Source organism: Massilia eurypsychrophila (genome assembly GCF_002760655.1).
Lineage (GTDB): Bacteria > Pseudomonadota > Gammaproteobacteria > Burkholderiales > Burkholderiaceae_D > JAFCUW01.
In genome coordinates, this window is sequence record NZ_PDOC01000017.1 from 1 (window position 1) to 112435 (window position 112435).

Sequence of the window (112435 nt, forward strand, 5' to 3'; positions counted from 1 at the left end):
GCCACCCCAGCCGCCGACGGCGATGCCGCCGTCACCACCGCCGGCGCCGGCAGCCTTGCCGCTGCCGCCGGCGCCGCCGCGGCCACCGGCGCCGCCATCGCCGCCGCGGCCGGAGCGGGCGTTGCTGGCATTGCCGCCATCACCGCCGTTGCCGCCATAGCCGTCGCCGCCGGCGGCGTCGCCGTTGCTGGCATAGCCGAGGTTGAGTGCGTCGCCGCTGGCGCCGCCGCGGCCGCCGTTGGCGCCTTTGGCCGAGCCGCCGTCGCCGCCTTTGCCGTGCGCCGAGCCGCCGACGCCCCGCCCGCCGTAGCCGTTGCCACCGTCGCCGCCCCGGCTACTACCGGTGTTCGCCGCGACGTTGCCGATATTGCCGGTCTGGTTGCCGCTGACTTCGCCGCTGAGGATGCTGGTAGCCGCCGCTGTCGAGGTGTTGAATGAACTGGTGAAGGTGGCCGTCGCGGTGCCGCCGTGGTTGGCCGCCGCGTTGCCATGGCCCTCGGCGTGGGCGTGACCGCGTGTGGTGGTCTCGGTGTTGGTGTTGGTCTCGGTGTTGGTGCTGCTGTCGGTGCTGGTCAGCGTCAACGTCTCGGTGCTGTTGTCCTGAATCGCTTGCGAGTACTCGTTCGCCTTCGGTCCGTCGCCGCTTTGCTCATTGGTTGCCACCGCCACCTGACCGATCAGGCCATCGGCCTTGGCCCCTGTGGCGTTGTTGGTTGGATTTGCGCTGGCAGTTGCGCTGAAAGCGAGCGCGATTGTCGCCGCCAAGATAGTACGTTTCATATGTAGCCCCTTTGGTGGAAAACATCAGTACAAGAAGAAAGTCGGTCAATTTGCCCGGCGTTTGGTCAGGCATCAGGACTACTGCAAAGAAGGTGCCAGCGCCGAGCTGCCGCGCCAGGCCGTTGAAAACAAAGGCAGAAAGCTGGCGCAGCCGGGCGCGGTGGCCATGGCGGCGGCGCTACCGTACCGTTTCTGCGACGGCTGGGATGCAATGTGCATCGCGGCGACGCACGAACAACGCTGCCGCCACCACGCTTTGCCCATCAATTCAGGCGCGCCGCCTGCTTCTTTGTCGCGCCGCAGCATGTCGCAGCGCCGTGACGGCGACAGGCGCGGCAATGCCAGTCAGGGCAGCGCCCGATCCATCGCCGATACAGTCGGGTTCAGGGCTGAATGCCGTGCTTGGCCAGCAAGCGGTACAGCGTCATGCGCGACACGCCCAGGTCGCGCGCGGCGTGGGTGATGTTGCGTCCGGCGCGTTCGAGGCTGGCGCCGATGGCGGCGCGCTCGGCGGCAATGCGCGACGCGTCGAGGCCGGCGCCGGCGGCTGGCGCGCGGCGTGGCGCCAGTCCGAGGTCGTGTGGCCCGATCAGGCGGCCCTCGGACAGTACCATCGCGCGCCGGGTGCGGTTGATCAGCTCGCGCACATTGCCGGGCCAGTGGTGTGCGCGGATGGCCTCCAGCGCGTCGGGGCCGAACCCTTTCAGGCGCGGCGCCTTTTCGGTGGCAAAGGTGCGAAAGAAGTGCTGCGCCAGCATGTCGAGATCGGCCTTGCGCTCACGCAGCGGCGGCACGTCGATCGGCAACACGTTGAGGCGGTAGTACAGGTCTTCGCGGAACAGGCCGTCTTCCACCGCCTGCTGCAGGTTGACGTGCGAGGCGGCAATGACGCGCACATCGACATCGACCGAGCGGGTCGAGCCGACGCGGTAGATGGTCTTTTCCTGCAGAAAGCGCAACAGGTTCGACTGCAGGTCTTTCGGCAGGTCGGCGATCTCGTCGAGGAACACCGTGCCGCCGCTGGCAGACTCGATCAGGCCGGCCTTGTCCTTGGCCGCGCCAGTAAAGGCGCCGCGGGCGTGGCCGAACAGTTCTGACTGGATCAACGCGGGCGGGATGGCGCCGCAGTTGATCGGCACGAACGGGCCGGCGGCCCGCGCCGATTGCGTGTGCACTGCCTGCGCCGTCAGTTCCTTGCCGCTGCCGCTCTCGCCCCAGATCAGCACGGGAGCGTCGGACTGGGCCACCTTGACAATCTGCGCGCGCAGGCGGGCGATGGCGGCGCTGTCGCCGGTCAGCGCGGCCAGTTCCGGCGCGGCGGCGCCGGACGCTGGCGGCGCGCGCAGCAAGGCAAGACCGTGCAGGTGGCCGAGCGCATGGAACAGGTGCAATGGATCGACGGGGCGGGTGTGGAAGTCGGCCAGGTGGGCCGCCACCAGGGCGCGGCAGGCGGACGCTTCCAGCGCCCGCGGCGCCAGCACGCCGACCCATTCGATGTGCCAGTAGTCGCGAAAAAAGCGTGCGGCCACTTCGGCGCCGTCCGGACCGGGCAGGTCGAGCACCACGCCGACCAGATAGACCGGCGTGCGCAGCGCCCGCGCCGCTTCCCGCCAGCTGCTGACGGTGCGCACATCCCACTCTGCCGCCAGGACGGCCGGCGGCGGCGGCGCGCTCGATGCGCCGAGTTCAATGCAGAGTAGTTTTTTCAGCGACATGGGGGATCCGCGCAATGCCTACCCGTGTCCGATCCCCGAAAGCTGAACTTGGTTCGTGCCGTACCATTGATGCAAGTGGCGGGCCTGGCCGGGATTTGCCGTATCCCGTGCCCGCGCAGGCACGTTGCCCGTTACAAGGTGCCGCCGAATTTCCCGGCCTGGTAGTCGTTGATTGCTTCGACGATTTCTTCGCGCGTGTTCATGACGAACGGGCCATGCGCGACGACCGGCTCGCGCAGCGCTTCTGCATGGCCGAACAGCACCAGGGCTCCCGCCTCGCTGGATATTTCCAGCGAGTCGCCCTCGTCGTTGATCTCGACGAGGTTGAAGGCGGAGGCGAGGTCGCCGCCGACCTCGATGGCGCCGCGCACCACATACAGCAACAGCGTGCGCCCACGCAGTTCGGGCACGCGCAGGCTGCCGCCGGCCTGCAGTTCGATGGTGCTCATGAATACGCCGGTGAGCGAATTGACCGGTCCGCTCCGGCCCTGCCACTGACCGGCCACCAGGTTCAGCGTGACGCGGCCGTCGGCCGACCCGATGGCCGGGATGTCGCCGCGCTGCAAGCCGGTGTAGGCGGGCGCCGTCATCTTCAGGCTGCCCGGCAGGTTGACCCACAGCTGCAGTAATTCGAGCGGGCCGCCGTCCTGCAGGAATTCGGCGGGCGACACCTCGGCGTGCACGATGCCGCGTCCGGCGGTCATCCATTGCACGCCGCCCTCGCGGATGATGCTTTCGTGACCGGCGCTGTCCTTGTGGGTGAGCATGCCTTCAACGATAAAGGTGACGGTCTCGAAGCCACGGTGCGGGTGCGGGCCGAACGGCAGCCCATGGTTGTTGGGCGCATAGACCTGCGGGCCGTGGTGATTCAAAAACAGGAAGGGGTCGAGCTGCGCGAGGTGGGGGTTGGGCAACGGACGCTGGGTCAGCAGGTCGCCGATATCGTCGCGCAACGCGGGGTGCAGCCGCTTGATGGTCTTGTCGCTCATGCCGTGATGCTCCATGCCAGTAGTTTGGTGATGAGCATGACAATACAACACTATCGGGCGCCGTGTCGGCGCGCTGGATGGCTGCGCGTCCGCCTCCATCGTGCCGTAACAATCCCGTTTTGTTTTGTAGGTCCTCGCCTACATCGTGTCGACACATTTTTTGAGTCGCGGTTATCGTCAATGGTGCTCTCCGTCGGGGCGCGCAAGGCGAGGCGCAAATCGATCGGACACCAATGGTTACATGGCCTTGTTGAGTGGAAAGGACCTCGATGACGGCCGGCCAAAGCGCGCAAATCCGCATGCTAGGATTGTGCTCCTCGCCACGTCCGATTCGGTCACCACGCTACGACATGCCTACGCACATTCTCGAAACGACGAAGCCAGATGGCCGCGCGCTGACACCGTACAGTTCTCAGCGGATCGCGCCGGAAGCGCCGGCGCCTGGCCCGTTTTCCGAACCAGCTAGCCTGGAGGGCGCGGCATGAATGGCGCTCCGGATCACCGCGCGGCCGAGGTGGCCGCCAAGCTGGCGCTGGCGCGCGGCTGGCTCGACGACAGTGGCGCTTGCGCCTTGCGGCTGCGCGGCGTCGACTGGTTCGCCTGGATCACCGCAGGTGGCAGCGGCGCCCTGGCGCTGGCCGGCGCGACGGGCATAGCCGAAGTGCTGGTAACTGCCGGCGACGCCTGCATCCTGACCGACGAAGTCGAGGCCGAGCGGCTGCGCACCGAAGAAGTGCCGCCCGGTTTTTCATTCCACGTCACGCCGTGGTCCGACACCGAGTGGCGCGATCAGTTCGTGGCAGGCGCGGCGGAAGGCGCGCCGGTTGTCAGCGACCGTCCCGCCGCCGGAGAACAGCCGTTGCCGCAGCTTGCCCGCCAGCAGCGCCTGCGGCTCTCGCCCGATGAGCAGCAGCGCTACCGGGCGCTTGGCGCCGACGCCGCGCTGGCGATGAGCGAAGCGATGCGCGCCGCTCGGCCCGGCTGGACCGAGTATGCGCTGGCCGGCGAAGGCGCGCGCGCCCTGTGGCGGCGTGGCATCGATCCGGCGCTGGTGATGGCGGCTGGGGCGCGGCGCCTGGCGCACCACCGGCATCCGACGGCGTCGGCCGAACCGCTCGGCGAACGGGCGATGCTGGCATTCGGCGCCCGTCGCCACGGTCTGTACGCCAACCTGACCGGCTTCGTCACCTTCGGCGCGGCGCCCGTTGCGCAGGCCGAGCTGATGACGGTGGAGGCGACCGCGCTGGCCACCTGCGCGCCCGGCAACTCGCTGGCGACCGTCTATCACGCGCTGCTGCAGGCCTACCGGCATGCCGGCCACGACGATGCGTTGCGCGCCGAGCCGCACGGCGGCGTCGCCGGCTACCAGGCGCACGAAGTCGTCGCCACCGCCAGCAGTGCGCTGCAGCTGGAGGCGGGCATGGCCGTGGCGTTCAATCCCGCATTGCAAGGCATCAGGCTGGAAGACACGTTCCTGATCGGCCAGCACGGGCTGGAAAACCTGATGCTCGATCCGGCCTGGCCGGCGGCGCTGGTGCAGGGGCGTAGCCGCCCGCTGTGGCTGGAGGCGGCGTGCTGACGCTGGCGACGTTTTTCGGCGGCCCGCCCGAGGTGCACGCGTCGGCGCCGGGGCGGGTCAACCTGCTCGGCGAGCACACCGACTATAACGACGGCTTCATGCTGCCGGTGGCAACGCCGCAACTGACCGAAGTGGCGATGAGCATCAGCGAGGACGCGCTGTTCCATGTGTATTCGGCCACGCTCGACGAGGGCGTCGAGTACGCCGCCGACGCGCATCCGCCGGCCGGATTTGCCCGCTACATCGACGGCTGCATCCGCTTGATGGAGGCGGCCGGCGTGGCGGTGCCGCCGCTGCGCGTGTATGTCAGCACCGACCTGCCGGTCGGCGCCGGCCTGTCGAGCAGCGCCGCGCTGGAGGTGGCAACGTTGCGGGCGTTGCGCAGTCTGCTCGCGTTCGAGCTCGACGACGTCGCCCTGGCGCGCATTGCCCAGCGCGCCGAGATCGAGTATGCCGAAGTGAACTGCGGCATCATGGACCAGATGGCGGCCAGCCTGGCCGACCAGCGCCACATGCTGTTCATCGACGCCCGCACCCTCGCGTACCGCCTGCAGCCGCTGCCGCCAGGCAGCGAGCTGATCGTCATCGACTCGGGCGTGCCGCGCACCCTCGCGGCCAGCCGCTACAACGAGCGGCGCGCCGAGTGCGAGCAGGCGGCGCGCCTGCTCGGCGTGGCTGCCCTGCGCGACGTCGCCGATCCGGCCGAGGTCGACACGTTGCCGGCGCCGTTGCGCCAGCGCGCGCGCCATGTCGTCGGCGAAAACCTGCGCGTGCTCGAGGCGGCCGCCGGCGTGTCGGCGCCGCGCTTCGGCCAACTGATGGATGCCTCGCACGCCAGCTTGCGCGACGACTACGAAGTATCGATCGACGCGCTCGACGAACTGGCCGCGGCGCTGCGCGCGCTGCCGGACGTCTACGGCGCGCGCCTGACCGGCGCCGGCTTTGGCGGCGCCTGCGTCGCGCTCGGGCGCGAAGGCCGCGCGGCGGTGGCGGCGCATGCGGCGCTGGCGCTCTACAACTCTGCCGGCAGGCAGGGCCGCATCCTGATCCCGCTGCCGGCGCAACTGGAGCCTTCACCATGAATCAATTCGAATATCCGCGGCCCCAGCTGGTGCGCGACCATTGGATCAGCCTGAACGGGCCATGGCGCTTCATGTACGACGACGAGCGCCGCTGCCAGATGCCGACCTGCGTCGACGGCTGGACCCACGAGATCGTGGTGCCGTTCGCACCGGAAACGAAGGCCAGCGGCATCGGCGACACCGGCTTTCATTCGGTCTGCTGGTACCAGCGCGATTTTACGTTGCAGCCGGGCAGCGGACGCACGATCCTGCACTTCGGTGCGATCGACTACAGCGCCCGGGTGTGGGTCAACGATCACCTGGTGGCCGAACACGAAGGCGGCCACACGCCGATCCACGCCGACATCACTGCCGTCATGAACGGCAACGGCGCGCAGGTCGTCACCGTGATGGTCGAGGACGATCCGCACGACCTGGCCAAGCCGCGCGGCAAGCAGGACTGGCTGCTCGAGCCGCACTCGATCTGGTATCCGCGCACCACCGGCATCTGGCAGCCGGTCTGGCTCGAACAGGTGGCTTCGACCTACATCAACGTGCTGCGCTGGACGCCGATTTTCGAAACCTACGAGATCGGCTGCGAAGTGTTCGTCATCGGTGAAATCGAAGAAGACCTGTTTGTCGAAGTGAAAATCTGGCATGGCGACGAGTTGCTGGCGGACGACCACTACAAGCTGCTCGGCCACGAAGCGAACCGCAAGATTGCGCTATCGGACCCTGGCATCGACGATTCGCGCAACGAGCTGCTGTGGAGCCCCGAACGGCCGACCCTGCTCGAAGCCGAGCTCACCTTATATCACGGCAATAAAGTGCTCGATCGCGTGACGTCGTACACGGCGATGCGTTCGGTGGCGATCAACCGCGACCGCTTCATGCTCAACGGTCGCGCCTATCCGTTGCGCCTGGTGCTCGACCAGGGTTACTGGCCGGACAGCCTGATGACGGCGCCGTCCGACGCGGCGCTGCGCCGCGACGTCGAGCTGGCCAAGGCGATGGGCTTTAACGGCGTGCGCAAACACCAGAAGATCGAAGATCCGCGCTACCTGTACTGGGCCGACAAGCTGGGCCTGCTGGTATGGGAAGAAATGCCCTCGCCGTACCGCTTCAGCCCGAAGGCGATCAGCCGCATCGTCAAGGAATGGACCGAGGCGCTCGAGCGCGACTTCAGCCACCCGTGCGTGATTGTTTGGGTGCCGTTCAACGAATCGTGGGGCGTGCCGAACCTGACGTTGACGCAGGCCCACCGCAACGCGGTCGAGGCGCTGTACCACCTGACGCGCACGCTCGACGCCACCCGACCGGTGATCGGCAATGACGGCTGGGAAGCGTCGGCCACCGACATTCTCGGCATTCACGACTACGACTGCGATCCGGACCGGCTGGCCGCCCGCTATGCCGTCAGCGACCCGGTGCGCACCTTGTTCGACCAGCGCCGGCCAGGCGGACGCATCCTGACGCTGGATGGCTTCCCGCACCGCGGCCAGCCAATTGTGCTGACCGAATTTGGCGGCATTGCGTTCGATCCGCAAATTAGCGGCACGGCCACGTGGGGGTATTCGCGCGCCCACACGGCGGAGAGCTTCCTCGAGCTGTACCGCGACCTGCTGTTCGCCGTCAACAACACCTTCATGTTCAGCGGTTTTTGCTACACCCAGTTTGCCGACACGTTCCAGGAAGCGAACGGCTTGCTGTGCGCCGACCGCACGCCGAAGGTGCCGCTCGAGCAGATTTACGCGGCCACCCGCGCCGTCAAATTTCTACACACAGGGGAGGGACCGGGACCCGGCGGCGCCTGAGCCGCCCGGCGGCGGCCGCTGGCCGCGGGTCCCTTGCAGCAAGTCATATTCTTCAGATCACGCGACGCCCGCAAGGGGCGAAAAGGAGCAAGCATGAACACGATCGTCGTTTTTTGTCACCTGCGCTGGGACTTCGTCTACCAACGGCCGCAACAGTTACTGACGCGGCTGGCGCGACATTACCGCATCTTGTTCGTCGAGGAGCCGGTGTTCGACGACGCCGCGCCCTTCATGGAACAGACCAGTCCGGCCCCGAACGTGACCGTCTGCCGCGCCCATACGCCGATCCTGGCCTGCGGCTTCCACGACGATCAGATCCCGCTGCTGCAGCCGCTGCTCGCGGACCTGGTACCGCCCGGCGAGCAACCGATCGCCTGGTTCTACACACCGATGGCGCTGCCGCTGCTGCAACAACTGCAGGCGAGCCTGGTGGTGTACGACTGCATGGATGAACTGGCGGCATTCAAGAATCCGCCGAAGCAATTGCTGCAGCGCGAAAGCGCGCTGCTGAACCTTGCCGACCTGGTGTTCGCCGGCGGCCCCAGCCTGTACGAGGCCAAGCGCGAGCGCCATGCCAATGCCCACTGCTTTCCAAGCAGTGTCGACGTCGGCCATTTCGGCCAGGCGCTGGCGCGCGAGACGAGCCATCCGGCGCAGCAACATATCGCCCATCCGCGGCTCGGCTTCTATGGCGTCATCGATGAACGTTTCGATGCCACGCTGACCGCGGCGCTGGCCGATGCCCACCCGGAGTGGCAGATCGTGCTGGTCGGCCCGGTGCTCAAAGTCGATCCCGGCAGCCTGCCGGGCAGGCCGAACATCCATTACCTGGGCCAGCAGCCGTACCAGGCGCTGCCGCAGCTGCTGGCCGGCTGGGACGTCTGCCTGTTGCCGTTTGCGCTGAACGAGGCGACCCGGTTCATCAGCCCGACCAAGGTGCTGGAATACATGGCCGCTGAATTGCCGAGCGTGAGCACGCCGATAGCCGACGTCGTCGAGCCATATGGCCACGTCGTCGCGATCGCCGACGGCGCCGCCGAATTCATCGCCGCCTGCGAAGCGGCGCTGGCGATGACGCTCGAACAGCGCGAGGCGAAACGGGCATCCATGCGCGCCATTGTCGCCAGCACGTCGTGGGATGTGACGGCCGCGGCCATGCGTGAATTGTTGATCAGCACGGCGCCCCGTCAGGCGCCGGCGCGCTTCCCGGCGCGCGGCGCAAACGGCGCCGACGCCACCGTCGCTGCCGCATCGCCGAAAGTCAATCCCTTGCGCTCCCAGGGTGGCGCGCAAAACGTGCGCACCGTCATCGTCGGCGCCGGGCCGACCGGCCTGTCCGCGGCCTACCACTTGCGCGAAGACGCTGTACTGCTCGACAAGAATGCCAACGTCGGCGGCTGGTGCCGGTCGATCGACGACCACGGCTTTACGTTCGACCACGCCGGCCACATCATGTTCTCGAACGACCAGTACGTCCTCAAGCTGTATCAGACTTTGCTGGGCGATAACTTGCACTGGCAGGACCGTGAAGCCTGGATCTACAGCAAGCAGGTGTACACGCGCTATCCGTTCCAGGGCGCCTTGTACGGCTTGCCTCCGAAGGTGATCAGTGAATGCATCGTCGGCGCCGTTGAAGCGCGCTTCGGCGCGCTCGAATCTGTCGGCGCCGCCGCCGGCACGGCAGCGCCGGTCAAGCCGATCGACGATTGCTGCGCCGACGGCACCGCCTGTGTGGCGAACACGACCGCGAACACGACCGCGAACACGACCGCGATCGCCCCGCGCAAACGCGACACGCAGAACTTCGAGGAATTCATCTACAAGATATGGGGCAAGGGCATCGCCAAGCACTTTGCGATTCCATACAACCGCAAGCTGTGGACGCTGCCGCTGACGGAAATGGAAACCTCGTGGCTGGGCGGGCGCGTGCCGCTGCCCGACCTCGAACAGATCATCGAAGGCGCGCTTGAGCCGGTGGCCAAGCCGATGGGCCCTAACGCGCGTTTCGGCTACCCGCTGCGCGGCGGCTTTCAGGCGCTGATGGAAGGGTTCTTGCCACACATTAAAGGCAAGCTCGAACTGGGCGCGGAGGCGGCGCAACTGCTGCCGCGCGAACATGTGCTGGTGATGGCCGATGGCAGCCGCTACCGTTACGAACACCTGGTCAGCACGATGCCGTTGCCCGAACTGGTCAAACTGGCCGGCGCCGAAGTGCCGGAAGAGGTGCGCGCCGCCGCGCGTGGCCTGCGTCACCTGTCGGTGCGCTGTGTCAATCTCGGCGTGGCGCGCGAGAACCTGACCGACAAGCACTGGATCTACTACCCGGAAGAGACGATATTTCACCGCATCTTTGTGCAAGGAAATGCCAGCCCGCATTGCAACCCGCCAGGCGGCTTCGGATTGACCTGTGAGATTTCGTATTCGCCGTGGAAGCCGCTGCCGGTCGATGGCCAGGCACTGATCGACCGCTGCATCGAAGATTGCATCAACGTCACGATGCTGCGGCCAGACGACAAGATCATCACCGCCAACATGGTCAACATGCCGTATGCCTATGTCGTCTATGACCACGCACGCGCCGCCAATGTGGAACTGGTGAAGGCCTGGCTGGCCCGCTACGACATCATCCTGGCCGGACGCTACAGCGAGTGGGAATACTACAATTCGGACCATGCATTCTTGGCCGGCAAGAAAGCTGCCGAGACCGTACTGGCGCAACGTGCGGACAGGGCGAAGACGGTCGGTTCGGACTGATGTACGGGGGTGCGACCTGGAGATGCCGGTAATAAATGGCCGCCATGGCTCAAGTCCTGGCCGGTCTGTTGGGAAAGGCTGTTCAGCTCGCGCCAGACACAACGCGCGTCGAGTTCGTGTGAGGACGTGACGCATGTAGCGCTAGCGCCGGCATGACTGTCTTGCGCGAGTCGGGAAAAGCCGACAAGGTCAATCACCGCCCAGCCCAGGTTCGACATCAGTGCGCGTTAGCAAAAGCACCATCAGCACCTTGCCCGGCTGGATGACGTCGCCGCGTTCAGCAAAGCTTGGCAGCACGGTGTCGTGCCGTTTCCCGGCATCGCCGTTCGATACGCGGACGGGCATGGCTCATTGCCACTGCGCTGCGCTGTCGGCGAAGGTGGAGGACCCCTGGCATCCTAAGTTTGGCGACGGCTCGATGAACTTGCGCGCATCGCCCGATCTCCGCTTTAGGGCAAGGCCTCAGTAATGCACCTGCCGCGACCCGGGTGACGCGCTGCGGCGGCCGACGCCATGATCGACGCCGGCCGCATGCCACTGGTGGGAAGCAGATGGCGTGGCCTCGCGTCAGTGGGAGATAGCGCCGTCGCTCATGTTGACCCGGTCGCCCATGCGGTAGGTTGGGGGAGTTGCCTGGGTGACGACCAGGGTCGTGCCATCGTCCATGCGTAACGTGACGCGGTACATTCTGTCTTCGCCCATCGACGATGAGCCGGTGGTGCCGGTGCCGCTACCGCCGACTGCACCCGTGCCGCTTTTGGGCACCGCTTCGATTGCCATTACCATGGCGTTTGGCGCCATCGTGCCTGCAGAAGACGAGCCGGTCGACGGAGTCTGTTGCGACTGACCAGCCGCGCTGCCGCTGGCGGTGCCCGCCATGCCGCCTGCGCCGCCTTCGGTGTCCATGGTGCTGGTCGAGCCAGTGGTGCCGGTGCCCGTAGTGGTGCCCGAGCCGCTGCCGCCGCCAGTACCGCCGGCGCCGCTGGTGCCGCCACTGCCGGTGCTGCTGCCGCTGCCCATGCTGCCGCCACTCCCACTGCCGCTGCCCATGCTGCTGTCGCTGCCACTGCCGCTGGTGCCGCTGCCCATGCTGCTGCTGCCGCTGCCACTGCTGCTGGTGCCGCTACCCGTGGCGCCTGAGCCATCATCCGACATCTTTCCGCGCATGGTGCCGCAGCCTGCCAGCGCCAGTGCCAGCAGGCCCGCCAGTACCACGCTCTGTTGTTTTCGATTCATGATCAACTCCTTATATTGGATGTCTTACAGTGGGTGTGTGCGTGACGTGCCGCTTGCCACGAGGGTAAGAGGGGCTAACCGCGCGTACGTTCGGCGGCACCGGGCAGCACATGACGCAAATCAAACGAAGCTTGTCTCGTTCTGGTTGCTGCCACTGTGTTGCGGCCGAAGTCCGATCGACCTGTTGCCAGGCCCCGGACGCACCGCCGCGATTGTTAGTTCTGAACGCTTCCTGCCCCTGTGCCGGTAGTGCTCTTGGCAGTGGTGCTGCCGGCGCCGGCATCACCGGCGCCGGCGGCCGGAGGCGATCCGGCGCTTGGACTTGCGGCCGGGCTGGTGCCGCTGGTATTTCTCCAGGGGAGATAGCTGCACGCCGCCAGCGAGAACGCCAGCAGGCCCAGGATCACGCTTTGTGTACGCTTCATATTCAACTCCTCGATTGTTGGTGTTTTCCATGTGTGTGCGTGACGATGCCGCGTGCCACTGGAGTAAGAGGGGCGAATTGGCGCGACGTTCCGGCTGAGCGGAGGCAGCGTGAGGCAGATCAAACTGTCGAGTAGTTTGTTTCTGCCCGGTAAGCTCTAGCGCGTGCTTGCCATGTTGGGCAGCACAGCCCACAGCAAGGCGGAAGTGAGGGTCGCGGCGCTGCAGTCGACCAGCCAGTCGCCGATCGATGCGCCGCGATAGGGAAACAGGCTCTGCAGCAGTTCGTCGCCGGCGCCCATCAGTGCAACTGTCAGCACCGCTTTTAGTGCCCGGCTGCGCAGGCTGCCTTCGCTGCCGGTGAAAACCAGCAACGTCAGCCCGGCATAGGCCAGTGAGTGCAACACCACGCCGGTGGCGTAATGGCCGATTTCGGCACGGGCACCGGGAATCGAACCCATCACGAGGATTGCCGCATAGATCAGCAGCGCACAGAAATAACGCAGTTTGCGCAGTTTAGGGTCAAGAACGAGCAGGGAAAAGAGGGCGTGCATCAGGACAACCAGGGCGAAAGCGGCAAGGATAGCATGTCGCTGCGAACGCCCTGGTGGGGCGGACGGCCTGGAGCGGCCGGTTTGGTGATCAGATTGTCAACGCACCGGCGCCGTTGGGATAATGGGCGTCAAAACAGCCGTGGCAGCCGGCGCAGAACAGGTGGGCGCTACGCACGCTACGTTGCCGGAGTACCAGTTTCAAATGGGTTTGGGCACACTTTGGGCAGGATTCGCGGATGCTGCCGCAGGTTGTCAGGTTGATGGGCGTGTCGTCGTCGTCGAGATGATCGATGACGGCGCGCGGATCGAGTTCAGTCAGGATCAGGCGATCTTCATCGCGTGGCTGGCGCCGGCTGTGAACGGCATTGGATCCGCTTGCATGGTTCGATGTTGTTTCAAAGGCGAGAAAGCTCATTCGATAGACTCCCTTTACTTCGAGGTGTTGATAGATAAACCAGTCGGGCGAACTTCATCATAGTAGATGCTGCGCCATGTACAAGCTGTTAATCCTGCTGTGTCTCAAAGCGTGTTGCCGAAAAAAAATGCCCACCGGTTAAGGCGGGCAAACCCAAGATCGGGCCAAGAGAGGGGAAACCGGAGTGGCGTGCCCCCGTTAGAGGAAGACACGCCTGGCTGCGATCACGCATATCGGTTGCGTGTATGCAGATGAAACTAAGTATAGGCAGCACGTGTGACGCGAGCATGACAATGCTCAAACGTGCACGGCTTTGCTGGCGAACGAACTGGGCCCAATTTTGTCGTCGTCGGCGCCGGACAAAAAAAAGCCCGCTGGTGAAAGCGGGCTGAAGACTATTTTCTTGGAGGAGAATAGTGGAGACAAGGCATAGTATGCTGCGGCGCCACATATATGTCCAATTGTCAAATTAGATATCGGACATATAAATGCGTGATAACTACTGTGGATTCACCGCGATGGTGACGTCAATATTGCCGCGCGTTGCGTTCGAGTACGGGCAAACCTGATGTGCCTTGGCGACGACTGCTTCGGCTGCGGCCTGTTCCATGCCAGGGGTGGTCACGGTCAGCGTCACCGCCAGGGCGAAACCGCCGGCCCCATCGGGACCGATGCCGACCTGGGCACCGACGCTGGCCGTCGCCGGCAGCGGGGTCTTCATGGCGCCGCCGACGAGCTTCATCGCCGACAGGAAGCACGCCGCGTAACCGCCAGCGAACAACTGTTCAGGGTTGCTGCCTTCACCGCCGGCGCCGCCAAGTTGCTTGGGGGTCGACAGCGCGACGTCGAGCGCCTTGTCGCTGGAAATGGCGCGGCCGTCGCGGCCTCCGGTAGCGGTAGCTTGTGCGGTGTAGAGAACTTGCATGGTTGACTCCTGGAATGTGGGGGAAGGCAGATGCGACTGCCAATGAAGCTATGGTATCGCGCAATTAAATTGTGCGCAATATATTTATCGCTATCACCGCCATAGGCATTGCCATCGGTTCGTCACATGTTGTCGTCGATCGACTTGAACAAGTCGTCGCGCACCGCCGACAGTTCAGTGCGAAGGCGCCCGAGCGCGGCCGCTTCCTTGCCGCTGGCACACAGCAACTGTTCCGGGATCGGCAGCGCCTTGGCGCGCAGCGCGCGGCCGGCGGGGCTGAGCGAAATGCGCACCTGGCGCTCATCGTGCAGGTCGCGGTTGCGATCGACCAGGCCGTTCGCCTCGAGCCGTTTGAGCAGCGGGGTCAGCGTGCCCGAATCGAGAAACAGGCGGGCGCCGATGTCCTTGACGAGGATGCCGTCCTGCTCCCACAGCACCAGCATCACCAGGTACTGCGGGTATGTCAGGCCGAGGCCGTCGAGCAGCGGCTTGTAGGTGCGCGTGACGGCATGCGAGGCGGAATACAGCGCAAAGCAGAACTGGTTGTCGAGCGCCAGCATTGGCGCCGGCGCCGCCCCCGTTGCGCGATCCTGCTTCGGCGGCTTGGTCATGGCTTCACCGGCACCGTGTAGTTCAGCGCCAGCCGGCCACCGTCGGCGTAGATGGTCTGGCCGGTCATGTACGAAGCGTCGTCGCTGGCGAGGAAGGCGGCGATCGATGCGACCTCTTCCGGCTCGCCGCAGCGTCCCAGCGGAGTGCGCGAGAGGATGGTGTGGCGCGCTTCCGGGCTACCCAGCACCGCTTTCCTGGCCAGCTCGGTGAGGATGGTGCCGGGGCCGATGCCGTTGACGCGGATGCCGTGCGGCGCCAGGCTTAGCGCCATCACCCGGGTCAGCTGGTTGACGCCGCCTTTCGAGACGACGTACGGGACCTGGTTCGGAATCGCCAGTTCGGAATTGACGCTCGACATGTTGATGATGCAGCCGCTTTGCTGCTTGACCATTTCGCGCGCCGCGGCCTGGCCGCACAGGAACATCGATTTCAGGTTGATCCGCAGCACGCGGTCGAAATCGTCTTCGTGGAGGTCGAGAAAATCGGCGGCATGCGTGACGCCGGCGTTGTTGACGAGGATATCGATGCGGCCGAACGCCTGCAAGGTCGCGGCGATCATCGCGTCGACGTCCACTTTCTGGCTGACATCGGCAGCAAAAAATCGTGCCGCGTCACCGATCTGGGCGGCGGCCTGTTCGCCCTCCGGCCTGATGTCGACCAGCATCACGCGCGCGCCCTCGCGCACCAGGCGCTCGGCGCAGGCCAGGCCGATGCCCTGGGTGGCGCCGGTGACAATCGCAACTTTTTCGGCTAGCTTCATGGATCGCTTTCAAACTGTTCGGTAATAGCGAATTTTACCTACAGCCGGCGGCCCATGTGCGGATTTCCTGCAATGCGACTTACATGAGGATCGGTTGGTCGGACAGTTCGTTGGCGCGATCGCCGTTGGCCGGGAAGTGCTGGCGCAACAAGGCGTTGACCTGCTCGACGGCAGCGATGCTGCTGTCGTGGAAGTTTCCGCGAGCGAAGCCTTCGGTCATGGTGCGGCACACCGCCTGCCACGTGGCGCTGTCGATCTTGCGGTTGACGTTGCGGTCCCCCACGATCTCGACCTTGTGCTCGGCCAGGTTCACGTAAATGAGCACGCCGCAGTTGTCCTCGGTATCCCACACGCCGTGCTCGGCAAACAGCGCCAGCGCACGCTGACGCGTGGTGACGTCGTCCCAGATGGCGTCGAACGGCATCGAGGCTTCGACGATCAGGCGCAGTTCGCCGCGATGGGTCAGCTCGCCGGCGGTGATGGCGGCGGCAATGGCCGCCAGTGTTTCCTGCGGAAAGGCGCGGCGTCCATCGGCGGCGCTGGTTTTCCAGTGCCGCAAGGCGCGCGACATGCGTTCGCTGAAGCTGCTCATCACCAATCCCCCGAGGCGCCGCCGCCGTCGAAACTGCCGCCGCCGCCGGAAAAGCCGCCGCCGCCAAAACCGCCGCCGCCGCCACCACGGCTCAGGCTACCGAGTGCGGTGCCGAGGATGAAGCCGGTAGCGCCGCCGCCCCAGCCGCCGCGCGACAGGCGCGAGCGGCGTGGCCGGAAGATCGACATCAGCACGAAGGCGCCAAACAGCAGCAACGGGATCAGGAAAGTGCCGCCCTCCGACTGCGCCTGGCGCTGGCGCTGCTGCTCTGGCGCGGCGGGAAATTGTTCCTGGTTGAGCAGGGTAGCAATGGCACCGATGCCGGCCACCAGGCCGTCGTAGTACTGGTTTTGCTGGAAGTGGGGCGCAATCACATCTTGCAGGATGCGCTTGGACTGGGCGTCGGTCAGCACGCCTTGCACGCCGCGGCCGGCTTCGATGCGCAGGCGCCGCAGCGCCGCCGGATTATCCTTGGCCACCAGCAGCAGCACGCCATCGTCGACGCCTTTGCGGCCGAGCTTCCAGGCATCGGCGACGCGGATGCTGTACTGCTCGATCTGCTCGGGCTCGGTCGACTTGACCAGCAGCACGGCGATCTGGCTGCCGGTCTTGGCTTCGTAATCGGTCAGCACCGCCTCGAGCTTGTCGCGCTCGCCGGGCCCCAGCATGCCGGCCTGGTCCGTCACATGGCCGGTCAGCGCCGGCACCGCGGCCAGCTGGGCGCGGGCGGCGCCGCCGCACAGCAGCGACAGCGCCAGCACGGCGGCCCACAGAAAGCGCAACCTCGTCATCATCTTACTTGCCGAAATTGACGGTCGGCGCGGTCGAGATCGCCTTTTCGTTTTCCACCGTAAACGATGGCTTGACCTTGTAGCCGAAAATCATCGCCGTCAGGTTGTTCGGGAAGCTGCGCGTGAGCACGTTATATTCCTGCACCGACGCGATGTAGCGCTGGCGCGCGACGGTAATGCGGTTCTCGGTGCCTTCAAGCTGCGACTGCAGGTCGCGAAAACTGGCGTCGGCTTTCAGGTTAGGATAGTTTTCGGTCACCACGAGCAGGCGCGACAGTGCGCTCGACAGTTCACCTTGCACCTGCTGGAATTTGGCGAACGCGGCCGGGTCGTTCAGCACTTCGGGCGTGACCTGCATGCTGGTGGCGGCGGCGCGCGCCTTGGTCACCGCTTCGAGCGTGTCCTTTTCGTGCGAGGCGTAGCCCTTGACGGTGTTGACCAGGTTGGGGATCAGGTCGGCGCGGCGCTGGTACTGGTTGACCACTTCGCTCCACGCGGCCTTGGTCGCTTCGTCCTTGGACTGGAACTGGTTGTAGCCGCAGCCCGACAGCAGTGCGGACATGAAAGACAGTGTCAGCAGCAGGCGGGTCCAGCGTGCAAATCCGTAATTGGTCATGATGGTCTTTTCCAGGCTAGTTGTCGAATGGATAAAAATATACCCTAAATGATTCGAGTGCGCCTGTTCAATAGTGCAGCGCTCGGGGCCGGCTGGCCGCGGTGGACGCGGTACAATGCTGCGTTTGCAAAAAAATGACGAGGGGCATGCCGTGAATTTCATCAACAAGCTATGCGCCGCGTGGGCCGGCAACAATTCCCTGCTGTGCGTCGGGCTCGACCCGGACCTGGCGCGCTTTCCGGCGCACTTGCAGCAGCGGCCGGACGCCATCGTCGCGTTCTGCAAGGCGATCATCGATGCGACGGCCGACCTGGCGTGCGCGTTCAAGCCGCAGATCGCCTATTTTGCGGCGCTCGGCGCCGAGGCCCAGCTCGAAGAAATCTGCGCCTACCTGCGCCAGCATTATCCGCACATCCCGTTAATTCTTGATGCCAAGCGCGGCGACATCGGCGCCACCGCCAAGCAATATGCGCGCGAAGCGTACGACCGCTACGGCGCCGACGCCGTCACGCTGAGCCCGTACATGGGCTTCGATTCGGTCGAACCGTATATGGAGTGGAGCGGGCGCGGCCAGATCATCCTGTGCCGCACCTCCAACGCCGGCGGCTCCGACCTGCAGTTTCTCAATGTCGACGGCAAGCCGCTGTACCAGCATGTGGCGGCGCTGGTGGCCAACAAGTGGAACAGCAACGGCCAGTGCGCGCTGGTGGTGGGCGCCACGTTTCCCGAGGAACTGGCGCAGGTAAGGGCGATTGTCGGCGACATGCCGGTATTGGTGCCGGGCATCGGCGCCCAGGGCGGCGACATCGAGGCGACCGTCACGGCCGGCAAGACCGGCGCCGGCGCCGGCATGATGATCAGCTCGTCGCGCGCGATCCTGTATGCAACGCCGGCGGCGGGCGAAGACTTCGCCGCCGCCGCCCGCCGCGTCGCACTGGAAACGCGCGACGCCATCAACCTGCACCGCTAGGCTCGACAAAAAGCCAGTGTTGTCGCCGTCGTGGGTAACGCTAGCGCCGGCTCGGCGCGATCGACTCCGCATAATCGTACAACGCGCCAAGGATGTCTTCGGCGCGCTCATCGGCGTTCTCCGACAGCGCGTCGATTTCGCTGAACAGTTGCTCGATGGTGCGCGCGCCGCCGTCGCCGTCGAACAGGCGGGCGGCGCGGTGCTGCTCCCACTGCGTCGACTCGGCCGCACTGAGCGTGTGCGGAAAATTGCGCGCGCGGTAGCGGAACAACAGTTCCGTCAGGCGCTCGTCGTCGAACGCCGGGCGCGCCGTCGCCAGTTTCTCGGGCGTCTCGGCGCGCAGCGACTCGAGCTTGCGGCGATCGTTGTTGCCGACGAAGCCGCCATACAAATCCTCGTCGACATCGGCCGGCGGCGCTGCCGGACGACGGTAGACTTCGGCCCAGATGGCGGCCATGTCCGGTCCGGCCGCGGCAGCCTGGGCGTAAGCGCGGCCTTGATCGAGGTCGATGCCCCAGCGCTCGGCCATGACAGGACTAAGCGTCTTCAGGTTGCCGACCAGCATAGGGGACTTGTTGACGTGCACGCTCTTGATCGGCAGCCGCGTCATCCCTTCGGGCAAGTCGGCGCTGCGGCTGAACAGGCGCAGCCTGATGGTGTCGGCGTCGAGCGCGAACAGTTCGGCCGGATCATGGCTGCAATCCCATACGAGGACTTCGTTTTTGTTGGTCGGATGGGTCGCCAGCGGCCACACCAGTGCCAGGCAGCCGCGCTCGGTTGGGAACATGCCGGACACGTGCAGGAAAGGCTGGCGCGTGGCCGCTTCCAGGTGCAGCCCCATTTCGGAAGAAACCTTGTCCTTCTTGTGCAGTCCGAGGCAGAAATCGAACAGCTTCGGCTGGCGGTCGCGGATCAGGCGCGCCAACGCGATAGTGGCGCGCACATCCGACAGCGCATCGTGGGCGGCCTCGTGCAGCAAGCCGTTGGCGCGTGCCAGGTCTTCCAGCCGGAAACTCGGCTTGCCGTCTTCGCGCCGCGGCCATTCGATGCCTTCCGGACGCAGCGCGTAGGTCATGCGGATGACGTCGAGCAGGTCCCAGCGGCCGCAATTGTTTTGCCATTCGCGCGCATACGGATCGATCAGGTTACGCCAGAACAAGTGGCGGGTGATCTCATCGTCGAAGCGGATGGTGTTGTAGCCGACGCCGATCGTGCCGGGCTGGCTGAACGCTGCTTCGACCGTCTTGGCGAACTGGTGTTCGGGGACGCCCCATTCGAGGCACTGCTGCGGCGTGATGCCAGTAATCAGGCACGACTGCGGATCCGGCAAAAAATCGGGCGCCGGCTGGCAATACAGCATGATCGGGTCGCCGATCTCGTTCAGGTTCGCGTCGGTGCGGATCGCGGCGAACTGGGCGGGCCGGTCGCGACGCGGCACGGCGCCGAAGGTTTCGTAGTCGTGCCAGAGAAAGGTATGGGTCGTCATGTGTGTCAGTCGGTAGGCGCGATCGCGCGGCGGCTCGTATGGTGTCACAAAAACGGCCGGTGCGGCGTCGTTGGCAGCAAGTTTCGGCCAACGGATCAGGGTCGGACGCAGGTCGGACCTCGATGCAGCGCCGTCAACCACCCCTGTTTCCAGAAAACAGGGGTCAGACCCCGTTTTTGTTAGATTTAAGGGATGATTCGCCGATCAAAAAACGGGTCTGACCCCAATTTATTTATAGGGAGACGCGGTCGCGGCCGGCTTCCTTGGCGCGGTACAGCGCGGAATCGGCGGCGGCCAATAGTTGCATCTCGTCCATATCGGCGCCGAGGCAGGCCACGCCGAAGGAGCCCGTCAGCTGCGGCAGCGGCAGGCGCATGTCGTCGAAAATGACGGCTTTGCGCAGGCGCTGGCAGAGCCGCTCGGCTACCATCCGCGCCAGGTTTTCGCTGGTGTCGGGCAGTATCACCAGCATCTCTTCGCCGCCGTAGCGCACCGCATAGTCGGACGGGCGCAGCGCGGCATGGATGACGCCAGCCGCGGCGCGCAACGCGGCGTCGCCGGCCAGGTGGCCATGGGTGTCGTTGAAGCGCTTGAAGTGGTCGAGGTCGATCATGACGAGCGACAAGGGACCCTCGGCGCGCAGCGCAGTCGACACCATCTTCGGCAGCATGTCGTTGAGCCAGGCACGATTGTAGAGACCGGTCAGGCCATCGTTCATCGACAGCTGGCGATAGAATTCGCCCAGCTTCTGGCGCCGCCGCAGCAGCGCGCTGGCGGCGCGGATGCGAAACGACAGCAGCCGCAACAGATTGCGGGCTACGCCATTCGACTTGTCGATCAGCTGCCACACGAGGTCCGCTTCGATCACCAGCAGTTCGGTGTCGTCGACCGCGGTGATGTCGGCCAGGTTGGTCGCTTCGTCCAGCACCGATTGCTCGCCGACACTTTCGCCGCGCAGAATCTTGCTGATGGTGCCGTCGGCAGCCGCCTCGGCCAGCGCGCCGCGCAGCACGATGTACAGACGCGCGCGGAAAGTATCCTGCAGCCGCTTGCCATCGGCGAGGCGAACAATGGCACACTGCGCCAGCGCGGCGGCAATGTGCTGTTCATCTGCATCGCGAAACAGCTGCAGCTCGCCGATGCGGTAGGCGGAGGCCCCGAAGGTGCCGATGTGTTCCACAATAATCCTCAGTTGCGTACTACAAATATAATTCTAATAAGCAATAGCATGATAACGCATTGCCACGCCCACAAGGCACTGGCGCCCGATAAACAACAGTGTTTCAATAGCCGCTACACGCCATACCTGGAGAGTGCATGACCCTGACCGACGCCGTTGGCGCCCGCCACATCCCCGACCCGGCCGCGCGCATTGTCTCGCTGGTGCCGTCGATCACCGAATTGCTGTGCGACCTGGGGCTGGCCGCGCAGGTGGTCGGGCGCACCGGCTTTTGCATCCATCCGGCCGAGACGGTGAAACAAATCGCCAAAGTGGGCGGCACCAAAGATGTCAATATCGACAAGATCCGGCGCCTGGCGCCGACCCACCTGGTCGTCAATATCGACGAGAACGAGAAGCCGACGGTCGAGGCGCTGGCCGAATTCGTGCCGCACATCATCGTGACGCACCCGCTGGCGCCGCGCGACAACCTCGACCTGGCGCGCCTGCTGGGCGGCATATTCGGCGCCAACGCCGCGGCCGACGCCTGGTGCGCGCAATTCGAGGCCGAATACGCGGCCCTGCAGGCGACGCCGAAAGGCGTGCCGCAGACCATGCTGTACTGCATCTGGCAGGATCCGTGGATGGCGGTGTCGCGGGAAACCTATATCGCGCGCATGATGGCCGAGATCGGCTGGAGCGTGCCGCAACTGGACGACGCGGCGCGCTATCCGCGTTTCGAGTGGAGCGATCAATTGGTCGCGCGCATCGACGGCGTGCTGCTGTCGACCGAGCCGTACCGCTTTACCGAAGTGCACGCCGATGCCCTTGAACGCCAGATCGGCAAGCCGGTGCACCTGGTCGATGGAGAACTGATGTCGTGGTACGGCAGCCGTTCGCTGGCAGGCTTGCGCTACCTGCGCCAGATTGCCGACGGCAACCTGCTGACCTAAAAGAAAAGGCGGCCGCGCGGGCCGCCTCATTGCATCCGGCCGCTAGGCAGGGATTATTCGTTGACTTCGTCGAGCGTCTCGTCGGCCAGGGTCGGCGTGCGATGCAGCTGCTTGTCGTGCAGGCGGCCGAGGGCGCTGTCGATGGCGCGCTTGAGCTTGTCGGCGGCGCCGGAGATGGCCATGTGCAAGGTGGCTGCATGGTCGCTGACGGCAATTGGCTGGTAGCCGGTCACGCGCGCTTCGAGCATGCAGCGGTTGCCACCGTCTGCCGACTTCTGGCTGTTCTCGTCACTGAGGTGCACTTCAACGCGGGTAATGTGTTCGCCAAATCGGCCAATCGCAGCGTTTACGACGGACTCGACGTGGTCGTCCAGTCCTTGATGGCGTTCGATGGTCTTGTCGGTATTGATGTTGATTTGCATAAGTCACTCCTGGTTGTTCATCAAGTGCTCGCCCCAACCTCGGGCTTGGTTCACTGATTTATCTTACACCTTCCGCCGATTTGACAACGCTCTGCTGGAACGGCGTCATGACTTGATCGCAGCAAGGTCGGTTGCCTCGAGCGCCTGGCGTCGGGAGAGTGACGGTCATGGCGGGGTATTACACCACATCAAATGCTCGCTGGCGGCGTCGCGCCCCATGACCTCAAATCCCATCGACAGATACAGTTTCCGCGCACGTGGATTGCTGTGGTGCACCGCCAGCGTCAGCGGCACGGCCGCGTTCTGCGCGCACGCTTGCAGTGCACGCAGGACGCGGCTGCCGAGTCCGTGACCACGCGCCGCCGGCAACAGCGCGATGTCGACCAGCCGCAGCGCGGCTGCGCCGGCATCGACGACGATGCGCCCGCACGGCGCGCCGGCCTGTTCTAGCAGCAGGTAGTGTGCGTTCGGAAACGCCTGACGGTAGCCGGCCGCCTGCAAGCGCTGCTGCATGCCGATGATCGACGCCACCAGCGCGGGGTCGGCAGCGGCAGATTGCAAATCGGTGCGGCTCGAGGCGTACAGGCGGGCAAGAAAGTCGGCGTCGGCCGCGCCCGGTGCGCGCACGTGGAGCGGCGCGAGCAGCGCGGCAAGGGCATCAGGCTGCATCGTGTCAAAGCGCCGCTAGGACGCCCGCTCCTTGTCGTGGTGCGGAAAGCGGTCCATGCGCGAGAGCACCGGAAACGCCCATGCCCAGATGCCGGTGACGGTCAGTGTCAACACGCCGCCGAGCGTGATCGCGCGGACCAGCCCGAACCAGCTGGCCGTGATGCCCGATTCAAATTCGCCCAACTCGTTGGAGGCGCCGATGAAGACCGAATTGACGGCGCTGACGCGGCCGCGGATGTCGTCCGGCGTTTCGAATTGCACCAGCAGGTGGCGGATGTAGACGCTGACCATGTCGCCGGCGCCGAGCAGAAACAGCGCCACCAGCGCAACGGCAAAGCTGCTGGTGCTGCCCAGTACCAGCGTGGCGACGCCGAACACGGCGACGCCGCCGAACATGAAGGCGCCGACATGGCGGCGGATCGGCGCCATCGCCAGCACGACCGAACACAGCGCGGCGCCGGCGCCGGGCGCGGTGCGCAGCAGGCCGAGGCCGGTCGGGCCCACCTGCAGCACATCGCGCGCATACGCCGGCAGCAGCGCCGTGACGCCGCCGAACAGCACCGCGAACAGGTCGAGCGAAATGGCGCCGAGCACGATCGGGCGCGAGCGCACAAAGCGCAGGCCTTCAAGCACGGTATGCCAGCTGGCCGGCTCGGTGTTGGCGGCCTGCGGCGCGCTGCGCGTTTTGCTCATCAGAAAAATCGACAGCAGCAGCAAGGTGACGGCGGTCAGGTAGACGCTGCGCGGACCGGCCAGGTACAGCAGGCCGCCCAGCACCGGGCCGGCGATGACGGCAACGTGGAAGGCCGATGAACTGAGCGCGACGGCTTGGCTGAAGCTTTCGAGCGGCACCATGTTCTTCAGTATCGCCTGGGTGGCCGGCATCATGAAGGCACGGGCGCTGCCGAACAACACCAGAATGGCGAACACCGGCCACACCACGTGGCTGCCGCTGAGCGTAAAGGCGAGCAGCAGCAGCGAACACAGCAGCTGCACGCCCATGCAGAGGACGATGATGTTGCGGCGGTTGTAGCGGTCGGCGGCGTGGCCGGCGAACAAGATCAGCGCCAGGAAGGGCGCAAACTGCGCCAGGCCGATGAGGCCGAGGTCGAACAGGTCGCCGGTGATTTCATATACTTGCCAGCCAATCGCCACGCTCTGCATCTGGATCGCCAGGGTGCCGAGCACGCGCGCCGACAGGTAACAGGCGAAGTTGCGATTGCGCAGAACGGCGAAACCGCTGGAAGAAGAGATGAGGGACATGGACGTTTTTTTGACAAGATGCTGCCAGGAATTATGCCCGATGTCCACCAGGCGTGCTGGGCCGGCGCTTTTCAGACGCTCGCTGCTGGACGCGTGGCTAACGCTTGACCAAGCGCAACGCCAACTTGTCGTCCAGCTTGCCTTCCATCGTGAAAAACGGCTGGTCGCGCGGGTCGCCAGGCGCGCGCAGGTAGTCCGATTTGGCCTCCAGCGCGAAGCCTTGCGCCCACACTTGCCCGCTGGGACCGACCGCGGCAGCGAGCAGCGCCGAGGTGGCGCCGCCGCCGGCGGCCACGTCGAGCACCTTCATGCCTGGCCACACCGTGGCGAACGCCAGGAACTCGGCAGGCTTGCGCTTGGCGTCGCGAGCAGGGCGTGGATCAGGTGGCGGGCGACGCGGTGCTGGTGCATGGGAAAACCCCTCTGGGAAAATGCGGGAACAGCGCGAACCCGGAAAAACCGCGCCGCGCTACGCACAAAATACCCCAAAAGCCGGCCCGGCGGCGAGACGCTATGACTGGGCCAGATCCGCTTCGCTGGTGAACGCGTCGGCGAAGAATTCCTCAGCCGGCAACTTGCCCAGTGCAACGTAATCGCGCCGCGCCGAATCGACGACGATAGGCGAGCCGCAGGCATACACCTGGTGGCCCGACAGGTCGGGCAGGTCTTGCAGCACGGCAGCGTGGACGAAGCCGGTGCGCCCGCTCCAGCGGTCTTCCGGCAAGGGATCGGAGACCACCGGCACGTAGCGGAAATTCGGCAAAATCATCGCCCATTGCTCGCACAGCTCGTTCATGTACAGGTCGTGCGGCCGACGCCCGCCCCAGTACAGGCTGACATGGCGCGACGACTTCAGGTGGATCAGGTGTTCGACCAGCGCCTTGACGGGCGCAAATCCGGTGCCCGACGCCAGCAGCACGATCGGCTTGTCCGATTCCTCGCGCAGGAAAAAGGTGCCGTGCGGACCCTCGAAGCGCAAGATGTCGCGCTCCTTCATCGTATTGAAGACATGATCGGTGAACAGGCCGCCCGGCATGTGGCGCACGTGCAAGGTCAGCGGAGAGTCGAGGCTGCTTGGCGCATTGGCCATGCTGTAGCTGCGCCGCTTGCCGTCCTTGAGCAGGAATTCCACATACTGGCCGGCGCGGTAGGCCAGCGCTTCGTTGGCCGGCAGCTGCAGGCTCATGATGATGACGTCCGGCGCCACCTTGTCGAGCTTGGCCACGCGCGACGGCATCTTGCGCACCGGATACTCGGTGCTGCCCGACACTTCGCGCGCTTCGATCACCAGGTCCGACGAGGCGAGGGCGCAGCAAAACAGCGAAAAGCCGTCGGCCGCTTCCTGCTCCGACAGCGCGCGCTGCTGGTGCGCCTTGTGCGTCACCTGGCCTTCGACGACCTTGCCCTTGCACGAACCGCAGGCGCCATTCTTGCAGCCGTACGGCAGGCCGATGCCGGAGCGGATCGCCGCCGACAGGACGGTTTCGTCCGTCTCGCACTCGAAGCGATGCCCGCTGGGCTGGACAGTGATCTGGAAAGTCATACAATCCTCAACATGAAGAACACGATAAAACTAAAAACAGCGCAAAAAATTGGCTTGCCGCGCCTCTTGATCGTCGGCTGCGGTGATGTCGGCATGCGCCTGTTGCCGCTGGTGCGCGACCGTTTCCGCGTGTTTGCCGTCACCAGCAACCCGGAACGGCGCGCCGAACTGCGCGCGGCCGGCGCGATTCCGATCGTCGCCGACCTCGACCGGCCCGCCAGCCTGCAGCGCCTGGCGCGGCTGGCGCCGAACGTGATCCACCTGGCGCCGCCGCAAGGCGACGGCAGCCTCGACCGGCGCACGCGCAACCTGACCGCCATTCTACCTGACGGTGCCAGGCTGGTTTATGTCAGCACTACCGGGGTGTACGGCGATTGCCAGGGCGCCTTGATCGATGAGACGCGCCCGGTTGCGCCGCACAATGCGCGCGCGCGGCGCCGGGTCGACGCCGAGCGCGTGCTGCGCGACTGGGCGCGGCGGGCGCACGCGCGCCTGGCGATCGTGCGCGCGCCCGGCATCTACGCGCGCGAACGGCTGCCGCTGGCGCGCTTGCAGCAGGGCACGCCGGCGTTGATCGCGCAGGACGACGTCTACACCAACCACATCCACGCCGACGACCTGGCCGGCATCGTTGCGCTGGCGCTGTTTCGGGCGTTGCCGGGACGGGTGTACCACGCCGTCGACGACACCCACATGCTGATGGGCGACTATTTCGACAGCGTAGCCGATGCGTTCGGCCTGACGCGCCCGCCGCGGGTGGCGCGCGCCGAGCTAGCCGCCGAGGTGTCGCCGATCAAGCTGTCGTTCATGTCTGAATCGCGCCGCATCAGCAATGGCCGCATCAAGAGCGAACTGGGCGTGCGGCTGCGCTATCCCGAGGTGCTCGGCGCGCTGGCGCGGATGGCGCTGTTAAAATGACGCCCTAATTAAGGAAAAGCACCATGACCTACGAAGAATACCTGGACGAAGTAACCACCATCCTCACCGAGCTTTACGACCTGGAGGACGCCGCCGCGATCAAGCTGGTGGTCGACGCGCAAGACGCGGAGTTTTTCGTCCAGCATGACGACAAGCCGGAGATGTGCACGCTCGAGCAAGCCAAGAAGGATGCCGTCACCTTGTTCGAGGCCAAGCAGAACAAGTCGCAGACCCAGAAGAAGCAGCAGCAGCGGGTGCGCGAAAAGAAATAAGCGGTCAGAACTTCAGCGTGGCGCCAAACGTCACGTAGCGTCCCACCGCATCGTAATTTTGCGGGAAGGTATTGCCGCTGTTGGTGAAAGTGGTGCCGATGGTGCCGCCGACGATCGGCGCCTGCTTGTTGGCCACGTTGTTGACGCTGACGGCCAGCCGCAGCATCTTGCGGACATTCCACGCCGCGCTGATGTCGACATAGTGATACGCGGCGATTTTTGCAAACGCCGGCAAGAAGTCGGTGCCGCCAGGCTCCTCCATGACCCCACTCAGATAGCGCCAGTTGTAGCCGAGCGAAAAGGCGCCGATTGTCCACGTGGTGCGCTGGTTGAACTTGCGCTTGGGGAGCGGCGCGCCGCACGCCACGCTATAGAAGCCGAGACAGTTGCGCTCGATCGACGCCGGGGTGGGGCGGAACGTGAAACGTTGCACCTGGTTGAAGCCGCCGCTGAAGTCGACGCTGCCCAGGCTCGCCGTGTTGATCCGATACGCAATATTCGCGTCCACCCCGCTGGTACTTTGCGCACCCAGGTTCGACAGCGCGGTGCGGATCCCCTTGGCCTCGACACCATTGAAGGTACCGTTGATCGTGTTTCGCCCGATTAACGCGCAGGAGGCATTCAGCGCCAGGCTCGGATTGAAGGCGGTGCTGTAGCAGCCGTCGAGGATGTCGGTGGTGGTCGGGCTCGAGATGGCCTGGTCGATGTTGATCTTGTAGTAGTCGACCGTCAGCGACAGCTTCGGCGCCGGCTGCCACACAAAACCGATCGTCCTGGTCTTGGCCTGTTCGGGCCCCAGTTCACGGTTGCCGCCGCTCTGGATATTGATCTGGCTGGAAGACGGCCCCGGCAGGCTGCCGATCTCCGCTTGCGGCACGCCGGTCAGCCGGCACAGGTTCGACAGGGTGCCCGCCACTGCCGATGCTGCCTGGCTGATGCGGTTGCCCTGGCAAGGATCGACCGCCAGGTTCGACAAACTGGGCATGACCGGCGCGAACAATTCGTTGACATTCGGCGCGCGCGTCGCCTTCTGCACCATGCCGCGCAAGCGTAGCGACTTGACCGGCGCCCATTCGCCGCCGTATTTCCAGCTGCCATACTCATGCGACGTGCCGGTCGTCGAAAATGCCGTGTGCCGGTAGCCCAGCTCCAGGTTAAGCGTCTTGATGAAAGGCTTGTCGCTGACCAGCGGCACCAGCATCTCGAGCGCATACTCCCTGAGCCTGAACACGCCCGCGCGGTCCGGTGTCGTCGCCACATTGCCGAGCACTTCACCGGCAACTTGCAACGCAGGATCGGATAGCGTGGAGGCCTGCACCTTGCGCTGCTCCAGCGACAACGCCAGCGTGACCGGCTGCGCCGCAAACGGGCTCGCCAGCCGTTGTCCCAGCTTGCCCGATAGCGACACTGCCCCGACGTCCTGTTGCACCGATTGCTGCAGCAGTGTGCGCAGGCTGATGAAACCGAGCTGAGCCGGCGTGATCGAACCGGCGCTGCCGAACACGTCCAGCGGCACGCAGCCGTTGGCAGGGTTGACGCAGCTGGTGCGGTTCAGCGCGTTCAGCGCCTGCACCACTTTCGACTGCGATCCCCAGTTGCGGCGCACCTGCTCCTGATCGACCTTGCCGCGGCTCCAGTACGCGTCGTAGCTCCAGTCGTTGGCAACCTCGCCCTTCAGCCCGATGTTGTACTGCAGCGTCTTGCTGTCGAAGTTGAAGTAGCGTGGCCCCAGTTCGACGAAGCGGCGGTTGATCAGCATCGGGACGATGGTGGGATTTCCTTCGACGCAGCTGGCAGCCGGGATGGCGCGCCGCGCACACAGCTGCTGGCGCGCTTGCGCCGGTATGAACGGGTTACCGATCGGCACGCTATAAGTGCTGCCGAACGTGCCCGTCTCGGCCAGCACGGCGCCGACCTTGCTGCGCGTGTAAAACAATTCCGCGTAAGCTTCGACGTGCTCGTTGAACTTAAAGTTACCTAGCGCAGTGGCTTGAGTGCGATCTAGGCCAGTCTGATAATAAGTAGGCGGGTTGGCGTTGTAGAGCTGAACCGGTTGCACCAGGGCGCCGCTGGCCGGGTCGATCTGCCACGTCCCCGCCAGCGCATCGGTGCCGCAACAACTACGGGGGACCGAAAATGCCGACGGCACAGTGGTAGCCGAACCTGTGGCCGCGCCCGTGACCGAATTCAGGCTGGTGATGGCGTAGCTGCGCTCGCCCTGGGTCAGCGGGTCGGCCGTGGTCTTGCCCACGCTGAGCACAACGTTGCCGCGCTTGTCTGCAAGGTTGGTGCCGATCGTCAGGTCGGTGCGACGGCGCCTGGCGTCGTGTTCCTCGGTGGTGGCGCCGTAGGACGTGGTGAGGTCGACGCCGGTAAAGTTGCGGTTCAGATAGAAGTTGACCACGCCCGACACCGCGTCGGCGCCGTACACGACTGACGCGCCGCCCGTCATCAGGTCAACCCGGCTGATCAGGGCAAGCGGGATCGAGTTTGTGTCCACCGCACCAGCCAGATTGAACGGCACCAGCCGTCGGCCGTTGATCAGCACCAGCGTGCGGTTGGGCCCCAGTCCGCGCAGGTCGATGGTGGCACCGCCGAGGTTGCCGTTATTGGTGCCAGGGCCGATAGCCGGCACGGCCGCCGGCAAGTTCTTGAAGAACTCCTCGACGGCAACTGGTTGCGCAGATCGAATCTCTGCGGCGGTTACCGACGATATCGGGCTGTTGGAAATGGTGCCCGCACTGGTGATCCGTGTTCCCGTGACGTGCACGACGGCCATGTCTTCCTGCGCCAGCAGCGGCGGTGCGACGACAATGAGACCGAGGATGGCGCTGCCGGAAAACATCTGCCGAAGCGCGCCTGACAACACCTTTTCTCGGAACATATTGATGTGCCCCCAAGTTCTAGTGACCTGCCGGCGGCCGCGCCAGCGGACAGCACCTCGGCGGCTGTGACGAGGCGCCAGTACCAAAAGGATAAGAGCATGCGCTCCAGGCCGTCGTCAATTCGCAGTTATGCTAGGTAAATAGTCATACTTGCAACTAGTAGCTTCAGGTGCTGAGGAAAGTGCGCGCGCCGAATGCGCGGCGGCACACGATTGACATTCGTCAAGCTGAAAATACGCCTCAGCCCTATTGTGAGTAATGTCTTTCCAGATCTTTCGACATGTGATAGCTGTCCATGGACCGTCAAATTACAAATCCAACCAAGGAACAGGTGCGCGCTTACATGCTGGGGCGCGAAGCTGACCGCCGCCCGCCGCCGGCGCCGGCGGAAATCCGCCGCCAGCTCGGCTGGCGGCTCGCCCCGGCCGAACCCGCACCGACGGCCGTGCAGCTTTATCTGCTTCCCTCCACCTTGGGCCAGCTCGGCATCCAGTTCCTGCTCGACTGCCTGGTCACCTCTTCGCGTGCCATCGGCGCCGCTCGAGCTCGCAAATAAGCCTCGCTTAAGAAAACCCCAAGTCCGGTGTGTATCATTTCTTTATCAATTGCAGCCATTTAAATAACGGCTGGATTGGCAGGTACGCCATCATTTAATCCAGTACGGCGAACGCGCGCGAAGCCGGCGCGGTTCGTCATTTTTCGAAAGACTCCGGACATGGCCAAGACACTCCCGACTACAGCTTGCTACTATCCCGACAACCTGCTCGACGCGATTATCGCGAAGTTGAAGCTGAAGAACGATGCCGCGCTGTCGCGCGCATTGAAAGTAGCGCCGCCAGTGATCAGCAAGATCCGTCACCGGACCTTGCCGATCGGGGCCACCATTTTGTTGCGCATGCACGACGTCAGTGATTTCAGCATCCGCGAGTTACGCGCGCTGATGGCAAGCCCAAAGAAATTCAACACGTCGTCGGCGGCATGAAGGTGGCAATCCTACGCCGCGGCGCCTGCCAAGGTAGGGCGAACGTGTGATAAGTTTGTCGTTGGAAGATTGGCCATGTTACGCCCCATACCAAGTCCGTCTGTCGAACTCGACCCTGCTCGTTGCGCCGTTGGCATGGAGTAAGCCACTTTTGCGGACGGCATTGAGTAGGCGACCGCGGCTGGCATCGAATAGGCGACATTAGCGGAATATGCGACTCGGCCGGTGCGGACCGATAGCGTCTGCGCGTTGACGGGCATGGAGTATGCTGTGCTTGTCCGGCTTCCGAGTGCGGGCCCTGGCTCGACCTGGCTGGAATTGGCGTTGCCGTAAGTCTGCTCATACAGTTCGCGCATGCGCTCACCGACGTTATAGTGAAATGTCAGGTCTTCTTCGCCGCGCAGCCCGACGTAAGGGAAGTGGTGGAGGAAGTAGCCAAACACTGCCTCGCAGTCAGCGGCGTACTTCATGGTATCGAGGATGTGATAATGCCAAAATACATCCACATCGAACAGCGGTGCTGCCTGCTCGTTCGGAAATTTTTTCATCAGGTACAAGAATCGGCGGTACTCAAACTCGACTTCGTCTGCATAACCACGAGTCCAGCCCTCTCCGGACTCTTCGTGCATGAGCTTCACTTTGATTGGGTCCAGGTCAAGCGCTGCGATGGGAGCAAACTGTTCCGCGATATTCATGTTGATTTCTCTCCTATGAAAAATTTCCGTATTTGTAAATGGTGTTGTCGCCAGACTTTTCGGCAACGCAACCTTTGACGAAAATCAAATATCGAACAGTTAACAGAACGGTAGCTTGATAAAAATCAAAAGTAGGCCATTTTGGCGAGCGCGCGCCGAGGCGGCTTGTGAACTACCGGGGTTGAAAAGTGGGAGGTGAAGGGAAAGTGGCGTTGTACAGCTCACGGCGCTGGACGATGTGCCAGGGGAACCATGCGCGCCCAGTGACTGCTACTCGTACGTTTTCGCAGATACCCGTAGTCGAGACTCCTACGGCAACGTCGGGAGTTAAGCGAATGAACAGATCTGCGTCGACTACTTCGGTCGTCAGATTCGACGCTTGTTCGGCTCGCGCCGCGCGGGGACGATAGAGGAGGAACTTAGTGCGATCGCTGGATCGCCATCGGGGTGATCTTCAGGTTCGCAGGCCGGTGCAGGAAAAATCCCAACGCGCGCTCACAGTCTTGGGCGTACCTTTTTGTCTCGACAATATGAACCCGCCAAAACCTGTCCACCTCTGCAGTGGGAGCGGCTTCCGCCCCCGGACAAATTTTCATGGTGTAAAGAAACCGGCGGTATTCGGCTTCCACCGCGTCAGCCTTCTCGGCACTCCATGCAGTGCCGGATTGGACCATCAATTTTTGCTTGATTGGCGTAAGGTCAAGTGCTGCGATTGGGGTGAAGTGTTCGCTGAAGATCATGCCTTATCCTTTGATGATTATTTTCGGGGATCGGCAACTGTCGCAACCGCGGATGCAGGTTATCGCAGCCATCCTAACGAAAATCAAATTTTGAACGGATCTCCTGCGTTTAGTTTGATCAAGGTCAACAGCGGCGCGAGTTCGGACATTCTGAACGGTCACTAGGGGGGGAGGAGTCGACCTGTCAGGAGCCAGCTGGGAAGGCAAAAAAATCCGACCGATCTGTCGTCGACAGCCACCCGGCAAGGGGCGGCCGGCGACGACGTCGACCCGCCTAGGCTGCAACCGACAACGAGCGCGTCGCGTAGCTGAAATCGTTCGCGCTGGGCGCTTGCGAGCAGTACGCGGTGCGGCCTCTTGCGATGAGCGCCTGCGAGCAGTAGCTTGTTATCGCCGCCCGCGGCGCTTGTGAGCAGTACGTCGTCGGCCGAATGGCCTGAGAGCAGTACGCCGTCGTCGTTGCGGGCAGCAGTGCTTGCGAGCAGTAGGCGGTCATCGCCCTTGCACTCGGTGCTTGCGAACAGTACGCCATTCCCGCTGTACTTAGCGCTTGCGAGCAGTAGACGGTTTGTGCTGCACTTGGTGCCTGAGAGCAGTACGACGTTGTTGCTGCTGCTGGCGCTTGTGAACAGTATCCCGTCGCCGGCACAGCGGCAGGCGCCTGGGAACAATATGAAGTCGTTGCCGACCTTACTTCGGCCACGCGGTAATCGCGATCATTTGACCCTTGGGAGCAATACGCCAGTTCTGTGCTCGTAGCGCCTTCGACTCGACCGTCACCCGAGTGACCAAACGTTGCAGCGTACAACTGATGCATCCGGGCGCCGACATTGCGATGGTCCGCCGCCTCGTCTTCGGCAAGGCCGACGTAAGGATAGTGGTGCAAGAAATAGCCGAAGATTTTCTGGCAATCGATCGCGTATTTCATCGTGTCGAGAATATGGTAGTGCCAGAAGATGTCGACATCGGTAAGCGGTGCCATCTGTTCGTTCGGGTACAGTTTCATCAGGCATAAAAAGCGCCGGTATTCAAAGTCCGCGGTCTTTACCTGGTCGAGTGTCCAACCCTCGCCTGATTCCACGTGCATCAATTTTTCCTTGATCGGATCCAGGTTCAGATCGAAGATGGCTTTGCATACTTCTTTCAGTTTCGAATTCATCGCATATCCTTCGTGTTTGGAGGTTTTGTAACTAATGGTTATTATTTAGCCTGAATTGCGGCTTCTCGTAAGAATTGTACTGTCAGGGTCAAGGCTCCCGGCCGGGATTGCGGCGGTGTTTCCGTCTGCTTGTATTGACGAGAAGCATTAAGGTGATTCTTGCTTACAAAGGGTCCCGCGAACTTGCGTTTGATCAATCAAATTAAGCCGTGGGTTCGCCGCAACAACGACGCTTTCTCGCTTTCGACGAGATGTTTCGGTAGAAACAGTGTAGGAATGTTGGCAGCGTTAATCAGACGAGTGCGGCGTCTTGATGGGCGGCGCTAAACCGCCCTCGCAGAGGTCCTTCCAGGGCCACGCGCATTGGAACGGCAACCCGGATGGTGGTGCCCGTGCCAGCGTCGCTGTGGATTTCGAAAGTCCCACCTAAGATGTTGACCCGTTCTTCAATTCCGACAAGTCCGAAGGACCCCGGTTTGTGACGGCATGTGGGATGAATGCCGCGACCATTGTCACCCACGGACATCCAGATCCATTCTCTCTCCACACGAAGGACGACTTGAACCCGCGTGGCGTTTGCATGGCGAGAGATATTGCTTAGCGATTCTTGCAAGATGCGGAAGAGAGCGGTGGCGCAGTGATCGCTTACCTGGATGTCCTGATGGGTCTCCGCCAGGTCGCAACCGATACCCGTACGGCGCCTGAACTCGGTAATTTGCCAGTCGACCGCCGCATTTAGCCCAAGGTCGAGAACATTCGGCCGTAGATCGTTGATGATTTGGCGAACGCTTTTAATGGTTGCGTCGATCTGGTTCAGGGTTGCGCGCGCCCGGGCGTTCAACCTGGGGTGTCTTGTTCCCGTACGTGATGCCAACATGTCGGCTTCAATCCGGAGTGCAAGCAGGTTTTGTCCGAGATCGTCATGGATCTCGCGGGCGATGCGCTTGCGTTCCTCTTCCTTGATGTTTTCAGCATGAGCGCCAAGCCTGCGCAAATTTTCGTTAGATAACTGCAGCTTTGCCTCGCTCGCTCGCAATTCCTTGGTCATATTCTGAGCGAGCGCGACGGCGTTGCGACGCGATGAGGTAAGCGTTTGAAATAATATGTAGACAAGCAATGTACTAACAAACCCAGCCAGCATGGCCAGCCAAGGCACATAGACATCAAATCCGGTGTAAAGGTTCTGTCGGTTGACGGTGAATTGTGCCTCCCATAAGCGCTTATTGAATCCAACTGGCAACATAGTTGAGAAGTTTTTCGAATTGGCCTTCACTGAGCTCGAAGCAGGTAAGCCGGCGGTAGCCTTGCTATCAAACAAAACCTGCGCTTGATCCGTATTCCGCGTTCCCGTTTTTCCAGGGGGGATACCAATGTCAGTCAGGATGAGGCGCACACCTGGCACTGGCATTTGGTCTACTACGCCCTGAAGCAGTTTTTGAACCGTGAAGCCAAGTCCGACGCTACCGCGGTAGGCCGCACGTCGCTCTTCAACCGTCTTCGCCGGCCGATCGTGGCGGTAAATCGGCAATCGCATGAACAGAACGGTGCGATTAGGGCCGGACAGCGTCCTCAGCGGTGCATTCGACGCCTGTAGCTGGCCGGTATCGCGCGAAGCGTTCAGCGATTCGTGTTCGCCGCCACCCGTGACATCGATTCCCACCCTATGGGCCCATGAACCGATGGGTTCTATGTAAGTGATTACATGATAGGTGGGACGGCGCCCCGGCGGAAAAATTCGAAAAGGTGGGTAGCCGCTGGACATTGAAGCAATTTCTTTTCGCATTGTTTCCTCGAATGCGGGTCGCTCGGCTTCTTCTATATGCCGTGCGAAATAGATCGCTTCAATTCCAGGAAACTCGTGTTCCAGCGATAGTCCTTCCACATAACGATGGAATTGCTCACGTGTGAGGCTTGAAGTCTGAAACAGGCTAGCGCACCCGCGCAAAACGTCGCTGTAGCTCTTAATCCTGCCGTTGATCGCCGTCTGCACGCTGCGCGACATGTTGTTGAAGCGCGTTTGCGCATCGTGCTCGATCGTCCTTGCAGTGGCTAAGTAAAACAACAGGCCTACCGCGCATGACAACAAAACGCCTGTCCAGATCGCACGTTTCCCAATGTCAAATACTTTGAGGTCGGCAGGCAATGGGTGCATCGTGCTCTACTTTCGATAACTGATCGAGCAGTCGGATTGGACATCCGCAAAAATTTATAACTTGATATGAATCTAAGTTACTCAAAGTTACAGGCAGGTGTACCTATCACAATGCATAGGATTGTGGTCAAAGCATAAACAACACGTCGTTCGGTAAGCGAAAATCCGGCGCCCGGACGGGACACGACAAGGCCGACAAAGGTACAGCCGAAAAAAATCCCGCCGCGGCATACACCGGAGAGCGGGATTTTGATCGTATGGCAGCCACTTTACTTCACCCAGCTGTCCTTCAGCGTGGTGACACGGTTAAACACCGGCTTGCCCGCCACGCTGTCGACCCGGTCGGCGACAAAATAGCCGTGCCGCTCGAACTGGAAGCGCTGGTCCGGTTGCGCCGCGCTCATGCCTGGCTCGAGGTAGGCGGTCACCACTTCCAGCGCGTTCGGATTGAGCGCGGCGAGGAAATCCTTGCCGCCGCCGTCGGGCTGTGGATCGGTAAACAGCCGGTCGTACAGGCGCACTTCGGCTTTCAGTGCCGTCTCGGCGCTGACCCAGTGAATGTTGCCCTTGACCTTGTACGTGTTCGAGCCTTCGGTGCCCGACTTGCTGTCCTCAAAATACTTCACGTGCACGGCGACAACCTTGCCGTCGGCATCCTTGTCGTAGCCGGTACACTCGGTCACATAACCGTGACGCAGACGCACGCGGCTGCCCGGCGCGTCGCCGATCGGCGGGAAGAAGCGGAAGTAACCCTTGCTCGGCACTTCCATGAAGTCGTCCTGCTCGATCCACAAATGCTTGGTGATCGGAAAGGTGCGCACACCCCGCTCCGGGAAATGCGGGTGGACGGGCGAGGTGCACTCGATCGATTCGCCTTCGGGGAAATTATCGATGATCAGCTTGAGCGGGCGCAGTACCGCGGTGGCGCGCGGCGCCTTCGGGTCGAGGTCGTCGCGCAGCGATCCTTCCAGCGTGCTCATGTCGATCCAGCCGTCCGCCTTCGACACGCCGATGCGCTCGCAGAACAGCTGGATCGACTCCGGCGTGTAGCCGCGCCGGCGCAGGCCGACCAACGTCGGCATGCGCGGATCGTCCCAGCCGGAGACGATGCCGTCGTCGACGAGCTGGCGCAACTTGCGCTTGCTCATCACCAGGTAGGTCAGGTTCAGGCGCGAGAACTCATACTGGCGCGGCACCGGCTGCTTGAAGAAACCGCCTTCGGTCAAGGTCGCCAGCAGCCAGTCGTAGAACGGCCGGTGGTCCTGAAACTCGAGCGTGCAGAGCGACTGCGTGATGTTTTCCAGCGCGTCCGAAATCGGGTGCGTGTAGTCGTACATCGGGTAGATGCACCAGGCGTCGCCGGTACGGTGATGATGGGCGTGGCGGATCCGGTAGATCGCCGGGTCGCGCATGTTCATGTTGGGCGAAGCCATCGCGTCTTCGCTGATTTTTGCCCGCAGGATGTGTTCGCCATCCTTGTAATTGCCAGCGCGCATGTCACGGAACAGCGCCAGCGACTCGTCGGCCGGGCGGCTGCGGAACGCCGAGTTGGTGCCGGGCGTGCCGAAGTTGCCGCGGTTTTTCGCCATGTCCTCGGCGCTCTGGCTGTCGACATAGGCGTAGCCGGCGGTAATGAGGTACTCGGCCATCTGGTACAGCTGCTCGAAATAGTCGCTCGCGTAGTACAGGTGGCTGGTGCCGTTCTGCTCCCAGCTGAACCCCAGCCACTTGACCGTGTCGATGATCGTGTCGACGTATTCCTGCTCTTCCTTGGCCGGGTTGGTGTCGTCGAAGCGCAGGTGGCACACGCCGTTGTAGTCGCGCGCCAGGCCAAAATTGACGCAGATCGACTTGGCATGGCCGATGTGCAGGTAACCGTTTGGCTCAGGCGGAAAGCGCGTGATGACAGGCGGCAAGCCGTCGCGGCGATAGTTGCCGGAGGCAATATCGGACTCGACGATGGCGCGCAAAAAGTTCGAGGAGGGCGCGTTCGCCGCCGCCGTATTGTTTTTATCGTTGCTCATTGAAAAGTGCTTTGAAATGATGGGGTTGCAGCATTTTACCGTATGAAGAGGTGAACTTGCGCGGCCGACCGCGTTCTATAGGATAATCTCCCTTTATATGGTTTTGGCTTGGCCGGAGATCTCACGTGGAAAATTTATATGCCGTTCTCGGCGTTGCGCCGAATGCGAGCGACGACGAGATCAAGAAAGTCTATCGTTCGCTGGCAATGCGCTTCCACCCGGACCGCAACGATGCGCCGGCCGCCGAGGTGCGCTTTAAAAGTGTCACCAAGGCGTACGAAATCCTGTCCGATCCTGCCAAGCGCAGCGAATACGACCAGAGCGTCAATCATCGCATCATTCTTGACGCCGAGGCCGAGGCTTTCGAATTATGGCGTTCGCTGTTCCGCCTGAACGGCGTGAATTTGCCTGCCTGAGTTGCCACTGTCAGGCTGCCTGCCGGCGCGCTCAAAGCGCGCGGCCATTACCGAACACTACAGGATTAAAAAATGAGAAAAGTACATCCCGAATTTGCCTATCAGTCACGCGAGCTGGAAGGCCAGATCGAAGGCATCCTGGGCGACCCGCCTAACCGCAAGAATTACCAGATGATGCAAAGCGCGCTGGCCAGCGAATACGCCAGCGGCGGCGGCATCGAAGACGTCAACATGATGAGCTTCGCGCTGGTCGACCACATCACGTTCAGCAATCCGAAGGGGCTGCTGGCCGAAGCTGCCGAATACGAAGGCGGCGATCCGGCGGCCGTGTTCGCCATGGCCAGCTGCGAAGGCGAAGCGGGCAAGATGTACCAGGCGATGACGGAGAACCATCCGGAGCTGGCGCGCCAGGCGATCATCGCCGCGTTCCTGTTCAAGCATCCGCGCAAGTGGGACGACGACGACCAGTCGCTCGAGCAGCTCAGCCGCAACGACGATGGCGACGACGAGCAGGACGAGGACGGCGTCACCGACGACTTCGCCGGCATGTTCGATTCGGAGGACAATCAATGAGTGCCAACAGCAACTTGCCGGCACTGACGCGGCAGGTCAGCGAGCTGGTGCTGGCAGGCTCGCTGGGCCACGCCGAGCAGGCCTTCTCCGATGCTGTCGAAGAGCACGGCGACCTGGCCGTGGTCGAAGTGCTAGCCACCCTGGCGCCGCAAGTGACCGCCTTGCACCTGTCCGGTTTTGACGGCGGCAAGACGTCGCTGGCGACCTTGCTGGTGCCGCCCAAGGCGTGGGCCGACAGCCTGGCGTTTTTCGCCGCAACCTGGTCCGACGACATGATCGAGGACGACCCGGAGCGCGTCGCCGAAAGCCTGTTCTCGCATGTGCACGGCATCGTCTTTTCGACCGATGACCCGGACCGCCGCATGGACTTGCTGGCCGAAGCGTCCGCCAGCGACCATGGCGCCACCGTCTTCGCGATCCTGTTCTCGATGGCGCCGAAGGAAATCCTCGAAGTGGCCGGCGAGATCATCTCGAAGGGGCCGTACATCACCGGCCAGACTTCGTCCGACAGCGATCTGGTGCCGCTGGCGATCGAGCTGGCCAAGGCCAGCGAAGACGGCTGGGACCGTTCGCTGTTCGAGCTGTTCCCCGATTTCCGCCACAGCGCCGACCTGGCCGACGCCGAGTTCTCGGATGACCCGGACGAAGAGCCGAAGTTCATGCAGCGCTCGACCAAGGAATTGCTGTACCGCTTGCGCAAGCAGGTGCCTACGGCGCGCAGCAACGTGCCGAAACGCGGCGCGCGCAAGAGCATCGGCACGGGCATTTTCTCGTGAACGCGGAAGTCCAGACGATGCAGCTGGCTGTTGTCGAAGAAAAACTGCCCCGGCTGGTGCGGGCGATCCGCTGCCTGGAAGGCTGCGGCGAGGATGACGAGGCGGTCATGCTGGCCGACGAACTGGCCGGCATCACCGCGATGGTGGCTGAAAAGTTCACCAACGACCGCACCGCCGAAGGGATCCAGCGCGCCTTTTTCCTGACCGTCGGCGGCGTCTCGCTCGGGCTCGACCATGCGGTGCAGCATGAAAGCGACGACGCCGCGCTCGAGTTTTTGGTCGAGCATGGCGCCGAGCACGCGTTCCAGGCAGGCTTTCGCATGATCCGCGACCTGTCGCAGCTGCCGGAAGATTCGCTTGTCGGCGAGTACGACCTTGACCCGGTGTATGTGCAGCGTCGCCTGAAGGAATTGTTCGTCGACATCTGCAGCGCCGACCCGAGCCAGAACTGGTCCGGGCCCGAGCGCTACGAGCTGCAGTTCAAGCAGCGCAAGGGCGTGCAGGCGATCGTGCGGGCGGCCGGCTGGCTGCGGCGCCATCACTACGCCGGGCCGATCACCGATCCGGATCTGAATGCCGAAGGCGTGATTGCGCTGGCGATCATTTTTGCCGTCGAAGGGGGCGGGCGGATCGTCGCGCGCACCGGGCAGAAAGACTTCGAGCGGCTGGTTGGATCGGTGCGCAAGAACAAGCCCGACTACGAGACCGGCTGGGCCGAACTGATGGCGCAGGTGCCGGCGCAGCACCAGGCCGTGATCGCCGAGCGGATCGACTCGTACCGTGAGCACTGCACCGTGATCCAGAAAATGCGCACGCGCACGGCGATGAAGACGCTGTTTGCCGAGCTGGAAAACTACGCCGGCTCCGAGCTCGACGCCGATTATTCCTGAGCACGGCGTCCGCTCAGGTCGCTAATTTCAAGGCCATCATTGCTGCCACCGGCAGAAATGACGGCTTTTTCTTTTTGTGGCCACGGCAGCTCTTGCTGCACTTTTGCCGCTTTGGGTTTGACGGTGTCGGTGAGCAGCGCCACGAACGCGTCGACCAGCGGCGCGTGCTCGCCGCCGCGGCGCGCCAGCAGCAGCATCGTGGTCGCGTCCGCATCCAGGATCGGCCGATAGCACACGCCATCCATCCGGATCCGGTCGAACGACGCTGGCAGCAACGTCACGCCGCTGCCTGCCGCCACCAGCCCGATGATCGTCGACGCTTCGCCCGCCGTCTGCCCGACCCGCGGCACGAAGCCGGCCGCGCGGCACAGCCGGAAAATCTGCGGATAAATGCCGGTGCCGCCGCCGGGCGGATACATCACGAACGGCAGCTCGGCCAGCTCGCTGATCGCCAGTGCCGGCTTGGCCGCCAGCCGATGCCAGGTCGGCAGCACCACCAGCAGCGGATCCTCGCGCAGCGGCGTCATCACGATGCCGGCCGGCAGCGCCACCTCGGGCGGGCGAACGAAGCCCAAGTCGAGCGTGCGCTGGCCCAGCGCGTCGAGCTGGCGCAATGTCGCCATCTCATGCAAGGTAAGCGTCACGTGCGGAAAGTCCTTGCGGTAGCGGTTGATGACGTCGGCAAACAGTGGCGTCAGCGGCGTCGAGTACGTGAAGCCGATGCGCAATTCGCCCGCTTCGCCGCGTTCGGCCCGCCGCGCCGTCTCGCAGGCCTGGTCGGCCAGCGCCAGGATCTTGCGGGCGTCGGCCAGGAACAGCGTGCCGGCGCCGGTCAGCCGCACCCAGCGCCTGGTGCGCTCGAACAGGCGCGCGCCGACGTCGGCCTCCAGCACCTGGATTGCGTGGCTGAGCGGCGGCTGGCCAATATGCAGGCGCTCGGCGGCGCGGGTGAAGTGCAGCTCTTCGGCTACCGCAATGAAATACCGCAGGTGTCGCAATTCCATGATCGATTTAAAGTATTGCTAACGCCTCAAATATATATTGGACAGTATTAAAGCGCAATCCTATGATGCTTTGCATGATCTCCAGCGCCATCACCGCCGGCAGCCCCGCCTACAAGCGCATCAATCGCGCGATGGTGTTCGGCGGCTTCTCCACCTTCGCCTTGCTGTACTGCGTGCAGCCGCTGATGCCGTTGCTGGCGCTGCAGTTCGCGCTGACGCCGGCGCAGAGCAGCCTGGTGCTGTCGGTGTCGACCGCCGCGCTGGCGTTGTCGCTGCTGGTCAGCAGCGTGCTGTCGGATCGCATCGGCCGCAAGCCGCTGATGGTCGCCGCCATGCTCGGCGCCGCCGTGTGCACGCTGGCGTCGGCGTTCGCCCAGGATTACCTGCAGCTGCTGGTGCTGCGCGCCCTGCTGGGCGCGGCGCTGGGCGGCATGCCGGCCATCGCCATGGCCTACCTGGGCGAAGAGATCGAAGCGCCATCGCTCGGCGCCTCGATGGGGCTGTACATCGGCGGCAGCGCGTTTGGCGGCATGTTCGGCCGCGTCGTGGCGGCCTCGCTCAGCGATGCCTACTCGTGGCGCGTCGCGCTGGCGGTGATCGGCGCGGCCGGTTTGTACGCGGCGTGGGAGTTCCGCCGCAGCCTGCCCGAATCGCGCAATTTTCGCGCCGGCCAGCGCCGCGGCGTCGATGCGCTGCTCGGCGGCGTACGCGCCCATGCGGCCGACGCCGGCCTGCCCTGGCTGTTCGCGCTGGCCTTCCTGCTGATGGGCTGCTTCGTCGGCCTCTACAACTACATCGGCTACCGCCTGCTCGGCGCGCCATTTGGGCTGAGCCAGACCGCGGTCGGCCTGCTGTCGATGCTGTACCTGCTCGGCGTCGTCAGTTCGGCGTGGGCCGGCCGCCTGGCCGACCGCCTCGGCAGGCGCAATGTGCTGTGGGTGTTCATGGCGCTGATGGGCGCTGGCCTCTTGCTCACGCTCGCCAGTTCGCTCGGCGTGATCGTGTTCGGCGTCGGCGTATTCACGTTCGGCTTTTTCGCCGCCCACGCCATCGCCAGCAGCTGGGTAGGCATGCGGGCGCGCGCACCAAAGGCGCTCGCCTCGGCGCTCTACCTGTGCTTCTACTATCTCGGTTCGAGCGTGATCGGCTGGTTCTGCGGCGTCCTGTGGAGCCGTGCCGGCTGGCCCGGCGTGGTCGGCCTGCTGGGCGCGACGCTGTGCGTCGCGTGCGCCATCGCGCTGCGCCTGCGCGGGCTGGCCCCGCTGACGCCGGCCCGGCTGGTGCCCGCCGCCTGAGCGCAACTTTCTCCCCGTCGCAAGGTCTAACTTTCCCGACACACTTGATGGGAGCGTCATCATGTTACAAGCGAACGAGATCAAACAGCGGATCACCCAGATCCAGCAGACCATCGACCAGGCCGAGCAAGCCTGCATGTCGTCGGCCGATACGCCGCCCGAGCTGAGGGAATGCATCCAGAACCTGGCGCGCGAGACGCAGCAGGTTGACCAGGTGCTGCAGTCGAACGACCAGGCCAAAATCGTCGAATGCGTCGACCGCCTTGAAGACATGGGTGACGACGCCAAGCGCATCAGCCGCAGCGAAGCGCACATTTCGCCGCAGGTCGAAACCGCCGTCACCCGCGTGCACGCCGAGCTATCGCAGCTCAAGCACCAGCTGCACTGACCGCTCGTCTACCTGCTACAGCACGCCGCGCGATCGCAGCGCGGCGATGTCGTCGTCGCTGCGGCCCAGCACTTCGCGCAGTACCTCGTCGGTGTGCTGGCCCAGCAGAGGCGGCGGCAGGGCGGCGGCGGCCGGCGTCGCCGACAGCTTCATCGGGCTGCGCACCAGGGTCACCTTGCCGGCGCTCGGATGCGCCATGTCCACCGCGATGCCGCGCGCGCGCACCTGCTCGTTGTCGAACACTTCGCCGATATCGTTGATCGGCCCGCACGGCACGCCGACCGCTTCGAGCGCGGCGATCCATTCGGCGCGGGTGCGCTGCGCCACCATCTGTTCGAGCAGCGGCACCAGCACCGCGCGGTTTTTCACGCGCAGCGGATTGCTGGCAAAGCGCGCGTCGGCGGCCAGCTGCGCGCAGCCGCCGGCTTCGACGAACTTCTGGTACTGGCCGTCGTTACCGGTGGCGACGATGATATGGCCGTCGGAACAGGCAAAGGTCTGGTACGGCACGATGTTCGAGTGGGCGTTGCCCATGCGCTTGGGCGCCTTGCCGCTGGCGTGGTAGTTGCCCGCCATGTTGGCCAGCATCGCCACCTGCACGTCGAGCAGCGCCATGTCGATGTGCTGGCCCACGCCGGTGCGGTCGCGGTGGGTCAGCGCCGCCAGCACCGCCACCGTCGCGTACATGCCGGTCATCAGGTCGGTGATCGCCACGCCGGCCTTTTGCGGGCCGCCGCCGGGCAGGTCGTCGCGCTCGCCGGTGATCGACATGAAGCCGCCCATGCCCTGGATCAGGAAGTCGTAGCCGGCGCGGTGCGCGTACGGGCCGTCCTGGCCGAAGCCGGTCACCGAGCAGTACACCAGGTCCGGCTTGATCGCCTTCAGTGTTTCGTAATCGAGGCCGTAGCGTTTCAGGTGGCCGACCTTGAAGTTCTCCAGCACGACATCGGCGTGGGCTGCGAGCTCGCGCACCAGCGCCTGGCCCTCAAGGCTGGCGATATCGACTGTGACGGAGCGCTTGCCGCGGTTGGCCGACAGGTAGTAGGCCGCCTCGGTGGTATCGATGCCGTCGGCGTCCTTGGCGTACGGCGGGCCCCAGGCGCGCGTGTCGTCGCCGCTGCCCGGCCGCTCGATCTTGATGACGTCGGCGCCGAGGTCGGCCAGGTTCTGCGAGCACCACGGCCCGGCCAGCACGCGCGACAGATCGAGCACGCGGATGTGGCCCAGCGCCTTTGGCATAACGGAGTTGTTCATCGTGCTTCCTGTACATAAGTGGCAGCCAGGCTGCAAAACGCCGGTGTCAGGTCTGACATTAAGACATTCACGCGTGAATGTCTTAATGTCAGACCTGACACCGGAACGTGATTATATCGGTGCGCCCGGCGGTATCGCGGGCAGGGCGCGCAGTTCGACCTTGGCCGGATCGGCCAGCCAGCGCCGGATCAGGTCGGCCGCCTGCTTGCGGCTTTGGCCACTGGCGCCCTTGGCCGGATGCGCGGCCAGCCACTGCGCGAAGTCGGCGCTTTGCTGACGCACTTGCGCGGCCACGCCCGGATGCAGCTCGCTGCTGGCGGCCAGCTTCAGCATGGCGTCGAGCACCACCCAGTTGGCCGCCATCTGCACCGCTTCGCCGGCCGGCACCGATTGGGCCACCGCGGCGCGCTTCCAGCTGCGCGACAGCACCAGGTCGAGCGCTTCCTGCACACCGGGCTGCTTCGGATCGCGCGCATGCTGCCACGCCAGCCGGTTGAAGCGGCTGGCGTCGAACAGGTAGGTGCAGGTCTGGGCGGCGGCCGCTTCAACCGCCGACATGGCGTCGAACACGCTGTTCATGCGGGTGCCGAAGTATTCGCGGTTGCGCTCGAAGCCCATCGCCGGCGGCGTCATCAGGTCAAGCACATTGGCCGGCAGCGCCAGGCTCTCGGCACTGAGGCTGGCGGCGAGGCGCTCGAGCGCCTGGCGCTGCTGCCCGGGCGGCACCGCGCGCACGCCGCCGCGCGTGGCGCCGGAGCGCACGTCGGCGCTGGTGCTGTATTCGAATTCGCCGCCGCCAACCAGGCGCGCCACCGCTTCGAGCTGGTATCGGTGCAGCAGGTACAGCGGCACCAGGCGCGCTTCCAGTTCGCCGGCCTGGCGACCGTCGGGCAGCACGTCGATCGAGAAGCCGGTCAGCGCGCGCTGGCGCACCGCCATCAGCTTGTCGTAGGTCTGGATCGAATTGCCGCCGAAATCCCACAGCAGGCCGTTCGGATGGCTGGAGCCGGCCGCGCGCGAGTCGCCGTCGCTGACGTACTCGAAGCCCTTCGCGCGCGCCTGCTGGCGCAGCTGCGCCAGCGCCCCCGCCTCGTCTTTCGGCTCGAACTGGGCGTAGGCGTGGCGCACGATGTAATCGTCCCATGCGCCGACGCCAACGCCGTACGCGTTGCCGATGTCGATCGCGCCGGCGGCCGTCATGGCTACCATCGGGTGCGGATAATCCATCACCGAGCCGGTGCCGTTGCGGCTGGCGGCGAAGTTGTGGGCAAAGCCGAGCGTGTGGCCCACTTCATGCGCGGCCAGCTGGCGCAGTCGCGCAAGCGCCATCTGCTCGGCCAGCTTCTCCTTGCTGGCCCCGTTCTTGCCGAATGGCGCCAGCAGCGACTCGGCGATCAGGATGTCCTGCCGCACCCGTTGCGAGCCAAGCGTGACGACGCCCTTGATGATTTCGCCGCTGCGCGGATCGAGCGTCGTCATGCCGTACGACCAGCCGCGCGTGGCCCGGTGCACCCACTGGATCACGTTGTAGCGTGCGTCCATCGGATCGACGCCGGCCGGCAGCAGCTCGACCCGGTAAGCATCCTTGAAGCCGGCCTTCTCGAACGCGCTGGCCCACCAGCCGGCGCCTTCGAGCAGCGCACTGCGCACCGGCTCCGGCGCGCCGCGGTCGACGTAGAACACGATCGGCTTTTTCACCGTGCTCGAAGCGGCGAGCGGATCGGTTTTCTCGAGCCGGAAGCGGGCCTGCCAACGCACGTCGATGCTGGCGCCGATCGGCGTGCCGAAGTCCGTGTAGCCGGTATCGAAGCCGCCGGAATACGGATCGTAGGCGCGCCGCTGGAAGGCGCCGTCGGGCAGCCTGACCAGGCTCACGTGCTGGCGCATGGTCAGGCTGGCCGGGTCGGCGGCGACCTGGCGCACGAATTCGGCGGTGCCCGGCCCCTCGAACGTCAGCATCGCTTCCAGTTCGGTATTGTCGGGGAAGCTCTTGGCCTGTTCGGCCAGCACCGCGCTGCGCTTGTCGTCGACCTTGTAGCTGCCTTGCTTGGCCTGGCTCAGGCGAGCGCCAATGCCGTGCCGATCGGCCTGCAGGAAGCTGGAAAAATCGACCAGGTGCCGGCCGCCGTCGCTGGCGAGGATGTCGCCCGACCACAGCACGGCGCCGGCGAATGCTTCGACCGCGCTGGCGCGCTCGTCGGCATCGGGCGAGCTGGCGACAAAGCGCGTGTTCTCCTGCACCAGCAGCAGCCGGGCGCCGCGCTTTTCGAAGCGCACGATGCGCGGCTCGCCTTGCAGGCCGCGGTCAAGGCCAACGTCGTTCGACCCCAGGCCGTACGGCAGCGACACCAGCAGCAGGAACGGCGTGTCGAGATTGGCAACCGACAGCAGCACGCGGCCGTTCTCGGTGTCGCGCCAGACGTCGATGAAACCCGGCTGTGCCACCAGTGAGCGGGTCAGTTCGCCCATCGTTTTCGGCGCCTCGGCGAAAGCGGTCCCGAAGGTGCCGGCGCAAAGCGCGGCAACGAGCAGCAGGCGAGGTGTCATTGAACTTTCCGGGTAGTGGCGGCGGCGCCGCGCGAGATGGTCTGGATGCTGCGCGAGGAAGGCGCCAGCGCGGCGTCGATGATGGCCAGCGCCAGTTGCGGCTGGGCGTCGCCGCACATGAAGATGTCGGCCGCGGCGAAACCGTATTCGGGCCAGGTGTGGATCGAGATGTGCGACTCGGCCAGCAGCAGCACGCCAGTCACGCCCTGCCGCGGGCCGAAGCTGTGAAAGTGGCCGTGCAAGATGGTGGCGCCGGCCGCCAGCGCGGCCTGGCGCAATAGGGCGTCGATGGTTTCGCAGGACAGCAGCAGGCCGGCCGCGATGCCATGGAAATCGGCGAGCAGGTGGATGCCGGCGGGGCGATGGGCCGATACGCTCACTTGTGGCCGCCGCCGCTGTAGCCGCCACCGCCGGTGTAGCCGCCCGAGTTCGACGTCCAGCTGCTGCCGCCGCGCGTGCCGGTGGCCGAGCCGAACATTTTCGTCCAGCTGGTCGCGGTCGTGATGAGCGTGACGAAGATGGCGTAGATGAAGTACTTGTTGTTCATTGCTTGCCCTTGTCGGCGGGTGCGAACAGCTTCGCCGGCAGATAGATCGCCAGTAGCGCGAGCACGACATAAAAGATGGTGCCGGAAAAATTGAAGACCAGCGGTATGGCATTCAGGCCGAGGATCCACCACAAGAACTTCTGCGCGATGCTGGCGGGAGCGGCGGCCTTCGCCGGCGCGGCGCCCTGAAAGTCGCTGAGGAACCAGGTCTTGACCTGGTCGAACGCGACCGGCGTCGAGCGCGACCAGGTCAGCTCATGGTCGGTCAGTTCGGCCGCCAGCGTGGTCTGGCCATGCTCGAATTCGAGCACGGTCACTTCGTCGCCCACCGCGACGCGCCAGTTGAACGCGCCGGCGGCGAACCTCACCGTCGCCAGGTAGTCGTAGGTTTTGTCGTAGGTGACGTGGTCCAGCTCCACGTGCTCAGAGCCGGTCGACTCCCAGCTCGGCCAGGTACTCATCACGTCGGCGCGCGACCAGCCGTCGTCGGTTTCCACCAGCCAGAAAAACGCCGATTTTGTGTTGTAGAGCAGGTACTCGGTCCACTCGGTGCCTTCGTCGTCCATGCGCACCATCACGCCGATGACCTGGTGGTCGATGCCGTTGATTTTCGCGCTGGCGCCCAGCGGAATGGTGGTGCGCACGCGCGAGACGGCCTCGCCCTTGGCGAGGATCTGCGCCTGCGGTCCGGCCGCATCCAGCTGCGCCGCGCACGCCGGGCACACCAGCGCGGTCGTCACGCCGGGCAGGTACTTGATGGCGCTGCCGCAGGATGGGCAGTCGAGCGCATCGAGCTTGCCGCGGTATTTGCCGGCGCTGGCCTTGATCTGTTCTTCGTCGCGCAGCAGCTGGCACCGCATCTCTTCGAGCGTGACCGACGCGCCGTGGTACAGCGCCGGCGTGTCGCCATCGGAGTAGTCGAGCGTGACGAAGGATGCGCCGGCGCGAAAGTCCGCTACCCGCGCCTGCCAGCCTTCCCCGACCTTGAACGGCAGTTCGCCGGCGCCGCCGACGCATTCGGCCACGCGCTTTTCCGACGCGGTGTAGCGCTGGCCGGCGATGGGATACAGCCTGCCGGGCACGATCATGTCGAATGCGGGCAAGTCGCCATCGACCTTCGCTTCGGTCGTGATGGTGTACAGGCCGGACGAGTCGCCCAGCCAGCCGGTGCCGGCGTCGTCGAACAACAGGAACCACTCGTTCCACATGCCGGCCGAATAGCGCAGCTGGATGCGCCCGACCACGGTGAAATTGCGCCCGCCGGCCACGCCGGCGGTGCCGATCTGGATCGGCGTGAAGTCTTCCAGCACCGACGACATCTTGCCGAGGTTCTTGACGGCGTCGGCATCCTTCATTACCGTCGCGCGGCAAAATTCGCACACCGCCACCACGGAGGCGTGCGAACGGAACGTGACTTCGGCGCCGCAACTCGGACAGGAAACGATCTGCATGTACTGCCGCTTAGCCGATCAGCTTCTTGAGCAGTTCGGCCTTGGTGCTGTCGTAGTCGGCGGCCGAAATCAGGCCCTTGTCGAGCAGTCCCTTGAGTTTTTGCAGCCGGCCTTCGACCGAATCATCGGCCGCGGCGGCAGGCGCCGGCGCCAGCGCGGCGGTCTGCGCAAACGCGCCGCTCATGCCCTGCGCCATCGCCTGGCCTACCGCCACCCCGGCGCCAAGGCCGGCGCCGATGCCGGCCAGGCCGCCTTCATTTTGCGCCGCCAGCGGAATGCTGGAGGCTACCTGGAACTGGGTGAAGCCGCCCATCTTGTCGGCCGACAGGCTGCCCTTCATGCCGGCGCCGATGCGCTCGTCGAGCGCTGCCTGCAGTTCTTCCGGCAGGCTGACCGAGGCGACGTTGAATTCGTCGAGTCCGACGCCGTAGCGCGCGAAGGCGGTGGCCAGGTCGCCCTTGACCTGCTGCGCCATCAGCGCCTGGTTGGCCGCCATGTCGAGGAAGGCCACGTTCGAGCCGCCCAGCGAGGTGGCCATCGTGGCGAGCATGATGCCGCGCAGCTGGTCTTCGACGTCGTCGCGGGTGTAGACCTCGCGCGTGCCGCTGATCTCGGTGAAGAACTTGCGCGCGTCGGCCACGCGGTAAGAGTACATGCCGAAGGCGCGCACGCGGATCATGTCGAAGTCCTTGTCGCGGATCGTGATCGGCTGCGGCGTGCCCCACTTGCGGCCGGTCTGCACGCGCGTGCTGAAGTAGTAGACGTCCGACTTGAATGGCGAATCGAAGAACTTGTCCCAGTTGCGCAGGTTCGTCAGCACCGGCAAGGTCTGGGTGGTGAGCTTGTGGGTGCCGGGCCCGAACACGTCGGCGATGGTGCCCTCGTTGACGAACACGGCGACCTGCGACTCGCGCACGTTGAGGATCGCGCCATTCTGGATCTCGAAGTCCTGCATCGGGAAGCGCCAGGCCAGTACGCCTTCGGTCTCCTCGTTCCACTGCAGGACGTCGATAAACTGCTTCTTGATGAATGAGCCAAGTGACATGATGGGCCTTTCGTTGAATGCGGGTTGATCAGGAAATGCAGCCGGCGTTGATGACGCCGATCGACAGCGCGATGGCGCCAAGCAGGCCGCCGAACGCCTTGTTGTTCGCTTCGATCTGGTCCTTCGACATGTTCAGCAATCGCGTGGCGACGGCAAACACCAACACCTGCACCAGCATGCCGCCGGCGCCCCAGACGAGGAACTGGTAGTAGTCGGGCGTGTGCCACAGCGCCGACGCCAGCGTGATCGAAAAGCCGAGCAGGGTGCCGCCGAGCGAGAACGCGGCGGCCTGGTTGCCGGCGCGGATCAAGGTCACTTCGTCGTACGGCGTGATGCGCGTGTAGATGACAAAAAATACCAAAACCATGGCGACCGCCGTCAAAAGGTGCAGCAGATAGGCTAGGATGGCGGGCATGTGGTTTCCCCTATTAAATATAGTCAGAATGACAGGACAGCACGATCTTAGATCAAAAGCTGATTTATGACCAAACGAATTCTTATCCTCTCCGTCTTTGTGGTCGCCTCGTGCGGCCTGGCGTATGAGCTGATCGCCGGCGCCTTGTCGAGTTACCTGCTGGGCGACTCGATCCTGCAGTTCTCCACCATCATCGGCTGCTACCTGTTCGCGATGGGCGTTGGCGCCCACTTCTCGAAATATGTACGTGACGAGGACGTGCTGTCGCGGTTCATCGACATCGAGCTGGCGGTGGGCCTGATCGGCGGCGTGTCGGCGGCGCTGCTGTTCATGACGTTCTCGTGGATGGCTGGCCCGTTTCGCACGCTGCTATATGTATTGGTGTTCATGGTCGGCTGCCTGGTCGGCATGGAAGTGCCGCTGGTGATGCGCGCGCTGAACGCGCGCCAGATCGAGTTCAATGAACTGGTCAGCCGTGTGCTGACGTTCGACTACCTCGGCGCGCTGGCCGTGTCGCTGCTGTTCCCGCTGGTGCTGGCCCCCCACCTCGGCCTGGTGCGCACCGCCTTCTTGTTCGGCATGCTCAACGTGGCGGTCGGCTTCTGGACGCTGCACGCCTTTCGCCACGAGCTGGCCAACCTGCACGGTAAAGTAGTGCGCGCCTCGAGCGTGATGGTGGTGCTGGTGTTCGGCTTTGCGCTGTCGGACCGGATGGTGGAGTGGGGCGAGCAGGCGCTGGTCGGCGACAAGGTCGTGTATTCGACCACGACGCCTTATCAGCGGCTGCTGATCACACGCTGGAAGGACGACCTGCGGCTCTACATCAACGGCAACCTGCAGTTCTCCTCGCGTGACGAATACCGCTACCACGAAGCGCTGGTGCATCCAGCGCTGCAGTCCTTGCCGTGGGCGCGCAGCGTGCTGGTGCTGGGCGGCGGCGACGGCCTGGCGCTGCGCGAGATCCTGCGCTACCCGAACATCAAGCACGTCACCGTGGTCGACCTCGACCCGGCGATGACGGCGGCGTTTACCAGCCGTCCCGAGCTGGTCAAGTTGAACGCGAAGGCGTTTTCCGATCCGCGTGTCACGGTCGTCAATGCCGACGCCGCGGTGTGGCTCAAGGACAGCGGCGCCATGTTCGACGCCGCCATCATCGACTTTCCGGACCCGTCCAGCTTCGCGCTCGGCAAACTGTACTCGGTGCCGTTCTACAGCATGGTGAAAAAGCACGTGGCGGCCAACGGCCTGGTCGTGGTGCAATCGACGTCGCCGTTCTTTGCGCCGCACGCCTACTGGACCATCGAGGCCACCTTGCGCGACGTCGGCATGCGCACCTATCCGTATCACGCCTACGTGCCGTCGTTCGGCGAATGGGGCTTCGTGCTGGCGTCGCCGCAGCAGCAGTTCGTGCCGCCGACCAGCTACCGGCTGCCGATGCGCTTCCTGAATGCCGACACCACGCGCGAGATGTTCCTCTTCCCGCCCGACATGAAGCGCATCGAGATGGCGCCGAACCGCCTCAACACGCAGTCGCTGGTGCGCGAGTTCGAGCAGGACTGGGGCCAGGTGATCCGCTGATGGACCGCCGCTCGTTCCTCGCCGCGGCCGGCGGCACCGGCCTGTCGGCGCTGGCCGGCGCCGCCGTGTTCCAGCAATGGCAGGAGGTGACGCCGCGGGTGCACTATCCGGGCCGCGCCGAAGGCCACTATCTGCGCGAGCGCGGCGCGCTGCCGGCGCCGTCGAACGTCATCGACACCGACGTCGTCATCCTCGGCTCCGGCATCGCCGGCCTGGCCGCGGCGTGGCAGCTGAACCGCGACGGCCACCGCGGCGCCTTGATGATCGACGGCCCGCAGCCGTTCGGCAATGCGGCCGGCGGCCACTTCGGCGAGCTGGCCTATCCGACCGGCGGCCACTACCTGCCGCTGCCGTCGCCCGAGTCGCGCCACGTGCGCGAGATACTGTTCGACCTTGGCATCATCGTGCGCGACCCGTACGCCGACAAGCCGCACTACGACGAGCGCTACGTGCTGCATGGGCCGGAGGAGCGCCTGCTGTTCAACGGCGCCTGGCAGGACGGCTTCATTCCGACCGAAGGCGTGGGCGAAGCCGAACTGGCCGAGCACCGCCGCTTTTTTGCCGAAGTCGAGCGCCTGCGCGCGCTGCGCGGCAGCGACGGGCGTCGCATCTTCGTGTTCCCGACCACCGAGTCGTCGCTCGATCCTGCCTTCGACGCGCTCGATGGCATCACGCTCAAGCAGTGGCTCGACGAGAACGGCTACACCTCGCCGACCCTGCACTGGTACCTGAACTACTGCTGCCGCGACGACTATGGCACCCGCTACGACAAGGTGTCGGCGTGGGCCGGCCTGCACTACTACTGCAGCCGCTGGGGCCAGGCGGCCAACGCCGGCGACGGCGCCTGGCTGACGTGGCCGGGCGGGATGGCGCCGGTGGCCGAGGCGCTGGCGGCCAAATCGGGCATCCGCCGCCAGGCCGGCACCGCGGTGTCGCTCAAGCGGCGCGGTGCCGGCGTCGAGGCGCTGTGCTTCACGCTCGAGAACGGCGTCGCGCGCAGCTACGTGGTGCGGGCGCGCAAGGCGATCTGCGCGATGCCGCTGTACGTGGCCGCGCGCGTGGTCGAATCGATCCGCGAGTACGGTTTCGATCCGAAGCTGCACACGCCGAGCTACGCGCCGTGGATGGTGGCGAACTTCCTGATGAAGGATTTTCCGGCCGAGCTGCCGGATGCGCCGCTGGCGTGGGACAACGTGGTGTACCAGGAGCCGGGGCTGGGGTATGTGGTGTCGACGCACCAGGACATTCGCGTGCGCCCGCCGGAAAAAACCGTGTTCAGCGCCTACGTCGCGCTGTCGGACCGCACGCCCGATGAAGCGCGCAAGTGGATGATGAAAGCGAGCGCTGACGACCTGGTGGCGCTGGCCAGCGCCGACCTGAAGGCGGCCTACGGCTGGAAGTTTGCGCCCTGTGTCGAGCGCGTCGACATCACCTTGCGCGGCCACGCGATGGCGGTGCCGCTGCCCGGCTTTCGTGCCAACGCCGGCCTGAAGGCACTGCGCGACGCTGACGGGCCGGTGGTGTTCGCGCACGCCGACCTGTCCGGCTTCTCGGTATTCGAGGAAGCCGCCTGGTGGGGTTGCCGCGCGGCGAAAAAAGTCATCGCTTAAGTCAACAACATCCCAGCGGGGTCAGTGCCGGCAAACGCACACAAGCTCAGCCGCTGTTATTTTTTTTTACCGTCGAGCTCGTGTATGTATGCCGGCACTGACCCCGGGGGTAAATAACAACATCCCAGCGGGGTCAGTGCAGGCAATCGCACACAAGCTCGGCGGCCGATAGCACTTCCTTGATATCGCCACGGCCGTCACCACCGACGCCGCCGGCAGCGCGGCCTTCATCGCCGGCTACACGCTCGGCGTCATGCCGGGCCAGCAGTCGTACGGGGCGCAGGATATTTTTGCGGCCCGCTACAACGGCGGCGGTTCGCTTGCCTGGGTGCGCCAGTTCGGCGCCGGGATCCCGGCCCTTTGGTAAGCGCAACGATGCCGGCCGCGGCATCGCGCTCGACCGCAAGGGCGATTTGATCGTCGTCGGTGAAGTGCACGGCACCTTCGGCGCGCCGAACCCGAGCACCGATCGTACGTACCGACTGGTTCCTCATGAAACTGAGGCCTGCGGACGGCAGTCCTTACTGAGATGGCGCCGCTGCTGGCGCGGGCGGTTGACCGCGCGATAGCGACCACCGGGGAGGCTACATCGGCACACGCACGGCAAAGTAGCCGTTCAGGCTTTCGATGTGGCCGTCGAACGGTACCATCCAGGGGAACCACTGCGCCGGATACGCCAGGTAGCGGCCCGGATACCAGCCGACATGCGAATAGATCAGGCTGCTGCTTGCCGAAGCGAGATCGACCTTCTGGATCGCCGTGCCGCCGTAGAAGGGCTCGGACATCACGCGCAAAACGTAGACGGTCTGGTCTTGCAAGATCACATCCATGACGGTTTCAAATCCTTTTACCGGCGGCAGGATCGTCTTGGCGCCGCTGACGTAGCGGCCCGTGTTGTCGGCCGCGATCAGCACGGTCGGCGTGCCGCCGCCGGCCGTGCCCGCCGGGGTGATATACGGCTCGGTGCCGCCGGCGAACAGCTTGAACTGTTTGCCGATTGCATCTGGAATAAGTTCAACTGTCCAAAACGCCGTCTTGTACTGGAATTCCGGCCGGTCGACGCGGTCGTAGTCGACGGCGAAGCCGCCCTTGCCGTCGCCCATCAGGAAGTACAGCGGTGTCTTGCCGCCCTGGGCGCCCATCGCAGCGACGACGACGTCGGCATTGCCGTCGCCATCGACGTCGGCCGCGGAGGCGCCGTGTGCATAGCCGCTGAAGGGCAGCAACACGTTCTTGTAGCCCTTGCCCGGCTCACTGAGCAGAACGCGGTAGTTTTCGCCGGGGTAGGGCGCGACGTCGAGCCCGCTGCACGATGCAAACACATCGGGGATGCCATCGTTGTTGAAGTCGGAAATGACGAGCTTGCGCGGCAGAATGCAGCCGGTGGTGTCGCGCAGCAGCCTGGCGGTGTCATCGACCCACGCGCCGGCGCTGTCTTTCCGGTAGAAGTGCACGGTGCCGACGTCCTTCGGCGGCCACGAGCCATCGGCCGGCGGCAGCTCGGTGAAGGCCACCATCGACAAGGCGCCGTCCTGGAAAAAATCGGCCAGCGCGTAGCCGGCCTGAATCGTTTGGACAAACGCGGGATCGACGACCGGCATGGTCAGCGCGGGTATGCCCATCGTCTTCGCGTTCAGGTACGACGATTTTTGAACGGGAAGCACGCGGCGATCGGCTTGAAGCGGAATATAGCGGATGCCGTTTTGCGTCGCCGCGGCGGCGTTGCCGACGTTTTCCGGGCTTTCGCTGAACGTCATCAGCAGGTCGTCGCGGCGCATGCCGTTTTTTAGATGCGGCAGCCAATAAGCGAGGCCGCCCGCATCGGGTGCCCGATGCAAGACATTGTTGTAGATAAGCGTGATGAACTGCAAGTCGTTGACTGCGCCGTATGTGGCCTGGAACTCGGGGGACGAATAGAAAGACGTGGCCAGCGACTGTAACGACATGCCGGCGCGCATCTGATGGAGCCAGTAACCCTGGCCGCCGAGGTCGGGGCGCCGGTTGAACGCCGCCTGGTATAGCCGGTACACCTGGCCGGGAAGGCCGGCGCCGTCGAACGATACGAATTCGTCGGCAAACTGAAGGGTCTGGACGGACGGCCCGATCGACTCGCTGCTGCGGTCAATATTGTTCAGCAGCGTGACCACGCCGGCCGCGCTTCTTGTCAGCGTGTAGTTGCCGATGTAGCCGTGCACGACCGCGGTGTCGGCAGGGCTGACCTGGGTCGCCTGCGCGAGCAGCCGGGTTGGCGCGGCGGCAGGTATCGCGGCCTGGTCGCCGCCACAACCGGCGGCGGACAGCAACAAGGCCATGACGGTGACCCATTTCTTGTGCATCGAATACTCCCGTGATTTATCTGTCAGTCGAATAGTTTCCGGGTAGCAATGTATAGAATAGTTGGCTGACCGTCAACCGGCCGGCAAGTCACGGCAGGATTCAAGAGTGCATCGCGACGCGGCAGTTGCGCGTAGAGTCGGCGTGATGCAAGCCATTTCGCAGGAGAAGACGATGATCGGCACGGCGGATGACGATGTAAAGAAGCCCAACAGCGGCGGGCAAAAGGGTGTTCCGGACGAGCGATCGCGGCTCATTGAGGAGTCAGTCGACGACAAGGGCGGCGGCCAGAAGAGTGACGGCGGCGCATCGCAGGTGTCGGTGCCGGCGGACATGCCGAAAGAATAGCTACAGCAGGGCGCCGTTGACGCCCGGCTTGACCTGCGACAGCGCCTTCAGGAACAAGTCGCGCTCGTCGTCGATGATGCCGTCCACTTCAAGCTCCTCGAGTCCCATCGATTCGAGCACGAAGGCCGACAGCTGCAGGCTCGCCTCCAGCGTTTCAGGCACGACCACGGTGGCGCCGGCCAGCTTCAGCAGGCGCGCCTGCTGCTCGTCGCGGGCGCGGGCGAACAGCGGCACGTCGGGAAACTCGCGCCGGATGCCGCGCACCGCCTGCAGCGCCGATTGCGGATGGTCCATCGTCAGCACGATGGCCGGCGCCTCTTGCGCATGCACGCGGCGCAGCAGCTCGGCGCGCGAGGCGTTGCCGAAGAACACGGGTAGCCCTTGCCGGTGCAGCTCGGAGGCGATGCGCGCGTCGTTTTCGAAGGCGACAAACGGGATCTTCTGCTCGGTCAGCAGCTTGCCCAGCATCTGCCCGACGCGGCCGTAACCGGCGATGATGATGTGCCCGCGCGCCGATGCCAGCTCGCTGCTGTCGTGGTCGGCTGCCAGCGCATGCTGGCGCAGCTCCCAGTGGTCGCCAATGGCGCGGCCTAGCTTGGCGAGCATCGGCGTGACGAACAGCGACAGGCCGACGGCGAGCATGACGCGCTGGCCGAGCGCGGCGTCGACCAGGCCGCCGGCCATGGCGTAGCCGATGACGATGAAGGCGAACTCGCCGCCCTGGCCGAGCAGCAGGCCGCCTTCGATCGATCGCCCCCAGTTCAGGCCGCCGGTACGAAACAGCACCGCCACCACCGATGCCTTGATGGCGACCAGGCCGAGCACGGCGCCGGCCAGCCACAGCGGCGCATCGATCACCTGGCGCGCGTCCATGCCCATGCCGACCGTCATGAAGAACAGGCCCATCAGCAGGCCGCGGAACGGCTCGATCATCAGCTCGACTTCGTGCTTGAATTCGGTTTCGGCCAGCAGCAGGCCGGCGATCAGCGCGCCGAGCGCCATCGACAGCCCGGCGGCGGCGGACAGGCCGGCGATGCCAAGCGTCGACAGCAGGATCAGCGCCATGAACACGTCCGGCTGGTGGCGCCGCGCGAAGGTGCGAAACAGCGGGCGGATCACGCGCCCGCCGACCAGGTAGATCAGCGCGATGGCGCCGCTGGCCTTGGCCAGCGTGATCAGCACCAGCGAGGCGACGCCGCCGCTGGTGCCTTTGGTCATCACGCCGATCAGGATCAGCAGCGGCACCACGGCGAGGTCTTGCAGCATCAGGATCGAGAAGGTGGCCTGGCCGAGGCGGGTGGTGGTAGTGTGCTGCTCGGTCATCAGCTGCATCACCACCGCGGTGGACGACAGCGACAGCACCAGGCCGAGGATGATGGCCGTTTCGGTGCGCTGGCCGAGCAGCAGCAGGGCGCCGGCGATCAGCGCCGCGCACAGGCACACCTGCGCGGTGCCGGCGCCGAACACCCAGCGCCGCAGCGACCACAGGCGCGCCGCCGACAGTTCCAGGCCGATCATGAACATCAGGAACAGCACGCCCAGCTCGGCGAGCACGTTGACCCCTTCCGCGCGCGGAAAGGTCAGGTAGCCCAGCCATGGCGAGCGCTCGGCCAGCAGGCCCAGTCCGAACGGACCGAGCAGGGCGCCGACCGCCAGGAAGCCGAGCACCTGGTTGATGCGCAGGCGCTGCAGCAGGGGGATCATGATGCCGGCAAGGGTGAGAAACAAGAGGATTTCCCGAAGAAAGGGGAAGGAGTGATCTTCTTGCACGGGCGGCCTGTCGGTGGGTTACGGTGCTTGCATTTTATAACGCGGCCGTGGTGGTGGACATGGTGGGGTGGAAGCGGCGCGATTGCGCTGGCAGAAATTGACGGCCGCGCCGCCGTTGGCGAAGCCGATTGGCGTCGTCCTCACGCAGCCGGGGACGCCATCTGCGCGAGCTGTGCATGCGCAGAACCTGGACGCGGGCCGTGCATGCACAGGGGTCTCCGCGTCCTGTCCGCGAGGACGACGTGCTGGCGCGCTGCCGGTTGCAGATGCGGCGCGGGCGCTCCACTGTCTAGCTCGTCAGGGCAAGCTTGATCGTGTGTTCCTCACGTGTTTGCAGATACCGGGCCAGCGCGTTGTCCAGCGTCGGCAGCAGCACCGCACGATTGGTGTGCAAGGCGGTGTACGGCGGCCGCGCTGCAACGTAATTGCATGCGGCGGCCGGCTGCGCACCGAGCAAACTGCAATCGACCCCGGCGTGCTGCGCCGCCTTGCCTGCCAGCTCGGCCCAGGTCAGGGCATGCCCGTTGGTCAGGTGCCACACGCCGCGTTCGCGGTCGATCATCAGGTCCAGGCAGACATTCACCAGGTCGGGCACATATGTCGGCGACACGGTGATGTCGCTGGCTGCCGCGAACGGCGCGCCGCTTTCGAGCGCGCTCAGCGCCTGTGCGACGAAATTGAATTCATCCCACGGGCCGAAGAAGGAACTGGTGCGCACCACCAGTGCATCCGGATTGCAGTCGAGCACGGCGCGTTCGCCCTCGGCCTTGCTGCGGCCGTAGGTGTTGATCGGCGCCACCGGATCGGTCTCGACATACGGGTTGGCCTGGCGGCCATCGAACACCAGGTCGCTCGAAAATGTGGTCAGGTGCACGCCGTGGCGCGCGCACGCGGCCGCCAGCACCGCCGGCCCGGTCGCGTTTTCGCGGAAGCAGCGCTCGACGTCGTGCTCGGCGTCGTCGACCCGCACATAGCCGCTGGCGTTGACCACCGCCCAGGGACGCAGCTCGGTGATCGCCTGCTCGACGCTGGCCGGATCTGCGATGTCCATCTCGCTGCGGCTGAGTAGGCGATACGCCAGGTTGCGCTGCTGGCAGATGCGCGCGAAGGCGCGGCCGAGCGTGCCGGTGGCGCCGGCGATCAGGATCGGCGCCGCGTTGGCGATCACCACCCGATGCAGGCTGGCGGGAATCGACGTCGGCGCGTCCGGCGTGGCGACCGGCGGGCACAGGAAGCGGCCGGCGCGGCGCCACCAGCCGGGACCGTTAAGCACCGGATGGGACGGCGCCTGGCCGGCCGACAGTTCCTGCATCATGCCCGCCAGCGCGGTCGGGCGCGGCTCGGCAAAGCGCACATCGAGCGGACCGGCCTCGTAGTAATCGTTCGGCTGGGTTACCAGGCTGTTCCAGTCGAACGAGCCGAGCAAGGCCCAGACCGTGACGGCGCGCACGTCGGCGCCATTTTGCCGCGCCTGCAGCGCGCCCTGCCAGATTTCGAGCAGCCAGCGCAGCTGGTCTTCGCGGGCGGCGTCGATGTGGGCTTCGGTGATCGCCATCGGCAAGTGATAGCGGTCCCAGATTTCGTCGAGCAGCGGCGCGATGCCTGGTGTCGGGGCCGCCAGAGCGCGCGATGTCTCGATATCGGCGAAGCGGGTGAAGTCCGAGACGCCGGCGAAGTGGGGCGGATAGCGGTCGTGGCGGTGATCGAGCCAGCGCTCGCTGGTGACGTAATAGTTGACGCCGATAATGTCGGGCGGGCACGGGTTGTCGCGAAACCAGAGCAGCTCGGCCTGGTCGATGCCGGTCGCGATCAGGTAGGACCACAGTGCATGCTCGGGTCCGACCATGCCGCACAGCAGATCCCATCCCAGCCATCGTCGCTCGTTGTAGAAGGTGGCGAACAGGGCCATCTCCGGCGTGCTGTAGGTCTTGCCGAAGTCATCGGTTTGCACCAGCCTGGCCTCGGGATTGATGGCGCGGATTGCCTGCATCGACAACACGACCGCGCGGCACTGGATCAGCAGCGCCTGGATGAAGGTCTTGTCGTCGCTGCCGTGCGGATACCACAGTCCGTACAGGCCGCTGAAGCGCGCGGTCGTTAGCGGCTCGTTGACCGGCGTGTAGTAGCTCAGCCACGGATAGCGGGCCGCGACCGCGCCGGCAAACTCGGCCAGGCCGGTGGCGAATGCCGGATCGGTCAGGCTGGTGTGTGGCGGGCCGCTGCCGTGATGCACCAGTCCGGCGATCGGTGTGATGCCGGCCTGCTGCAGCGCTACCAGGCGGCGGTCGGTCCACTTCCAGTCGGCATTGGCGATGCCGTCGGGAGCGGTGGTTTCCCACAGAATGGGATAGCGGATGGCGCGGATGCCAAGTGAGGCGAAGCGGTCGATGTCGTCATCGCGGTAGCGGTGGCCGTTGCGGTCGAGTTGGTTGAAATACTGATCGCGCACCCTGTTGACGGTGCACTCGAGGCCGCCCCATAACTGCAGCGGCGGGACCGATGTGGAAGCAGTTTTCGGATGCATACATTTCACCTGATGCTTGCTCGAAACAAATTAGATACCTGCCAAATCCGTAAAGTTCGAATTTCTTATCGCCACCTCCCCTGCGACCGGGTCCAAAGTGTTTCCCCAAAACGGGGTCAGACCCGTTTTTTATTCGGCTGGCCCTGGCGTCTTCCGAACCGGGCTCAGACCGATTTTTTAGAACTCACCCTCACGCAGCGCCACTTGTTTGCCCAGAAACCAGGGTCAGACCCCATTTTTATTTGGTCAAACGGGCGATATCCCAGCAAAAGCGCAAAACCAGGCCTGACCCCGGTTTTGGAACTCACCCTCACGCAGCGCGACTTCGTTGCCCAGAAACCAGGGTCAGACCCCATTTTTATTTGGTTAAACGGGCGATATCCCAGCAACAGCGCAAAACCGGGCCCGACCCCGGTTTTGGAACCGATTGTGGAATGAAAATCGGAGTCAGACTTAGGTCTGACCCCGACGTTTTTCGACGTTTTTCCGCGTCCAACAACAACCGGGGTCAGACCAGTTTGTCTGAACCCCGGTGCTGGTTACGCGCTCAGTCCTTCAGGTCGGCCGGCACCTTGCCGCCATTGGCAGCCAGCTTGTTCATCACCTGGCGATGCAGCCAAACGTTCATCGACGCCGAGTCGTTGGTGTCGCCGGTGTAATGCAGTTCCGCGGCAAGTTCTTTGCGCGACTGCAGGCTGCTGTCAAGACTCAACAACTTGAGCAAATCGACGATCGACGTGCGCCAGTTCAGCGCTTGTCCGGCGGAGCCCGCCATTCCGTTGAGGATCGCTTCGACATCAACCTCAGCCATCGGCGCCGCTGAAGGCGCAGGCGCAGGCGCAGCTGTCGTGGTCGGTTGTGCAGGCGCGGCGGCAGTGCCGGCTGCCGGCGTGGTCGCCTGGGTCGCGGCTGGATGCGACGACGGGAAGATCTTGCGGAAGATATTGCTCAGAATGCCCATGATGTTTCCTTTAGTGTTGTTGTGGTTGTGATCAATTAGCGGCGCTGGATGCCCTGGGCCATGCGGCCGAGCACAAGCGCCAGCGCGGCGCCGCCCAGACCCTTGACCAGCTGCGGATGCTCCGCATAAAACTCGCCCATGCGGTCCATGATGCCGGGATTGTCCTGTTCGGCTTTCTCTGCAATCTGCTGCACTTGTTCCGGCGTCATGCGTGCAGCCTGTTCCGGCGAGACCTGAGGTGCCTGGGCATTGTTATTGCCGCCACCGAACAGATTGCCCAGGTTGCCAAGCGCGCCACCGGCGAGCGATGCCAGCACGCCAGGGCCAAGGCCGCCAAGCAGCTGGTTCAACATGCCGGCTTGTTGGCCCGAATTGCTCTGGCCGAACATCTGGCCCAGCATCTGCGGAAACGGCGGCGTCTGGTCCGAGCGGAAGGCTTCGGAAACGCCTTGCGCCAAGTCGCCGCGCGGTGCGGCTTGCGCTACCTGGTCGAAGTCAGTCTCGGCTTGCTGCGGATTGGCCGGGTTCTGGCTGGCGTATTGCTGTAACAGGTTACCTAAATCGAAACTCATATCGACCTCCATGTAATGTAGAACCGGAGCACCTGCCTGCGATGCAGGCATGATGCCGATCCAGCAATATTAGCGGGGATGCCAGCGATGATCTGTTCGCCACTACACGCAGCGAACAAGCAAGCCGGTGGACAGCGGCGATGCCAGCAAGTAAGCTGTTTTTCCGCTCGTCATTTATTCGCCGATATGAACTACGCTCCGATCCTCCTGTTCGCCGCCATGTATGCGTACGCCACGCTCGCATGGAGCATGCCGTTGTGGGTCGGCGCGGTGTACCTGGTCGCCAGCGCGGCCTGCTTTTGCGCCTACGCGCTCGATAAGTCGGCCGCCCGCGCCGGCCGCCGCCGCTCGCCGGAGAGCACGCTGCTGATGCTGGGCCTGGCATGCGGCTGGCCCGGCGCCGTGCTGGCCCAGCAATGGCTGCGCCACAAGTCGGCCAAGCAGTCGTTCCGCCTGCCATTCCACGTCACCGTGGCGGTCAATCTGCTGGCGTTTGGCTGGCTGGCGTCGCCGCCGTCGGTTCTCCGGTAACAACATGCATATACTTTAATCGTAGACATAATGCACTGCGGCATGATTGAATCTGGCCGCCTGTAGCGCGATCCGCTGCCGGCAACTCGACAACAATACGAAGACCGGAGAACCCATGAACCTGAAGCCAATCGCGCTAGCTGTTGCACTGTCCCTCATCGCCGTCGCGCCTGCAATGGCCGCCGACGCGGCGCCCGCCAAGGCGCCGGCCGCCGCGGCGCCGGCCGTCAAGGCCACCAGGCTCGCCACCGTCGAAGGCATCACCGAGTACACGCTGCCGAACGGCATGCGCGTGCTGCTGGCGCCGGACATGTCGAAGCCGACCACCACCGTCAACGTCACCTACCTGGTCGGCAGCCGCCACGAAAGCTACGGCGAGACCGGCATGGCGCACTTGCTCGAGCACATGGTGTTCAAGGGCACGCCAACCCAGGGCAATATCATGAATGAACTGGGCCGGCGCGGCATGCGCTTTAACGGCACCACCTTCATGGACCGCACCAATTACTACGAGACCTTCCCGGCGTCCGACGACAGCCTGGACTGGGTGCTGGCGATGGAAGCGGACCGGATGGTCAACAGCAGCATCGCCAAGAGCGAGCTGGACAAGGAGTTCTCGGTCGTGCGCAACGAGATGGAAATCGGCGAAAACAATCCGAACCGCGTGCTGTGGAAGCAGCTGACGGCGGTGACGTACGACTGGCACAACTACAGCCACAACACCATCGGCGCGCGCAGCGACGTCGAAAACGTCAAGATCGAGAACCTGCAGGCGTTCTACCGCAAGTACTACCAGCCCGATAACGCGGTGCTGGTCGTCACCGGCAAATTCGATCCGGCCAGGACGCTGGCGATGGTCGAGCGTCATTTCGGCGCGATCGCCAAACCGAGCCGCGTGATCGATCCGACCTACACGATGGACGAACCGCGCGACGGCGCCCGCGAGATCACCGTCAACCGCGTCGCCGACACCCATTTGATCGCCGCGCTGTATCCGACGGCACCTGGCGCCAGCGCCGATTCGGCCGCCATCGCCGCGCTCGGCGAGATCCTCGGCAGCACGCCGAACGGCCGCCTGCACAAGTCGATGGTCGAGACCAAGCAGGCAGTCGGCACCGAGGCGTGGGCGCTGGACCTGGCCGAACCTGGCTACATCATCTTCTGGGCCAACCTGTCGAAGACCCAGTCGATGGACGGCGCGCGCAAGCTGCTGCTCGACCAGGTCGAAGGGCTGAAGGCCAGGCCGATCACGCAAGCCGAACTGGCGCGCGCCAAATCGAGCCTGCTCAATGACATCGACAAGACCATCAACGACTCGCAAAGCCTCGGCGTGCAGCTGTCGGAAGCGATTTCGAAAGGCGACTGGCGCCTGTTCTTCATCACCCGCGACCGCATCGAGGCATTGAGCCTGGCCGACGTCCAGCGCGTGGCGGAAAACTACTTCAAGCCGACCAACCGCACCTTCGGCCAGTTCGTGCCGACCAAGGCGATCGACCGCACGGCGATGCCGGCCAAGGTCGACGTGGCAAAGCTGGTGGCGGGCTACGCTGGCAAGGCGGCGGTGGCCGAAGGCGAAGAGTTCGACGTCACGCCGGCCAACATCGAAAAGCGCACGCAGCGCGTCACGCTGGCCAACGGCATGAAGCTGGCGATGACGCCGAAGAAGACCCGCGCCAACGCCGTGTCCGGCCAGATCGTCCTCGAGTTCGGCGACGAGAAAAGCCTGTTCGGCCACAAGGCCGATGCCGACCTGGCGGCCGACATGCTGATGCGCGGCGCCGGCAAATTGAGCCGCGCCGACATCACCACCAGGCTCGATACGCTCAAGACCAAGCTGTCGATCAGCGGCAGCGGCCAGGCGGTGTACGTCCGCTTCGATACGCTGCGCAAGAACCTGCCCGACGTGCTGGCGCTGGTGCGCGACATCCTGCGCGCGCCGACCTTCCCGGTGGCCGAATTCGAACAGCTGCGCAGCGAGAACCTGACCCAGATCGAAGCGCGCCGCAACGAGCCGAACGCGGTCGCGCCGACCGAACTGGCGCGCGCGATGAACCGCTATCCGAAGGGCGACGTGCGCTACGCGAGCAGCATCGACGAATCGATCGCAGCCTACAAGGGCGCCAAGCTGGCCGACGTCAAGCGCTTCTACGAGACGATGTACGGCGCCGGCAACGCCAACATGGCGCTGGTCGGCGACTTCGACGCGGCCGAGATGCAGGCCCAGGTCAAGGCCGCCTTCGGCGACTGGACCAGCAAGGCCAAATACGCGCGTCTGGCCAATCCGGCGGTCGAGCCGAAGCCGGACGCGCGCCAGCTCGAAACGGTCGACAAGGCCAACGCCTTCTACCTGGCGCAGCTGCCGATCAAGCTGCAGGACACGTCGCCGGACTTCGTCGCCCTGGGCGTCATGAACCACGTGTTGGGAGGGAACGTGCAATCGCGCCTGATCGCGCGCTTGCGCCAGAAGGACGGCATGAGCTACGGCGCGGGCAGCCAGATGAGCGCATCGAGCTTTGAACCGAGTGGCGCGGTGATGGTGTACGCGATGTACGCGCCACAGAACCTGGAGCGCGTCAAGCTGGGCGTCAAGGAGGAGCTCGAGCGCTTTGTCCGCGACGGCATCACCGAGCAGGAACTGGTCGACGCGAAGAAGGGCATCATGCAGCAGCGCCAGACCACCCGGTCGCAGGATGCCAACCTGGCCGCCGCGCACGTCGTCCATCTCAATACCGGCCGAACGATGGCCTTCAGCGCCGACTCCGACGCGCAGCTGCAGGCCCTGACGCTGGCGCAGGTGAACAGCGCGATCAAGAAGCATGTCGATCCGTCGAAGTTCCTGCACGTGTATGCGGGCGACTTCGCCGGCGCCGCCAAGAAGGCCGCGGCAGGTGGCGCGTTTCAGCCGCCGGCAGCCGCCGCGAAATAGCGTCCGGGGTCTGACCCTGCAGGGTCAGACCCTTTCACGTTGCGCCAGCTCACGCCAAACTTCATCACTTCCCCATCGGCGGGAATCAGCACGCGCTCTTTCAGACCGGCCCGGAACGCCGCATCGCGCAGCTCGTCGCGCCGCACAGGGCAGTGGCTCACCGCCTCCAGGTGGTTGGCCACCACGGTGCCTTGTGCGAGCCGCGCGAACTCGATCACTTCGTCAATCCCCATGATGATCTCGCCGCCGAGATCGAACCGCGCGCCGCCCGCCGGTACCACGCACACCTGCGGCTGATGCTGCCGCACGAACTCGCGTACGTCATCGGTGAGCACGGTATCGCCTGACAAATAGACACTCGGTTCGCCCGGCATCTCGATGAGGTAGCCGACACCATGCTCCATCAACGCTCCGACCAGGCCGCGGCCGTGGGTGCAGCGCACGGTACGGATGGTGCCGCCCAAAAAAGGCTGCGGCGAATGGCCAGGCGCCAGCGGCTGTGCATTCAGGCCGCGCTGGCGCAGGTGCGCGCTGTCGTGCGCTGTGCAGATTACCGGGACCTGGCGCTCGCGCAGCCAGTGCGTGCCGGCGCGGTCGAGGTGGTCGAAATGCCCTTTTTGGCAGTGCGTGATCAGGCAGTGCGTCACATTCTCCAGCGCCGCCGCCGCGGACGATGGCAGGTCGACGGTCGGGTTGCGAAGGCGCAGGCCGTCGAGCAGGCGCAGCGCCGGCAACGCGTCCTTGCGAGCGAACATCGGGTCGACCAGGATGTTGCAGGCGCCGATGTGGACGATGATGGTGGCGTTTCTCAGTTGGGTGATGTGCATGGATGAGCCTTTTGTCAGAACGGGATGTCGCGCGCTGCGAGGCGCTCGAGCGCCGCTTGTTCGATTCGCCGCAGGACGGACTTCGCCGCCTCCGGCTCGGTGTCCGGGCTGCCGTTGCCAAACGGTGGATCGGGGTAGTATTCGATGCCGAACTGGATCAGCCGGGCAGTCGCTTCGCCAGCCAGCAGGCCCGCCAGGAACAGCGCCGCGTCGATGCTGGCCGATACGCCGGCGGCGGTCACGAGCTTGCCGTCGCGGTGACAGCGCGCCGGCTCGATCAGCGCGCCATACGCTGCCACCTTGTCGCGCGCGAACCAGTTGGTAGTGACGCGTTTTCCCTCGAGCAGGCCGGCGGCGCCCAGCAACTCGGCGCCATTGCAGATGCTTACCGTCCACTGGCTGGCCGCGTCCAGGCGCCGGATGCAGTCGAGCAGCGCCCGGTGGTCGAGCGCCGCGCTCACGCCAGGGCCGCCTGGCACATACAGCATGTCGGTCGTTTCAAGCTGGTCGAAGCTGCGGTAGGCCAGCATGCCGAGCCGTCCGGTATCGGCGGTCACCACGCCAGGCACCGCCGCCGCGAACTCCACCTCCATACCCGGCACGTTGGCCAGTACCTCGTAGCCGCCGACGACATCGAGGGCGGTAAATCCGTCAAACAGCAAAATGGTCAGTCGCATGGCGCGCTCCCTTGAGAAAGTGAACCCAGTATCGGTCATTGGCGAACGCGAATATATTGGCGATATGGCACAAAACCATGGCAATATCGCCAGAACGACAAATCGCGGAGCAACCATGGCAACCAGGAAGATCAACGTGCTCGCTTACGACGGCTGCATGGGCATGGAGATCTTCGGCCTGTGCGACACGCTGCTGCTGGCCAACCGGGTCGCGCGCGCCATGCGCGGACCGGCTGCCGAGCCGTTGTTCGACGTGCGCGTTTCCAGTCTGGCCGGAGGCAACGTCGTGGCGGCGGGCGGCCTGACGATTGGCACGCGCAAGTTTCGCCCATCATCCGACCTGCTGGTGGTGCCGGGGCGCGACATCGGCGACCGTGATGGCTGCACCGCGCCGCAGCAGCAGCTGGCGCGCGAAGTCGCTGCCATCGGCCGTGCCTTTGCCCGCGGCGCGCCGGTGGCGTCGATGTGCGTCGGCGCGTTCCTGCTGGCCGAAGCGGGCCTGCTGGACGGACGCCGCGCGACCACGTCGTGGATGTTCGCCGGCGACCTGGCGCGCCGCTTTCCGCTCGTCCGCGTCGACCCGTCGGCCATGCTCATCGACGATGGCGGCGTCACCACCACCGGCTCGTTTACCGCGACGTTCGACCTGGCGATGCACCTGGTTCGCCACGCCGCGACGCCGAAGGAAGCGCGGGCGGTGGCGCGCATGGCGCTGCTGGACCGGCGCCCCAGCCAGGCCGCCTATGCCGACAGCGACATGCTGGCCAAGCCGAGCGGGCGCTTTGCGGACCAGGTGCACAGCTGGCTCGACGCGCGCCTGGCCGCGCCGTTCGACCTGGCGGCGCTGGCCGCCGCCTTCCACGTCAGCGGCAGGACGATGCTGCGGCGCCTGCAGGCGCAAACCGGCCAGACGCCGCTCGGCTACCTGCAGGCCGAGCGCGTCAACCTGGCCAAACGCCTGCTCGAAACCGGACAGCGCAGCGTGGCGCAGGTGACCGAGCAGGTGGGCTACCTCGACGTCGCCACTTTCAGCAGGCTGTTCAAGCGGCTGGCCGGGCAGTCGCCGGCGCAGTACCGCCGCAGCTTCCATACCCGCGGGCCTGAAGCAGTGGTATCTTCCTGATTATGTGGACATATAAAAAAGTGCTCGCGCACCGCGGCGGCGGCAAGCTCGCTCCTGAAAACACGATTGCTGGGCTCAGGTGCGCCCTGGCGCACGGGTTTCATGCCGTCGAATTCGATGTCATGCTGGCGCGCGACGGCGTACCGATGGTGCTGCACGACCCTTATCTCGGCCGTACGGTGGCCGGTTCCGGCAACGTGTTCGATTACGACGCGGCGGAACTGGCGGCGATGGACGCCGGCAGATGGTTCGGCAAGCAGTTCGCCGGCGAGCCGGTGCCGCTGTTTGCCGATTTTGTGGCATTCTGCAAAGCCAACGGCATCTGGATGAATATCGAGATCAAGCCGGCACCTGGATTCGAGGCCGAAACCGGCAAAGTGGTGGCGACGGCCGCGCGCGTCATGTTTGCCGCCGAAATCGCCGCCGGCGACGTCGCCGCCGCGCCGCTGCTGTCGTCGTTCAGCGAGACGGCGCTGGCCGCCGCCCAGGCCGCTGCGCCGGACCTGGCGCGCGCGGTACTGTTCGACGCGGTGCCGCGCTACTGGGAGCCGCGAGCGCGGGCGTTGGGCGCCGTGGCGGTCCACACCAACCACAAGCACCTGACCGAAGGCATGGCGCGCGAAATCAGGCTGGCCGGCTTCGGCCTGTTCTGCTACACCGTCAACAACCGAATCCGCGCCCGCCAGCTGCTGCGCTGGGGCGTGGACGGCTTCTGCACCGACCGCATCGACATGATCGGCCCCGATTTCGCGCTCGGCACCTGACCGCATCGCGTCTGGGGTCTGACGGGGACGCCGAGTCCCCGGTTTGGTCTCATTACCTACGCTATAATCAATTTTTTAAAGCATGCTGCTTTCCTACGCCCATACAATCCATGAACTCATCTGAAATTCGCGACAAATTCCTCAAATTCTTCGAATCGAAGGGACACACGATTGTCCGGTCTAGCCCGCTGGTGCCGGGCAACGATCCGACCATGTTGCTGACCAATAGCGGCATGGTGCAATTCAAGGACGTCTTCATCGGCACCGACAGCCGGCCATATTCGCGCGCCACGTCGGTGCAGCGCTGCGTGCGCGCCGGCGGCAAGCACAACGACCTGGAAAACGTCGGCTATACCGCGCGCCACCATACCTTCTTCGAAATGCTGGGCAATTTCAGCTTCGGCGACTACTTCAAGCGCGACGCCATCAACTACGCGTGGGAGCTGCTGACCCGTGTGTACGGCCTGCCGGCCGACAAACTGACCGTCACCGTCTACATCGAGGACGACGAGGCGTACGACATCTGGGCCAATGAAATCGGCGTGCCGAAAGAGCGCATCATCCGCATTGGCGACAACAAGGGTTCGCGCTACGCGTCCGATAACTTCTGGCAGATGGCCGACACCGGCCCGTGCGGCCCGTGCACCGAGATCTTCTACGACCATGGCGCCGACATCCCGGGCGGTCCGCCAGGCTCGCCCGACGAAGACGGCGACCGCTTCATCGAAATCTGGAACCTGGTGTTCATGCAGTTCAACCGCGACGAAGCGGGCAACATGAACAAGCTGCCAAAGCCGTGCGTCGACACCGGCATGGGCATGGAGCGCCTGGCCGCGGTGCTGCAGCACGTGCACAGCAACTACGAGATCGACCTGTTCCAGAATCTGATCAAGGCGGCCGCGCGCGAAACCGGCGCCACTGACCTCGAGAGCAAATCGCTGCGCGTGATCGCCGACCATATCCGCGCCGCCTCGTTCCTGATCGTCGACGGCATCATCCCCGGCCCGGAAGGCCACGGCTACGTCCTGCGCCGCATCATCCGCCGCGCGCTGCGCCACGGCCACAAGCTCGGTCAGAGCAAGCCGTTCTTCTACAAGCTGGTGGCCGACCTGAACGCCGAGATGGGCGTCGCCTATCCGGAACTGGCCGACGCCAAAGACCGTGTCGCCCAGGTCCTCAAGCAGGAAGAAGAGCGCTTCGGCGAGACGCTGGAAAACGGCATGAAGATCCTCGAGGCGCAGCTGGCCAAGGACAGCAACAACCTCGACGGCGCCACCGCCTTCACGCTGTACGACACCTATGGCTTCCCGCTCGACCTGACCGCCGACATCTGCCGCGAACGTGGCATCACGCTCGACGAAGCAGGCTTCACCGCGGCGATGGAGCAGCAGAAGAAAACGGCGCGCGCGGCCGGTAAATTCAAGATGGCCGCCGGCGTCGAGTACTCCGGCGCCAAGACCCAGTTCGTCGGCTACGAGAACCTGGTGCACAACGCCACCGTCATCGCGCTGTACGCCGAAGGCGCACAGGTACAGGAGCTGAAGGCCGGCCAGTCCGGCATCGTGGTGCTCGACACCACGCCGTTCTACGCCGAATCGGGCGGCCAGGTCGGCGACCAGGGCGTGCTCAAGGGCGCCGCCGGCGCCTTCGAAGTGGAAGACACGCTGAAGGTGCAGGCTGACGTGTTCGGCCACCACGGCGAGCTGGTGGCGGGCGTACTGAAAGTGGGCGACAAGGTCGACGCCATCGTCGACGAGGACAAGCGCGGCCGCACCATCCGCAATCACTCGGCGACCCACCTGATGCACAAGGCGCTGCGCGAAGTACTGGGCGGCCATGTGGCGCAAAAAGGCTCGCTGGTCGATCCGGACAAGACCCGTTTTGACTTCAGCCACAATGCGCCGCTGACGGCCGAGCAGATCGCCAGGGTCGAGACCATCGTCAACCGCGAGATCCTGCAGAATCACGCCACCAAGGCGCAGCACATGTCGTTCGACGACGCCGTCAAGCACGGCGCGATGGCGCTGTTCGGTGAAAAATACGGCGACGAAGTGCGGGTGCTCGACATCGGTTCGTCGAAAGAGCTGTGCGGCGGCGTGCACGTCGAGCGCACCGGCGACATCGGCTTCTTCAAGATCATCAACGAAGGCGGCGTCGCCGCCGGCATCCGCCGCCTCGAAGCGGTCACCGGCGAAGGCGCGCTGACCTTGGTGCAGATGCTCAATCGCCGCCTGCAGGAAGCGGCCGGCGCTCTGAAGACCAATCCGGACGAACTGACCACCCGCATCGCGCAGGTGCAGGACCAGGTCAAGTCGCTCGAGAAGGAACTGGCGCAGCTGAAGTCGAAGATGGCGTCGGGGCAGGGCGATGAACTGGCCACCCAAGCGGTCGACGTCAACGGCATCAAGGTGCTGGCGGCAACGCTGGAAGGCGCCGACGTCGCCACCTTGCGCGAAACGATGGACAAGCTCAAGGACAAGCTGAAGACGGCCGCCATCGTGCTGGCGGCGGTTGCCGATGGCAAGGTCACCTTGATCGCCGGCGTGACTGCCGATGCGACCTCGAAGGTCAAGGCGGGCGAGCTGGTCAACTTTGTCGCGCAGCAGGTCGGCGGCAAGGGCGGCGGGCGTCCCGACATGGCGCAAGCCGGTGGCACCGATCCTGCCGGCTTGCCGGCGGCACTGGCAGGCGTGGCGGCATGGGTTAGCCAGCGTCTATCGTAAATTTTGCTGATTAGATATGCTCGTTGTTCTTTTGCAACGAGTATTATTTATTTTGGTGCGGTGCGTCATAATCCTCCAATTGGAGTATATTGAGTTCCATGAACACCGTAACCAACCCAGTGAACCATTCGATGAGCGACCTCTCCATTGTTAGCGACATCATGGAATACCAGAAAGAACTCGATGCGCGCGGGCTGAACTGTCCGTTGCCGATTCTGAAGGCCAAGAAAGCGCTTGCAGAGATGGAAACCGGACAGGTCCTGCGCATCGTCGCAACCGACTCCGGCTCCGTCCGCGACTTCCAGGCCTTTGCCAAGCAGACAGGCAACGCCCTGTTGTCGCACACGCAAAACGGCCTCGAGTTCACGTTTTTGATGCGCCGCAAGTAAGTAAATTCCTACCAATCTTTGCCGCAGCCGCGTCTGGGGTCTGCCCCCGGGGGGGGGGCAGGCCCGATTTATTTGCATGCCGATTTAATTAAAAATGGCACGATCGTGCTTTATTTTCGCCATCATGCTGTTTTTCTCATATAATCTAGGCCACTAGTCAGTGACCAATTTCAATTCTTTGCAAAGGCACCCCATGAAAGTTCTGGTTCCCGTCAAACGTGTGGTCGACTACAACGTCAAGGTCCGCGTCAAGTCCGACGGCAGCGGCGTCGATATCGCCAATGTCAAAATGTCGATGAATCCGTTCGACGAGATCGCGCTCGAAGAAGCGATGCGCCTGAAGGAGGCCGGCAAGGTCACCGAAGTGATCGCGGTGTCGTGCGGCGTCACCCAGGCGCAGGAAACGCTGCGCACCGGTATGGCCATCGGCGCCGACCGCGCGATCCTGGTCGAAACGACCGCCGACCTCGAGCCGCTGGCCGTGGCCAAGCTGCTCAAGGCGGTCGCCGACAAGGAACAGCCGCAGCTGATCATCCTCGGCAAGCAGGCGATCGACGACGACTCGAACCAGACCGGCCAGATGCTGGCAGCGTTGCTGGGCTGGCCACAGGCGACGTTCGCCTCGAAGGTGGTGCTCGACGGCGACAAGGTCACGGTCACGCGCGAAGTCGACGGCGGCCTCGAGACGCTGGCTTTGAGCCTGCCGGCGATCATCACCACCGACCTGCGCCTGAACGAGCCGCGCTACGTGACGCTGCCGAACATCATGAAGGCGAAGAAGAAGCCGCTCGAAGTGATCAAGCCGGAAGACCTCGGCGTCGACGTGGCGCCGCGCCTGAAGACGCTGAAGGTGGTGGAGCCGGCCAGGCGCTCGGCCGGCATCAAGGTGCCTGACGCGGCGACCCTGGTGGCCAAGCTGCGCACCGAAGCCAAAGTAATCTGAGCCGGTCCGCCCCTTTTAAAAGAATAGGAATCATCATGGTCGCATTAGTCATCGCCGAACACGACAACGCATCCCTGAAGGGAAGCACCCACCACACCATCACCGCGGCCGCCCAATGCGGCGGCGAAGTACACCTGCTGGTAGCTGGCAGTAACTGCGGCGCCGCCGCCGCGCAGGGCGCCGCCATTGCCGGCGTCACCAAAGTGCTGGTCGCCGACGCGCCGCATTTCGCCGACGGCCTGGCCGAAAACGTCGCCGAGCAGGTGCTCGCCATAGCTAGCTCCTACTCGCACATCCTGGCGCCGGCTACCGCCTACGGCAAGAACATCCTGCCGCGCGTGGCCGCCAAGTTGGACGTCGCGCAGATCTCCGAAATCACCAAGGTCGATTCGCCCGATACCTTCGAGCGTCCGATCTATGCCGGCAACGCGATCGCCACCGTGCAGTCGGGCGACAAGGTCAAGGTCATCACCGTGCGCGGCACCGGCTTCGATTCGGCGCCGGCCACCGGCGGCACGGCCGCGATCGAAAACGTCGCCGCTGTCGGCGATTCCGGCAAGTCGAGCTTTGTCGGCCGCGAACTGGCGAAGTCGGATCGTCCGGAACTGACGGCCGCCAAGGTCATCGTTTCGGGCGGGCGCGGCATGGGCTCGGGCGACAACTTCAAGATCCTCGAGCCGCTGGCCGACAAGCTGGGCGCGGCAATGGGCGCCTCGCGCGCCGCCGTCGATGCCGGCTTCGTGCCGAACGACTGGCAGGTTGGCCAGACCGGCAAGATCGTCGCGCCGGCGCTGTACATCGCCGTCGGCATCTCCGGCGCGATCCAGCACCTGGCCGGCATGAAGGACTCGAAGACCATCGTCGCCATCAACAAGGATCCGGAAGCGCCGATCTTCTCGGTGGCCGATTACGGCATCGTCGGCGACCTGTTCGAAGTGGTGCCTGACCTGGTCAAGCAGCTGGGCTGATCGAAGTTCGTCGCAAGACCGCAAACGCATCGCGTCTGGGGTCTGACCCCCAGGGGTCAGACCCCAGTTTGGTTAACGCTACGCGAAATACAAATACTAGGAGATTGACGTGAGCTACAAAGCACCGCTGAAAGACATGCTGTTCGTGATGAACGAACTGGCCGGACTGTCCGCCATCAACCAGTTGCCCGGTTGCGAAGACGCCACCGCCGACACGATCGAAGCGGTGCTCGAAGAGAACGCCAAATTCTGCGGCAACGTGGTCGCGCCGCTGAACCACTCCAGCGACAAGGAGCCGAGCTTCTGGCACGACGGCGAGGTCACCACCGCCAACGGCTTCAAGGAAGCCTTCAAGGGCTTCGCCGAAGCCGGCTGGCAGGGCGTGCAGCATCCGGCCGAATTCGGCGGGCAGGGCCTGCCCAAGCTGGTCGCCACGCCGTGCATCGAAATGCTCAACGCGTCGTCGATCTCGTTCGCGCTGGTGGCGCTGCTGACCGACGGCGCCATCGAGGCGCTGCTCACCGCCGGCACCGACGAACAGAAGTCGACGTACCTCGAGCCGCTCATCTCCGGCAAGTGGACCGGCACCATGAACCTCACCGAGCCGCAGGCCGGCTCCGACCTGGCCGCCGTGCGCACCCGCGCGGTGCCGCAGGGCGACGGCACCTACAAGGTGTTCGGCACCAAGATCTTCATCACCTACGGCGAGCATGACATGGCCGAGAACATCATCCACCTGGTGCTGGCGCGTACGCCCGATGCGCCAGCGGGGGTGAAGGGGATCTCGCTGTTCATCGTGCCGAAATTCCTGGTCAAATCCGACGGCTCGCTGGGCGAACGCAACGACGCGCACTGCGTCTCGATCGAGCACAAGCTGGGCATCAAGGCCAGCCCGACCGCGGTGCTTCAGTTCGGCGACCACGGCGGCGCGATCGGCACGCTGGTGGGCGAAGAGAACCGCGGCCTCGAATACATGTTCATCATGATGAACGCGGCCCGCTTCGGCGTCGGCATGCAGGGCATCGGCCTGGCCGACCGCTCGTACCAGCAGGCGGTCGCCTTCGCCAAGGACCGCGTGCAGTCGCGCGACCTGGCCGGCTCGCCCGGCCCGGTGGCTATCATCCACCACCCGGACGTGCGCCGCATGCTGATGTCGATGCGCTCGCACGTGGAGGCGGCGCGCGCGCTGGCCTATGTCGGCGCCGGCATCAGCGACCTGGCGCATCACCACCCGAACGCCGACACGCGCGCGGCCAACCAGGCGGTGTACGAATACCTGGTGCCGATCATCAAAGGCTGGTCGACCGAGATGTCGCAGGACGTCACGCGCGACGGCGTGCAGGTCCATGGCGGCATGGGCTTCATCGAGGAAACCGGCGCCGCCCAGCACTACCGCGATGCGAAGATCCTCACCATCTACGAAGGCACGACCGCGATCCAGGCCAATGACCTGGTCGGACGCAAGACGGTGCGCGACGGCGGCGCCGTCGCCAAGGGCATCATCGCCCAGGTGCGCGCCACCGAGGCGCAGCTGGGCGCGGCCGGCGGCGCCGACTTCGGCGCCATCGCCTGCCACCTGGCCGGCGGCAGCGCGGCGCTCGAAGCGGTGGTCGAGTACATGGTGGCGAACATGAAGTCCGACATCAAGGGCGTGTTCGCCGGCAGCGTGCCGTACCTGCGGCTGGCCGGCATCGTGCTGGGCGGCTGGCAGATGGCGCGCGCGGCGCTGGTGGCGCAGCAGAGGCTCGATGCGGGCGAGGGCGACGCGTCGTTTTACAAGGCCAAGATCGCCACCGCGCGGTTCTTCGCCGACCACATCCTGTCGCAGGCGCCAGGCCTGCGCGCGTCGATCGTCGACGGCAGCGCCGGCGTGCTGGCGCTGGCCGAAGACCAGTTCTGATCGCGCCCACGGTTCGATGAAAGCGCCGTCCCTCGCGCAATGCGGGGTGGCGGCGTTTTTTTGTGGTGCCTGTTTTCGACGCGCGAACGCCTGACTGTTTGCTGCGCAGCAAAGTGTTGTCAAATTTTTTTTGTTTCAAATTCTTTGCGGTTAATCCAGCCGCCAGATTTCCTGTATCTTTCCTGTCTTACGAGCATTGGTGCCACGGCAATTGCCTGCTGGCCCACTTTTTCAAAATCAGGACAGGGATCCATCTTGAAATTTACCGCATTGTCGTGCCGGGTTTCCGGGGTCGTACTGTTGGGTGCGTTGCTGGCGTCGTGTGGCGGCGGTGGCGGCGGTGGCGGCGGCGCGTCGACGGCGCCTGCGCCGGTGCCGGCGCCGGCGCCCACGCCCACGCCGAACCCGCTGCCTGAGGTGCCGCCGGTGCGGCCGGCGCCGGCCGGCTGCGTGGTGCATATCGTTGCCGACACTGCCGTGCAGCTTGGCAAGACTGCGGGAGCGAGCGTGCTGGCGTGCACCGGCATGCTGTCCGAAGTTACCTGGACCAGTGTCGGCGGCGTCGCCGTCAACCTGCTGGCCGCGCGCAGCACCACCGTCGCCTTCGAGGCGCCCACGGTGGGCACCGTGGAGTTGCGTGCCGACGTGCGCTTCGTCGACGGTCGCACCGCCAGCGCCACTACCGGCATTCAGATGACCGATGCGACGGCCGGCAGTTCCCTGACCTTGCGCGCCGACCATTCGGTACGGCCCGACTTCAATACATCGGTACGTGCCTGGCCCACGCTGGCCGCGGGCGAAACGGTCGCCAGCATCGTCTGGACCCAGGTGGCCGGCCCGACCGTGACGATGGATACGACCAACAACCGGCTGCTGACGTTCAAGTCGCCCAAGGTGGCCGTCGATACGGTGCTCAAGTTCCGCGCGGTGATGACCACCAGCAGCGGGCGCCAGGACTTCGACGACGTGCTAATCGGCGTCGAACCCGAGCCGGCGTTACCGGACGGCTACCTGTTCGACGAAACGGCACGCGTGCATCCTTACCGCCCGGTCGGCGTGTACGCGGCCGCGCTGACCCGCTGCGCCTACAACAACGGCCTGTACTTCCAGGACTCGGGACGCAACAACCTGTGCAGCAGCGCCACCTTGCCGCTGCTGCAGACCGAGGCCGGTTTCGGCGCGGTGCCGAGCGTGGCGCAGATCATGGGGCGCGTGCTGACGTCGCACGACTTCCTCGGCGCCAATTTCGAGCAGTTCCTGCTGACCCAGGACCCGCACGGCGACTTCCGCCGGCTGCTCGGCGGCGTCACCGCCATCGTGCTCGGCTCGCACGTGCGGCCGAGTTTTTACTGGTCCGTCAGCGGCGCCATCTACCTCGACGCCAACAACCTGTGGCTCACTCCGGAGCAGCGCGACGTCGTCACCGAGGTGCCGGACTACCGCAGCACCTTCGACGATGAGCTCAACTTCACCAGCTTTGGCCGCCAGGTGCGCAACAATGCCTACGCCCGCCGCAGCTTCCCGGCGAGCTCGCGCATCACCCGTACCAACGAGGAGCTGGTGCTCGAAATCGGGCGCCTGCTGTATCACGAGCTGGGCCACGCGAGCGACTTCTTCTCGCCGAGCGATCGCAATCTCGATCCGGCGCAGTCGATCTGGGCCAACGTGTCGGGCAGGGTAGGGGCGCGTACGCTGGTGTCGGACATGCTGGCGGCGCAATTTCCGCTGGCGTCGGCGGAAATGAAGGGGCTTGGGCAGGTCATGTACCAGGGCGCCACCGCAACGGCGGAGCAGAAAGCGTATGGTCCGGCCGACGTCGGCCGCTTCTTCGGCGCCGACCGCGCCTCGGACGACTACGCCTACTCGATTTTCGAGGACAGCAATTCGCGCGAGGACCTGTCGATGCTGTTCGAGGAATTCATGATGAGCTACCGGCACGGCGTGCGCTACGACGTCGCCTATACCAACGCGGTGAAAGATGGCATGTCGCCTGGACAAGTGTTGGTCGGATGGGGGCAGCGCGGCAGGATCGGCGAGGCCGCCATCAAGCCTCGCATCAAGCTGGTACTGCAGCGCATCGCGCCGTGGATCGACCTGGCCGCAGTGGACGCCTTGCCGGCGCCGATCTTGATGCGCACCGGGGTCAGCTGGGACGACAACCTGATGCTGACGTCGGGCGCGACAGCGGCGCAGCCGTCAGGCCTGCGGGCGGGCTCGGCGGCGGCATCGCCACGCGACCTGCGCGAAGACATGAAGGTAATGCGCGCGGCCCACTAGGTTGCCGGCGCGACGCTGTGATCGGCCGGCGCCGCCGCCAAGGCTGTCAGCCGTAGGCGCCGCCGGTGTAGATCAGGTCGAACAGGCGCGAGATCGTGGCAATCAGCGTGGTGGTGCCGACAAACATCGTCACGACCAGGATGATCGCCAGCGGCCAGCGCGAATTGGTGCGGCCGCCCGAGCCGGCGTTGAACCTGGCGTCGAACTTTTCATCCGCCATCAGCCCGACGACCAGCGTTTCGAGGAAAGCGGCCAGGTATGACAGCGTCAGCGGCAGCACCCGAAAAAAGATATCCGCCTGCGGCGCCAGCGCCATCACCAGCGCGGTGGCCGGCACGCTTGCCAGGTGCAGCAGGCCCCACTTGTCGCCCATGCCGCGCAGGAAAAAACGATGGGCGCCGGTACCGCCGAGCAGCAGCGCGAGCAGGGTGGCGAGGGTCTTGTTCTTGTGGCGGGGGCGGGCGGATGACATGAAAGCGAGCAACCTTTAAGCGGGAAAGCACGCAGTATCGGTCAAAATCGTCCGGCTCACAGCAGTTTTCCCTCAAATTCGCTTTGCCGCCGGGAGCCGAAATCGGCGATAATGCTCGACTTCGGCCCGAATTGCGCGCCCTGTTATCATTACTGCTTGCTGCTGCGCGGCATTGCGCGCTATAATTGTCGGCTTTTTCCGCCCAGCATAACTTTTTGGATTTAATTATGGTCGTTATTCGTTTAGCTCGTGGAGGCGCCAAGAAGCGCCCGTTCTTCAACATCGTTGCAACGGACTCGCGCAATCGCCGCGACGGCCGCTTCATCGAGCGCATCGGTTTTTACAACCCGATGGCAGCTGGTGGCGAAGTCGGCCTGCGCATTACCGCAGATCGTCTGGCTTACTGGCAAGGCGTTGGCGCACAACTGTCGCCAACCGTTGCACGCCTGGTCGCTTCGCAGCCAGCAGTAGCAGCGTAATTTCGCTGGACCAGGTTTGATCGATCTTGCGGCAACTCCCCCGGCCGACCTGACGCAAGTCGGGTATGTGTCCGGTGCCTTCGGTGTCACCGGTTCGATACGGGTCACCCCGTTTTCAGCCGACGCCGATGCGCTGCAAAGCGCGAAGACCTGGTGGCTGGACAAGCCGGTGCTGCATGCAGTCACAGTGCGCACGGCAAAATTACACGGCGGCGACGTCGTGGTCCAGCTGGTTGGTGTAGTGGGGCGGGACGCCGCCGAGGCGCTGAAAGGCGCCGCAGTGACGATTCCCCGCAGCGAATTCCCATCATTGCCGGCCGACGAGTTTTACTGGTCCGACCTGATCGGACTGGATGTCGTCAATTTGCAAGGTGAAGCCCTCGGGCAAGTCACCGACATGATGGACAATGGTGTGCAGTCGATCTTCCGGATCACGCCGGTGGCGGATGCCACTACTGACGCGAAAGCGGAGGAACGGCTGATTCCCTACGTTGACCAGTACGTCAAGACGATCGACCTTGCAGCTAAAAAAATTACTGTGGACTGGGGCCTGGATTATTAAGGCGTCGTTCACGAAGCGAAAACGCGATGCAATTTGACGTCGTGAGCTTGTTTCCCGAAATGTTTGCCGCGTTGACGCAGTCTGGCGTAACCCGGCGCGCCTTCGAGCAGCAGCGTTGGGGCCTGTCGTTGTGGAATCCGCGCGATTTCACCACCGACAATCACCGCACCGTCGACGACCGCCCGTATGGCGGCGGACCCGGCATGGTGATGATGGTCAGGCCGCTCGAAGCGGCGATCGGCGCTGCCAAACAGCGCCAGGTCGAGCTCGGACTGGTGCCGCCGCGGGTGGTCTTCATGTCGCCCCAGGGGCGCGCGCTGACCCACCAGAAGGTGATGCAATTGAAGGACGAGCCGGGCCTGGTGCTGCTGTGCGGACGCTACGAAGCGGTCGACCAGCGCTTGCTGGACCGGGTAGTCGATGAAGAAATCAGCCTGGGCGACTTCGTGCTGTCAGGCGGCGAGTTGCCGGCGATGGCGCTGATGGATGCGGTGGTGCGGCAGTTGCCGGGCGTGCTGGGCGACGATGCTTCGGCGATCGAAGACAGTTTCGTCAACGGCCTGCTCGATTCGCCCCATTACACGCGGCCCGAGACGTACGAAGGCGTCAGCGTGCCGCCGGTACTCTTGAAAGGCAACCACGCTGAAATCAGCAAGTGGCGGCGCCAGCGGATGCTCGAAGCGACGGCGCGCAAGCGGCCCGACCTGTTGGTCAAGGCGCGCGAAGCCGGCGTCTTGAGCAAGCTGGACGAAAAATTTTTGGCAGGTTTATAAAAACCTGTTGTTGTACCTGGCGGGCATGTTGCCCGTCCGTTTTAACCCCATCCTCTACTGGGCGAATGCAGCGCCAGCACGATGGTACATGGAGTCATAAAAATGAACCTGATTCAAATTCTTGAGCAAGAAGAAATTGCCCGTCTGGGCAAGACTATTCCTGACTTCGCACCAGGCGATACCGTCATCGTCAATGTCAACGTAGTCGAAGGCACCCGCAAGCGCGCCCAGGCATACGAAGGCGTGGTGATCTCCCGTCGTAACCGTGGCCTGAACTCGAACTTCATCGTTCGCAAGATCTCGTCCGGCGAAGGCGTCGAGCGTACGTTCCAGCTGTACTCCCCGCTGATCGCATCGATCGAAGTCAAGCGTCGTGGTGATGTCCGCCGCGCCAAGCTCTACTACCTGCGTGAGCGTTCGGGTAAATCCGCGCGTATCAAGGAAAAGCTGCCACAACGTCGCGTTGCAACTCCGGCCGCTGCCAAGTAATAATAGCGACTGCGTTGCGAACGAAGGCATCCTTGCCGGATGCCTGGGAAAAAGGCATCCACTGGGTGCCTTTTTTGTTTTTAGCTGGAGGAAACGCGTTTGGCCAAGCTCCCGTTCGATCCCGAGCAGTTACCGGTAGATTCCGTCGGCGGCGAAGCGCCGCTCGACGCCAGCCGCCTGACGGCCGACTGGCTGCGCAGCCACTTTGCCGCGCCGCCCGACTGGCACCCGGAAGCGCTGGACGAGTCGTTGGTGCAGCGCGAGGTGATGATTGCGGCGGCGGTGCTGATCCCGCTGGTGGCGCGCGCCGGCGGGCTGACCATGCTGCTGACCCAGCGCACCGACCACTTGTCCAGCCATGCCGGCCAGATCAGCTTTCCGGGCGGGCGCGCCGAGACCTACGACGCCTCGCCGGTGGCGACCGCCTTGCGCGAGGCGCAGGAAGAGATCGGCCTGGACGCGCGCCACGCCGAAATCATCGGCCAGTTGCCGATCTACCTGACCGGCACCGGCTATCGCGTGACGCCGGTGGTGGCGCTGTTGACGCCGCCGTTCGAGCTGTTGCCCGACCCGCAAGAAGTGGCCGAGATTTTCGAAGTACCGCTGGCGCACCTGATGAATGGCGCGCACCACCAGCGGCTGTCGGTCGACCTGCCGTCCGGTCGGCGCAGCTTTTACGCGATGCCGTACGAGCGCCACTTCATTTGGGGCGCCACGGCCGGCATGCTGCGCAACCTGTTCCATTTCCTGCGCGCCTGAACCCCAAACGCTGGGGTCAGGTCTGACATTCGGACAAAATCGTGGGGTCAGGTCTGACATTCGGACATTTTTGCGCGAGAAACCAGCAGTTGAAGCATCGGCATCCTACTTGCACGGTCGCAGCCGGCCTGAAATGTCCGAATGTTAGACCTGACCCCGGCAAAATGTCCGAATGTCAGACCTGACCCCGCGCAAATGTCCGAATGTCAGACCTGACCCCAGCTGTTGATGTAGGGCAAGCGGTCAATAAGTTTGATTTGGGTACTGCTCTGCGCTATCGTAGCGGGGCCGGGCAGTATTGCTTTATTTCACAAAGGACGTATCGATGACTTTTCTCTCCATTCTGTGCGCGTTGCTAATCGAGCAACTCAAGCCCTTGCGCGCGGATAACATGATTTATGCAGAGATCAAAAGCTTCGCAATGCGCATGGAAAGCTGGTTCAACGCCGGCGACGCCAGCCACGGCCGCCTCGGCTGGATCCTGATGATGGCGGCGCTGATGGTGCCCACCGCCCTCGTCTACTGGACCTTGCTGCACTTTAACTGGGTGTTCGCCGCCTTCGCCTGGAACGTGCTGATCGTCTACCTGACGCTGGGGTTTCGCCACTACAGCCACTATTTCACGTCGATCCAGATGGCGCTCAACGCCGGTGACGAGCCGACCGCGCGCGCCTTGCTGGCCGAATGGACCCGGGTCGACACGGCCGGCATGGAAAGCACCGAGATCTGCCGCCTGGCCGTCGAAAAGTCGCTCGTCACCACCCACCGCAACGTGTTCGGCGTGTTCTTCTGGTTCCTGATGCCGCTCGGGCCGGCCTGCGCGGTGATGTACCGCGTATCCGAATACCTGGCGCGCGCCTGGAACGAGCCGGACCACATGCGCGGCGAAGCGTTCGGCCAGTTCGCCGCCCGCGCGTTTTACTGGATCGACTGGCTGCCGGTGCGCCTGACCGCGGTCGCCTTCGCCGTGGTCGGCAACTTCGAAGACGCGATCTACGCCTGGCGCAACTTCGCCCACCGCTGGGCCGACGAAGCGAAGGGCATCATCCTCACCGCCGGCGGCGGCGCCATGGGCGTGCGCCTCGGCACGCCGTACGAGAACGCGTCCGGCGTGGTCATCCCGGCCGACGCCGCCACGGTCGACTCGCTCGATAACGAAGCCGAAGTGCTGCCGGGCGAAGAGCCGAACATCCGCGCCCTGCAAAGCACGGTCGGCCTGGTCTGGCGCGCCTTGCTGCTGTGGATGATGTTACTGTTGCTGCTGTCCGGCGCCGTCTGGCTCGGTTAGCCGGCTCGCGCGGCGCAGTGCGGGCCGCGCGGATGGCGACTTCAGGTCTTCTATAAGATATAATACTGCGTCAGCCCGGTGCTTGCCCCGGGCCCCTTCACGCAGCATCCTTGCCCGAATCCCGCCAATGGTCGAGTCACCGCAAATCAAGAAAGAACTCGCCGAAGAGTTTTTCATTCTTGGCGTCACCAGCGATGGCAGGCAGTTTCGTCCCAGCGACTGGGCCGACCGCCTGTGCGGCGTCATGTCCTGTTTTAAGCCGGAAGGCTCCGGCGGGCGCGACGCGCACCTGCAGTTTTCGCCCTACGTCCGCCCGGCGATGCTCAACGGCATCAAGGCCGTCGTCGTCGACGCCGCGCTGAAGAATATCGAACCGCTGGCCTACCACTTCGTCGTCAACTTCGCCAAGGACAACGACTTGCAAGTGGTGGAGGCGTGCATCCTGCCTGATCCTGTTCCCGCCAAATAGGGCACCTTTCCCGTCGCTTTGATCAAAATCAAGGCTGCTGCAGAACCGGCGCGATAGCGTAGCGGCTGATGCGCGCCCGTCTGTCGGCGCGCAAGGACGAGCGGCCAGGCGCCGCCTAGGAGATCGATTATGCGGATTGGCGAAATGTGCACCACCCAGACCATCGTTTGCACGCGCGAGGAGAGCGTCCAGGGCGCCGCGCTGCTGATGCGCACCCACCACGTCGGCGACGTCGTCGTCGTCGAGCAGCCCAATGGTGAGCGCGTTCCCACCGGCATTCTCACCGACCGCGACATCGTCGTCTCGGTCATCGCGCTCGGCCTCGACCCGGCCAGCCTGCTGGTCGGCGACATCATGACGGACGACTTGCTCACCTGCAGCGAAAACGACGACGTCTACGAAACCATCGAGCGCATGCGCCTGCGCGGCATTCGCCGGGTGCCGGTGGTCAATGCCGATGGCGCCCTGACCGGCATCGTCAGCGCCGACGATCTGCTCGGCTTCCTGGCCGAGGAGATGGGCGAACTGGCCCGTATCGGCCCGCACCAGCAGTCGCAGGAAAAGCGCGCCCGCCACTGATTTGGGCCTAATGCCCATGCAGAAATCCCCATAGTTTGGCCGTCGAGCAATAATAGACGTCATCCCCGCTTCCTTCGCGAGGATGACGTTGATTTTCCTACCTTCTCCGCGAGAACTCATGAATCGAAACAGCTGCACGCTGCGCATCGGCGCATCCATTCTGGCCGTCGCCATCAGCGGCGCTGCCTTCGCCGCCCAAGCGCTGCCCAATGGCGTGGCCCAGGGCCCGGCGGTCGAGGGCATCACCGAATACCGGCTGGCCAACGGGCTGAAGGTGCTGCTGTTCCCGGACGCGTCGAAGCCGACCGTCACCGTCAACGTCACCTACCTGGTCGGTTCGCGCCACGAGAACTACGGCGAGACCGGCATGGCGCACCTGCTCGAACACCTGCTGTTCAAGGGCTCGCGCAACAACCGCGCCATTCCCCAGCAGTTCGCCGACCGCGGCATGCAGTTCAACGGCACCACCTCGCTCGACCGCACCAACTACTACGAGGTGTTCCAGGCCAGCGAAGACAACCTGCGCTGGGCGCTGCAGATGGAGGCGGACCGCATGGTCAATTCCTTCATCACCAAAAAAGACCTCGACTCCGAAATGACGGTGGTGCGTAACGAGTACGAGAGCGGCGAGAATTCGCCCGGCGCGGTGTTGATGAAGCGCATGCAAAGCGTGTCGTACGACTGGCACGCCTACGGGCGTTCGACCATCGGCAACCGCAGCGACATCGAGAACGTCGGCATCGCCAACCTGCGGGCGTTCTACCGCACCTGGTATCAGCCGGACAACGCGGTGCTGCTGGTGGCCGGCAAATTCGACGAGGCCGCCACCTTGCGCTTTATCGCCCAGAAGTTCGGCGCCATCCCGAAGCCGAAACGCACCTTGCCCGCGTTCTGGACCGTCGAGCCGACCCAGGACGGCGAGCGCACCTTCAGCGTGCGGCGCCAGGGCGACGTGCAGATCGTCGCCCTCGGCTACAAGGTGCCGTCCGAGCTGCACCTCGATTCCGACGTGCTGTCGTTCGCCTCCGACATCCTCGGCAGCGGCCCGGCGGCGCGCCTGCACAAGCTGCTGATCGACAGCGGCCAGGCCAGCGAAGTGTTCTCGTTCGGCCAGACCGGCTACGCGCCCGGCCTGCAGCTGATCGGCGCGGTGGTCAAGAAGGGCGCGCCGATCGAGCCGGTGCGGGCAGCGATGACGGCCGCGGTGGAGGATTTCGCGCGCAATCCGGCCACGACGGAGGAGATGGAGCGGGTGCGCCGCGTCAAGAACAACGACATCGAGAAAAGCCTGAACGACCCGCAGCGGGTCGGCGTGGCGCTGTCGGAAGCGATCGCGCTGGGCGACTGGCGCCTGTACTTCGTCGGCCGCGAACGGGTCGCCTCGATCAGCGCCGACGACGTCGCCAAGGTGTCGGGCCGCTACCTGCGGCGCGACAACCGGGTGACCGGATTTTTCATCCCCGACGACACGCCGCAGCGCGCCGACATCGCCCAAGCGCCGACGGTGGAGTCGCTGCTGCAGACGTTCAAGCCGCGCGCCGCCTCGCTGAAGTCGGAAAACTTCGAGCCGAGCCAGGACAACATCATGAAGCGCACGCGCCTGGCAACGGCCGGCGGCGTGAAGATGGCGCTGCTGCCGAAGAAGAACCGCGGCGAGGCGGTGTCGGTCGAATTCGTCCAGCATCTCGGCGATGAGAAGAACCTGTTCGGCAAAGGCGCGGTGCCGGCGCTGACGGTCGCCATGCTGATGCGCGGGACCAGCAAGTTCAATCGCATACAGCTGGCCGACGAATTCGATCGCCTGAAGATCACCGGCGGAGCGCACCGCTTCGAGACCACGCGCGAGAACCTGCACGAGGCGCTGCGCCTGGTGGCGCACGTGCTCAAGGAGCCGGCCTTTCCGGAAGCCGAATTCGAGCAGCTGCGCCAGCAGGCGCTGGTGAGCATCGAGTCGGGCCGCGGCGAGCCGCAGGAAGTGGCCGCGCGCGCGCTGGCCGACCATTTCGACATCTACCCGCGCGGCGACCCGCGCGAGGCGACCACCATCGAGGAAGACCTGGCCGACACGCGCGCCGCCACGCTGGTGCAGATCAAGCACTTCCATCGCCAGTTCTATGGCGCCAGGCCGTCCGAGCTGGCGATCGTCGGCGACTTCGACGCCGATGCGGTGGCGCCGCTGGTCGATCAGCTGTTCGGCCAATGGGTGGCGCCGGAGAACGTGGCGCCGCTGCTGCGCAAGCATGCCGACGTTGCGCCGCTGCAGAAAACGCTCGATACGCCGGACAAGGAAAACGGCTTCTATACGGCGCGCCTGAACCTGGACCTGAACATCGACGACGCCGACTACCCGGCGCTGGCGCTGGCCAACTACATCTTCGGCGAAGGCGGCATGAAGTCGCGCCTGCTGGACCGGATCCGCCAGAAGGACGGCCTGTCGTACGGCGGCGGCTCGCAGCTGTCGGCGGGCGAGCTTGACCGCGCCGGCTGGTTCGGCATCGATGCCATCGCCGCGCCGCAGAACCTGCGCAAGCTCGACGCGGCGGTGCGCGAGGAACTGGGGCGCGCGCTGAAGGGCGGCTTCACCGCCGCCGAACTGGCTGGCGCGAAGTCCGGCACGCTGCAGCAGCGCTTGCAGAACCGCTCGGAAGACGCGGTGCTGGCGGCTGGCTGGACCAGCTACCTGTACCGCGGCCAGACGTTCGAGTGGAGCCGCCAGTTCGAGCAGAAGCTGGCCGCGGTGACGCTGGCGCAGCTGAACGCGGCGTTTCGCAAGGCGATCGACCCGGCCAAATTAAGCGTGGTGATGGCCGGAGACCAGCAAAAGGCCACACCTGCGCCGAAATAGTAATGTTTTTGCTACTGAAAATCACACATTTGTTTGATTGATTGTTCACGCGGCGTTATCATGTTGCTTTGAGGCAGCAAATGCTGCCTGTGTTCAATATTGGAGTGCGTGATGGTCGTCAAGAACAAGCAGCAGCGGGATACCTCGTTCGAGGGCAAGGTCGTGTTGGTCACGGGTGCGGCGGGCGGCATCGGCCGCGCCACCGCACTGGCCTTCGGCCGTGCCGGCGCCTGCGTGGTGGTGGCCGACACCTCGGTCGACGGCGGCCACGCGACGGCGGCGATGATCGTCGAAGCCGGCGGCAAGGCGCTGTTCGTGCAGACCAACGTCACGCGCGCCGCAGAAGTCGAAGCGCTGGTCGACAAGACGGTAGCCTACTACGGCCGCCTGGACTGCGCCTTCAACAACGCCGGCATCGAGGAAGAGCACCTGCAGCTGGCCGACGCCGATGAAGCGCTGTTCGACCGCATCGTCAACGTCAACGTCAAGGGCACCTGGCTGTGCATGAAGTACCAGATCCGCCAGATGCTCAAGCAGGGCGGCGGGGCGATCGTCAACACCGCGTCGGTGGCCGGGCTGGTGGGCGCGCCGACGCAGGCGATCTACGCGGCCAGCAAGCACGCCGTGGTCGGCCTGACCAAGACTGCCGCCGCCGAATATGGGCGCGACGGCATCCGTGTCAACAGCGTCTGCCCTGGCGTGATCAACACGCCGATGCTGGCGCGCGCGCTCGAACGCGAGCCGACGCGCCAGAAGAAGCTGCGCAACATCCATCCGATCGGCCGCTTCGGCGAGGCTGCCGAAATCGCCAACGCGGCGCTGTGGCTGTGCTCCGACCAGGCCTCGTTCGTCACCGGCCACCAGCTCGCCGTCGACGGCGGCCTCACCGCGATTTAACGCAACCTGACACCGGTTATTTAGGCCGCGGCGAGCGCACCGCGCGGTTTGGCGACGTCAGTCTGCCGGCGCGCAGCTCGCCCACCGCCCGGCCCAGCGCGCGCCCGACGTTGCGCACCTCTTCCTGAAAATCGGTGTCGCGGTCGAACGCGTCGTGACTTTCCGCGTACGACTCGAAGTAGCCGACGTAGCGGTCCAGCCGCGCGAAGCTGCCGGCATCTATCATCCCCATCCAGTCAAGCCAGTCCGACAAGCCGCGCCGCGTGCCTTCGATGCCGGCGACGTCGCCGTGCACGATCAGCCCGTAAGCGCGATCGGCCAGGTGCTTCGGATAGTCCCAGCCTGCCAATTCCAGTGCCTTCGCTTCTTCCGCCTTCTTGCCGTGCGTGGTCGTGGGATCGGGATTGCCGCCGTCGGCGCACACCAGCCGGTCGATCATCAGCTTGAGCACCGCCGGCGTCTGGTACCAGTACACCGGTGTGACGATCAGGATGCCGTGCGCGGCCACCCACTTTTCGTAAATCTCGTTCATCCAGTCGTTGGTCTGGCGCAGCGAGTGGTTCGGGTAGCAGCTGCACGGCCAGTGGCACAAGGGCATGGCGGTCGAGACGCAGGCCTTGCACGGGTGGATATGGCGGTCGTAATCGGAGGTGAGCAGGCTAAGGTCGAGGATGTCGACGTCGATGCCGTCCGCTTCGAGCACGTCGCGCGCCAGTTGCGTCATGCGGTAGGACTTCGAGATCTCGCCGGGGCAGGTGCCGTCGTTGCGCGCCGCGCCATTGATGACCAGCACGCGCGAGCGGGTTTCCGGATCTTTTTGCACCGCTTGTGCCGCCAGCAGCCGCTCGCGCGCCGCGATCCATTCGACCGACAGTTCGTACTCGGGATCGGCAAAACCGGGACCGGCCTTCCTGGTCACCGGCGCCTTGTGCGATTCACTGTAGTTGTTCCAGGCCACTTGCTCGACCGCGGCAAGCTCGCCGGCAACCTCGCCAAAGGCCGGATCCATGAACGAGCGCTTGAATACCAGGTGAAATTCGTCGCGCCCAAGCTTGGCGGGGGCCTGTCCCTTGCGAACCGATGTCATGGTCAACCTTTCTCAGAAGTAGCTTGAGTATCGGAGAAATGTGAAATCGCTTATGTACGCCAACTAACCGGCGGGCAAGAAAAAAGCGGGTCGGACCGAGGTCCAGACCCGCCTTGTGGCGGCGCTACGCTTACCGGATTACTTGGCGGCAGGAGTCGGCGCGGCAGCCGTGGCCGGCGCCGCAGCTGGGGTGGCCGAGCGGTTCGCCCACAGCGACCAGTACTTGGCCAGGTCGCTGATGCCGTCGGTGCCCTTGACGGACTCCAGCGTCTTGGTCGCCTCGGCCTTGCGGCCGGCCTTGGCGTACGCCATGCCCAGGCGCAGCTTGGCTTCTTCCGGTTTCTTGCCGACGCCTTTGGCGATGCCTTGCTCGATCAGCGGGATGCCCTTGTCGAACTGGTCCATCGTGACGTACGCCCAGCCGAGGTTGACCAGGCCGGTGCCGTCTTTTGCCTTGGCCGCGCTCGCTTCACCGCTGGCGATGTTCTTGGCATCGTCGGCGGCGCCCTTGTTGGCCTTGTCGCGCAGCTGCTTGTAGACGTTGGCGCTGCTGCCCGAACCCAGCACGCCGGCGGCGGCGCCGGCGTCGAGCGTCTTTTTCGCTTCGGTCGGGAAGCCGGCCAGCAGCGTCGATTCGGCCATTTCGAGGTACTCTTCCGGCGCCAGCGCCTTCTGCGCGACAAATTGCAGACGCAGCACGTCGAGCTGATGGCTCTGGCTAAAGCCCGGCTTGTTCTGCATGCGGCGCAGCAGGTCGGTCCAGTAGTCATCGGCCGGATACAGCGCGACCAGTTTTTCCATCGCAACCAGGTAAGTCGGGTTGTCCTTCAGCTTGGCGGCCGAACTGGCCAGCAGGCGCAGGTCTTCCAGCGTTGGCTGTTTGCCGGCTTTTTCGGTGTCGGTGATCAGGGACTGCAGTTCGGTCTTGGCGGTCGTGAAGTCGTTGCTCAGGTAGTAGGCGCGGGTCAACGGGCTGCGCACTTTTTCCGGCGTCGAACCTTCCTTCTGGTAGCGCTTCATCCATTCGATCGCCTTCGGGTAATTCTTGGCGTTGTAGTACATGTTGCCGAGCGCGAGGATGAACTCGCCCTGGTCCACCGTCGGCAGGCGGTTCGCCGCGATCACCGCCTCGAGCGAGGTCATGGTCATCGCATCGTCGCCGCTGGCCGAGCCGAGCGCGACCTTCATGCGGTCGACGACGTACGTCTCGTACGGCGTCTTGGCCGGAAACGCATCGGCCTGGGTCAGGCGCGTCTTCACTTCGTCGAACTTTTTCTCTGCCATCAACTGCTTGATGACGTTTGAGTCGATCAGCTTGAACAGCTCGGGACGGACGGTATCGGCTGCGGGCTTTGCGGCCGTGGCTTCATCGAGAATGTTGGACGCTCTGCGATCGTTGGCGCGCGGGTCACCCGTCGGTTGCGGCCGGGTCTCAGGGGCTCTCTGGGCGTGGGCGCCGGTCATCAGCACCGGGGCTGCATTGAGGCCGATGGCGGCCAGCATCAGGGTGAGGCGGGCAAGACGAAATTGGGACATGGACAACCCTTCAATCAGAGGACAAGAAATTAAGCAGAGTTCGCTACTAACGTGTGAGTGCGACGATCGGTGCACATGCTGTTTCGACAACGCCGCGCCAAATCAGCGCGTATTGTCCCATAAACCCGGCCGTTCTACTCTGCATTTGTGCGCGACGATTTCCCTATGGAAACGCCGCGCTTTGGACCTCCTGAAAGCCGGCGACCGGGCTGCAGCCGCATGCCTCCAGGTCGCCGGCCAGCCAGGCGTTGACGGCGTCCAGCGCGGGCGCCGCGAAGCCGTAGGTGATCAAGGCCGGCGCCTCGATGTCGAGCGCCTGGTACGGGTTCCACAACGCCAGGTGCAGGTCGGGATGCCAGTTGGCGCGCGCGTTCGGGCCGTAGCGCAGGCGCGAGGTCGAGGCGAGGAAGGTGAAGCGGCCGTCGGCCGGCAGCGTGCTCCAGTCGAACCTCTCGGCGTCGCGGTAGGTGACGGTATCGACGTCGTACAGGCGCCCGAGCGAGGCGGCCAGCGCGGCCGCCGGCACGCCGGCTTCGGACACGCCGTCGCTGACGACATCCTGGCGCACCACCAGGCGTACCCGGGCGCCGGCGGCGGGACGGCAGGCGTCGCCGCGCACCGTCAGCGCGCGGCGCCAGGCCTCGGCCATCAGCGCGCGGTCGCCGCACTCTTCCAGGTAGCCGCGCGGCTGGCATGGATAACGGCGCGCCAGCTCGGATAATCGCTGCAGCCGCGCGGCGACATCCTGCGCGCTGAGCGTGCCGGCATCGATCGCAGCGGCGATCGCGGCGATCGTCTCTTCCTGGATCGCCGGCGTGCCAAGCGCCATCACCATGTCGGCGCCGGCGGCGAGCGCCATGACCGCGGCGTGGCCGGCGCCGTAGCGGTGGGCGATGGCGTGCATGTCCATCGCGTCGGTGATGATCACGCCGCGGTAATCCCACTCTTCGCGCAACAGGCCCGTCAGGATGCGGCGCGACATGGTGGCGGGGAACTCGGCATCGAGCGTCGGGTAGACGATGTGCGCGGTCATCATCGCCGGCGCGTGCGGCGCGGCCATGCGGAACGGCGCAAATTCGAACTGCTCCAGTTCGGCCAGCGGCTTGTCGACGGTCGGCAGGTCGCGGTGCGAATCGACGCTGGTGTCGCCGTGGCCGGGAAAGTGCTTGACGCAGCAGGCCACGCCTTCGGAATGGCTGCCTTCCATCCAGGCCATCGCCAGTTCGGTGGCGCGGCGTGGGTCGGCGCCGAACGAGCGCTCAGCGATGACCGGGTTGTGCGGATTGTTGTTCAGGTCCAGCACCGGCGCGAAGTTCCAGTTGAAGCCGAGCGCCTTGACCGCGCGCGCGACTGCCGCGCCGACGTCGCGCGCCAGCTGCGGATCGTCGGCGGCGCCCAGCGCCATCGCCGACGGCGGCGCCGGCACCCAGGTCGAACGGACCACGGCGCCGCCTTCCTGGTCGAGGGCAATGAGCGCCTCCGGTCCCATCACCGCGCGCAGGTCGGACGTCAAGCGCGCCAGCTGGGCCGCGTCGACCATGTTCTGGCGGAACAGGCACACGCCGCGCACGCGGTTGGCCTTCAGGAAGGCGGCGCCGGCGGCATCGAGTTCGGTGCCGGCCAGGCGCACCATGATCAGTTGGCCGGCCAGTTGTCGTGAGTCGTTCATGGCTAGTGTGTCTTGGTCACTTTGTTGAGGTGGCGCGGGCGGTCCGGATCCATGCCGCGCGCCTTCGACAGGTGCGCCGCCATCACGTAGAACGCCTGCACCGCGACGATCGGGTCGAGGTCCGGCGTGGCGGCGACCGGCAAGGTCAGGTCGCGCTCGGCGATGTCGGCGGGCGCTGCCAGCAGCACGCGCGCGCCGCGCCCGCGCATCTCGGTTGCCAGCTGCACCAGGCCGGCCTGGGTCGGGCCGCGCGTGGCGAAGATCAGCAGCGGGTAGCCGTCTTCGATCAGCGCCATCGGGCCGTGCTTGATTTCGGCGCCGCTGAACGCTTCGGCCTGCAGCGCCGACGTTTCCTTGAACTTCAATGCCGATTCGAGCGCGATCGGAAAGCTGATGCCGCGGCCGACCACCATGATGTTGCGCGCCGGCGTAAGCACCTCGAGCGCGGCCGACCAGTCGGCGCGGGTCGCCTCGTCGAGCGCCTGCGGCAGGGCGGCCAGGCCTTCGATCAGCTCGGGGTCGTTCTGCCAGTGCGCCACCAGGCGCGCGCCGGCCACCAGGCTGGTGATGAAGCTCTTGGTGGCGGCCACGCTGTGCTCTTTGCCGGCATGCAGCGGGATTGCCCATTCGGCCGCCTGCGCCAGCGGCGAATCGATGTCGTTGACCAGCGCGACGGTGGTGGCGCCGCCGTCGCGGAAGTAGCGGATCGGCTCGACCACGTCCGGGCTCTGGCCCGACTGCGAGATGGCGATGGTCAGGGTGTCGCGCGTGACCAGCGGCGACTTGTACAGGGTCACCAGCGACATCGGCAGCGAGGCGACGATGCGGCCCATGCGCGCCATGATCAGGTAGGCGCAGTAATTGGCGGCGTGGTCGGAACTGCCGCGCGCCACCGTCAGCGCGCTGTTGAAATTGGTGGAGCGCAGCTTGCGTCCCAGTTCGGCGTAGCGTTCGACGTCGTTCGACAGTTGCAGCGAAACGCATTCGGCGGCGGATAACGCCTCTTTAAGCATCAGTGAGGTCACACGCTTCTCCTTCTATATATACGGCTTTGATGTTCAGGTCGCGGTTGAGCACGACGATGTCGGCGAAACAGCCGGGGGCCAGGCGGCCACGTTCGGTTTCGCCGAGGTAGTCGGCGGCGTTGGTTGACACGCGCCGCGAGGCGTCGGCCAGATCGAGGCCGATGGTGCCGACCAGGTTGCGCAGCGCCTGGTCCATGGTCAGGGTGCTGCCGGCCAGCGTGCCGTCGGGCAGGCGCACGCCGCCCATGCACTTGTGCACCTGCTGGCGGCCCAGCATGTATTCGCCGTCCGGCATGCCGGTGGCGGCGGTCGAATCGGTGACGCAGTACAGCTGCGGGATCGCGCGCAGCGCCACCTTGATGGCGCCCGGGTGCACGTGCAGCAGGTCGGGAATGATCTCGGCGTACTGCGCATGCGCCAGCGCCGCGCCGACCATGCCCGGCTCGCGGTGGTGCAGCGGGTTCATGGCGTTGAACAGGTGGGTGAAGCCGGCCGCGCCATGCGCCAGCGCGGCAACGCCGTCGTCGTAGGAGCCGGTGGTGTGGCCGATCTGGACGCGGATGCCGGCGTCGGCCAACTCGCGCACCAGTGCCAGGTGGCCATCGATTTCAGGCGCCACCGTGATCAGGCGCAGCGGCGCATAGCTGCCCAGCTGCTCGACCTCGGCCAGGTTGGCGGCGCGCGCGTACGGCGGCTGCGCGCCGAGTTTGCCGGCGTTGATGTACGGGCCTTCGAGGTGCACGCCGAGGATGCGCGCCGCGCCCGGGCGGCGTGCGCCGGCGGCGGCGCCGATCGCCTTCAGCGCGGCGACGATGTCTTCCGGCGGCGCCGTCATCGTCGTCGCCAGCAGGCTGGTGGTGCCGTGCCTGGCGTGCATTGCCGCGATAACGTGCGGTGCGTCGCCGCCTTCCATCACGTCGCGCCCGCCGCCGCCGTGCACGTGCAGGTCGATGAAGCCGGGCAGGATGTAGTCGTCGCCGTTGGTGCCTGGGTCGGCGGGGACGCCATCAATGGCGGTGACGCGGTCGCCGAAGCTGATGGCTCCGTAAATCCAGCCGGCCGCGGTCAGGATATTGCCCTTGATTGCTTCGCTCATTGAAGTGGTCCGCTATGATTTTGTGGGGTTGGCGCGCACGTGCTGTTCGATCATGCGCAGCGCGCCGCGGGCGGCGTCGCCTTGCGGCGCCACGCTGCGCGCCAGCAGGTCGCGCGGAAGGTAGGCGCGCAGCGGCGCACCGAGGCCGCCGCACAACGCCAGCGGCAGCGTGCCGGAAGGGTCGAGCGCGTGCGCTATGCCGGCCACTTCGGCGCCGGCGGCGAGCAAAAAGGCGCGCGCGGTGGCGTCGGTATCGGCATGGTTGAAGACGATCGGCGCCAGTTGCGCGTAGCTGGTCTGGTTGGCCTGGCCGAGCCAGACCTGAATCGGGTCGCGCGCGCCGCCACAGGCGTCGATGACGGCCTGGGCGAACGGGCTGCCTGGCTGGCGCCCGTCGAGTACCTGTTCGATGTGGTTGATGGCGCGCAGACCCAGCCAGCCGCCGCTCGCCTCGTCGCCGGCCGGGAAGCCCCAGCCGCCCACTTCGCGCTGTTCGCCGCCAGGCAGCAGCGCCTGGCCGACGCTGCCGGTGCCGATGGCGACGATGGTGCCGGGCTGGCCGCCGTGCGCGCCCAGCAGCGTGGTGAAGCCGTCGGTTTCGAGGCGCAGCGCGGCGTAGCCCGGATTGGCGTCGACGAATTGCGCCGCCCATGATTTGTTGTGCACGCCGGCCAGGCCAAGGCCGATCGCCATGGCGTGCAAGGCCGCCTGGGCGACGCCGGCCTGCGCGAAGGCCATCGCCACGGCGGCGCCGATATTGTCCCACGCGTTGCCGATACCGTGTGCCAGAGCGGACGGGCCGCCCTGGCCCTGCGCCAGTTCGACGCCGTCGGCATTGGCGAGCCGTACGCGGGTGCCGGTTCCGCCGCCGTCGACGCCGATGAAGTATTCGATCATGTTGATGTAAGAGTGGTCTGCCAGGAGGTCAGGGCACTATAGGTAGCGCTCAGGGGCTTGTCAATAGGTATTTAATTGGTATTAACTCAGGGCGTGGCGCGTGCCCGCTTGCTATGAGCTTGCCAGGTCGAGGTGATCGAGGTGACCCGGATTGGTATTGCTGTGGCATTTCAACCGAACGGCCTGGCGCGGCGTTTTTAGTTTCGGAACGGCGCACCTGGCTCACTTGTCTCTACTTATTTGACTGCCTCGACCACCGGCAGTTCGACGAAACTGCTGTGGTAGATGCGCTGCGTCGCCTTTTTATAGTCCGCCGGCTTGGCGTCGAAAATGTTGGGCACGAAGGTCTGCGGATTGCGGTCGTACAGCGGGAACCAGCTGGACTGGATCTGCACCATGATGCGGTGCCCCGGCAGGAACACGTGGTTGGCGGTCGGCAGCGCGAACTTGTACGCCAGCGCCTTATGCGCGGCAATCGGCTTGCCCACTTCGTAGCCTTCGCGATAGCGGCCGCGGAAGATGTCGGCCGAGATCATCAGCTGGTAGCCGCCGAGCGCGTTCTGGCCCGCCACCTGGTCGGGATAGACGTCGATCACCTTTACCACCCAGTCTGAATCGGTGCCGCTGGTCGACGCCATCAGGTTGGCGATCGGCTCGCCGCTGATCTTCACCGGCGCCGTCAACACGTCCGATGTGAACGTGATGACGTCGGTGCGACCGGATGCTTCGCGCTGGTCGTCGGTCAGCCAGCGCGGCCAGCTCTGGCCTTTCGCTTCGTCGTACCCCATCTGCATCGGCCGCGCGCGGTACGGCACCGGCTTGGCCGGATCGGCGACGTATTCGTCGTAGCCCTGGCCGCCGGCGCCGCCGAGCGTGAGCTTCTGGTCGGCGCCGAGGCGGAGCAGCGCCGGCTTGATCGCGCAGCCGCTGGTGCAGCCGCTTGGCCACGTGGCCAGGCTGCGCCACTTGTTGGTGCCGGTCTCGAAGGCCGACACCGGCGCCACGCTGGCCGGCGGTGCGCCGTCCTTGAGGTAGCGGTCGAGGAAGGGGCGCAGGATCTCCTGGCGGAAGTGCAGTGCGGTGTCGGCGTTGAAGTTGATGGCGCCAAGCTTGCTGCCGTCGCCGATGGCGCCGCCGTGCGACCAGGGGCCGATCACCAGGAACAGCTTGTCGTTGGCGGCGTCCTTCGCCTTGAGCGCCTTGTAGACCGCGATCGGCCCGTAGATGTCTTCGGCGTCCCACAGGCTGTGCACCAGCATGGTCGGCACCGTCAGCGCCTGTCTGGCGAGGATCTTGTCCATCGCCTGGTCCTGCCAGAATGCGTCGTAGGCCGGGTGCGCGACGATCTTGCGCCAGAAGCCGCTTTGCGACACGCCGCGCTGGCGCGCCAGCTCGCCGGCCGAGCCGGCGCGCAGGTAGGTATCGTAATCGTCATGCGTGGCGGTGAACCACTTGGCGTCGTTTTTGCGCGTGACGACCTGCTCCATCATGTACGGGAGGTTCACCTGGCGGAAGGCGCCGTGGTGGAACCAGTCGTCGCCCATCCAGCCGTCGACCATCGGGTTCATCGGCACCGCCACTTTCAGCGCCGGATGCGGGTTGACCAGTGCCATCAAGGGCAGGAAGCCGTCGTACGAAATGCCGATGATGCCGACCTTGCCGTTCGACTCGGGCACGTTCTTGGTCAGCCACTCGATGGTGTCCCAGGTGTCGGTGGAGTGATCGACCTGGGTCGGATTCTGCGGGCCCGACAGCGGACGATTCATCACGTAGTCGCCTTCGGAGCCGTACTTGCCGCGCACGTCCTGTACCACGCGGATGTAGCCGCCTTCGACGATGACGTCGGCGGCGTTGTCGTAGCCCTGCAGGATCGACTTCATGTCGGAGCTCTCGGCATGACTGGTCAGGCCGGCCGCGTCGTACGGAGTGCGGGTCAGCAGCACCGGCGCGCCCTTGGCGCCGCGCGGCACGATGATCACCGTATTGAGCTTGACGCCGTCGCGCATCGGCACCATCACCGAGCGCTTGACGTAATTGAAGCTGGTGGTGACGGGCTCGAACTGGGCCGGCGTTTCCGACGGCAGCGCTGGGTAACTGGCTGGCGCCGGCGCACTCTGCGCGTGGGCCAGGCCCGCGGCCGCGGCGAGTATGCACGCGAGCGGCGCGAGGCGGGTGATGCGTGACTTCATGTGGCGTCCTTGTCAGAGTGAGCACGATGGCAATGCGGCGGCGCGCCCTGAAGGCGCGCCGCCGCTCACATTATCACAATGACAGCGCCGTCGCGGGCCGATCTTTTGGCCGCCTGGCGGCGGCAAAAGGGCAGCGTGCGACCGCTGGGGCCGTGTGCGATTGCCGGCACTGACCCCGGGGGGAGTTAGTTCTTGTACTGCTCGAGCTGGACGGCGAGGGTGGTCTTGTGGTTCTTGACGAACTGGACGGCCTCGGCGCGCACGTCGGCGCGGGTGGCGCCGGCGTTCTTGGTGATGTTGACAACCGGCAGGTTCAGGTTGGCGGCCAGTACGGCGGAGGCGGCGCTGGCGCTTGCCGGGGCGGCGACGATGACGTCGGCGGCAAAAGCGGAACCTGCGGCAACAAACACGGCGGCGGCGGCGAGGAATTTTTGAACGGTCATGATGTTTCTCCTGGTGGGGTTATCGGTGAGCCAATGAACCCAGTGTACGCATTGCGTGTTCAGCAAAAAAGGCGAATAATCGCAATGGATAATTGCGGTAATCGCAATAATGAACAGGGAGTGGCAGATGGACAGGCTGGTATCGATGCGGGTGTTCGCCAAAGTGGTCGAGCAGGGCAGCTTCGCGCGCGCCGCCGAAGCGCTGGAAATGTCGGCCACGGTGGTCACGCGCAACGTCGCCGACCTCGAGGCGCACCTGGGCACGCGCCTGCTCAACCGCACCACGCGGCGCCTGTCGCTGACCGAAACGGGCCAGCAGTACCTGGAACGGGTGCGCCAGATCCTGTCCGACATCGACGATGCCGACGCGCTGGCGTCATCGAGTTCGCGCAAACCGAGCGGCACGCTGCGCATCTACTGCCACCCCGGCTTCGGTCAGTCGCAACTGGCCATGCTGCTGCCGCTTTACGCCCAGTCGATGCCCGACGTCGTGCTCGACGTGACGCTGGCCGACCATGCGGTCGACCTGGTCGAGCAGGGCTTCGACGTCGGCATCTTCATCGGCCTGCAAAAATTCGACGCCAGCATGATCGCGCGCCGGCTGGCCACGTCGAGCGTGGTGCTGTGCGCCTCGCCCGGCTACATCGCCCGCCGCGGCGCGCCGGCCACGCCGGCCGAAGTGTCGCAGCACGACTGCCTCAATTACGCCTTCGAGCAGCTGCGCCATTCGTGGCCGGTGGAGTGGGACAACCAGGTGATCAACGTGCCGATCGTTCCCCGCATGGTGTCGAACAGCGGCGCCGTGCTGCGCCAGGCGGCGCTGGCCGGCATGGGCATCACGGTGCGTTCGTCGTTCATGCTCGAAGACGACTTCGAAAGCGGACGGTTGGTGCAGCTGCTGCGCGGCCACCACCTGGGCGACCTGTCGGTGCAAATGGTGTACCCGAGCCGGCGCCTGCTGTCGGCCAAGGTGCGCAGCTTCGTCGATTTCATGAACGCGCAGTTCCCCCATCCGGAGCGCGACCCGTGGCTGCCTGAGGCCTAGCCCCGACGGCGCCGGCAATGGCGCTTGCGGTCGTCCACCGTGCGTGTATAGTTAATAAAGTCGCAACACAATCCGTCACTAACTTCCCTTCGAGGCAAACCATGGCCACGCTCACGTTGCGCAAGCTCAACGTCGACCTGTCGAAAGGCTTCGGCCGCCACTGGCTGGGCGGCGACCCGTACCGCACGGCGCTGTTCAATGCGCTGTCGATGACGTTTCCGCTCGGCGAACAGTCGTTCATCGACAGCGTGGGTGCGCTCCCCGAGGCGCTGCTGCCCGATCCGGCCATGCGCGCCGAGATCGGCGAGTTCATCGGCCAGGAGGCCAGTCACCGCTTCGTCCACCAGCAGTACAACCGCGTGCTCGAGGCGCAGGGCATGGTGTTCGTGTGCGGGCCGAGCATCGAGCGACGGCTGCAGCGGGTGTCGCGCGCCGGCCCCGAAATCTGGGTGGCGGCCACCTGCGCGATCGAGCACTACACGGCCATGCTGGCCGACGGCGTGCTGTCGGTGCCGAGCTGGATGGACGGCGCCGAACCGGACATGCACACGTTGTGGAGCTGGCACGCGGCCGAGGAGAACGAACACAAGGCCGTCGCCATCGACGTCTACCGCGCCATCGGCGGGCGCTACGTGCCGCGGGTGCTGGTCTACATGCAGGCCAGCTTCTTCCTCGCCTTCGACATCTTCTGGCAGACCGCCGACAACCTGCGGCGCGAGGGCCAGTTGTGGAAGGCGCGCACTTGGATCAGCGGGTGCCGCACCTGGCTGGGACGAGACGGCATCTTCTGGCACCTGCTGCTGCCGTCGCTGCGCTACCTGGCGCCGTCGTTCCACCCTTGGCAGCACGACAATCGGCAGCTGTCCGAGCGCTGGCTGGACGAACACCGCAGCGCCTTTCGCAGCAGCGGCGCGCGCGGGCCGCAGGGCTAGCGTTTGCGGTATTAATGGCGTCGGCGCGCCGTGCGGTGTCATAATGGAGGCATACCCACCTACGCAAAACCAGGAGCCTGCCATGACCAAAGCACAAGACAACAAAAAAGAGACCAAGAAGGAACCGGCCAAGACCATGAAGGAAAAGAAGGAAGCCAAGAAGGTCAAGAAAGAAGAGCGCTCGCGCCAGTAATCGCGCCGCACGATCGATGCGCCAGCACGCCGGCCCCGGAGCCACAGCAGCGCGCGCGGCCCTCGCCGCCGCGCTGCTGTGGCTCGCCGCGCCGCCGCTGGCCGGCGCCGGCCCGCTGCCGTCCACCTTCGGCCCGGTGATCGGCAATGCGGTGCTGTGCCGCAGCCACCTCGATAACGCCTATTTCTACTCCTACCTGTCGAGCGCTTTCGGCCCGTCCTACAAGCACGAGGGGGGCGCGTACTGGTTCAAGACCGAGGGCACCTTGTGGGGCGCGACGGTCACCGACATCGTCGTCAGCGACGACACCAGCGAACTCGTATTCATCGGCGCGGTGACACTCGGTCCGCCCGACAAGCTCGAGGAAGCGATCCGCGCCGCCGTCGGCACCCGCCACCGCGCGCTGGACGGCTCGGCGTTCCCGGTGCGCGTGTCCGGCCCTGGCAGCCAGATCGTCTACTTCAACGACAAGTCGAAAATCTACTGCGCCAAGTACAAGCCGCTGCCGGTGGCGCGCTAGGGAATCCATGTACACGCAATACTTTAATCTGAAGCAGCCGCCGTTTTCGATCGCGCCCGACCCGCGCTACCTGTTCATGAGCGAACGCCATCGCGAGGCGCTGGCGCACCTGCTGTACGGGGTGGGCAGCGGCGGCGGCTTTGTCCTGCTGACGGGCGAAATCGGCGCCGGCAAGACCACCGTTTGCCGCTGCTTCATGGAGCAGATCCCGGCCAACTGCAAGCTTGCCTACATTTTCAATCCGAAGCTGTCGGTCGAGGAACTGCTGCTGTCGATCTGCGACGAATTCGGCATCGTGCTGGCGGCGGCGGGCGCCGGCGCCGTCAGCGTCAAGAGCTATGTCGACGCCATCAACGGCTATCTGCTCGAGAGCCACGCGCAGGGCAAGAACAACGTGCTGGTGATCGACGAGGCGCAGAACCTGTCGGCCGACGTGCTCGAACAACTGCGCCTGCTGACCAACCTCGAAACGAGCGAGCGCAAGCTGCTGCAGATTATCCTGATCGGCCAGCCGGAGCTGCGCGCGATGCTGGCGCGACCCGAGCTCGAACAGCTGGCGCAGCGCGTCATCGCCCGCTATCACCTTGGCTCGCTGACCGAAAGCGAGACCGCCAGCTACGTCGCACATCGCCTGGCGGTGGCCGGCGCAGGGGCGGCGTCGCCGTTCCCGCGCGCGCTGATGGGCACGATCTACCGCCTCACCAAAGGCGTGCCGCGCCGGATCAACCTGCTGTGCGACCGCGCGCTGCTCGGCGCCTATGTTGAAAACAGCAGCGTGGTCACGCGTTCCATCGTGCGCAAGGCGGCCGGCGAAGTGTTCGCCGTCGTGGCCGGCCCGCAGGCGCCGGCGCGCCGCTGGCCGCTGGTCGGCGCCGCGCTGCTGGCCGGCGCCGCCGTCAGCGCCGCCGCCGCATGGCAGCTGATGCCGCAAAAATCCGCAGCGCCGCCGAACGTGGCGGCGAAGGCCGCGCCGGCGCCATTGGTCAAGACACCGGCGCCTGCCGTGACGCCTGCCTACGCCAGCAGCAGCGACGCGCTGCGCGAACTGGCCGGCCTGTGGGGCAAGCCGCTGCCGGCGGGCGAGCCTTGCCAGGCCGCGCTGAAGCTGAACCTGCGCTGCTACCAGGGCAAGGGCAGCCTGTACGAACTGCGCCTGCTCGATCGTCCGGCCATCCTCTCGCTGCACGACGGCCGGCAAGTCGGCTATGCGGTGCTCACCGCGCTCGATGACAACACGGCGACGCTGCGCGTGAACGGCAAGCCGCACACGCTCGGCGTGGCGGCGCTGGCGGCGCGCTTCGACGGCGAGTTCACCACCTTCTGGACCGTGCCGCGCGGCTTTCGCGACCAGGTGGCGCTCGGCTTGAGCGGCCCGGACGTCGACTGGATCGGCGCGCGCCTGGCGCAGTTGAACGGCATCGCGGCGCCGCAAGCGGACCTGCCGCTGGACGCGCGCATGCGCAAGCTGCTGCGCGAATTCCAGACCGCGCAGCATTTGAAGGCCGACGGCGTTACCGGACCACGCACGTGGATGCGGCTGTCGCAGATGAGCGGCGTGGCCGAACCGCGCCTGCTGGCGGCCAACGGGCAGGGGAAATAAGATGTCGTATATTCTGGAAGCGCTGAAGAAATCGCAGGCCGAACGCCAGTTGGGCAGCGCGCCGACGATCAACACGATTCCGGTCGGCGCGCCGCCGCAGGCCGATGGCCGGTCAAGCCGGCGGCCGGTCTGGATCGCGCTGTCGGCCGCCGCACTGGCGTTGGCGTTGGCGCTGCTGGCCTGGCGCCTGATGTCGCCTGCTCCTGCGCCGGCCGTAGGGGTGCTGGCCGCGACGCCGCCGCCGGTGGCAGCGGTCGTGGCGCCGCCGCCGGCGACCGCCGTCGTCGCGCCGCCGCTGGCTATGGTGCCGTCTTCTTCGCCGGAGCCGGCGCGGGCCGCTCCGCGTTCGCCACCGCCGGCCGCCGTGCCAGTGACCGCGCCGGCGCCCGCAAAGGCCGCCGCGCCGGCGCCGCCTGCCGCCGACGACGAGCGCCTGCCGACACTGCGCGAGTTGCCCGAGGCGATCCAGCGCACGCTGCCGCCGCTGACCTTCGGCGGCTACATGTATTCGAAGAACCCGGCCGACCGCCTGCTGTTGATCGACAAGGCGCTGCGCCGCGAAGGCGAGGAGGTCGCTCCCGGGCTGGTGCTCGAAAAGCTGTTGCCGAAGGCGGCCGTCATGAATTTCAATGGATACCGCTATCGAGTCCCGTACTGATCCCATCCTCGGCGTGGTCGGCTGGTCCGGCAGCGGCAAGACGACGCTGCTGGAATACCTGATCGCGCAGCTGGCCGCGCGCGGCCTGCGCGTCAACGTCATCAAGCATAGCCACCACGATGTGCTGCTCGAACCGCCGCGCAAGGACAGCGCGCGCCTGCGCCTGGCCGGCGCCGCCGAGGTGATGCTGGCGTCACCGTTCCGCTTGTCGGTCGTGCGCGAACTGCGCGGGGCCGCCGAGCCGACGCTGGCCGAGCTGGTGACGCGCCTTGCGCCGGCCGACCTGACCCTGGTCGAAGGCTACAAGTGGGAAGCGATCGACAAACTGGAAGTGTACCGGCCCGCGCTGGGCAAGCCGGCGCTGTTCATGGACGATGCAAACGTTGTCGCCGTGGCATCGGATGCGCCGCGGCCGGCGGCGGCGCCGGCGCAGTTGTGCTGGCTGGACCTGAACCGGCCCGACCAGGTGCTGGAGTGGCTTACTGCATTTGTTGCCGCTCGATCCTAAAGTTTCCGCAACGGCGTCCGTTAAGTATGGATAGCCCATCAAACGGAGACTGACATGGATATTGCAGGAATGGCCAAACTGGCAAGCAGTATTGCCGAAACCGGCACCAAGCAGGAAGTCGGCATCGCCGTCCTGAAGAAGGCGCAGCAGATTGAAAGCTCGACAGCGACTCAGCTGATCAACTCGATCACGGCGGTGCCGGCCCCGCAAAACCTGCCTGCTCACCTGGGCAGCAAGATCAACACCACTGCCTGATCACAGACACGCAGCATCGAAGCCGGCGCTTTCCATTGGAAGCGCCGGCTTTTTTATGGCCAGTCGCGCTGCTGGCGAGAAACCCATGTCGGGAATTGAAAACGGCGCCGCCAAGGCGTCGTGCGGCCCAGCAAGTGCCGGATTTCAGTGGAATGCGCGGAACACGCGCGCTTCGCCGCTGTTGTCGCCGTGGCAGGCGCTTTTTGCCTCGGCGGCAAGAATCATGCGTTCGAGCTGGGCGTCCTCAAAACGGGCCAGCTCTGCGGTCGCCGCCGACAGCGCCAGCGCCAGCTTGGCGCGCGCGCTCTGGTACAGCTGGCTGGTGTACTGATCGGTATTTTTCAGCAGCTCTTCGGCGTTATCAATCACCAGGCGCAAGTCGCCGATGAGTCGTTGCTGGGTTTGCGGGCTGTGTTCGGGCCTATTCATGGCGGTCACCTTAGGGGCAGGTTGATCACGTCTTATGATATAAGCAAGCAAGCCCAGGTCATTTTGTGTCCGCGCAAATGACAGGAACCGCTCGCCTGCGTTTTACCTTTGTACTGCCGCCGCGCATGTCAGGCCCCGCCGGCATTTCCGGCAATCACGCTAATCCGCACATCGCCCACGCTGACGGTCTGGCCGGCGCGGATTTTCGCGGTCTTGCGCAACTCCTTCTTGCCGTCGACCGAGACCGCGCCGCTGGCAACGAGGTTCTTGCCGGCGCCGCCGCTGTCGACCAGGCCGGATAACTTCAGCAGCTGGTTGACCTCGACAAATTCGGAATTCAGTTCGAAAGTAAGTTTTTGCATCTTATCCTTGTAAAGTTTAATTGATGGTTCGATAACGCACAGTGTGCGGCAAGCGCCGAAATTTTATCCCAGCGCGGGCCGGGTCATCTCCAGCGGCACGATCCACTGGTCGAATTGCTGCTCGGTCACAAAGCCCAGCTGCAACGCCGCTTGTTTCAGCGTGGTGCCTTCGTGCTGCGCCAGTTTGGCAATCTGCGCGGCGCGGTCGTAGCCGATGTGCGGCGCGAGCGCGGTGACCAGCATCAGCGAGCGTTCCATCAGCTCGGCGATGCGGGCGCGGTTCGGCTCGATGCCGTGGGCACAGTGATCGTCGAACGAGCGCATGCCGTCGGCTAGCAGGCGCGCGCTTTGCAGGAAATTGTGCGCGATCATCGGCTTGAAGACGTTCAGCTCAAAGTTGCCGGAAGCGCCGCCAATGGTGATGGCGACGTCGTTGCCAAACACCTGGCAGCACAGCATCGTCAGCGCCTCGCACTGGGTCGGGTTGACCTTGCCCGGCATGATGGAGCTGCCCGGCTCGTTTTCCGGGATGGTGATTTCGCCCAGCCCGGAGCGCGGTCCCGATGCCATCCAGCGCACGTCGTTGGCAATTTTCATCAGCGCGGTGGCCAGCGTTTTCATGGCGCCATGCACCGCCACCAGCGCGTCGTGGCCAGCCAGCGCGGCAAACTTGTTCGGCGCCGTCTTGAACTGCAGGCCGGTGCGCGAGGCCAGTTCGGCCGCGATACGGTTGGCAAAATCGGGATGGGCGTTCAGGCCGGTGCCGACCGCGGTGCCGCCGGCGGCCAGCAGCAGCAGGCCGGGCAGGGCGCCGCGGATCAGTTGCTCGGCATACTCGAGCTGGGCGACGTAGCCGGAAAACTCCTGTCCCAAGGTCAGCGGCGTGGCGTCCTGCAGGTGAGTGCGGCCGATCTTGACGATGTCGGCGAAATCGCGCGCCTTGCCTTCGAACGTGGCGCGCAGCTTGGCCAGCGCCGGCAGCAGCGCCTGCGCCACCGCGCCCGCCGCCGCCACGTGCATTGCCGTCGGGAAGATGTCGTTCGACGACTGGCCCAGGTTGACCTGGTCGTTCGGATGCAGCAGGCGGCCTTCGCCGCGCGCGCCGTTCATCAGCTCGGAGCCGCGGTTGGCCAGCACTTCGTTCATGTTCATGTTGGTCTGGGTGCCGGAGCCGGTTTGCCAGACGGCCAGCGGAAACTCGTCCGGATGCTGCCCGGCGAGCACTTCGTCGGCGGCGCCGATGATGGCGGCGGCCTGTTCGCCCTTGAGCAGGCCGAGCGAACGGTTCACGGCGGCCGCGGCGCGCTTGACCTGGGCCAGTGCGGCGATCAGTTCGGGCGCCATCCGCTCCGACGAAATATGGAAGTGTTCGAGCGAGCGCTGGGTTTGCGCCCCCCATAAACGCCCGGAAGGCACTTCGATCGGCCCGAAACTGTCCTTTTCGATTCTGCTTTCCATGCGGGATTCCTGTTCTTGGTGAGGATAGTATTAAAGAGTTTACTCCAACGCTCCGTTAACGACGCTGGGGGTGCCGATTTTGACATCCAACAATTACCAGTCGATCGAGTCCAACTATATGCGTCAACGCCATTACGCCGTCCTTGCCTTTCTTGCCCTGCTCGCCTCCGCGGGCGCGCATTCGGTCGAGCTGGGAGAGGCGCGGGTGCGCTCGTACATCGGCCAGCCCTTGTCGGCCGACATCGAGCTCAACGGGATGGAGAACGACTTGGCGCCGGTGCAGGCGGCGTTGGCGGACAAGGACGTCTACCGCGGCGCGAACATCGCCATGCATCCGGCTTTGAGCGGGGCGAGCATTTCGGTCATCCAGCGCGAGGGCAAGCGCTACCTGCGCATTTCCTCGCCGCGGCGGGTTGAGTCCGACCTGGTCAATGTGTTTTTCGAGCTGACCGAAAACGGCCAGCGCTCGGTACGCCAGGTGAGCTTGTGGCTGAAGGTCGATCCGAGCCCTGCGCCGCCGCCGGCGCCAGTTGCGGCAAAACCAGCGGCAGAGGTGATGGCGGCGGCAGCGCCCGTGGCGCGCATCGCGAAGCCCGTGCCGCCGCCGGTCGCGCCTGCCGTAGCTGGGGCGGCTCCACTGCCGGTGCGTGCGCCGGTTATCGCGCCGATCCTGCGCGCCGCGCCAGCGGTCGCGCCGGTCGCCTGCGTCGCACAGTTCAGTGCCGCCCAGATCGCTAGCTGTACCGCGCTCGACGCCAAGAACGCCGCCCTGAATACCCAGATTCTCGATCTGGAAGAGAAAGTCAAGCGCCTGACGGTGGCGATGCAGGCCGGCGCCCTGGTGCCGGCCGTGGCCGCGCCCGCAGTGGCGAAGGCTGCGCCAAAGCCGCTGCCGTCCAAGCTGACCCCGATGGGGGCGGCGCAGGCCAAGCCGGCCGGCTCGACGCCGTGGTTGTTCATCGGTATTGCGAGCGCGGTCGTGTTCGCGGTGATCGGCTTGCTGTTACTGTTACTGACACGCAAGCGCAAGGGGACCAAGGTCAAGCCAACGGCGAAGGTCGGCCTGGGCTTCATCGCCAGCGTCAAGAACCGGCTGCTGCCGGCCAAAAACGATTCCAGCCTGACCACTGCCGAAGAACCCGCCGCAGGATAATTTTTAGGAAATGTTGCAAAAAAGGGAGGGGTGCACACGCTTGTCTACACAAGCTTGCTTTTTGCGCTATACTAATTTCCGTGCTCCTGAGGGATCACAAAAAACGGGGCCAGGATCTGGCGCAGCCACCAACGATAGTGTGGCGCGGCAAGCAGATGAACGTTGAAGAAACGCCTGTCCCGGAAGCGGTCTGTTGGGCCAACGATGTGCTCGCGGACGCCGGATGCAACCGGCACGAGGCGACACCAGGAGATACCTGGTGTTCGCTCTCCCCCATTCAGCGGGGTCCACCAGGAACCGGCATAAAAAAAGCGCCCCGCGGGGCGCTTTTTTTATGGATCGAATGCTTAGTGTGCGGACATCGCTTTTTCCAGCTTGCCCATCCATGGCTCGGTCACGTCGCGGATTGCGCGGTCGTTGGCCATGATCTGCTTGAGCAGGTCGATCTTGCGCATCCGTGGCGCACCCGACAGGGCAGGGACGCCGCTGTCGATGGCCGAGGCGTGGCTGGCGCACTGCTTTTCCATGTTGGAAAACGCGTTCCAGTCACCTGCCTGTGCTGCCAGCGACATCTTGGCTGTTAGACCTGCAAGGTTTTCGTACATCGAGAGAACGTCGTTGGATGTCATCGTTACACCAGCTAAAAAATTTGAGCGGATCACCGCGTGTCCCTACATAACGGTGCGCCTGAGCAGAACTTTAGGTTTTTTTTGAAAATATTCAAAAAATTATTTCAATTTGTTACCCGTTAAAGAAACATTGAGGAATTCGCCACGCCGGTGAAAGTGCCATTCCGCGGTTTCGACGTTCTGCCCCATGTTTTTGCAGTTCGTCGCATTTGCCGCCCGGCGCCGCCGCGCTTTCACTACAGTGCATGCTCGGCGCGTACGCCACCGTCATCGACCAGAATAAGAAAAGGACATTCATGAGGCATCTTCAACTCAAGCAACTTGCCGGCGCCGCGGTGCTTGCCGCGGCAGCGCTCGGCGCCCACGCCGAGGCCCCATACAAATTCGCCGCCACGCCCGGCAAACTGCCGAAAGACGTGGTGCCGGTGCAATACGCCGCCCACCTGGTGCCCAATCTGGCCGACAACACCTTCCTCGGCTCGCAGACTGTCGAAATCGACGTGCTCAGCGCCACGTCGAAGATCATGCTCAACGCCGTCAACCTCGAGATCGACAGCGCCAGCCTGTCCGGGCGCGACATCGGCGAGATCAAGCTCACGCCCAAGCTCGACAAGGTGCAGGAAACGCTCAGCTTCGACCTGGCGCGCCCGCTGGCGCCGGGACGCTACCGGCTGGCGCTGAAGTTTCACGGCCTGATCAACCGCGAGGCGCGCGGCATGTTCCACATGGATTACAAGGTGGGCGGCGCCGACAAGAAGATGATCGCCACCACGATGGAGCCGACCGACGCGCGGCGCCTGCTGCCGACCTGGGACGAGCCGTCGTTTCGCGCCACCTTCAAGCTGACCGTGGACGTGCCGGCCAGCTTCAAGGCGTATTCCAACACGCCGGTCGAAAAGCTGGAAAAGCTCGACGGCGGCCTGCAGCGCTACTCGTTTGGCGTAACGCCGAAGATGCCAAGCTACCTGGTGGTGCTGGTCGCCGGCGAACTCGAGCGGCTCGGCGGCAAGCAAGATGGCGTCGACCTCGGCATCGTCACAACCGCCGGCAAGCTGGGTTCAGCGGCGTACCCGATGGCGGTCACGCGCGACGTGCTGCGCTACTACAACAATTACTTTGGCGTTCCGTACCCGCTCGCCAAGCTCGACCAGATCGCCATTCCGGGCGGCTTCAATGGCGCGATGGAAAACTGGGGCGGCATCGTCTATAACGACGCGGCGCTGCTGTTCGACCCGAAGACCAGCACCGAAAGCACGCGCCAGCTGACCTTCAAGGTCAACGCGCATGAAGTGGCGCACCAGTGGTTCGGCAACCTGGTGACGATGGCGTGGTGGGACAACCTGTGGCTCAACGAAGGCTTTGCCTCGTGGATGGCAAGCAAGGCCACCGAGCATTTCCACCCCGAATGGCGCCCGTTCCTCGACGACCAGGTCGACCGCGAGTCGGTGCTCAACCTCGACGCGCGCAAGACCACCCACCCGATCCAGACGCCGATCTTGAACGAAGCGCAGGCGGCCAACGCGTTCGATGCCATTACCTACGGCAAAGGCCAGGCCTTCCTGCGCATGCTCGAGGCCTACCTGGGCGAGGAGCAATTCCGCAAAGGTATCCGCGCGTACATGGCCAAGCACCAGTATTCCAACACCACCAGCGCCGACCTGTGGATGGCGCTGGAAAAAGCGTCCGGCAAGCCGGTCGAAAAACTCGCCTCCGACTGGACCACTCAGCCGGGCTTTCCGCTGGTGAAGGTGGAGCAGGCGTGCGAAGGCGGCAAGCGCAAGGTGACCTTGTCGCAGGAACAGTTCCGCCTCGACGAGCCGGCCACGCAAAAGCGCCTGTGGAACGTGCCGGTGCAGGTCGGCACGGTCAATGGCAAGGCGTACTACACCTTGCTGTCGGGCCCAAGCACGACGGTGATGCAGGGCAGTTGCGACGGCACCCTGGTGATCGATCCGGCCAGCGTCGGCTTTTTCCGCGTGCAATACGACCAGGCGTCGTTCGACGCGCTGGCCGGCCAGGCCGGCAAGCTGGCCGACACCACGCGCCTCAAGTTGCAAAGCGATGCCTGGGGCATGGTGATGGCCGGCCGCATGCAGCTCGACAGCTACGTCAAGCTGATTTCGCGCTACGGTGACGAGCCGCGCTTCGCGGTATGGAGCGGCATTCTCGACAACCTCGGCACGCTCGAGCGCCTGACCGCCGGCGAGCCCGAGCAGGCGCAGGTGTACCGCTTCATCATCGAGCTGGTCCGCCCGAAGTTCGCCAGGCTCGGCTGGGACGAGAAGGCGGGCGAACCGGCGGAAGACCACCAGCTGCGCTCGCGCCTGGCGGGCATGCTCGAGCGCGCCGGCGACCCGGCCGCCATTGCGCAGGCGCGCAGTCGCTTTGCGCGCTACCTGGCCGACCCGGCCAGCGTCAGCCCGTCGATGATCGACTTTGTCGTGCGCGGCGCCGGCCGCAGCGCCGACCAGGCCACCTACGATGCGCTCACCGCGCGCGTGCTGCAAACGCAGAGCACCGAGGAACGCAACCGCCTGAGCGGGGCACTGGCCAGCGCGCGCGATCCGGCGCTGAGCGAACGCACGCTGCAGCTGTCGTTGTCGCGCCAATTGCCGCTGCAGGTGACGACGATGATGGCGCCGATGGTGGCCGGCAATGGCCACATCGACCAGGCCTGGGCCTTCGGCGTCGCCAACCGCGAGGCGCTGGCCAAGGACATGGATGCGATGAGCCAGAATCGCGCGTTTTCGGGTATCGTAGCCAGCTCCACGAAGGAGGCCGATGCCGACAGAATGGAGTCGTTCGTCAAGCAACATTTCGGTCCGGATGCGCTGGTGGAAGCGCAGCGGGTGGGCAACGGCATCCGCATCCGCGCGGCACTCAAAGCACGGCTGTTGCCGCAAGTGCGCGCCGCGCTCAAATGAAAGTCATCTCTTAGGGAAAAGGACATCATGACAACCAGCTGGACTCCCATCAAGACCGCCGTCAGTGTTGCGCTGTGCGGCGCCGCCTTGTTCACGTTGCCTGCCTTTGCACAAAGCACGCCTGCCGCCGCGCCGCAGGCACAAGCCGACATGACCTTGCTGCCGGGCGACGACTTCTTTACCTACGCCAACCGCGAGTGGCTCGACAAGACCGAGATTCCGGCCGACCGCAGCAGCTGGGGCGCGTTCGCCGCCATCGCCGAGGACACCAACGCGCGCATCGTCAAGATGTTCGACACGATCAACGCCGACAAGAACGCGAGCGCCGAAGCGAAAAAGGTTGCCTCGTTTTACCAGACCTACATGGACGAAGCGGCGATCGAAGCGAAGGGCGCCGCACCGCTCAAACCCATACTGGCGAAGATCGACGCCATCCGCGACAAGGCCGACCTGACGCGCGCGCTCGGCGCCTCGGTGCGCGCCGACGTCGACCCGCTCAACAACACCAACTTCTTCACCGAGAACGTGTTCGGCGTGTGGGTCGCCCAAGGGCTGACCGATCCGTCGCGCAACACGCCGTATCTGCTGCAGGGCGGCCTCGGCATGCCGGACCGCGCCTATTACCTGACCGCCAGCACGCGCATGGCCGAACTGCGCGTCAAGCACCAGCAGCATATCGCCGCGATGCTGAAGCTGGCCGGCTACGCCGACAGCGAGGCGCGCGCGGCGAAAGTGTTTGCGCTGGAAATGGCGATCGCCAAGTCGCACGCCACGCGCGAGGATTCGGCCGATGTCCAGAAGGGCAACAACACGTGGGCCCTGAAGGACTTCTCGGCCAACGCGCCCGGCATCGACTGGCCGGCTTTCTTCAAGAGCGCCGGCCTGGGCGGGCAGAACAAGTTCATCGTCTGGCATCCGGGCGCGGTCAAGGGCGAGGCGGCACTGGTCGCCAGCGCCGACCTGGCCAGCTGGAAGGACTATCTGGCGTTCCACCAGATCAACCACTTCGCGCCGCACCTGTCGAAGGCCTTCGTCGACCAGCGCTTCGCCTTCTACGGCACAGCACTGTCGGGCACGCCGGAGCAGTCGCCACGCTGGAAGCGCGCGCTCGGCGCCACCAACGGCGCGCTCGACCAGTCGGTCGGCAAGGTCTACGTCGAGCGCTTCTTTGCCGCCGAGGACAAGACGCGCGTGCGCCAGATGGTCACCAACATCATCGCCGCGTTCAGCAAGCGCATCGACAAGCTCGACTGGATGGCGCCGGCCACCCGCGCCCAGGCGCAGCAAAAGCTGAAGACCTTGTACGTCGGCGTTGCCTACCCGGATCGATGGGATTCGTATGCCGCCCTGAAAGTGGTGCCGGGCGATGCATTCGGCAACGTCGTGCGCGCCGAGGAGTTTCACACCGCGCAGAAGTTGGCCAAGCTGAACAAGAAAGTCGACAAGACCGAATGGTCGATGCCGCCGCAACTGGTCAACGCCGTCAACATGCCGCTGCAAAACGCCATCGTGTTTCCGGCGGCGATCCTGCAGCCGCCGTTCTACGATCCGAAGGCGTCCGACGCCACCAACTACGGCGCCATCGGCGCGGTGATCGGTCACGAAATCAGCCACAGCTTCGACGACCAGGGCGCCCAGTTTGACGCCCAGGGCCGGCTGCGCGACTGGTGGACCAGGCAAGACAAGGAGTATTTCAAGAAAGCGTCGGCCAAGCTGGCGGCGCAGTATTCTGCCTACAAGCCGTTCCCCGACCTGGCCGTCAACGGCAACCTGACCTTGTCGGAGAACCTGGCCGACCTGGCCGGGCTGTCGGCTGCCTACGACGCTTACCGCGCCACCCTGGCCGGCAAGCCGGTGCCGGCGGACGCCGACAAGGCGTTCTTCCTCGGCTTCGCCCACAGCGAACGCAGCAAGATGCGCGAGGCTTACCTGCGCCGCATCATCATGACCGACGGCCACGC

General features: G+C 64.8%; 105 protein-coding genes and 1 pseudogene (1 of these 106 cut by a window edge). 49 read left to right on the top strand and 57 right to left on the bottom strand.

Annotation, left to right across the window (positions count from 1 at the left end):
- The 4 genes and pseudogenes from CR105_RS27910 to CR105_RS20790 form a co-directional block, all read right to left on the bottom strand.
- Window positions 1–780: pseudogene (locus tag CR105_RS27910) on the bottom strand (hypothetical protein); the annotation flags it as partial.
- Between the two features lie 78 nt (window positions 781–858).
- Window positions 859–1086 (bottom strand): hypothetical protein, encoded by a 228-nt coding sequence (locus tag CR105_RS20780; RefSeq protein ID WP_131021776.1) that lies wholly within the window; start codon window positions 1084–1086, stop codon window positions 859–861.
- A gap of 77 nt (window positions 1087–1163) precedes the next feature.
- Window positions 1164–2495, bottom strand: a complete 1332-nt coding sequence (locus CR105_RS20785) for a sigma-54 dependent transcriptional regulator (RefSeq protein ID WP_099791755.1) — start codon at window positions 2493–2495, stop codon at window positions 1164–1166.
- Between the two features lie 131 nt (window positions 2496–2626).
- Window positions 2627–3484, bottom strand: a complete 858-nt coding sequence (locus tag CR105_RS20790) for a pirin family protein (protein ID WP_099791757.1) — start codon at window positions 3482–3484, stop codon at window positions 2627–2629.
- Window positions 3485–3965: 481 nt separating this feature from the next.
- On the opposite strand from CR105_RS20790, the gene CR105_RS20795 reads away from it, so the two are divergent.
- The 4 genes from CR105_RS20795 to CR105_RS20810 all read left to right on the top strand — a co-directional run bounded on the left by CR105_RS20795 (window position 3966) and on the right by CR105_RS20810 (window position 10692).
- Window positions 3966–5063 carry a M24 family metallopeptidase gene (locus CR105_RS20795; RefSeq protein WP_099791759.1) on the top strand — a complete coding sequence of 366 codons (1098 nt, stop codon included), beginning with the start codon at window positions 3966–3968 and terminating at the stop codon, window positions 5061–5063.
- Window positions 5057–6145 (top strand): galactokinase, encoded by a 1089-nt coding sequence (gene galK, locus CR105_RS20800; RefSeq protein ID WP_099791761.1) that lies wholly within the window; start codon window positions 5057–5059, stop codon window positions 6143–6145. Before CR105_RS20795 ends, galK begins: the two co-directional genes overlap by 7 nt.
- Complete coding sequence (locus CR105_RS20805; protein WP_099791763.1) at window positions 6142–7938, top strand: glycoside hydrolase family 2 protein; 1797 nt, start codon at window positions 6142–6144, stop codon at window positions 7936–7938. Before galK ends, CR105_RS20805 begins: the two co-directional genes overlap by 4 nt.
- A 93-nt stretch (window positions 7939–8031) precedes the next feature.
- Window positions 8032–10692 (top strand): NAD(P)-binding protein, encoded by a 2661-nt coding sequence (locus CR105_RS20810; protein WP_099791765.1) that lies wholly within the window; start codon window positions 8032–8034, stop codon window positions 10690–10692.
- 189 nt (window positions 10693–10881) lie between these two features.
- On the opposite strand, the gene CR105_RS28440 is transcribed toward CR105_RS20810, so the two are convergent.
- The 11 genes from CR105_RS28440 to CR105_RS20855 form a co-directional block, all read right to left on the bottom strand.
- On the bottom strand, window positions 10882–11037 hold the full coding sequence (locus CR105_RS28440; protein WP_180288253.1) for a hypothetical protein: 156 nt from the start codon (window positions 11035–11037) through the stop codon (window positions 10882–10884).
- Between the two features lie 222 nt (window positions 11038–11259).
- Window positions 11260–11928, bottom strand: coding sequence for a hypothetical protein (locus CR105_RS20815; RefSeq protein WP_099791767.1), 669 nt, complete (start codon window positions 11926–11928; stop codon window positions 11260–11262).
- A 215-nt stretch (window positions 11929–12143) separates the two neighbouring features.
- Window positions 12144–12353, bottom strand: a complete 210-nt coding sequence (locus CR105_RS27915; protein ID WP_131021775.1) for a hypothetical protein — start codon at window positions 12351–12353, stop codon at window positions 12144–12146.
- A 156-nt stretch (window positions 12354–12509) separates the two neighbouring features.
- On the bottom strand, window positions 12510–12905 hold the full coding sequence (locus CR105_RS20820; protein WP_099791769.1) for a VanZ family protein: 396 nt from the start codon (window positions 12903–12905) through the stop codon (window positions 12510–12512).
- Between the two features lie 88 nt (window positions 12906–12993).
- A complete protein-coding gene (locus CR105_RS20825) occupies window positions 12994–13320 on the bottom strand; it encodes a hypothetical protein (RefSeq protein ID WP_099791771.1) in 327 nt (108 codons plus the stop codon).
- A 499-nt stretch (window positions 13321–13819) separates the two neighbouring features.
- Entirely contained in the window at window positions 13820–14245 is a 426-nt protein-coding gene (locus tag CR105_RS20830) for an organic hydroperoxide resistance protein (RefSeq protein ID WP_099791773.1), read from the bottom strand.
- 122 nt (window positions 14246–14367) lie between these two features.
- The gene (locus CR105_RS20835) at window positions 14368–14856 is read right to left on the bottom strand and encodes a MarR family winged helix-turn-helix transcriptional regulator (RefSeq protein WP_099791775.1); all 489 of its coding nucleotides are present in this window, start codon (window positions 14854–14856) and stop codon (window positions 14368–14370) included.
- Window positions 14853–15617, bottom strand: coding sequence for an SDR family NAD(P)-dependent oxidoreductase (locus CR105_RS20840; protein ID WP_099791777.1), 765 nt, complete (start codon window positions 15615–15617; stop codon window positions 14853–14855). Before CR105_RS20840 ends, CR105_RS20835 begins: the two co-directional genes overlap by 4 nt.
- Before the next feature lie 79 nt (window positions 15618–15696).
- Entirely contained in the window at window positions 15697–16209 is a 513-nt protein-coding gene (locus CR105_RS20845) for a TPM domain-containing protein (RefSeq protein WP_099791778.1), read from the bottom strand.
- A complete protein-coding gene (locus CR105_RS20850; protein ID WP_099791960.1) occupies window positions 16209–17000 on the bottom strand; it encodes a TPM domain-containing protein in 792 nt (263 codons plus the stop codon). Before CR105_RS20850 ends, CR105_RS20845 begins: the two co-directional genes overlap by 1 nt.
- A 4-nt stretch (window positions 17001–17004) precedes the next feature.
- Window positions 17005–17562, bottom strand: coding sequence for a LemA family protein (locus tag CR105_RS20855; RefSeq protein ID WP_229414054.1), 558 nt, complete (start codon window positions 17560–17562; stop codon window positions 17005–17007).
- 205 nt (window positions 17563–17767) lie between these two features.
- On the opposite strand from CR105_RS20855, the gene pyrF reads away from it, so the two are divergent.
- Window positions 17768–18586, top strand: coding sequence for an orotidine-5'-phosphate decarboxylase (pyrF, locus tag CR105_RS20860; protein WP_099791962.1), 819 nt, complete (start codon window positions 17768–17770; stop codon window positions 18584–18586).
- A 40-nt stretch (window positions 18587–18626) separates the two neighbouring features.
- On the opposite strand, the gene sbcB is transcribed toward pyrF, so the two are convergent.
- Window positions 18627–20072 (bottom strand): exodeoxyribonuclease I, encoded by a 1446-nt coding sequence (sbcB, locus tag CR105_RS20865; RefSeq protein ID WP_099791964.1) that lies wholly within the window; start codon window positions 20070–20072, stop codon window positions 18627–18629.
- A 232-nt stretch (window positions 20073–20304) separates the two neighbouring features.
- Window positions 20305–21252: a GGDEF domain-containing protein gene (locus CR105_RS20870; RefSeq protein ID WP_099791782.1), complete on the bottom strand. Its 948-nt coding sequence runs from the start codon at window positions 21250–21252 to the stop codon at window positions 20305–20307.
- A 137-nt stretch (window positions 21253–21389) separates the two neighbouring features.
- Here CR105_RS20870 and CR105_RS20875 point away from each other — a divergent pair, with 137 nt between their 5' ends.
- On the top strand, window positions 21390–22184 hold the full coding sequence (locus CR105_RS20875; protein ID WP_099791784.1) for a helical backbone metal receptor: 795 nt from the start codon (window positions 21390–21392) through the stop codon (window positions 22182–22184).
- A 53-nt stretch (window positions 22185–22237) separates the two neighbouring features.
- On the opposite strand, the gene CR105_RS20880 is transcribed toward CR105_RS20875, so the two are convergent.
- The 5 genes from CR105_RS20880 to CR105_RS20900 all read right to left on the bottom strand — a co-directional run bounded on the left by CR105_RS20880 (window position 22238) and on the right by CR105_RS20900 (window position 26081).
- Complete coding sequence (locus CR105_RS20880; RefSeq protein WP_099791786.1) at window positions 22238–22606, bottom strand: HPF/RaiA family ribosome-associated protein; 369 nt, start codon at window positions 22604–22606, stop codon at window positions 22238–22240.
- A 165-nt stretch (window positions 22607–22771) separates the two neighbouring features.
- Complete coding sequence (locus CR105_RS20885) at window positions 22772–23275, bottom strand: GNAT family N-acetyltransferase (protein WP_099791788.1); 504 nt, start codon at window positions 23273–23275, stop codon at window positions 22772–22774.
- A 15-nt stretch (window positions 23276–23290) separates the two neighbouring features.
- Window positions 23291–24538 (bottom strand): MFS transporter, encoded by a 1248-nt coding sequence (locus tag CR105_RS20890; protein WP_099791790.1) that lies wholly within the window; start codon window positions 24536–24538, stop codon window positions 23291–23293.
- 97 nt (window positions 24539–24635) lie between these two features.
- Complete coding sequence (locus CR105_RS20895) at window positions 24636–24848, bottom strand: hypothetical protein (protein WP_099791792.1); 213 nt, start codon at window positions 24846–24848, stop codon at window positions 24636–24638.
- 201 nt (window positions 24849–25049) lie between these two features.
- A complete protein-coding gene (locus CR105_RS20900; RefSeq protein WP_099791794.1) occupies window positions 25050–26081 on the bottom strand; it encodes a CDP-6-deoxy-delta-3,4-glucoseen reductase in 1032 nt (343 codons plus the stop codon).
- 12 nt (window positions 26082–26093) lie between these two features.
- Between CR105_RS20900 and CR105_RS20905 the strand changes: the two genes are divergently transcribed.
- Together CR105_RS20905 and CR105_RS20910 are read left to right on the top strand one after the other, a co-directional pair.
- The gene (locus CR105_RS20905; RefSeq protein ID WP_099791796.1) at window positions 26094–26999 is read left to right on the top strand and encodes an SDR family oxidoreductase; all 906 of its coding nucleotides are present in this window, start codon (window positions 26094–26096) and stop codon (window positions 26997–26999) included.
- A gap of 23 nt (window positions 27000–27022) precedes the next feature.
- A complete protein-coding gene (locus CR105_RS20910) occupies window positions 27023–27271 on the top strand; it encodes a hypothetical protein (protein WP_099791798.1) in 249 nt (82 codons plus the stop codon).
- A gap of 4 nt (window positions 27272–27275) precedes the next feature.
- On the opposite strand, the gene CR105_RS20915 is transcribed toward CR105_RS20910, so the two are convergent.
- On the bottom strand, window positions 27276–30137 hold the full coding sequence (locus CR105_RS20915; protein WP_180288254.1) for a TonB-dependent receptor domain-containing protein: 2862 nt from the start codon (window positions 30135–30137) through the stop codon (window positions 27276–27278).
- A 314-nt stretch (window positions 30138–30451) separates the two neighbouring features.
- Between CR105_RS20915 and CR105_RS20920 the strand changes: the two genes are divergently transcribed.
- On the top strand, window positions 30452–30712 hold the full coding sequence (locus CR105_RS20920) for a hypothetical protein (protein ID WP_099791802.1): 261 nt from the start codon (window positions 30452–30454) through the stop codon (window positions 30710–30712).
- 159 nt (window positions 30713–30871) lie between these two features.
- Window positions 30872–31138, top strand: coding sequence for a hypothetical protein (locus tag CR105_RS20925; protein ID WP_099791804.1), 267 nt, complete (start codon window positions 30872–30874; stop codon window positions 31136–31138).
- An 11-nt stretch (window positions 31139–31149) separates the two neighbouring features.
- Here CR105_RS20925 and CR105_RS20930 read toward each other — a convergent pair whose 3' ends face one another.
- The 5 genes from CR105_RS20930 to CR105_RS20950 all read right to left on the bottom strand — a co-directional run bounded on the left by CR105_RS20930 (window position 31150) and on the right by CR105_RS20950 (window position 37908).
- Window positions 31150–31833 (bottom strand): glycine-rich domain-containing protein, encoded by a 684-nt coding sequence (locus CR105_RS20930; protein WP_099791806.1) that lies wholly within the window; start codon window positions 31831–31833, stop codon window positions 31150–31152.
- Between the two features lie 419 nt (window positions 31834–32252).
- On the bottom strand, window positions 32253–32573 hold the full coding sequence (locus tag CR105_RS20935) for a glycine-rich domain-containing protein (protein ID WP_099791808.1): 321 nt from the start codon (window positions 32571–32573) through the stop codon (window positions 32253–32255).
- 274 nt (window positions 32574–32847) lie between these two features.
- Window positions 32848–33732, bottom strand: coding sequence for a UCP032817 domain-containing protein (locus CR105_RS27920; protein WP_131021774.1), 885 nt, complete (start codon window positions 33730–33732; stop codon window positions 32848–32850).
- Window positions 33733–34024: 292 nt separating this feature from the next.
- Window positions 34025–35884: a CHASE domain-containing protein gene (locus CR105_RS20945; RefSeq protein ID WP_099791812.1), complete on the bottom strand. Its 1860-nt coding sequence runs from the start codon at window positions 35882–35884 to the stop codon at window positions 34025–34027.
- Window positions 35885–36153: 269 nt separating this feature from the next.
- Window positions 36154–37908: a glutamine--tRNA ligase/YqeY domain fusion protein gene (locus CR105_RS20950; RefSeq protein ID WP_099791814.1), complete on the bottom strand. Its 1755-nt coding sequence runs from the start codon at window positions 37906–37908 to the stop codon at window positions 36154–36156.
- 125 nt (window positions 37909–38033) lie between these two features.
- Here CR105_RS20950 and CR105_RS20955 point away from each other — a divergent pair, with 125 nt between their 5' ends.
- The 4 genes from CR105_RS20955 (at window position 38034) to CR105_RS20970 (ending at window position 40563) form a co-directional block, all read left to right on the top strand.
- Entirely contained in the window at window positions 38034–38324 is a 291-nt protein-coding gene (locus tag CR105_RS20955; protein ID WP_099791816.1) for a DnaJ domain-containing protein, read from the top strand.
- A gap of 72 nt (window positions 38325–38396) precedes the next feature.
- Window positions 38397–38897 carry a hypothetical protein gene (locus CR105_RS20960; protein WP_099791818.1) on the top strand — a complete coding sequence of 167 codons (501 nt, stop codon included), beginning with the start codon at window positions 38397–38399 and terminating at the stop codon, window positions 38895–38897.
- Window positions 38894–39673 carry a hypothetical protein gene (locus CR105_RS20965; RefSeq protein WP_099791820.1) on the top strand — a complete coding sequence of 260 codons (780 nt, stop codon included), beginning with the start codon at window positions 38894–38896 and terminating at the stop codon, window positions 39671–39673. The genes CR105_RS20960 and CR105_RS20965 overlap by 4 nt, the downstream gene beginning before the upstream one ends.
- 17 nt (window positions 39674–39690) lie before the next feature.
- Window positions 39691–40563 (top strand): hypothetical protein, encoded by an 873-nt coding sequence (locus tag CR105_RS20970; RefSeq protein ID WP_099791966.1) that lies wholly within the window; start codon window positions 39691–39693, stop codon window positions 40561–40563.
- Here CR105_RS20970 and CR105_RS20975 read toward each other — a convergent pair.
- Complete coding sequence (locus CR105_RS20975; protein ID WP_099791822.1) at window positions 40554–41567, bottom strand: LysR family transcriptional regulator; 1014 nt, start codon at window positions 41565–41567, stop codon at window positions 40554–40556. The two genes, CR105_RS20970 and CR105_RS20975, sit on opposite strands and share 10 nt — an antisense overlap.
- 74 nt (window positions 41568–41641) lie before the next feature.
- Between CR105_RS20975 and CR105_RS20980 the strand changes: the two genes are divergently transcribed.
- Both CR105_RS20980 and CR105_RS20985 read left to right on the top strand, forming a co-directional pair.
- Window positions 41642–42862 carry an MFS transporter gene (locus tag CR105_RS20980; protein ID WP_229414049.1) on the top strand — a complete coding sequence of 407 codons (1221 nt, stop codon included), beginning with the start codon at window positions 41642–41644 and terminating at the stop codon, window positions 42860–42862.
- Window positions 42863–42923: 61 nt separating this feature from the next.
- Window positions 42924–43250, top strand: a complete 327-nt coding sequence (locus CR105_RS20985) for a hypothetical protein (RefSeq protein WP_099791826.1) — start codon at window positions 42924–42926, stop codon at window positions 43248–43250.
- A 15-nt stretch (window positions 43251–43265) separates the two neighbouring features.
- On the opposite strand, the gene CR105_RS20990 is transcribed toward CR105_RS20985, so the two are convergent.
- From CR105_RS20990 to CR105_RS21015, 7 genes are all read right to left on the bottom strand, one after another.
- A complete protein-coding gene (locus tag CR105_RS20990; protein WP_099791828.1) occupies window positions 43266–44504 on the bottom strand; it encodes a CaiB/BaiF CoA transferase family protein in 1239 nt (412 codons plus the stop codon).
- A 111-nt stretch (window positions 44505–44615) separates the two neighbouring features.
- Entirely contained in the window at window positions 44616–47051 is a 2436-nt protein-coding gene (locus CR105_RS20995) for a zinc-dependent metalloprotease (RefSeq protein WP_099791830.1), read from the bottom strand.
- On the bottom strand, window positions 47048–47431 hold the full coding sequence (gene speD / locus CR105_RS29045; RefSeq protein ID WP_229414050.1) for an adenosylmethionine decarboxylase: 384 nt from the start codon (window positions 47429–47431) through the stop codon (window positions 47048–47050). The genes CR105_RS20995 and speD overlap by 4 nt, the downstream gene beginning before the upstream one ends.
- Window positions 47428–47598 (bottom strand): hypothetical protein, encoded by a 171-nt coding sequence (locus CR105_RS29050; RefSeq protein ID WP_229414051.1) that lies wholly within the window; start codon window positions 47596–47598, stop codon window positions 47428–47430. The genes speD and CR105_RS29050 overlap by 4 nt, the downstream gene beginning before the upstream one ends.
- Window positions 47595–49049 (bottom strand): DUF4178 domain-containing protein, encoded by a 1455-nt coding sequence (locus CR105_RS21005; RefSeq protein ID WP_099791834.1) that lies wholly within the window; start codon window positions 49047–49049, stop codon window positions 47595–47597. Before CR105_RS21005 ends, CR105_RS29050 begins: the two co-directional genes overlap by 4 nt.
- 10 nt (window positions 49050–49059) lie before the next feature.
- Window positions 49060–50094: an SPFH domain-containing protein gene (locus CR105_RS21010; protein WP_099791836.1), complete on the bottom strand. Its 1035-nt coding sequence runs from the start codon at window positions 50092–50094 to the stop codon at window positions 49060–49062.
- A gap of 28 nt (window positions 50095–50122) precedes the next feature.
- On the bottom strand, window positions 50123–50509 hold the full coding sequence (locus CR105_RS21015) for a DUF350 domain-containing protein (protein ID WP_099791838.1): 387 nt from the start codon (window positions 50507–50509) through the stop codon (window positions 50123–50125).
- A gap of 66 nt (window positions 50510–50575) precedes the next feature.
- On the opposite strand from CR105_RS21015, the gene CR105_RS21020 reads away from it, so the two are divergent.
- Window positions 50576–52087, top strand: coding sequence for a polyamine aminopropyltransferase (locus tag CR105_RS21020; protein ID WP_099791840.1), 1512 nt, complete (start codon window positions 50576–50578; stop codon window positions 52085–52087).
- Complete coding sequence (locus CR105_RS21025; protein ID WP_099791842.1) at window positions 52087–53697, top strand: NAD(P)-binding protein; 1611 nt, start codon at window positions 52087–52089, stop codon at window positions 53695–53697. The genes CR105_RS21020 and CR105_RS21025 overlap by 1 nt, the downstream gene beginning before the upstream one ends.
- A gap of 133 nt (window positions 53698–53830) precedes the next feature.
- Here CR105_RS21025 and CR105_RS27925 read toward each other — a convergent pair whose 3' ends face one another.
- Together CR105_RS27925 and CR105_RS21030 are read right to left on the bottom strand one after the other, a co-directional pair.
- Complete coding sequence (locus CR105_RS27925; protein ID WP_131021773.1) at window positions 53831–54163, bottom strand: hypothetical protein; 333 nt, start codon at window positions 54161–54163, stop codon at window positions 53831–53833.
- A 118-nt stretch (window positions 54164–54281) separates the two neighbouring features.
- A complete protein-coding gene (locus CR105_RS21030; RefSeq protein WP_099791844.1) occupies window positions 54282–56033 on the bottom strand; it encodes a DUF4214 domain-containing protein in 1752 nt (583 codons plus the stop codon).
- Between the two features lie 145 nt (window positions 56034–56178).
- Between CR105_RS21030 and CR105_RS21035 the strand changes: the two genes are divergently transcribed.
- Window positions 56179–56379, top strand: coding sequence for a hypothetical protein (locus tag CR105_RS21035; RefSeq protein ID WP_099791846.1), 201 nt, complete (start codon window positions 56179–56181; stop codon window positions 56377–56379).
- On the opposite strand, the gene CR105_RS21040 is transcribed toward CR105_RS21035, so the two are convergent.
- From CR105_RS21040 to CR105_RS21055, 4 genes are all read right to left on the bottom strand, one after another.
- Window positions 56380–58107, bottom strand: coding sequence for a cation:proton antiporter domain-containing protein (locus CR105_RS21040; RefSeq protein WP_229414052.1), 1728 nt, complete (start codon window positions 58105–58107; stop codon window positions 56380–56382).
- A 331-nt stretch (window positions 58108–58438) separates the two neighbouring features.
- On the bottom strand, window positions 58439–60673 hold the full coding sequence (locus tag CR105_RS21045) for a family 1 glycosylhydrolase (RefSeq protein WP_099791850.1): 2235 nt from the start codon (window positions 60671–60673) through the stop codon (window positions 58439–58441).
- Between the two features lie 547 nt (window positions 60674–61220).
- The gene (locus CR105_RS21050; protein ID WP_099791852.1) at window positions 61221–61634 is read right to left on the bottom strand and encodes a DUF3597 domain-containing protein; all 414 of its coding nucleotides are present in this window, start codon (window positions 61632–61634) and stop codon (window positions 61221–61223) included.
- Window positions 61635–61669: 35 nt separating this feature from the next.
- Window positions 61670–62206 carry a hypothetical protein gene (locus tag CR105_RS21055; protein ID WP_099791854.1) on the bottom strand — a complete coding sequence of 179 codons (537 nt, stop codon included), beginning with the start codon at window positions 62204–62206 and terminating at the stop codon, window positions 61670–61672.
- Window positions 62207–62392: 186 nt separating this feature from the next.
- On the opposite strand from CR105_RS21055, the gene CR105_RS21060 reads away from it, so the two are divergent.
- Together CR105_RS21060 and CR105_RS21065 are read left to right on the top strand one after the other, a co-directional pair.
- A complete protein-coding gene (locus CR105_RS21060; protein WP_099791856.1) occupies window positions 62393–62737 on the top strand; it encodes a DUF1294 domain-containing protein in 345 nt (114 codons plus the stop codon).
- 115 nt (window positions 62738–62852) lie between these two features.
- Window positions 62853–65663: a M16 family metallopeptidase gene (locus tag CR105_RS21065; protein WP_099791858.1), complete on the top strand. Its 2811-nt coding sequence runs from the start codon at window positions 62853–62855 to the stop codon at window positions 65661–65663.
- On the opposite strand, the gene CR105_RS21070 is transcribed toward CR105_RS21065, so the two are convergent.
- Both CR105_RS21070 and CR105_RS21075 read right to left on the bottom strand, forming a co-directional pair.
- Window positions 65636–66490: an MBL fold metallo-hydrolase gene (locus CR105_RS21070; RefSeq protein WP_099791860.1), complete on the bottom strand. Its 855-nt coding sequence runs from the start codon at window positions 66488–66490 to the stop codon at window positions 65636–65638. The two genes, CR105_RS21065 and CR105_RS21070, sit on opposite strands and share 28 nt — an antisense overlap.
- 14 nt (window positions 66491–66504) lie before the next feature.
- Complete coding sequence (locus CR105_RS21075) at window positions 66505–67167, bottom strand: DJ-1/PfpI family protein (RefSeq protein ID WP_099791968.1); 663 nt, start codon at window positions 67165–67167, stop codon at window positions 66505–66507.
- A gap of 115 nt (window positions 67168–67282) precedes the next feature.
- Here CR105_RS21075 and CR105_RS21080 point away from each other — a divergent pair, with 115 nt between their 5' ends.
- The 8 genes from CR105_RS21080 (at window position 67283) to CR105_RS28445 (ending at window position 78254) form a co-directional block, all read left to right on the top strand.
- Window positions 67283–68290, top strand: coding sequence for a GlxA family transcriptional regulator (locus CR105_RS21080; RefSeq protein ID WP_180288255.1), 1008 nt, complete (start codon window positions 67283–67285; stop codon window positions 68288–68290).
- 2 nt (window positions 68291–68292) lie between these two features.
- Window positions 68293–69054, top strand: a complete 762-nt coding sequence (ugpQ, locus tag CR105_RS21085) for a glycerophosphodiester phosphodiesterase (RefSeq protein WP_099791864.1) — start codon at window positions 68293–68295, stop codon at window positions 69052–69054.
- Between the two features lie 110 nt (window positions 69055–69164).
- Window positions 69165–71777 (top strand): alanine--tRNA ligase, encoded by a 2613-nt coding sequence (gene alaS, locus CR105_RS21090; RefSeq protein ID WP_099791866.1) that lies wholly within the window; start codon window positions 69165–69167, stop codon window positions 71775–71777.
- A gap of 161 nt (window positions 71778–71938) precedes the next feature.
- Window positions 71939–72166 carry a sulfurtransferase TusA family protein gene (locus tag CR105_RS21095; protein ID WP_099791970.1) on the top strand — a complete coding sequence of 76 codons (228 nt, stop codon included), beginning with the start codon at window positions 71939–71941 and terminating at the stop codon, window positions 72164–72166.
- 193 nt (window positions 72167–72359) lie between these two features.
- A complete protein-coding gene (locus tag CR105_RS21100; protein WP_099791868.1) occupies window positions 72360–73109 on the top strand; it encodes an electron transfer flavoprotein subunit beta/FixA family protein in 750 nt (249 codons plus the stop codon).
- A gap of 35 nt (window positions 73110–73144) precedes the next feature.
- A complete protein-coding gene (locus CR105_RS21105; protein WP_099791870.1) occupies window positions 73145–74077 on the top strand; it encodes an electron transfer flavoprotein subunit alpha/FixB family protein in 933 nt (310 codons plus the stop codon).
- Between the two features lie 109 nt (window positions 74078–74186).
- Window positions 74187–75977 carry an acyl-CoA dehydrogenase gene (locus CR105_RS21110; protein WP_099791872.1) on the top strand — a complete coding sequence of 597 codons (1791 nt, stop codon included), beginning with the start codon at window positions 74187–74189 and terminating at the stop codon, window positions 75975–75977.
- 255 nt (window positions 75978–76232) lie between these two features.
- Window positions 76233–78254 carry a hypothetical protein gene (locus CR105_RS28445; RefSeq protein ID WP_180288256.1) on the top strand — a complete coding sequence of 674 codons (2022 nt, stop codon included), beginning with the start codon at window positions 76233–76235 and terminating at the stop codon, window positions 78252–78254.
- 46 nt (window positions 78255–78300) lie between these two features.
- Here CR105_RS28445 and CR105_RS21120 read toward each other — a convergent pair whose 3' ends face one another.
- Window positions 78301–78726, bottom strand: a complete 426-nt coding sequence (locus CR105_RS21120) for an NINE protein (protein WP_099791874.1) — start codon at window positions 78724–78726, stop codon at window positions 78301–78303.
- Between the two features lie 227 nt (window positions 78727–78953).
- Here CR105_RS21120 and rpsP point away from each other — a divergent pair, with 227 nt between their 5' ends.
- From rpsP to CR105_RS21170, 10 genes are all read left to right on the top strand, one after another.
- Entirely contained in the window at window positions 78954–79205 is a 252-nt protein-coding gene (rpsP, locus tag CR105_RS21125; protein ID WP_099791876.1) for a 30S ribosomal protein S16, read from the top strand.
- A 16-nt stretch (window positions 79206–79221) separates the two neighbouring features.
- Window positions 79222–79767, top strand: a complete 546-nt coding sequence (rimM, locus tag CR105_RS21130; protein WP_099791878.1) for a ribosome maturation factor RimM — start codon at window positions 79222–79224, stop codon at window positions 79765–79767.
- Between the two features lie 26 nt (window positions 79768–79793).
- On the top strand, window positions 79794–80540 hold the full coding sequence (gene trmD, locus CR105_RS21135; RefSeq protein ID WP_099791880.1) for a tRNA (guanosine(37)-N1)-methyltransferase TrmD: 747 nt from the start codon (window positions 79794–79796) through the stop codon (window positions 80538–80540).
- Window positions 80541–80642: 102 nt separating this feature from the next.
- Window positions 80643–81029: a 50S ribosomal protein L19 gene (rplS, locus tag CR105_RS21140; protein WP_099791882.1), complete on the top strand. Its 387-nt coding sequence runs from the start codon at window positions 80643–80645 to the stop codon at window positions 81027–81029.
- Window positions 81030–81128: 99 nt separating this feature from the next.
- On the top strand, window positions 81129–81788 hold the full coding sequence (locus CR105_RS21145; protein ID WP_099791884.1) for a CoA pyrophosphatase: 660 nt from the start codon (window positions 81129–81131) through the stop codon (window positions 81786–81788).
- Window positions 81789–82113: 325 nt separating this feature from the next.
- The gene (locus CR105_RS21150; protein WP_099791886.1) at window positions 82114–83076 is read left to right on the top strand and encodes a CobD/CbiB family protein; all 963 of its coding nucleotides are present in this window, start codon (window positions 82114–82116) and stop codon (window positions 83074–83076) included.
- Window positions 83077–83203: 127 nt separating this feature from the next.
- Window positions 83204–83545 (top strand): DUF3579 domain-containing protein, encoded by a 342-nt coding sequence (locus CR105_RS21155; RefSeq protein ID WP_099791888.1) that lies wholly within the window; start codon window positions 83204–83206, stop codon window positions 83543–83545.
- A 129-nt stretch (window positions 83546–83674) separates the two neighbouring features.
- Window positions 83675–84124 carry a CBS domain-containing protein gene (locus tag CR105_RS21160; RefSeq protein WP_099791890.1) on the top strand — a complete coding sequence of 150 codons (450 nt, stop codon included), beginning with the start codon at window positions 83675–83677 and terminating at the stop codon, window positions 84122–84124.
- Window positions 84125–84242: 118 nt separating this feature from the next.
- Complete coding sequence (locus CR105_RS21165; protein WP_099791892.1) at window positions 84243–86969, top strand: M16 family metallopeptidase; 2727 nt, start codon at window positions 84243–84245, stop codon at window positions 86967–86969.
- Window positions 86970–87080: 111 nt separating this feature from the next.
- Window positions 87081–87866: an SDR family oxidoreductase gene (locus CR105_RS21170; protein ID WP_099791894.1), complete on the top strand. Its 786-nt coding sequence runs from the start codon at window positions 87081–87083 to the stop codon at window positions 87864–87866.
- A 16-nt stretch (window positions 87867–87882) separates the two neighbouring features.
- Here CR105_RS21170 and CR105_RS21175 read toward each other — a convergent pair whose 3' ends face one another.
- From CR105_RS21175 to CR105_RS21210, 8 genes are all read right to left on the bottom strand, one after another.
- Window positions 87883–88953, bottom strand: coding sequence for a flavodoxin family protein (locus tag CR105_RS21175; RefSeq protein ID WP_099791896.1), 1071 nt, complete (start codon window positions 88951–88953; stop codon window positions 87883–87885).
- Window positions 88954–89091: 138 nt separating this feature from the next.
- Window positions 89092–90489 (bottom strand): tetratricopeptide repeat protein, encoded by a 1398-nt coding sequence (locus CR105_RS21180; RefSeq protein ID WP_099791898.1) that lies wholly within the window; start codon window positions 90487–90489, stop codon window positions 89092–89094.
- A gap of 163 nt (window positions 90490–90652) precedes the next feature.
- Window positions 90653–92158, bottom strand: a complete 1506-nt coding sequence (gene nagZ, locus CR105_RS21185; protein WP_229414053.1) for a beta-N-acetylhexosaminidase — start codon at window positions 92156–92158, stop codon at window positions 90653–90655.
- Window positions 92159–92160: 2 nt separating this feature from the next.
- On the bottom strand, window positions 92161–93171 hold the full coding sequence (locus CR105_RS21190) for an SIS domain-containing protein (RefSeq protein WP_180288262.1): 1011 nt from the start codon (window positions 93169–93171) through the stop codon (window positions 92161–92163).
- On the bottom strand, window positions 93164–94279 hold the full coding sequence (gene nagA / locus CR105_RS21195) for an N-acetylglucosamine-6-phosphate deacetylase (protein ID WP_099791900.1): 1116 nt from the start codon (window positions 94277–94279) through the stop codon (window positions 93164–93166). The genes CR105_RS21190 and nagA overlap by 8 nt, the downstream gene beginning before the upstream one ends.
- A 12-nt stretch (window positions 94280–94291) precedes the next feature.
- Window positions 94292–95176: a glucosamine kinase nucleotide-binding domain-containing protein gene (locus tag CR105_RS21200; protein ID WP_099791902.1), complete on the bottom strand. Its 885-nt coding sequence runs from the start codon at window positions 95174–95176 to the stop codon at window positions 94292–94294.
- Window positions 95177–95412: 236 nt separating this feature from the next.
- Window positions 95413–97365, bottom strand: coding sequence for a CocE/NonD family hydrolase (locus tag CR105_RS21205; protein WP_099791904.1), 1953 nt, complete (start codon window positions 97363–97365; stop codon window positions 95413–95415).
- Between the two features lie 185 nt (window positions 97366–97550).
- Window positions 97551–97808, bottom strand: coding sequence for a hypothetical protein (locus CR105_RS21210; protein ID WP_099791906.1), 258 nt, complete (start codon window positions 97806–97808; stop codon window positions 97551–97553).
- A gap of 127 nt (window positions 97809–97935) precedes the next feature.
- Between CR105_RS21210 and CR105_RS21215 the strand changes: the two genes are divergently transcribed.
- From CR105_RS21215 to CR105_RS21245, 7 genes are all read left to right on the top strand, one after another.
- Entirely contained in the window at window positions 97936–98853 is a 918-nt protein-coding gene (locus tag CR105_RS21215) for a LysR family transcriptional regulator (protein WP_099791908.1), read from the top strand.
- A gap of 101 nt (window positions 98854–98954) precedes the next feature.
- Complete coding sequence (locus CR105_RS21220) at window positions 98955–99785, top strand: metal-dependent hydrolase (protein ID WP_180288257.1); 831 nt, start codon at window positions 98955–98957, stop codon at window positions 99783–99785.
- 209 nt (window positions 99786–99994) lie between these two features.
- Window positions 99995–100498, top strand: a complete 504-nt coding sequence (locus CR105_RS21225) for a hypothetical protein (RefSeq protein ID WP_099791912.1) — start codon at window positions 99995–99997, stop codon at window positions 100496–100498.
- A 7-nt stretch (window positions 100499–100505) separates the two neighbouring features.
- Window positions 100506–102098, top strand: coding sequence for an ExeA family protein (locus CR105_RS21230; RefSeq protein ID WP_099791914.1), 1593 nt, complete (start codon window positions 100506–100508; stop codon window positions 102096–102098).
- Between the two features lies 1 nt (window position 102099).
- Complete coding sequence (locus tag CR105_RS21235) at window positions 102100–102756, top strand: general secretion pathway protein GspB (RefSeq protein ID WP_099791916.1); 657 nt, start codon at window positions 102100–102102, stop codon at window positions 102754–102756.
- The gene (mobB, locus tag CR105_RS21240; protein ID WP_099791918.1) at window positions 102728–103264 is read left to right on the top strand and encodes a molybdopterin-guanine dinucleotide biosynthesis protein B; all 537 of its coding nucleotides are present in this window, start codon (window positions 102728–102730) and stop codon (window positions 103262–103264) included. The genes CR105_RS21235 and mobB overlap by 29 nt, the downstream gene beginning before the upstream one ends.
- Before the next feature lie 54 nt (window positions 103265–103318).
- The gene (locus CR105_RS21245; RefSeq protein WP_099791920.1) at window positions 103319–103519 is read left to right on the top strand and encodes a YjfB family protein; all 201 of its coding nucleotides are present in this window, start codon (window positions 103319–103321) and stop codon (window positions 103517–103519) included.
- A 144-nt stretch (window positions 103520–103663) separates the two neighbouring features.
- On the opposite strand, the gene CR105_RS21250 is transcribed toward CR105_RS21245, so the two are convergent.
- The 3 genes from CR105_RS21250 to fumC form a co-directional block, all read right to left on the bottom strand.
- Window positions 103664–103948 (bottom strand): DUF883 family protein, encoded by a 285-nt coding sequence (locus CR105_RS21250; protein ID WP_099791922.1) that lies wholly within the window; start codon window positions 103946–103948, stop codon window positions 103664–103666.
- Between the two features lie 128 nt (window positions 103949–104076).
- Window positions 104077–104310 (bottom strand): RNA-binding S4 domain-containing protein, encoded by a 234-nt coding sequence (locus CR105_RS21255; RefSeq protein ID WP_099791924.1) that lies wholly within the window; start codon window positions 104308–104310, stop codon window positions 104077–104079.
- Between the two features lie 63 nt (window positions 104311–104373).
- Window positions 104374–105768 carry a class II fumarate hydratase gene (fumC, locus tag CR105_RS21260; RefSeq protein ID WP_099791926.1) on the bottom strand — a complete coding sequence of 465 codons (1395 nt, stop codon included), beginning with the start codon at window positions 105766–105768 and terminating at the stop codon, window positions 104374–104376.
- A 118-nt stretch (window positions 105769–105886) separates the two neighbouring features.
- Between fumC and CR105_RS21265 the strand changes: the two genes are divergently transcribed.
- On the top strand, window positions 105887–106921 hold the full coding sequence (locus CR105_RS21265; protein WP_131021772.1) for a type IV pilus assembly protein FimV: 1035 nt from the start codon (window positions 105887–105889) through the stop codon (window positions 106919–106921).
- Window positions 106922–107268: 347 nt separating this feature from the next.
- On the opposite strand, the gene CR105_RS21270 is transcribed toward CR105_RS21265, so the two are convergent.
- On the bottom strand, window positions 107269–107550 hold the full coding sequence (locus tag CR105_RS21270; RefSeq protein ID WP_099791930.1) for a flagellar protein FliT: 282 nt from the start codon (window positions 107548–107550) through the stop codon (window positions 107269–107271).
- A gap of 296 nt (window positions 107551–107846) precedes the next feature.
- On the opposite strand from CR105_RS21270, the gene CR105_RS21275 reads away from it, so the two are divergent.
- Complete coding sequence (locus CR105_RS21275; RefSeq protein WP_180288258.1) at window positions 107847–110474, top strand: M1 family metallopeptidase; 2628 nt, start codon at window positions 107847–107849, stop codon at window positions 110472–110474.
- A 27-nt stretch (window positions 110475–110501) separates the two neighbouring features.
- Window positions 110502–112435, top strand: partial view of a M13 family metallopeptidase gene (locus tag CR105_RS21280; RefSeq protein ID WP_099791934.1) — the 5' portion only. Its footprint extends 118 nt past the window's final position; 1934 of the gene's 2052 nt are visible here — the first part of the coding sequence; it begins with the start codon at window positions 110502–110504; its stop codon lies beyond the right edge, outside the window.

Excerpts from the sequence above, each read along its gene's own strand:
- CR105_RS20975 (WP_099791822.1), bottom strand. The coding sequence starts at position 41,567 with ATGGAATTGCGACACCTGCGGTATTTCATTGCGGTAGCCGAAGAGCTG.
- CR105_RS20910 (WP_099791798.1), top strand. The coding sequence starts at position 27,023 with ATGACCTACGAAGAATACCTGGACGAAGTAACCACCATCCTCACCGAG.
- CR105_RS21180 (WP_099791898.1), bottom strand. The coding sequence starts at position 90,489 with ATGTCCCAATTTCGTCTTGCCCGCCTCACCCTGATGCTGGCCGCCATC.
- CR105_RS21250 (WP_099791922.1), bottom strand. The coding sequence starts at position 103,948 with ATGAATAGGCCCGAACACAGCCCGCAAACCCAGCAACGACTCATCGGC.
- sbcB (WP_099791964.1), bottom strand. The coding sequence starts at position 20,072 with ATGACGACCCATACCTTTCTCTGGCACGACTACGAAACCTTCGGCGCC.
- CR105_RS20850 (WP_099791960.1), bottom strand. The coding sequence starts at position 17,000 with ATGACGAGGTTGCGCTTTCTGTGGGCCGCCGTGCTGGCGCTGTCGCTG.
- mobB (WP_099791918.1), top strand. The coding sequence starts at position 102,728 with ATGGATACCGCTATCGAGTCCCGTACTGATCCCATCCTCGGCGTGGTC.
- CR105_RS21275 (WP_180288258.1), top strand. The coding sequence starts at position 107,847 with ATGAGGCATCTTCAACTCAAGCAACTTGCCGGCGCCGCGGTGCTTGCC.
- CR105_RS21045 (WP_099791850.1), bottom strand. The coding sequence starts at position 60,673 with ATGCATCCGAAAACTGCTTCCACATCGGTCCCGCCGCTGCAGTTATGG.
- CR105_RS21200 (WP_099791902.1), bottom strand. The coding sequence starts at position 95,176 with ATGATCGAATACTTCATCGGCGTCGACGGCGGCGGAACCGGCACCCGC.
- CR105_RS20980 (WP_229414049.1), top strand. The coding sequence starts at position 41,642 with ATGATCTCCAGCGCCATCACCGCCGGCAGCCCCGCCTACAAGCGCATC.
- CR105_RS21080 (WP_180288255.1), top strand. The coding sequence starts at position 67,283 with ATGGCAACCAGGAAGATCAACGTGCTCGCTTACGACGGCTGCATGGGC.
- CR105_RS21030 (WP_099791844.1), bottom strand. The coding sequence starts at position 56,033 with ATGCACAAGAAATGGGTCACCGTCATGGCCTTGTTGCTGTCCGCCGCC.
- rpsP (WP_099791876.1), top strand. The coding sequence starts at position 78,954 with ATGGTCGTTATTCGTTTAGCTCGTGGAGGCGCCAAGAAGCGCCCGTTC.
- CR105_RS20900 (WP_099791794.1), bottom strand. The coding sequence starts at position 26,081 with ATGACTTTCCAGATCACTGTCCAGCCCAGCGGGCATCGCTTCGAGTGC.
- CR105_RS21065 (WP_099791858.1), top strand. The coding sequence starts at position 62,853 with ATGAACCTGAAGCCAATCGCGCTAGCTGTTGCACTGTCCCTCATCGCC.
- CR105_RS27920 (WP_131021774.1), bottom strand. The coding sequence starts at position 33,732 with ATGAATTCGAAACTGAAAGAAGTATGCAAAGCCATCTTCGATCTGAAC.
- CR105_RS20925 (WP_099791804.1), top strand. The coding sequence starts at position 30,872 with ATGGCCAAGACACTCCCGACTACAGCTTGCTACTATCCCGACAACCTG.
- fumC (WP_099791926.1), bottom strand. The coding sequence starts at position 105,768 with ATGGAAAGCAGAATCGAAAAGGACAGTTTCGGGCCGATCGAAGTGCCT.
- CR105_RS20965 (WP_099791820.1), top strand. The coding sequence starts at position 38,894 with ATGAGTGCCAACAGCAACTTGCCGGCACTGACGCGGCAGGTCAGCGAG.
- CR105_RS21245 (WP_099791920.1), top strand. The coding sequence starts at position 103,319 with ATGGATATTGCAGGAATGGCCAAACTGGCAAGCAGTATTGCCGAAACC.
- trmD (WP_099791880.1), top strand. The coding sequence starts at position 79,794 with ATGCAATTTGACGTCGTGAGCTTGTTTCCCGAAATGTTTGCCGCGTTG.
- CR105_RS21230 (WP_099791914.1), top strand. The coding sequence starts at position 100,506 with ATGTACACGCAATACTTTAATCTGAAGCAGCCGCCGTTTTCGATCGCG.
- CR105_RS21100 (WP_099791868.1), top strand. The coding sequence starts at position 72,360 with ATGAAAGTTCTGGTTCCCGTCAAACGTGTGGTCGACTACAACGTCAAG.
- CR105_RS20815 (WP_099791767.1), bottom strand. The coding sequence starts at position 11,928 with ATGAATCGAAAACAACAGAGCGTGGTACTGGCGGGCCTGCTGGCACTG.
- CR105_RS21095 (WP_099791970.1), top strand. The coding sequence starts at position 71,939 with ATGGAATACCAGAAAGAACTCGATGCGCGCGGGCTGAACTGTCCGTTG.
- CR105_RS21025 (WP_099791842.1), top strand. The coding sequence starts at position 52,087 with ATGGACCGCCGCTCGTTCCTCGCCGCGGCCGGCGGCACCGGCCTGTCG.
- CR105_RS20830 (WP_099791773.1), bottom strand. The coding sequence starts at position 14,245 with ATGCAAGTTCTCTACACCGCACAAGCTACCGCTACCGGAGGCCGCGAC.
- CR105_RS20970 (WP_099791966.1), top strand. The coding sequence starts at position 39,691 with ATGCAGCTGGCTGTTGTCGAAGAAAAACTGCCCCGGCTGGTGCGGGCG.
- CR105_RS20885 (WP_099791788.1), bottom strand. The coding sequence starts at position 23,275 with ATGCAGCCTGATGCCCTTGCCGCGCTGCTCGCGCCGCTCCACGTGCGC.
- CR105_RS21255 (WP_099791924.1), bottom strand. The coding sequence starts at position 104,310 with ATGCAAAAACTTACTTTCGAACTGAATTCCGAATTTGTCGAGGTCAAC.
- CR105_RS20945 (WP_099791812.1), bottom strand. The coding sequence starts at position 35,884 with ATGCACCCATTGCCTGCCGACCTCAAAGTATTTGACATTGGGAAACGT.
- CR105_RS21075 (WP_099791968.1), bottom strand. The coding sequence starts at position 67,167 with ATGCGACTGACCATTTTGCTGTTTGACGGATTTACCGCCCTCGATGTC.
- CR105_RS21160 (WP_099791890.1), top strand. The coding sequence starts at position 83,675 with ATGCGGATTGGCGAAATGTGCACCACCCAGACCATCGTTTGCACGCGC.
- CR105_RS20785 (WP_099791755.1), bottom strand. The coding sequence starts at position 2,495 with ATGTCGCTGAAAAAACTACTCTGCATTGAACTCGGCGCATCGAGCGCG.
- CR105_RS20810 (WP_099791765.1), top strand. The coding sequence starts at position 8,032 with ATGAACACGATCGTCGTTTTTTGTCACCTGCGCTGGGACTTCGTCTAC.
- CR105_RS21005 (WP_099791834.1), bottom strand. The coding sequence starts at position 49,049 with ATGCAGATCGTTTCCTGTCCGAGTTGCGGCGCCGAAGTCACGTTCCGT.
- CR105_RS20960 (WP_099791818.1), top strand. The coding sequence starts at position 38,397 with ATGAGAAAAGTACATCCCGAATTTGCCTATCAGTCACGCGAGCTGGAA.
- CR105_RS21010 (WP_099791836.1), bottom strand. The coding sequence starts at position 50,094 with ATGTCACTTGGCTCATTCATCAAGAAGCAGTTTATCGACGTCCTGCAG.
- CR105_RS21170 (WP_099791894.1), top strand. The coding sequence starts at position 87,081 with ATGGTCGTCAAGAACAAGCAGCAGCGGGATACCTCGTTCGAGGGCAAG.
- CR105_RS21225 (WP_099791912.1), top strand. The coding sequence starts at position 99,995 with ATGCGCCAGCACGCCGGCCCCGGAGCCACAGCAGCGCGCGCGGCCCTC.
- CR105_RS20820 (WP_099791769.1), bottom strand. The coding sequence starts at position 12,905 with ATGCACGCCCTCTTTTCCCTGCTCGTTCTTGACCCTAAACTGCGCAAA.
- nagA (WP_099791900.1), bottom strand. The coding sequence starts at position 94,279 with ATGAGCGAAGCAATCAAGGGCAATATCCTGACCGCGGCCGGCTGGATT.
- CR105_RS20920 (WP_099791802.1), top strand. The coding sequence starts at position 30,452 with ATGGACCGTCAAATTACAAATCCAACCAAGGAACAGGTGCGCGCTTAC.
- CR105_RS20950 (WP_099791814.1), bottom strand. The coding sequence starts at position 37,908 with ATGAGCAACGATAAAAACAATACGGCGGCGGCGAACGCGCCCTCCTCG.
- CR105_RS27915 (WP_131021775.1), bottom strand. The coding sequence starts at position 12,353 with ATGAAGCGTACACAAAGCGTGATCCTGGGCCTGCTGGCGTTCTCGCTG.
- CR105_RS21190 (WP_180288262.1), bottom strand. The coding sequence starts at position 93,171 with ATGCTTAAAGAGGCGTTATCCGCCGCCGAATGCGTTTCGCTGCAACTG.
- CR105_RS21050 (WP_099791852.1), bottom strand. The coding sequence starts at position 61,634 with ATGGGCATTCTGAGCAATATCTTCCGCAAGATCTTCCCGTCGTCGCAT.
- CR105_RS20880 (WP_099791786.1), bottom strand. The coding sequence starts at position 22,606 with ATGCAAATCAACATCAATACCGACAAGACCATCGAACGCCATCAAGGA.
- CR105_RS20835 (WP_099791775.1), bottom strand. The coding sequence starts at position 14,856 with ATGACCAAGCCGCCGAAGCAGGATCGCGCAACGGGGGCGGCGCCGGCG.
- CR105_RS20995 (WP_099791830.1), bottom strand. The coding sequence starts at position 47,051 with ATGACACCTCGCCTGCTGCTCGTTGCCGCGCTTTGCGCCGGCACCTTC.
- CR105_RS21210 (WP_099791906.1), bottom strand. The coding sequence starts at position 97,808 with ATGACCGTTCAAAAATTCCTCGCCGCCGCCGCCGTGTTTGTTGCCGCA.
- CR105_RS20930 (WP_099791806.1), bottom strand. The coding sequence starts at position 31,833 with ATGAATATCGCGGAACAGTTTGCTCCCATCGCAGCGCTTGACCTGGAC.
- CR105_RS21215 (WP_099791908.1), top strand. The coding sequence starts at position 97,936 with ATGGACAGGCTGGTATCGATGCGGGTGTTCGCCAAAGTGGTCGAGCAG.
- CR105_RS20825 (WP_099791771.1), bottom strand. The coding sequence starts at position 13,320 with ATGAGCTTTCTCGCCTTTGAAACAACATCGAACCATGCAAGCGGATCC.
- CR105_RS21020 (WP_099791840.1), top strand. The coding sequence starts at position 50,576 with ATGACCAAACGAATTCTTATCCTCTCCGTCTTTGTGGTCGCCTCGTGC.
- CR105_RS21120 (WP_099791874.1), bottom strand. The coding sequence starts at position 78,726 with ATGTCATCCGCCCGCCCCCGCCACAAGAACAAGACCCTCGCCACCCTG.
- CR105_RS21205 (WP_099791904.1), bottom strand. The coding sequence starts at position 97,365 with ATGAAGTCACGCATCACCCGCCTCGCGCCGCTCGCGTGCATACTCGCC.
- CR105_RS21035 (WP_099791846.1), top strand. The coding sequence starts at position 56,179 with ATGCAAGCCATTTCGCAGGAGAAGACGATGATCGGCACGGCGGATGAC.
- CR105_RS20985 (WP_099791826.1), top strand. The coding sequence starts at position 42,924 with ATGTTACAAGCGAACGAGATCAAACAGCGGATCACCCAGATCCAGCAG.
- nagZ (WP_229414053.1), bottom strand. The coding sequence starts at position 92,158 with ATGAACGACTCACGACAACTGGCCGGCCAACTGATCATGGTGCGCCTG.
- CR105_RS20895 (WP_099791792.1), bottom strand. The coding sequence starts at position 24,848 with ATGAAGGTGCTCGACGTGGCCGCCGGCGGCGGCGCCACCTCGGCGCTG.
- CR105_RS21220 (WP_180288257.1), top strand. The coding sequence starts at position 98,955 with ATGGCCACGCTCACGTTGCGCAAGCTCAACGTCGACCTGTCGAAAGGC.
- CR105_RS28440 (WP_180288253.1), bottom strand. The coding sequence starts at position 11,037 with ATGCCCGTCCGCGTATCGAACGGCGATGCCGGGAAACGGCACGACACC.
- CR105_RS21235 (WP_099791916.1), top strand. The coding sequence starts at position 102,100 with ATGTCGTATATTCTGGAAGCGCTGAAGAAATCGCAGGCCGAACGCCAG.
- alaS (WP_099791866.1), top strand. The coding sequence starts at position 69,165 with ATGAACTCATCTGAAATTCGCGACAAATTCCTCAAATTCTTCGAATCG.
- rplS (WP_099791882.1), top strand. The coding sequence starts at position 80,643 with ATGAACCTGATTCAAATTCTTGAGCAAGAAGAAATTGCCCGTCTGGGC.
- ugpQ (WP_099791864.1), top strand. The coding sequence starts at position 68,293 with ATGTGGACATATAAAAAAGTGCTCGCGCACCGCGGCGGCGGCAAGCTC.
- CR105_RS20840 (WP_099791777.1), bottom strand. The coding sequence starts at position 15,617 with ATGAAGCTAGCCGAAAAAGTTGCGATTGTCACCGGCGCCACCCAGGGC.
- CR105_RS21270 (WP_099791930.1), bottom strand. The coding sequence starts at position 107,550 with ATGACATCCAACGACGTTCTCTCGATGTACGAAAACCTTGCAGGTCTA.
- CR105_RS20795 (WP_099791759.1), top strand. The coding sequence starts at position 3,966 with ATGAATGGCGCTCCGGATCACCGCGCGGCCGAGGTGGCCGCCAAGCTG.
- CR105_RS21175 (WP_099791896.1), bottom strand. The coding sequence starts at position 88,953 with ATGACATCGGTTCGCAAGGGACAGGCCCCCGCCAAGCTTGGGCGCGAC.
- CR105_RS21150 (WP_099791886.1), top strand. The coding sequence starts at position 82,114 with ATGACTTTTCTCTCCATTCTGTGCGCGTTGCTAATCGAGCAACTCAAG.
- CR105_RS21070 (WP_099791860.1), bottom strand. The coding sequence starts at position 66,490 with ATGCACATCACCCAACTGAGAAACGCCACCATCATCGTCCACATCGGC.
- CR105_RS21265 (WP_131021772.1), top strand. The coding sequence starts at position 105,887 with ATGCGTCAACGCCATTACGCCGTCCTTGCCTTTCTTGCCCTGCTCGCC.
- CR105_RS20855 (WP_229414054.1), bottom strand. The coding sequence starts at position 17,562 with ATGTCCGCACTGCTGTCGGGCTGCGGCTACAACCAGTTCCAGTCCAAG.
- CR105_RS20905 (WP_099791796.1), top strand. The coding sequence starts at position 26,094 with ATGAAGAACACGATAAAACTAAAAACAGCGCAAAAAATTGGCTTGCCG.
- CR105_RS21105 (WP_099791870.1), top strand. The coding sequence starts at position 73,145 with ATGGTCGCATTAGTCATCGCCGAACACGACAACGCATCCCTGAAGGGA.
- CR105_RS20875 (WP_099791784.1), top strand. The coding sequence starts at position 21,390 with ATGACCCTGACCGACGCCGTTGGCGCCCGCCACATCCCCGACCCGGCC.
- CR105_RS20990 (WP_099791828.1), bottom strand. The coding sequence starts at position 44,504 with ATGAACAACTCCGTTATGCCAAAGGCGCTGGGCCACATCCGCGTGCTC.
- CR105_RS20935 (WP_099791808.1), bottom strand. The coding sequence starts at position 32,573 with ATGATCTTCAGCGAACACTTCACCCCAATCGCAGCACTTGACCTTACG.
- CR105_RS21155 (WP_099791888.1), top strand. The coding sequence starts at position 83,204 with ATGGTCGAGTCACCGCAAATCAAGAAAGAACTCGCCGAAGAGTTTTTC.
- CR105_RS21165 (WP_099791892.1), top strand. The coding sequence starts at position 84,243 with ATGAATCGAAACAGCTGCACGCTGCGCATCGGCGCATCCATTCTGGCC.
- CR105_RS20845 (WP_099791778.1), bottom strand. The coding sequence starts at position 16,209 with ATGAGCAGCTTCAGCGAACGCATGTCGCGCGCCTTGCGGCACTGGAAA.
- CR105_RS21055 (WP_099791854.1), bottom strand. The coding sequence starts at position 62,206 with ATGAGTTTCGATTTAGGTAACCTGTTACAGCAATACGCCAGCCAGAAC.
- CR105_RS20890 (WP_099791790.1), bottom strand. The coding sequence starts at position 24,538 with ATGTCCCTCATCTCTTCTTCCAGCGGTTTCGCCGTTCTGCGCAATCGC.
- CR105_RS20805 (WP_099791763.1), top strand. The coding sequence starts at position 6,142 with ATGAATCAATTCGAATATCCGCGGCCCCAGCTGGTGCGCGACCATTGG.
- CR105_RS21015 (WP_099791838.1), bottom strand. The coding sequence starts at position 50,509 with ATGCCCGCCATCCTAGCCTATCTGCTGCACCTTTTGACGGCGGTCGCC.
- CR105_RS20780 (WP_131021776.1), bottom strand. The coding sequence starts at position 1,086 with ATGCTGCGGCGCGACAAAGAAGCAGGCGGCGCGCCTGAATTGATGGGC.
- CR105_RS21060 (WP_099791856.1), top strand. The coding sequence starts at position 62,393 with ATGAACTACGCTCCGATCCTCCTGTTCGCCGCCATGTATGCGTACGCC.
- CR105_RS20790 (WP_099791757.1), bottom strand. The coding sequence starts at position 3,484 with ATGAGCGACAAGACCATCAAGCGGCTGCACCCCGCGTTGCGCGACGAT.
- CR105_RS29050 (WP_229414051.1), bottom strand. The coding sequence starts at position 47,598 with ATGAACAACAAGTACTTCATCTACGCCATCTTCGTCACGCTCATCACG.